Raw genomic sequence first — 115,343 nt, forward strand, 5'->3', positions numbered from 1 at the left:
GTGATCCCGCCGGTATCGATCGCTTGAACGGTCGTCTCTATCGCATTCGCTACGAGAACACACCACGCGCCAAAGCCTTTGACCTGGCCGACGAGACGGATCTTCAACTCATCGAACGACTGAAAAGCGAGAACGGTTTCTTCGCCGCGACGTCACAACGGATTCTTTCCGAACGGCTCGCAGAGCCAAACACGCGAACCAGTCTGCAAACCCGTCGCGAGTTGCAAAAACTCGCTCTGACGGATTCTACCAATGACAAAGTTCGACTACGAGCGGTGTTCGCATTAGTGGGATCTCACCGGTTGGATCCGAAGTTTCATCAGCAACTGCTCTCGCACTCGAACCCGGAAGTTCGCAAGTGGGGCGTGCGAGCAGCAGGGAATTTTGGAGCAATCGCACCTAATGTGGAAGCCGAACTGGCGAAAATGGTGCACGGTGAAGAATCGCCACGCGTGCAAGTGCAACTCGCGATTGCCGCTGCGAAACTTGAGTGTCTACCAACGGTGCCAACGCTGACGACCGTTCTCGATCGATGCGGAGAAGACCAATTGATCCCGCACATCGTCTGGCAGAACTTACTGCCTCACTTGCAGCAGGACGCCGACGTCTATTTTACTCAGGCAGCACAGTCGAAATTTGCGGATTCGAAAAATGTAATCGCGTTGCTGCCCCGCGTGTTGGATGTGGCGATCTCCGATCGAACTCCAAATCTCTCGGGAGTTTCGAAACTCGTTGGCAGCTTGGTCCGTGCGGAACAATTCGACGCGGCTCGGCTGTGCTTGGAACGAATTGCCGATCGTGTTCAATCGGGAGAAATCAACGACCGCGAGCTCAATAATATCCGCCAAGACTTGCAGCCGGAATTCGAAACGATCTGGCAAGCCGATAACCACTCGTTGACATTCATCACGAAAGTCATTGCGACACTTTGGAAGGACCAGTCAGCGACGGAAGATATCCGCGCCATCTTTGCGAACCCGACCGCTCCGGTTCATCGCCGTGCCCAAGCATTGCAAGCGTTAGTCGCGGTGCAAGAATCACATTTGCCAAGTGATGTGGCAGTGATTTTGAATCAGCCGAAACGCAATCCGCAAGAGTTGCGGGAGGCGGTGTTGGTTTCACTCGGTCGGTTGCAATCGAACGAAATTGCCGACGTGCTGCTGGCAAGTTGGCCGAAATTGGAACCGGTTTTACAACCAAAAGTGGTTGAATTGCTCACGCAGCGGCCGAATTGGGCCAAACAGTTGTTAGCTGCCATCGGCCAGGAAAAGATTCCGGCCAACGTGCTCAACATCAACCAAGTTCGTCGCTTGATGGCCACCGGCAACGAGGAACTTGCCGAGAGTATCCGCAAGCACTGGGGCATAGTCCGAGAAGGGCGTGATCCGGCGCGTGAGCAACTCATCAACCAGTGGAAACAGAAAATCCAAGCCGGCAAGGGTGATGCGATCGCCGGCCGGGTCGTGTTCAACAAGCTTTGCGGTCAATGTCATCAGATTTATGGCGAAGGCAAGGAAGTTGGCCCTGACATCACGCGAAACGGTCGCAGTTCCTTAGAACAGCTCCTTTCAAACGTGTTCGACCCCAGCTTGGTCATTGGAGCCGACTACCGGGCCGTCACCGTGGCTACGGTCGATGGGCGACTTGTGACGGGTTTGCTTGTGGAAGACAGTCCCACGCGGGTTGTCCTCAAAATTCAAGGCGGCAAACAAGAGGTGATCGCCCGCGATGATGTGGCGGCTCAGAAAGTCAGCCCGGTATCGTTGATGCCGGAAGGACTGGAGAAACAACTGAAACCCCAAGAAATGAGGGACCTGTTCGAGTTTCTGATGCTCGACCGTCCCCCGGAAGACCCCAAGGCTAAACGGCTGCCCATTTCCACAGCGAATCGTTGACGATTCAGCCGCGAGTCCCGACGAATGTCAAAGGTTCGCGGCTATCAATAGTTTTTTCCGAAAAATAGCATTTTTCACCTGGGTGAGACTTGAATCGAGATGTCGCTGAATGATAACGTTTCCACGCACTAGAGGTCGCAGAGCGTTCTTCGTCTATCTACTAGGAGACCGACGCGTTCCTTTTCGTCAACGACCTGTTCCTTGACATCTCAAAGCCGAACTGCCTTAACAGGAAAGATGAGACCAATGAGTACCGTGACCGACGTTCCCAATGCGATCAATGGACAATCGGACGCGTTCGCAGAAACCACATCTGCATTGGACTTCATTGAGGAAATTCGGCTTCGTACCTGGGCACGAAAGAACTACGCCATTTCCAGCGAACGTTCGGAATCCTGGCATCCCGTCGTTTTGGATGAGATGAACCGTATTGATCGCGAACAAGCGTAGGCTCATCGTTCTTCAATTGATATTCTCACGCTTCCAGCTTTCTGGAAGCGTTTTTTTACGTCGATGCAAAACGGTTCATTCTGTCGCGTTTGAAGACGGTGGGCTGAGCCGAACTTCATATTGCCCATCGAAACCCATTGAGACCTCTGGGCGGCCTTCAAGCGTAAACGCCTTCGTCGATGGTGGCATCAAGAAATAGAGTTCGCCGGCATCACTTTCAAGAACGCAACGCAGGCGACTCTCATTCGTCACGGCTTCCGTCACGAATCCCAATCCGCTCTCGAATAGCGTAACCGACCGGTCGGCCCAACCTGCGGTGTCGAACGGCAGGTCTTCATCGTATGACCGTTGCAGTGAAGCCGCGAACTCTGTTAGTGTTTTGCCTGCCTCCAGACGCTGCAGACGTTCCAATTCACGTCGATGTTCCAACAACCAAGCCCGCAGGTTCTTGTCGGCATCGGCCGAGACACGAACGACTTCCGTTTGGTCTGTCTTCTGCAGACTCAAGCGAATTGCACTTTCGTTCGCGTCGATCACCAACCGCATCCGCTTCGGGATCAGTCCAATCGGTGGAGGATTCGTTCGAACCGATTCGACAAGCGTTTGGAACTCTTCCTCCGGAATTCCTATTTCCTCAGCTGTGAGCAACTTGGTCGGAATTTCGAAGTCGACCGCGAACTCTCCGGGTAACTTCCCTGATAGATTCGGTCCTTGCTCCCAAAGCAAAAAGACCATCGTGCCGACAACGACCGCAAACATTCCAACCGGCGCAACGATCGACCAAAATCGCGAACCCGACTTCCGACCACGACGCGAAGACCGAGTCCTAGTGGGGGACGACTCGCGCACTGAAATCGATGGAAAATCAGTGCTTGGAGGTTGTTCTGTGACTGGGGTTGGTCGCGGCACAAGCAGTTCCCGACTGCATTGTGGACACTTTCCCTTTTTGCCGGCAGCGGCCTCGTCAACACGAATCGCGGCATTGCACGAAGGACATTGGAATTGAATCGGCATTCAGATCTTCTCTGTAACAATCACGGGATTTCTAACAGACTTCCGCTCCGAAATTCTTAGAGATTTTGCTCACGCGGTCCAGAGTCTAAGTCTCGAAAACAAACTCACCTGGCCAAAAACGCAGAGAAATTGCCCTATCAAACCGGTATCGGTCCTTCTGCTTCGACAATCAACTCGGGATTGTTGTTCAACTCCTTTGGCGACGGAATATCTTGCAGGAAACTTCTCAACTTTGGCAGACGTGGCTCCTGGCGGCAGAGTAACCCGCTGACTGACTCTCGTTCCGAAGAACCAACGTCGGCGTCGATCAGCCGAAGAATTCTTCCGACTGGCACGTAGGGAAAGAAGTCGTTGAGCCGACTGTGGGGAGTGACTGAAATCAGTTGCAACCCGGCGGACGCCATCGCCTTGCGAGAGAGTCGCAACATCTGTGTGATCCGATATTAATGCCAGTCCGTTTGAACCGCCGCTGCGAACGGCTTGCGATCGTCGAAATGGTACTGAGATGGTCCTGGGATGCGGTCGAAATCCTGCGACGCAATCCCACCCCGTTTGCACTGCCGCATAAAGTGCTTCAGTGGCAACCGCGAATCATGTTCGATTCCCCGGTTTCTGGCGAAGTTTTTCTGCTGGGGCGAAAGGCGAATTTGCATTTCGCAGCCGGCCAGGTAGATGATGCGAAAGCCAAGGCGATAAAGAAGATCGATAGCCTGGACCAACGAATCTGCCCAATCCAAGATTCCCGTGGCCAACGGTGAAACGAACTCAGAATAGCCGCGTTTTTGACGATCGAACACCAGAACGTTCGGGCACTCGCAGACTTTGAAAGTCGAGTTTGGAACGATCTCCATTGCTCGACGCCGGTGAACAAACTTGGTGATTCCCGGGTCGAGATAAATACTGCGGTGAAAGCGGGCAGTCGGATCGTAACTCGTCCAAAAGTTTGGGCGGAGAAGCCGTATCCCGGCCAGGTTGATCGACATCTTTGGCAACGCGGAAGCGGCAATTCTTCGCGTCGGTAACATCGATAGCGAAGGACCGCCACCGATGAGCCAACATGCCGATGGTTGAGGCCCGGCGTAAAGGTCTTCCAGTCGCATAGCTGTCTCGTTGCCATCCGTTTCCAAGCGAGCAAAAAGCGATTTCCCCATACTTGTACCCCCGGAGACTTCTTGCGTTTGATTCGAGTCGCGACTACAGACTATCCACGCGAAATTCATCGAATGCATGCGGAATGTTTCCGCCGGAAGCTTCGTCGTAGTCGGCCCACATTCCGTGTGATGTTCCGGTCGATGATGCGGAGTTGTAACTGACGCTCCAACTTGTTTCTTCATGCGTCACTTGCCCGACGACCGCGGTACCATTGAGCGTGGCCTCGAAAGTCACGGTCGAGCCATCCACGATGGAAACACCTGTGCTTGCTCGGACCGTCGGTATACCAGCAGTGACTTCGACCAGCTCAAGCGTTTGCGACGACTGATTGACGATGAGTTTCCAATAGTTCAACGGATTGACCAGCCGCATCACCAAACCACCATTGCCTGGTGAATTCCCACCAGCTAACCGAACCCGTGCGGACACGATGGCATTGGAGATTTCTGTATCGACAACTGCCAGGCCGTCGGGTCCATCCGGGGAAACCGCGTTGGCAAGAAACGAACCGATCGACCACGATGCATTCCAGCGGTCCCATGACGGCCCGATGTCTGGAACGTGATTGACAATCAGCGTGCCTTGCGTATCCGTGAATTGATCGAACGCGACAACATTTCCGGAACCATTCGAACTCGTTTCCGACGAGAGCGTTATCTCCCCACCGCCAAAGCCACTCTCGGCATTTCGCGGCAATTCGCCATGGTGGTCATTTTCAGTCATCGACCAAATCTGGCGGGGATCGGTTCGTCCAAGCTGGAGTTGAAATCGTGGAGAATGATCGAACTGCACACGGACGGTCTCTGCGGACGCTGTAACCAACTCCTCACCGTCGCGGTTTTCGATTCGCACGGTTCCGACCCAGGGACGAAAAAGTGAGTCTTGCGTACCGGTCTCCACCAAAAACCGTGGCGCCGGTTCGGCATACAATCGAAAAAACTCCTGCGCAAGCGCTCGAGAATCGTTTGTGGTTCGAATCCAAGGGACGGTCAATCGGATACTGCGTTCGCCGTGGGTATTCTGACTTTGCGGCTGCACATAGTGAGCTTGCCATCGATAACTCGACTGCGTGCCATCCGAGTTCGCAGAGTAGATGCGATCCCCAACGAGCATCATCCGATTGAACAAAAATCGCCGGTCGTATGTTTCTTCGAGTTTCGTCAAGTCACTCGCTTCTCGCCAGATGGCCGCCGGTATTGTGGGGGCCGGTTCGAAAAAGAACGTACCGGTTTCGTCGACACCCCAAACAGCACCGCGTGCACGAACTGCCAAGTCACGCAGCAACGCGGTGACCGATTCCGTTCCACGAACTTTGAGACTGGTGACATTGGATGCATTCGGCGGTTCGTCGATACGATCAGCGTCGTAGAGAATGTTCGTGTTCGGAACGACGTAGTCTTGAACGAGCACGCGAACGACATCCGCTGGCCCGCTCACGGTATCGATGGTTTCTTCCGAGTAATCTGGATCGAGCGAAAACAAGTCGGCTTGGGCGAACCGATGCGGCGGGATTCCGTTGACCGTTGAACCAAAGCCGCCCGGAAAAACATGGTCCAACTCAGACGCCATGCCTTCCAGTTGAAGCCTGATCGTCGCCGGACTTGTCGCTTCGCGAGAGATCACGCGTCCGAGATACCAACGATTTCCAGAGCCATACTCGAAAGCCAACCAATCGCCGATGGCAATGGTTGCACGATCCGTAAACGCGTCGTGCAGCCTCACCTCGCCGGCTCCGCAACCGCCCTGGCGATGAAGTTCGAACCACGCTCCCAGAATTGCTCGCTCGGAAAGTTCCTCGGCAGAGTTTGTCGGAGAACCGGAGTAGTGCAGGATACGTCGCATAGTGATTGATCATTTCTGAGGGAATGATGTGTGTCGGCGATGATCGCTCAATACTCGTCCGCACCGTAAATCACGGGATCGTCGGCGTGCAGTTTCAAAATGTATGCCAACAGTGACGGATCGGAGGCGTCGTAATCCAAACGGACGACGGAACAATTCTGGAAATAGCGATTCGAAAGTTCGTTGTGATGAAGATAGAAATCGAACTGCCCGTCGAGCATTCCGTGCAGGGTTTGGCGAAGCGTTTCGATCTCTGCAAAAACATCGAGTGTGGTGTCGGCCTCAGTCTCCGATGCGATCCTCGCCCGGATCTCAATGTCGACACCATTCGGCGTGAGGCCGGTTGTCACATCGCCACTTTTTAGTGGAACCTTGTAGCGTTCGAAGTCCCATGGTTCACCGACGCGGATCGAGTTGATCACCCCCGGCAGACTTGTGTAGGACACGCCGTCGTACAATGCCGGCCGGAACACCGAGACCGCGAACCAATCCGATCGGAATGCACGTGCGTCCGCGTTCAGGATATCATCGAAATCACTCACGCCTCGTCCTCCGTTTCGCCGCGTGAAACCGTCCAACTTGGCAACGAGTTCAGCAGTTGTTGGTAATGCTGGCGAGCTTCGAGAAGTGCCCGGAGATTCGCCGCCCGATCGGTCATACGCCCCTCGCGACTGCCCACCGAGTATTTGAGCGCCGAGAGTTTGCCATCGCGGAGCAAGTTCGTGATATCCAAATCGATCTGAGCCAGAATGCCGCGGATTTGGTCTTCGCTCAGTTCGTCACCACTGACCGAGGACAAGTCATCGAGGTCGCTCATCGTGTTCCCCTTTTGAAAAATGATGATGTGATGAGGTCGCGAGTGATGAGGTGATGTGATGAAGGCGTAGAGTCGTACCTCATCACATCAGACCTCATCACCCCATCATCCGATGACTATGCCCCATCGACCTTGGTCACGAAGGCGGTGTCGACCGCGGAGACGCCGCCGTAATGCCGAACTTTCACGCGAAGGACCACATCTCGTTCAAACGACGCCACGCTATCACCGCGTTGCAAGAAGGTTTGCACCGGCCAGATTTCACTCCACACGAATTGCTTGCGGAAGTCGCCGATGTACCAGTCGCTCGCGGCCTGTCCGCCTTGTTCGTCGATGAACGGTGAACTGAGGACTTCCACCAAACCTTGAACCGGATTGGCTACCCGGGTTTGGTGATCGCCATCGGTCATCGTGACTTCTGTCGAGTTCACAATGCTGTGAGCCGTTCCCCGCAGGGCTTCAGGCACAAGCAATTGCCGGACTGGTGCGACGATCGGACGTGGCGTACCGTCCACACGATCGTCGACAACTTCAGTGGCTCGGTAATACATCGCGGTTTCGACGTCGGTCCAATCGACGAGAGGAACTGCGGCATCGAAGTCGGTACTGGTCGTGTTACCGACCCCGATCCAGTTGCGGTTCGAACCGTCTGTGGCATACAGCTGAGTACCGCTGCCACTGGGACGGTACACGTATTTGCCGCTGCTTGCGTCGGCATCGGTGACGGCTCGCACGATCGTCCGTTCTCGTTCTTGTCGCAAGTAATAACCAAGTGCCCGAGCGCGTCGATTGATTTCGCCGGTTTGATCGAAAGCCACGAGCTCTTCATTGATGGAAAGAATTCGGCCCTGTTTGGTTTCTTCGGTGGTGACGTACTTGTCCTCGAAACTCGACTCCTCGTAGGAGTGTCCTTCGGGCACATCCGTCGGACCGGCTAGCGCTTTGAAACCAGCGATCTTCTGATTGCGAAGTTTGCTGGACATTACGGTGACGAGTTTGTCGCCGATGAAACCAGTGCTGTCTTCGTAACCGGCGATGACTTGCCGACCGATCAGTTCGGCTGTCACAACTTGGAACAGATTCGTGCCAACGCCCGGGTTGGCCTCCGAGAGCAACGCAGACACGTGAGCGGTCGGCGAGAGCGTCTCATTCATCGACCGCAAACGCGGCAAGACTCCACAAGCATCTGCCAGTTCGTAGTAACTCACCTCGTCCGATGAAAGCTGCCCTTCATTGAGCAACGTGCAAACGCGGTCATAGAACCCCATCGGCCCGAGGGATTCGATCAACATCGAGAGATTGACATTCGGCATGGTTTTGTCCGTTGTTGGTTGTGAATTGTCCGTGGTGACTGACCGAGTCGTGGATGGAATTGATGATGTGAGGGGCAAGTCACGGTTTCTTCATCATCACGTCAGACCTCATCACATCATCATCCGCGTCTACGCTGTGGCTGCGTGGAAGGCGGATTTGAATTGCACGCGGAGTTTCGTGGCCCCAGAAGTTTTGTACTCGGCGGCGAAGGCGATTCCCGTGGCCCCACTGCCGATAGCTTCGAGTTGTTGATCGTTCAGCGTGGACGAGGATTCATCCGGCCCCAATTCATCGCCGATCTCGTAAGCTCCGCTGGCGACATCCATCTCGTAGACTGAGAGCGGGCTGGTATCGACAGAGATCGGATCCGTCTCGCCCGAGGCACTCGCTTCGTGGGCAATGCCCAAGAACACCGCGGCGAACGCGGACTGCGTGGTGGCAAGATTGGTATCCCAAGTAAAAGCGGACGCGGGTTTGACATCGTCGGTGTCGAGAAAAACCAAGTCGCCAACTTCGATCACGGTGCTTGAATCCACCCGGACTTTCCGAAGCGACATCTGGCCGCTACGGAATCGAAACTGATTAGACATGCTGTTTCCTTGGTGAAATGTGTGTTGTGTTTTCGTTTGGTGCGTGGCGTTTCGCTCCTCGCACCCTGCGACTTATCTTGTGATCGCTGCTTCCTGAACTACCGGCGTCGCAACGCGGAGAGCACTTGGGCGTCAGTCAGTGTCTCGGTGTAGGACCGTTGGCGTTCGCCGCTCGTGGGACGAATCGGGGAAACGGTTTTGGGGACAGTTCGTTCGGTGTGCAGATGGGCAATTTGCTCGCGGATCTGACTTAGCTCTTCGATGATGCGATCGGAGAGTGTCAACGATTCGCCCGTTTGATCGTCGTCGGTCGGTGAATGACTCTCGCGAAAGGTGACGGTCGAAGCCGGGAAGACGACCGCGTCGACGCTCACCACTTGTTCCAGCCGTTCGACGATGGTGCCGTTGACGTTTCGTTTCGCGAGAACGACGTGACTCATGCCCACTGACGGCCCATCCGATTCGGCCAATGCCAGAAATGTGCGACCGGCTTCGGTGTCGATCACGCGGATGTCACCCCGCACACGACCGTTTTCGAATCGCGGATTAACGATCGAACCTACCAAATCGCGTGTGCTGCGATGCGTCGCACGAGAAGCCGTCGGAGCATGATCGAGAAACACCGGTTTGTTGCGATACAGGTTGGTCGCCTCTTGCAGTGCTTGTTCGGTGTAACGGTAACCGTTCTTGGAGACAGTCCCCGCGAGTGCGACGTTCCGCACATAGCGGTTCTCGCGATCGACGATCAAACCATCGCTCCGCCAATCGCGGATCTCCTCGGCCAACTGTTGCAACGGCGGTTCCGATATCACAGTCATCGCTGATCCTTTCGTTCGAGTGAGTGACATGCGTGTTCAACCTAGGCGGAGTGCGTTGCGCGGATTTTCGTAAGGTGTGTGCAGCGAAGCGAAACGTACCAATCAGTTTGAACATCGATCACACAGTGCGTTACGTATTGCTCCTACGATTTCGCACCCTACGAAACAAAAAAGCCGCCGGTGGGGACCGACGGCACTGGGAATTCACATCAGCACATGAGACCTCATCACGTCAGCATTCTTCGTCGGCGATCTCTGTTCGCATGGTGGTCGGATTCGTACCGTCGCGACGGGCAACTTCGGCGCGGCTGAGGATTTTTGCATTCGCTAGTTTCACGTCGGCTAAGCGATCTTTGTTGCGATCCCGCGCGACGAGTTGTGGGAATGTCCATTCCGGTTGGACGCGGTCCAGCGTATCGCTTGGTAACTCTCCTTGCGTGATCGCCTGCCGAATGACCCATTCCCAAAGGCGTTCCAACTCTGCCGCGAAGAATTGTTGTTCGGCCTGGAACAGTTTCACCGCCGGTCCTTCGGCAACCATTGTCGAGGCAAAGTTCCCGTTGGAGGCATCGCTGGTCAACATGAACTCCGGCAACCCGGAACCCGCCGCCGTGCACAAGAGCAGTAACCGTCCTAACGGCACAGCGTCTCCGAAGTTGGTATTCGGTTGCAGATACTCCAACTCCGTGCCCTGCGATGTCGTGAGGATCGTGCCCGCCCGAAATCGCTCTCGACGTGTCGTGCTACCGGCTTCGTAGAGTGTCCCGGTTTGAGAGGCATCGGCGATGGAAGACGCACGCGACGGGCCGCCTTGCACCTTACGCCACAGGACAATCGACGCCTGCAGCTTGCGAGCGGTGAGTTCCGTATCGAGCCAGTGATCGAACTGGGCAAGCGGTTCGATCAGCGGTGCGAACCAGGTCACACCACGTCTCTCGTTTGAGTCCACACCGCGTCGCGTGTGAATGACATCGGCAGCGGGAATCTCAGTTTGCAAACTGCCGTCGGTGGGATCAATCACCAAATACAGAAGCGGTGTTTCGACATCGGTCGGCTCGGTGACAATGCCCTGAGTCCCGGGGTGATGAGGCGGTTCGCCGATTTGCTCGGGGTCGATGAATCGCACCGTGGGCTTTTCCGCATCGAACAACCGTAGAAAACACTCTCCATCCCGCCATACACGTCGAGCGAATTCCCGAATGCTGAAATGTCGCCGGTTATCGCGTAGGAATCGGTTCCAAATGCGATCGACCGATAGAGACGATTCCGGTTCGTCGTTCGGATTGATCCGAGCCGCATTCAATTGAAAACCTGGTCCGGTCACATAGATTTCGAGAAGCCGCAGAACGTTGCGAGCGTGGGGATTGCTTTCCACCAATCGTCGAGCTTGAGTTCGCAAGTCCTGCCGTTGTGACTCCGATAAACCGCGTTCGCCACCGAGCAACATCCAATCACCAGGATCGTCCGCAACCGGCAGCGGTCCATCAGCTTCGGTGAGAGAAACAAGTTGTTCCTGCACAAGTCGACGATACCGAGCCCGCAAACGAATCGTGTTCCATTGATCCTGCAGAAAACCGAGCATGGTTCGAGTCCTTTCGAGATGAGTTGGTTGTTAGTCGTCTTTTGCATCATCACACGAGACCACATCACATCGTCTTGCTTTCACGCGATGAAGCCGTCGAACCGCATCCAATCCAGCGGCATTTCTTCATCGAGCAGATGCAAGCATGCGGCTCCGAGGGCAAAGCTGCGGTCATCGTGGTGACGTCCGTCGTTCCGATGATCGATGCGAATGTGCCCATCGGATTTTTGTTTCAACAGTAGCGATGCAAGTTCGGTTTCGAGATCGTCGCGAGTGTCCGTGTCGATGCGTTGTCCGCATTCGGGATACCAAGTGAGTTCGCGGTGCAGGATGAGTTTTCGCAGCGTCGTTGCCAGTCGATGGTTGCCATGTCCGCCGCGAAACGGGAACCGCGTGACATCCGCCCGCGTTCCCCAATGTTGAATCACGCTGACCAACTGATAGTCATCCAGCACAAACCGCACGTGCGGAAAACCTGCCAGGATTTCTTGCATCCATTCATCGACCCAATCGACACGCGTTGGTTGATTCTTGTTAGGAGCAACGACATCCATGCGGTCGACGACGAGGCGAAAACCTCCTTCAAAGTCTTCGCGATGCACGACGACTCCGACCGTCAAATCGTGTTTCTCCGCATAGTCAACGGCGGCGACATATCGGCGATTCGCGTCACCGACCGTTTGGTAGATCAATTCATCATCTCGGCACGATTCCGCTTCGGCGAGGGTGATGAACTCTCCATCAGATTGTTGCCAACGATTGAGCCATAATCGTTCGTAAACCTCTGTCGGCAGCAAGTCTCGCTGTTCTTCTAGGTGCCGCGGATCAAGCCACGGGGCTTGAATGCCATCGAGACTCGAAAAGTGCCAGGTCGGTTGACGACTCCGGGCATTCAACCGAGCAGCCTCGCGAAGATCCCATTGCCAACCCTGTCCGACACCCGCGTTCGTCAGTACGGCTAACACACACTTTGGACGTTTCGCGGCGGAGGACACCAGCGAATGCCACAAGTCCGGTTTTTCCCAGTGACACAGTTCGTCGCAAATTACGAAGTCGGGGAGCACTCCATACGAACTCGAAACATCCGAAGAAATAATCTCCAACCGACTGCCGGTCCCTCGATGCTCGACCCAATGTCGACAAAATTTCAAAGGCGAAAACCATTCGGGATTCGCCAATGACAATCGTAATAATGCATCGCGAATCAGCGTGCCTTGATCGCGATCGGCCGCTGCGGCCAAACCCTCAATACGGTGTTGCGAGAACAATAGAATCCACGCCAACTGCAATGCCATGTCCGCCGTCTTCCCATGACCGCGCGGCCGTTCAATCCAAGCGCGGCGAATGGAAGTGTCGACATCATGACCAGCGAGCAACAACCAAGCAGGATCGAGAGCGGCAAAGTCCGTGGCTTGCCAAGGTTGAATGAGTTGGCCAAAGGGTTTGGTGGCGTCTTCGCTGAGTCGCACGGCCGAGCGGAACAGGGTGGGGGAGCGACTCGCTTGCCGTCGGTCATGCGTGGTCTTTAGTTTCGTGCGGCAGATCAACGCCCATCGCACGGGCCAGTTCAACCAGTTGGTCATCGGTCAACGTCTCCAAGATTTCGTCGAACGTCGCAGGCGTGGGTGGTTCGCGGTTGTCGATCCGCGAGGGGAACAACTTCAACCAGGCTTGTTGCGCGGAGACATTGCCTTCCATCGCCGTGCGATACAACACCGCCTTGACGTTGCCGCTGAGGACGTCAGTGACTTCGATTGTGCGTTCGTGAAACTCCGCGTTCTTGATCGCCGTGCGAAGAAACACATCAATCGACAATCCCAGTTGTTGCATCGCCCCCGCCGGACTCGCCCCACGTTGCAACAATGCCAGCACCGCCGTCTGTTGATCGTTCGAAAGTAACGCCGGCTCAGTTGTCGTCTCCGGCTCTGGTCGCTTCGGGGCGGTTGTCGAAGATGTAGTAGACCGGCTGCGCGTGACGGCTTTTTTCGTGGGTTTCTTGGCTGATTTTCGTTTGGCCATTACGGTTGCCTCCGTAGATTGCGGAATGTCCTCGGCGAGATTGATTCTTCGATTGCGTCACGCCTACGCGGACGAACCCGGCTTTTTCAAAGAACGGATTGAGGTGCCCCATCTGGGCGAGCGTTTCGATCCAAGACCACGGGCACGCCCGGCAACTCTCGCGAATGAACCACGCTGCCAGCCCGGCACCGCGATAACTCGGATGCAGAACCACACGCGATAACGTCACCAATTGAGAATTCAGCGCTCGCAGCGGTGTGCGGGACCACCTTCCGTGCAAACCGAAAAACTTGTTGCGTTGTGACAGGGAAATCGGCGGCGAGGCGAAGACGCAGATGCCGATTTTTTCCTCGCCATGCCATAGCACCGAGACGCGTTTCACGAGCCCCAAATGATGGCTGCGATAATGCCAACTGGCAAACGCGGGCCAATCGACTTTGCTGCCGACGGTGATTTTGAGGTCGTCAAAGAAACTGATCCTCCGTGGCAACGTGGGCGACTCGTTACGTGTGCATTCCGTTCGCCCATCGAGTCGACACACGACGTGCAATGACGGATCGAGATCGCACGTGACATCGTTGTGAGTCGTCGCCAACAGAAAGCCCGTTCCTGTCCGGTCGGCGAGCCGACGAATGTTGAAGGCGACGATCTTGGCGAGTGTACGATCGAGTGTGGCGGTGAACTCATCCGCGATCACCCAATCGGGATGCTGAGCCAACGCAAGTGCGAGTCGAAACCGATACCGTTGCCCATCACTGAGTTCTGTGGGAGTTCTCAACAACAATCGGGCTTCCGCCAATCCACACGCTGACAACAACGCCAACGCTTCATGGACCGGAACATTTAGTGCATCGACCAGCACACGATCCGAAAGTTCCAGCTGCTCCACATCGACCACTTTCGTCTCAGGGCGGTTTCGAAGTTGCGTGGCAGTTGCCCGCATCAAACTCGACTTACCCGAGCCAGACGCCCCTGTGAACAACACCACGTCACCCGATTGGATTGGTAGTTCAAAATCATCGGCGATCGTGTGCTGACCGGTTTCGAAACCAATGCCGAAGCCGTCCATCACAATCGAGGTATTCAAACTCGCCTGTTTGGGACAGAAATCGTAGGTGACGCTTAGTTGCATGATGATGCGATGAGGTCTGGAGTGATGATGTGAGAAGCCGACAATCAAGTGAAGTGGGCTCCGTCTCTTACGACGAAGGCATTCGCACATGGACTTTCAAATCGAGTTCCGCAATGAGAGCATCGAAACGTTCCCGCAACGTCGCCCAATCTTCTTCAGGAATTTCAAAAGTGACCTGCACGATCGGTTCGGTTTCGGGTTTGTCCTCGGACATCTCCGGTTCGAAATTCGGATCGGGAACCAGAACGAGATTCTTCAACTCATCCGCGTCGAAGCCGGTGAGCGTGGCGTCGAAGTCGTCTTGCCCGTTGAGTTCAGAAAGCAAATCGACAAGTTTCGCCGGGTCCCAATCGCCGCCGACATTCGCGTTGTTCAAGGCAACATTGAGTGCCTGTTCCCGTTCGAGTGAGAGCGACACCACAACCACAGGCACCTCCGTGACGCCACGATCTCGCAGGACCGTCAATCGCTGATGTCCACCAACCACATGCCCGGTTTGTTCGTTCCAGACGATTGGCTGCACGAGTTCGAATTGATCCAATGAACGAGCCAATCGCTCATACCCTGGCATTCCCGGCCGAAGTTCGATCCGAGGATTGTAGGGCGCCGGTTTGAGGTCTGTGATCGAAAGTGTGCGTAATTGCATCGCCAAGTGTCCGATGTGAGTTGAGACTTGAGAATTGAACGTGGAGAGCCGATGGGATTGTCCTTCGACATTCCCATCATTCATCAAAGCCGTCGGCACTGAATTGCTCGCAGAGTTCGGCTTTGACCTTTCTCAAGCAACGACTGACGTGGCCGCGAGGATGCTCGAAGACGAGACCGATCGTATCCAGCGGCCAACCACTGTTTTCCCGCAACGCGAGCATCGCCAGATACTTCCAACGAAGCGTGTCGTGACCGGCATAATGGTCCATCACCGTTCGCCAGAAGCCATCGGCTCCGGACCGAGGCAGAAGAATCTTTTCGTTCCGTGAATTCACAACCGACATTCGCAGGTTCCCTCCCAATAGGCTTTCACTTCATGTGAACAAAGTTGCGCCATTCTTGGTGAGGTTGAGCCTGCGGGAAAGTGCAAAACTCGCCATTATCGTGTGCGAGATGTGCCCTAGTTTTGCGACAAAACTGGCGGCTTCGATTCTAAGAAATGCTTCGCACCACGCCGGAGTAAACACGCTTGGTGCCGACCGACGTATCAATGAGCAACGCCCCATCGGAGTCGATCCCCTGACAAAGTCCGTGGGTGTTCGGTTGGCCGTTTTCAACTTCGACGGTCCGTCCAGTCAGATAACACCAGCGGTCCCAACGGCCGGGTAAATCGGGTTCGGTCGATAACCCAGTGAGTTCCGCCGCCAACTCATCCAACACAGCGAGTAAGACGTCATCCGAGTTGTGATCGTGTCCGGTTTCTTGGCGAAGTGATGTCGCTCGAGCCTGAACTTCCGCCGGTGCGGCTTCGAAGTCCGTATTGACATTGAGCCCGATGCCAATCACCACGCGACCCGAACCGGCTGACGCCATCTCAATGAGGATGCCACAGAGTTTGCGACCATCGATCAGCACATCGTTCGGCCACTTGAGAGCAGGGCGATTCGGCTGAAGGAACTTATGCGTCGCTTGGCAGATTGCCAATCCCACGACGAGCGAAATCTTCGTCCATCGTTCAGGTGGTAACTGAAATGCGTGGGCATCGATGACGAGTGAAAATGTGAGTGTTCCTTCGTCGGCCCACCACTGATTCGCCCCGCGACCACGCCCCGCAGTTTGTCGCTGAGCCAAAACAATAGCCGGCAGTTGCAAGTCGTCTCGACCCGCCAATTCCAACGCCCGGTCGTTCGTCGAAGGAAGTTCTGCGTGCAATTCTACAGTTTCTAGAAACGAATGCTGCAGTAGTCTGGAACCAAGTGACTTCTCGCAAGCTTCGTTCTCCTCGGTCACTGTCTCCTGACTCCCGTCTTTGGATTCCTGAGTTTTGTCACGCGATCGGCGGCCCATGATGGTTAAGCCGGCGATGGTGAGTCCGAAGCCAATCAACAGCCAAACGGTGACGGCTTCTTGAAAGAACATTACGCCTGCAAAAGAACACAGTGCGGCCTGCGATGCGTTGATGAGGTTCGCCCGTACGACCGGAATTCGTCGAAGCGCCGCTCCGAGTGAGAAGAACGCAATCGCGTTGAAGACGCCCGCGGTGAGCATCGCGAGCAAATCGACCGGAGTCGTTCTCATCAATTCCGCAGGGCCAAGTCGAACTGCGCTCAATGTTCCCAACACGACGACGCCGGTAGTATTGAAGAACACGAGCGTCGCCGAAAGCGGCAAGTCACCCCGAAGATGGCTTTTGATCAATACGCCACCCGACCCATACGCCGTGCCCGCGACGATAGCCGCCCCGATCGCCACGAGCACTTCTGATGGGCTGACCGTCTCCAGCACGGAACGTGCCGATTCCCCACTCCCGGCACTCAAACTACAAATCGCCAGGATCAATAGACCGATCGCAATGAGCGTTTGTTTGTTGACCGGTTCGTTGAGAAAGATGCGTCCGAGAATCGCGCTCGAGAGCAAAATCGTCGAGAACGTCATCGGTACGGTCAGGGCGAGTCCGATGAACGACAACGCCCATTGGAACATCACGTTGCCACCGATTTGCATCATCAAACCGCCGGCAATCAGCACACCCCACGTTCGCCGCGGCGGCAACGCGATCTGTTTTCGCGAGAGGTTATAGCCGATCAAAATCCAAGCCACCAAAGCCGCTGGCACGCTCTTCCAAGTCGTCACCCAGAACGCCCAGTCCATACCGCCGCTCTCGCGTGCCAGAAACCGAAGCGACGTATTCGCCCCCGTATACGCCAGCGCCGCCAACACGCCAAGTAGCGTGCCCACAGTTAGGGGATTGAGAGAGGAGAAACGTTTTGAGGCGGGCATTTTGGGCGGAGAGGATGGAGGGTCGAAGATGAAGGATGGCGAGAGGTAGTTACGGAAGAATCCAAAACGCAAAATACCAATCGAAGGCAGCTTCGCACCACTCTGAATGGTCGTACAACAGAATTAGAGGAAGGTAAACCATTTCGCCAAGCATCTCTACTTGAATGCTTGACAAGTAACCGCGATCGACACACCAAACATACGGGCCAGTGCTAAGTACATACAAGACAAGGAAGCCTAGGATGTAAATCGCAACGAAAATCCACTTCGATGATTGGTTTCGATTGTCGTGAAGAGCGGTCACTTCGCCAATCCGCTGAATCGGAGATTTCTCACATCATCACACCAGACCTCATCACATCATTATCTGCACTACATCACAACCCGCAAATGAAACGGCAAGGTTTCTGAGAGGGCTTCACGCAGGGTGTTGCGGCAGTGTTCGAGTTCGTCGATCAGCGTGTTCCGACTCTCATCATCCGCGAGTTCTTCGGGCAACGACGACACCGGTTGGTCGTGCAGCGACGCCAGCACCGCTTCCACAGTTGTCAGCCCATCCGCAGCGGTGAACCACGCCTGATCGGTTTCCGGGAATTCATCGTCGGCAGCGAACTCGGCTTCCAAGTCGGAATGGTCGTAGAAATTCGTGAGTTCCATCACGCCGATCTGTTCGCAGAGTTCGTCCACCGTCTCTGCCATCTCAAAGGCAATACTGTACTCTCGATCACCCTCGACGACTTGACCGTCGCGATACATCCGAATGCGGAGCGTCATGCCCATGAGTCGTCTTTCTGTTGAGGGCGATTGCACCCGGTTACGGAACGGAATTAATGCGACGCTGGCGGATTCTCCGTTGTGTTGCTGGTTATAGAATTCTGAGAAAAAACATGCTAGGGGTATGTTCCAATTGACTGTCGAAAACCGGCTTTCGACAGCCTCACGCAACGATTCGGCGTTGATATAGGAACCACTCGAGGCAAATTCCGATGATGCCAGCGAGCGCCAGATAGAACCACAGCGAATGCCCGCCCCAAACGGCACTCGTCACGGGCGGTTCCGGGAGTTCGGAATTCGGCTGCAAGTCACTCTCGGCGGGGTTGGTCAGATTGACCGCGATCGGAACGAGATCGGCAGAGAAGGCAGCGGCGTCATCGATTTTCGCGACTTCCGTTTCCGGACCGGCCCACCACAATCCGATTTCGTCGAACGGACCGACACGAACGGACTCGCCAACCGCCAACGGCTTGATCGAACCACTCGGCGATCGCAACACCCACGACGACTGCTCATTCGGAGAATGAACGGCTGACGGACTTTTCGTCTCATCGGTCGTCGTCAACTCGGTGACGGTTGTCGCTTGGGAGCGTCCGGTGTTGATTTCCGTGGTCTGTCCGGTCGCAATTGCCGGTCGCAATTCGCCTTTGCCGCCGAGAAACGAATCAAGAGCGTTCTTGATCATCACAGGAAACGCGATCCGTAACGGCAAATCGCCGTCTTCGAGTTTCACTGCCAGCACCACCACATCACCCGACGATCGAGGCAACTTCGCATACAGAAGTTGTTCGCCAGGACTTTCCAAAAGCGATTCCGGTTGCGACACGAAGTTGATCTCCTTCGCGCCGGGGAACATCACGTTCTGCAGCCGAATGTGAGCCAACAACGGTGAGTCTTTGGCTTGTTCGACCACGATCGGTTCGGGGATGGATTCGCCGACTGTCCACAGGTCCGAATCCGATTGCGGATCGATCACGATCACCGAACCACTCGGAATCGTGTCGATCTGAGTTTGATGCAGCACAACGATCGCATCCGGCGGCAATTCATCGGGAAGCGACTCGGCAATTGTGAGTTCGACATTCGGGATCGCTTCGAAGACGCTTTGCAGAAATAAACTCCCAGGCGTGACGACAACCACGGGAATCGGATCTTGCGTTGGCAGGACAGCAAGAGCTTGGTTATCGGTGGCGAGTGCGTCTTCAATGTTGAGTTTCGCGATTAACCGTCCCCCGGCGGGCGAAATATGATCAAGCGTTTCTCGCCACGGTTTGTGCGGTTCGAGCGTGAGCGGAATGACATCGACGACGCTCTCTTCCAACTCCAATTCCAATCGACAATCAACAGTTTCGTCACCAAAATTCGTGACTTCCACAAGGACTTGAAAACTCGTGACGTCAGTAATCCCCCGTCTCACCTGGAACGCGGTGATCGCCGTGTTCTGGGCATCCGCGCCAAACCGATATGCTGTGACGTTGTCAGCATTCGCAAGTTCGTCACTATCTCTCTCAGTCCCGTCGGTGAGGATGATGATCTCAAAATTGCCGTCCCGGCTTTCGGCGTTTAATCGTCGAGCAAGTTCCACCGCGGAGGGAAGTTGACTGGGGCTGTCGGTTGGTGAGATTTGCTGAACCGTTTCGGCCAAGCGACGGACATCGCCGGTTGTACTCATTGCCACTTTCGGCAATCCCCCCGCAGTCACGATGGCGGCAGTGTCGTATTGACGCAAAGTGCCGATCATTCGCTTGAGTGTCGTTTTGGCTCGCTCCAATCGCGTTCCGGTTTCACCGTCGTCGATTGCATTCATGCTGCTCGAATTATCGACGACGTAGATAATCCGCCGAGCGTCGCGTTTCTGCCAAGACCACAATGGATCGACGAGTGCTCCCACGATCAACGCCAGAAACGCCAACTGCAACAATAACGCCAGCAAGTTTTTCAAGCGTTCCCACCAGGCTCGCGGCGGATGCTCTTGCAGAAGTTGGTCCCAAAACAACAGCGTGGAAACCTGTCGCCGACGGAGTCGGACTTTCAAAATGAACAACGCGATGATCGGAATCGCCAGCAATGCCCACCACAATCCCGCCGAATTCGCTAGTTCCAAGGGCATTCGATTGGTTCACCTTTTTCGTCAGCGGGTTCTATCTCACAGATACGTTTGCAACGCTCGTTTTCGAGGATCGAGGATGGAAGATCGAGGATAGCAAATCTCTTTTAAGCGATCCTCAATCCTCCATCCTCAATCCCAAGTGCGGGTTGATTTAAAAGTCGTGAAACTGTTCTCTCCGGTTGGCTCTGAACAACTACTAGCTCATTACTCCCGCGGCTCGCATCATGCGGAGGATGAGTTCATCGAACGGCACATCCGTCGTAGAGTGCGTGCAACTTAGGCCGTAATTTCGGCAGTAGATTTCAATTGATTTCAGAAACTCAGCGAACCGCTTGCGATATTCCTTGAGCCGACTTTCGGTGATGATGACTTTTCGATCCAGCCCGGTCTCGATGTCTTCGAGTTCGATCTCGCCGAGCAAATTCGGATTGGCTTCCTCAGTGGTGTGGACTTGGATGAGATGTGGTTCAAACCGTCGATGACGGAGCAAATCCACGCCACGTCGGAAGCCGTCTTGATCGTACAGATCGCTGATGATCAACACTAATCCCGTGCGGGGCGCCCGGTGGAGTAGCGTTTTGGCGACCGCTGCCAGATCCGTGCGACCGCCGCCGGGTTCCAATCGATCGAGGAATCGCAGGACGCCGAGCACTTGGTCTTTGCCGCGGGTTAGTGGTTGCCAACTTCGCACGGCGTCGGCGTACGCCAAAATGGAGACGCGGTCTAAGTCGGCCAGTGCAATGTAGGCCATCGCGGCTGCGATTTGACGGGCGTAATCGAACTTATTCGGCTCCCCCAAATTCATGCTCGGTGAAACATCGAGCAGAATGTAAACGTGCAAATCCTCTTCTTCCTGAAACCGCTTCAACAACACATCGCCATGCCGGGCGTAAATTTGCCAATCGACATACCGCAAGTCGTCGCCGGGGGAATACTCACGATGGTCGGCGAACTCAATGCCTCCACCAAGTTGCTTCGTCCGTCGTTGAGCCAGAAGCCGACCACGAAACACTCGCCGTGAAATCAGCGAAAGGTATTCCAATCGAGCCAAAAATTCCGGTTCAAGAAGCATGAGTGGAGTCGTTTATCTCATGGAGAGGTTGATGTTCATTGTCCGTCGAAATGTGATCCACATGTTTTGAATTCGAGAATCGAAGATGGAGGATCGAAAATGGCAAGTAGTAACTTTCAACGTTTCCCGCCAACTTCCATCCGCCATCCTCACATTGAATACCAAGATCGCGTCAAAACCATCAAACGGCGGCCGTCTCTTTCGACGGGCGGGAGGCGTATTCCAATACGTCTTCGAGGATGGCATCGGTCGAAACGGCTTCGGCTTGGCCTTCGAAGTTGAGCAGCACGCGGTGACGTAAACAGGGCAGGGCGACGGTGCGGATGTCGTCGCGGGCCACGTGATATCGGCCGTCCATAATCGCGTTGATTTTCGCTGTGAGAATCAACGCTTGTGCTCCGCGGGGACTCGAACCGTACCGCACAAATTGCCGAACCATCGGGCTGGCGGCTTCTTGTTCGGGGTGCGTGCCCATCACGACGCGAATCGCATATTGTCGAACTTCCTCCGCGATCGGAATTCGCCGCGCCAGTTTCGACATCGAGAGAATGCGGTCCGGTTGAAACAACCGGGAAGTGGTCGGTTTTTCCACCTCGGTCGTGCGATCGAGAATCGTGCCGAGTTCGGAACTGCTCGGAAACTTTACGAGGAGTTTGAACAGAAAGCGATCCAACTGCGCCTCGGGCAGCGGGTATGTGCCCTCCATTTCTAATGGGTTTTGTGTGGCCATCACGAAGAACAGACCGTCCAGCGGGTACGTGGTCCCCGCGACGGTGACGCTGTGTTCCTGCATGGCTTCGAGCAGGGCGGATTGCGTTTTCGGTGTGGCTCGATTGATTTCGTCCGCCAGCACAATGTTGCCGAACAACGGCCCGCGATCGAAACGAAACTCGCGTCCGCCGTCTTCCGCCTCGACCAACACGTTCGTCCCAATCAAGTCGGCCGGCATCAGGTCGGGGGTAAATTGAATCCTTGAAAACCGCGCGTGCAGGACATCGGAAAGCGTTCGTACCAACAACGTTTTCCCCAACCCTGGCACACCTTCCAGCAGCACATGACCGCCGGCGATGAGTGCGTAAAGCACACCTTCAACGATCTCGCGTTGACCGACGATCACCCGGGCAATTTCTTCCCGCATCTTGTGAAAGTCTTCCTGGAACTGTCGCACGTCCGCCTGAAGTTCATCGCTCGATTCGTTCATGAGATTCCCGTAGAGCGTGGAGAGACTGATGGTATATCCGCAAACTATCCGTTGACTCCAGGTGGCTTTCTACAGCCGGAGCTCACATTGTCGCACTGAAGTTGAGAACACCCGAGAATGGTATTTGTTTGCGAAAACTCGAGTGAAAGTCGGAAAAACTACAAAGGAATTCGACGGCCAAGGTGTCCTTATGGTGATGCTCACGGACTGGTAAACGCCGCACACATTGAACAGAATACCAGCAACGATCCTATCCCGAACATTCGTCAAGTTCCACTCTGGACCGCAATTGGGGTTGGTGTAGTGCTCGGCAAAGGCGATTTCTTAAGGAGACCGACGATGCAGTTGAAATCACGCACGCTGCGATTCATTTTTTTGGGCTGCATCGCAATTAGTTTGGTGGGCTCGGTCTGTCCGCGTTGGTTGTTGGCTCAGGATCAGGCACTTTCCGATGAAGAACGCCGCGAGCAAGTTGCCACCGAGCGATTCCTACAACTTCTTCTCCGACGCCCGGCAACCGGCACGGCACTCGAACGGGTGTTTGGTTATCACGTCGCGCGGGGGACGCTCGGCGGATTGATTGATGGTCTCACGAAAGATGCCGAAGCGGCGGTGAAAGACGGAGATGATCAAGCGGCCGGAAATCACTGGATGGTCATCGGACTCCTGCAACTCCAACGCGGCGAAGAGTCAGCAGCAGACGTGGCACTTGCAAAAGCAGAAACGCTGCTGCCGGAGAATCCGCTGACTGCTTATCATCACGGCGAAGCGTTGTTGCTTCTTGGGAAAGACGAAGCGGCAGCCGCTGCGATGCAACGGGCAATCGATCGCAAGCCGCCGCGTCGCGATTTTCTCAACATTGCTACTCAGCTCGGTCGGCTCTACCAACGCAGTGACCAAGCTGAGAAAGCGATGGAGATCTGGAAGCAACTCGAAACCAGTTTCCCTGGCGATGACGGTGTGCGTCAGCGAATCGCTCGGGCACTCGCCGACGAAGGTGATTACGCGAATGCGTTGAAGCGTTACGAAGCGCTCGCGAAAGAAGCTCGGTCGCAGAACGATCGGATTGTGTACGCTCTCCGCGCAGCTGATCTGCAAGTGCAGCTCGGTCAGAAAGATGCCGCTACGAAACGGCTGGAAGAACTTTTGACCCGGCTTCGTCCCGGAAGTTATTTGTACGCCGAGGCGCGACGGCGGATCGAAAATGCATACCTCGGCACTGGCGATTACGCGGGCTTGGCCGACTACTATGAGAAGTGGATCGAAGCTCATCCCGATGACACCGGAGCCGTGCTGCGGTTGGCGCGAACGCTATCGGTGCAGGGGCGGGGTGCGGAATCACAGAAGTGGTTGGAGCAGGCCATCGAACGTTCGCCGACGGACTCCGCTCCACGGTTGGCATTGATCGACAATTCCATCGCGGAAGAGAAGTTCGCGGAAGCCGCCGCCCAGTACGAGAAACTCGTTGAATTGGAACCGAAGAATCCCGATCACCTCGTCCGTTGGGGGCAAGTGATTCTGGAAGACCGCAAACGTCCTGAAGCGGAACGCAAAGCGGCAGCGGCGAAGGTTTGGCAACGCTTGGCCGATGCACGTAACGACGAAGCGGCGATTCAATCCCAAGTGGCAGACTTGCTGCGTGGAGCGGAACTCGAAGATGCCGCGATTGCGGGCTATCGCAAAGCGATTGAACTCGCACCGACGGAACCGCAATACAAGGAGTATCTCGGCGAGTATCTGCACCGTCTCGATCGACATGACGAAGCGTTGCCCGTGTGGCGAAGCATCGCAGAAGGCGATCAGAAGACGCGTGAAAACTTGGTGCGGTTGGCGGAAGTTTTACACCAGTTCGACGAGCCTGACGAAGCCCTGAAGACAATGGCCGCCGCCTGCGAGATGAATCCCACGCTCACCGAACGTCTGCGGTACGCGGAATGGCTCAGTGATGCCGGTGAGTACGACAACGCCCTCGAACAGTTAGAGTTGGCCGACGAACAAACCGACACCGTTGACGATCGCGACAAGGTTTTCGCAGCCGAAGTCCGCACGTATCAGGCATCGGGCCAATTAGCCGAACGCACCGAGGAAGCCAAGAAGCAAGCCGAGGATGCAGAGACCGACGGCGAACTCTGGCGACGTCTTGCAACGCTTTACGATGCCGGCAACCAACCCCGCGAATCGATGCAGGCCATCGAAAAAGCCTTGGAGCATTCGCCGGACTCGATCGAAACGCTCGACGTCGCCGCCCGAATGTACGAGAACGCCGGTCAGTTGCAGACCGCGATTGAAAAACGTCAGGAACTCGCCGACCGCGATCAACGATTCCGCTCCGGTCATTTGCAGCGGCTCGCCACGCTCTACTTGCGGATCGGTCAGGAAGAGAAAGCCATCGAGACCGGGAAACTGTTGCTCGCCGGCGGAGGCGGGTCGCTGGAAAGTTTTCGTTTCTACGCTGATTTGTGTGGTCAACTCGGTCGCATTGACGAACGTCTCGACACGTACCGACGCTGCGTGCGGCTCAATCCCCGCAACACCGATGCTCAACAGATGCTCGCCAACCGGTTGGCCTCCGATTTCAAAACCGATCAGGCGATCGAACTCTATTGGAACATGTTCGATTCAGCCACAGAACTTGATGCGCGGCGTGATGTCGTGCGGAAATTGACGGACTTGTATTTGCGATCGAATCGGTTGGATCAACTTATTTCTCGCTTGGAGATCCGCGGACGAGAATCTGGGGATCGTCGTGGGACGGTCGATCTCGTCGCAACTGCCTACGAACAAGCGGGTGATCTCGGATTGGCGAGAGAAGAACTGGAAGGTCTGCTCCGTGAACAGGGACGTGATACGTTGCTGTTGGAACGACTCGTACTCTTGGCGGAACAGTCCGGCGAAATGGAAGAAGCCGTCGGGTTGCAACGTCAACTCATTCGGCTGGCGCCCAATCGGCAAACCGAAGCGAAGTTGGCGACGTTACTCATCGACATCGGGGCGATTAACGAAGCGGAAGCATTATGGCTGCGTCTCGGTCAACAGTCGGGCAACACGCAGCAAACGGTGCGGAATATCAATCGGCTGTTTTCCTCCGGCGAAACGAAACTTGCGATTCGCCTCACGGAAAACTCGTTGGAGACGAACCCGAACGATTGGGAGATGCTGTTGCGGCTAATGATTCTGCAAGCCTCCGAAGGCGAATGGAAAACCGCCGTCGAAACAGCCGAGAAGTTGCGTGGTCTCGACATCAAGGAAACCGAGTTACCCGAAGGCGGCAAACCGTATCAGCAGACCGTTGTGAGTGGCGGACGAACGTTCCAACAGCCGCCGTTGCAGTTCATGCGAAGTCAGCGACTGTACGACTTGTACCGCGTGCTCGACGACCGTTACAGCTACAACCGCGTTTATGCGTTGCCCACGCCGGTGGACTTCGGGCACGCCAAACTTATGGCCTTGTGGGTCGTCTATAAAAACGAGCAAGACGAAGGCCGGCTTAACGAGCACATCGAAGCACTCGCGAAAAAGGCCAATGCAGATGACGCGACCACCGAGGACGTTTGGGACTGGTACATTTCGATTGCAGTCGTCTCGCGTGTCGACAGTAACTTGAACATCGACTACCGCAATCCAAAGTCGTGGGAACCGATTTGGCGACTCGCGGAAGTCGATCCGGAATCGGGACTGTATGCCTTGTCCAGCCCGCTCTATAGTCGCTGGAGCAACTCCATGCGTGCACGTGGTGTCACGCTAGAACCGCTCGCCGAGGATAAACTGGAGTGGCTGGCCGAACGCGCGAAATCGAATGACATGGATGAAGTCACGTCCCGATATGGAAGTAACTTCAACTGGACTCTCATCTATAACACCGAGATGACCCTCGCGGGGAATGAAGCGCAGGCTGAGAATCATATCGAGCAGCAGCTTGCTCAGGCCGTCGAATCGAAAGATGTGAAGCTCGCGATTCCCCTTCTCACGTGGGCCACTAATCAGGGCAGTGACGATCAACTTTGGCCGCTGATCGAACTCATTCGCAGCACGCCAAACAACCCGGCCGTGAAATCGCGGTTTCCAACTGGAATGGCCTCGGGGTTGTTGGGTTTGTTCACAGCACAAAGTCGGATCGATCAAAACCTGTCCAAAGGCCCTGCCGACGAAACCTATCGCACGCGAGTATTGACGCTGCTCGATGAGGCCATCACGGCCGAAGCGGCGAAGACCACAAAAAGTCAAACCATCCGGCTCAGCAGTTTCGGTCAACAACGCTCGACGTACATGGTGAGCCCAAACGGGAATTACCAGCAAATTACCATTCCGTTTCCTCCACAGGGGCTTGGACCAGATGACCTGTTCGTCCAGGCTTTGTGGTTGCTGAATGAGCAGTTCTCAAAGATCGACAAAACTTGGCTCCAACCGATCATTCAGACCAACGACAACGATGAACCAAAGCTTGAAATCCTGAAAAAAATCACAGCGGGAATCGTCTTACAATGGAATGATCAAACTGAGCAGGCGATCATGGCCTTTTCTGATGCGGTCAAAATTGCCCAGATGGATCGTCCGCAAATCGAGCCGGACTTGCGATTGATGTGGGTCGATTTACTCCTTCGAAACGGCCGCAATCGGCAAGCACTTGAAGTCATCGACGAACTGACCGTTTACGACCAGAACACGATGGCCGTTCGCGAGTTTGCTGCCGCGAAGTTGGCGGCGGCTTTGGGCGACAAAGACCGAGCCCGTGCAGCAGCCAAGCGGTTGTTCGGCGTTCGGTTGGATACCAACACGCAGATTGAACTTGCCCGGCTGATGCGATCTCTCGACATGCACGAGTTGGCCTCTGATATGGTGCGAAGAATGCGGTCGCGTGGCGGCAGCAGCACGGATCAACTGGCAGCACTGATGACCTATTTCCTCTCCCAAGACGACAAAGCTCAGGCCGCCGAAGTCGCCATCGAACTGCTACGCCGAAGCGTGCCCACGCGTCAACGATCATCGAGTTCCACAACCGCAGCTCAAGCACAACGACGTTCCGCACTTCAAACATTAGCCAGTGTCGGGCGGTTGAATTCGCTGATCACATCCACCGAAGAACGGCTGGAACGCTCGCCAAAATCGCAACGTCTTCGCAGAGACTTGGCCGAGTTATACAACGCCGCTGGTAAACCAATAAAGGCGCAGGAATTATTGGCCGATTCGGTCAGCGAGGGATTGAGCAGTCTCAGGGCATTGGAACAAGCCGCCAAGCAACTCGCAGCGGCCGGCAAAATGGCTGAGGCTTGTGATGCGTATCTCAAAGTCCTGCGACGCAAACCCGAGATCTTCAGTCAAGATTATTACGAGATCAAACGTCCGTTCGAGCGAGAAAAGCGAATGGCGGATCTTGCGAAACTCATCATTGACGTCGGTCCGCAAAAGTTTCAATCGTACCGTGTCGCCGAGCTTTGCGAAAACCTCTCCGAAAGTGCCAGCGGCAAGGAAGTGTTCAAACCGTTGTACTTGGCGATGCTCGAAACGGCAGGCCGAACCGGGAATTTCTCGAACTCTCTGAATTCCATCGTCGATTCCCGCAGTGAGGTCTTCAACGACCCGGAGCTCATTCAGGTCACGCAAGAGGCCCTTATCAACGATTCTCTGCGGAACCCATCTGACTGGAATACGCTATTCAACGGCTACTCCACCAGCAGTAACGGTTTTCATTCCAATGCCGCCACGCAGTTCGCGATACAAATCGCCAAGAAACCCGACTCCGCGGATACCTTTGAAGAAGCCATCCGCGAGAAACTGAACGAACACAACGATTGGCACGTCGGCCGCACATGGCTCGGCGTGTTGCTAGCCAACAGGCAGAAATACGACGAAGCCAAAAAGCTTCTCGAACCACTGCTCGACGAAGACATCAAACCGGCCCCGGGGTATGAAGTCTTTTGGCTCGTCGGTTGTGCAATCGACCAAGAAAAACCCATGCAAGACTTGGCCGCGGAACTGTACTTGTACTCGCTTGGGAAACACGACCTTGAGGCGATGCGAACCGGTTCTGAGTTCCAGTACACGATGGCCAATCGGGCGTGCCAATTGCTAACCGAGATGAAACGCAACGATGAAGCTCGGACCCTGCTTCTCGAAAGTGTCGCACTCCGCGAGAAAAACCCGAGAACCTACAGCAGCAATGCCGACTACAACGCCTACCGCGCAATCCTGAATCGCATGTCGGTCGTCCAAGCCCTCCAGAAAATGGAGTTCCCCGTCGATGCCCTGCGGATGGCACGCAAAATGGATATGTCGCTGTTCGATAAAGCAGGCCGGTACGAAAACGGTTATCGCGATCGGTTCGTCAAACTTCGCGATGGTTTGATGAACACGGTCCGTGAGATGGGTGGTTTGACGACTGTCGAACTGATGATCGATGAAACCACATCCGGTCTGCATGCTGTCGACTTAGGTTTTACGATTGGCGAGAACCCATTCACCGATAACGGACTCGATAGCCTATGGGCCGAACTTGTCGTCTCAGTTGCTCAGAAGGACGAAACAGAAACCGGTCTGAAAAGTCTGGTCACAAAGCTCGAACAACTTAGCCAGAACCGTCCCAAGGACGATTCTGCCGCGTTCGGGTCGGCATTTGTCGCAAGCGTTATTGGAGATTCCAAACCCCTAGAAAAGCAACTGACAGAATGGGCAACAGCCGACTCCGACGAACAAGCTGTTGCACCGAAGTTCAGACAACAATGCATGATCATCGGACTGACGCATCTCTCTCAAACCGACTCCGAAACCAACCGGCAGTTCGTCGAGCGATTCGTTTCTGATCATCTGCAAAACTGGGACTGGTCCACACGAACATTGCTGTTCGCCAAGCTAGGTCGGGCTGCGATTGCTCGCAAGAATTCTGAGCAAGCAAGTCAGCTGTGGTCGAAACTTCTTGAAGACCCCCAAGGCCAATGGCTTCTGCTCGACCTGGCTCATGCCTGTGCTCAAGCAGATTTACCGAAACTTTCGATCGATGCCGCCGCTGCTGCGGTAACGGCTTCGGATCAAAAACTGACCCCCGTCGACCATCACACCGGCGGTGCTTCCAACGGCCTTGGTGCTTTGCTTTCGAGTCCGGACCGATCGAACAGTACGTCGTCCTCGAACAACAACGAACCCGATTCCGCCGAGGTACGATTCGCCAAGCGATTGCTTGAACTCGACGACGTCTGGCAGACCAAACAAGTCACGCCCAAACGCGTCTGTGAAACGCTCGCAATGTTTGTCTTCGGCAAAAACGGAGACGCCCCGATCAATCCGCATTGTGTTTCAGCGACTAGTAATAGCAGTAACAACACCATTCAAATCGACAGTGTTTTCAACCGCATGGCCCGGCGAGCCAAACCGACGGGCATGACAGACGATCTGCTGTCACGACTCAAAAAACAAGATGTCAACTCGCATCTTCTCGCGGGTCTTCTACTGCTCACAGACGGCCAAAGTTCCGCTGCAGCTAAACGGTATGCAGCGGTCGATTCAACCAGCCTCACCGCTGTTCCGAAGGAAACAGTATTACAAGCGTTGTTGCCGGCATTGGAAGATGATGCCTGTCGCGAGACCGCATTGAAACTCGGGAATGCATTTGTCGACCAGAACAAACCAACCCAGCGATACCAAGACGTCGATCCCTTCGACAACCTGACCTTGATCATTGCGAAAGCTGCGATCTTGAACGGTCACCACGAACTCGGCATGACAGCCATCAACGATTACCTCGAAATCAATCAACACCAGAACAATCGCTATTCGGGCACGTACGGCTTGGAACGTCGCATCGATCAGTTGAACAAAGTCGCGCGGTTACTGCTTCAACGAGGACAAACCGGCAAGGCACTGAACTTTCTCGGCATGCGACAAAGCCTCTTCGAAATGGGGCTTGGCGACAGACACGATACCGTCGCCGCCTGGTCCACCCGACAACTCTGGACGAAGGCCAACCAAGCGAAAACCTATCAACTGCTCGCCGATTGGACGTTCGCCGGCGACGGGCCACTACATCTCATCACCGGCCTAGCACATCGACAACCCTTGCCCGCATGGATTCCCGAATCGGTCAGCGGAAAGCAACACCGGTTTGCACCGTTAGCCACACCAGGTTTTCCGATTGTCACAACTTGGCAGCTTCTCGCCAAACTTGCCCAAGCCGCGAATCAGACGGACGATTTGATTGCTCGTCTCGAAGAAGCCCATCAACAAAAACGAAGCGGTGCAGCCGTGGCTTTGGCGATTGTCCGAAAGGTGTGTCAGCAACCGCTATCAGAAAGTCTTCTGAGTGAAATCGATCAACAGATGGCGGATATTGCCCCAGGCAAAAACAACGGTGAAACGATGTTGCCCTTGCCCACGATGCAGTTAGCAGTCTTGCTAGCCGATTCCTCCGAACACACGGACTGGGCTCGCAAGACAACCGAAAGTTTTGCCGCCCACGCTGGCCAATCGAAGAATGCGTTTGTCAGGCCTTGGCTTCTCCATTTTCAACACCAACAAGGATGGACGGAAAACGAAGATCTTCAGAATGCCTCGGACCTTCCAAATTGGTTGCCATCCAGCTTGGCTCCCGTCGGCACCTATGTGCAAGGCTTGCCCTCCCCGGTTTGGCTCACCGATGGCCAGTCACAAGTGAACCATGTCTACGGACTGAAAGACGATCGTCTCTGGTTCCGCTTACCTCTGACCGGCGACTTTGAATTTCAAATCGAGATTTCCGAAGGTCAGAACAGAGGCATTGCACTTGTCGCGAATGGCGTGCAATTCCTGACCAACGCATCGGGCAAATACATCGATATTTCGCCGTCGGACCGTCGTGAGTGGATACGATACCGCACCAACACCCTCAAGCCCAATCAATGGCATCGACATACGTTGCGGTTCGCTAGCGACACGTTCACGTTCTTGATCGACGACACGGAGATTTACCAAGAGCCCCGGAACACGAGCTCACCGTGGATTGCTCTGCATGCCCCCGGCCCACAAAACTCCAGCAGCCGAAATCTGAAAGTCACCGGCGAGCCAAGCATTGCTCGGGACGTTAATCTGCTCTCCGGGGACACTCTTCGCGGATGGGACGCCCAATACTTTGGCGAACCACTACCGACGGCGAGTTTGAATCGAAAAGCTATCGAGAAAGACGTGGCTGACCCAAGCATCTATCGCACGGCTTCAAATCCTGACGAGTTATCCCAGCTGGCTTGGACCGTGAAAGACGAAGAACTCATCAGCGGCCAAATGAAAATTACCAATCAAATCGGCCCCGCATCGCAAAGCGTTATCCGCTACCAGCGTCCGCTTGGCGAAGGCGAAACGTTGTCCTATCAGTTCTACTATCAACCTCAGGAATTCGCCGTCCACCCGGCAATCGGACGAACGGCGTACATGCTTCACCCGGACGGACTCAAACGTCATTGGATGATTGAATCCGGTAACCAGTGGAAAGTTCCAAAGGACTTCGAAGCCCCCGTCGAAGGCAGCGAGAATCTGCCATTGAAGGCGGGCGAGTGGAACGATGTTTCGCTGAAACTTGAAGACGGTCGACTCAAAATTTCGCTGAACAATCAAAGCATCTACGACGAACCACACGAACCGCTCCCGCAGGGAAACATCGTCGGCCTCTTCCACTACGCCAACAAAACCAAAGCCCGAGTCCGCAACATCACCCTCACCGGCAACTGGCCAGAAGAGATGCCTGAGAACTTATTGAAAAGCCAAAAGTAATCCGGCAAAGTTCTTCAAAAGGCGAATCTCGAACTGTCGAGTTCTTGCTTCGTCTGTTGACTCACTTTCAACCCTTCGCATTCGATCAGTTCAATGGCAGATTTTTGCGAAAGCAGTTTGACACCGCGATCTCCGACCCGTGTTCGCGAAATGTTGAGATAGCGAAGACTTGGCATTCGACAAAACGATTCAACGGCCGCATCGGTAATCTGTGTTTTATCCAAATAGAGATATTCGACTTGACTGAGCGATTCGAGTGAGCTGGCCGTCTCGTCATTCAACGCACTTCCGTCCAGATTAAGGATTCGGAGCGAATTCATGGCATCTAGTCCAGAACCGGCCACCGCATGACAATTGAATAGAGATAGTTTTTCAATCGGCAAGCCGCGTAGTTGCCGTAATCCCACGTCGGTGATTCTTGCATCCCATAGACTCAAATGAGTCATGTGTTTAAGCGCCCCGATTGCAGGCATCACTTGATCGGTCAATGGTGAGCCAAGGATTGAAAGGGTTTCGAGTTGTGTGAGTGAACCGAGATTTCGACAGCCGGTATCTGTCAGCAGTGTCGATTCAACGTCTAGGTGGGTAAGTTTTTTAAGCCGGCAGATGGATTCCATACCCCGATCGTCAACCGGCGAATCGTAAATCCCGAGTCTCCGAATAGACTGCCCCAATCGGTCTAATCCCGCACCACTGACTCTGGTGCTCACAAGTCCTAGAGATTCAAGCTGTTCCATACCTTCCAAGTTTTGAATCGATTCATCGATCACCCCTAGGCCCATCAGGTCAAGACTTTCGATCGTGTCTAATTCTCGAAGGAATTTGAGGTCGTCTTCATCAACATCCTCAAGGCTCACATTCACGAGAATCTCTGGACCCCATAGAAGTTTTGTCAACCAATTCGCGTCTCGTTCTTTCAAATGCAGACTGGTTGCGTTCTCCGTCACAAAGTTGAAAGCGGCACGGTACTGTAGGATGGGAAACACCCACCCGGTGAAACCGATGCACACCGCGAGAAATACGGCCAGCACCACCAGTCGGAATCTCCATTTTTCGAGTTTGCTAGTCATCTTGATTCTTCAACACACGTTCTGGAAACCGCACGGCGAGCCAGCGGGTGGCGTGGTTGGCGGCGTGTTGCCAACCGAGGTCTTTGTAGATGTCCCGTTGTTTTTTCAAACGCCAATAGTCGGGGGCTGAGTCATCCAGATCCCGATTCAAGATTTCAAGGGCTTTGCCATAACGTTCGTTGCGACGCAGCCAGCGGATGTGTAGCAAGTCCCATTTTTTCTCTGTCGTGTCGACCCACCGAGCAAGCTCTTGAAAGTTCACTTCAAAGGCTTGGTTGAGTGCTTCGGGATCTTTGACAGGGAATTTCTTGATCACATCCGGCAACTCCTGATACCCAATGGCTCGCCCTTTGCGGTAGAGCGTGTCGGTGAGGGTGTCACGAAGTTTCTCGAACTTCTTGTGTTCTTTGACGGCTTCTGGGTCGTCCTCGTTTACCCGCTGCCCAAAGTGTTTCTGCAGCGTATCCGTGTCGATCTCCGCGAGTACTGCATCAGCTGCTTCCACAACTTTCGGCAGATGTTCTTTGCGACGTTTCTCGTTATCAAGCCGATGCAAACGAGCCAACAAGATCGGCAACTTGTCTTCATGAGACTTCAATAATTTCGTCGCCAACTCTTCGAACTCCGCATCTTGCTTTGGTGCGGAGAGCGACTTCAGATACGCGATCTCCGCCTCCCGCAGTGTGCTCGCGAGGTCAGTTGATTTTGTCCCGGAGGAATTCGATTCCGATTTCCCGGAACTCTTTCCGTCCACAGGCACACCACAAATGATCGGCCAGCCACCCGGTCGCTGCCCAGCCGATGACGATGTCTCTTCCTGACCGTAGTCAATCGTCCCGAGTAACAGATCACCAGGTTGCACACTGTCGGGAACCGCACCCAAACTTGGAGCAGCCACAAATATCGTCACCGTCTCGCCAGCTTCCAAACGTGTCGTGGAGATGCTGCCACTTTCCGCGGCAGCGGCAGTTCGTGAGGGGTAAACCTTCAACGAAATTGCAGAACCTAATTTGCGTTCGATCGCGAGTGGTGCAGCCGACAATTCTTCCAATCGGTCAGGGTCCGCGTCGTAGAACTTCGCAATCAGCGTGTGCGAACCCTTTTCGAGTTCCACCGACTCCGGAAAAATATCATCCGACGCCACCACGCGTTCGCCGACATCCTGAACACTCCACAAGTGCGAAATGATCGGCGAATCGTAAAGTAAATCGTCGGTCATTGGTAAACGCAGCGTCACCTGTCCCGATTTGGACTGCTCGAACTTGTAGGTGACTTCCGCTTCATAAAGTCGCTGAGAATCGTGTGATTCCGCGTCGGACCACGGACGGACAATCGCATCGCTGGGCGTGACGAACGTCTGATATCGATCCAACTTCACGGACGGTTTCAAACGTTCCCCACCCGTCAACGCGGTTACGGACACCGGGCTGCCCAGTGTTCCTGCGGTGAGTGCCAGTTCCGCATTGTCTGGTCGCAGACCATGAAACTCGACCTCCGCCAATACGTTCGATTCCCCCAAGCTGGAATAATCTTGCACGAGACTCACATCGAGCACTCGGTTTCCAGCGACGGCGATGGAAATCTCACGGGATTGGCCGGGTTGCAGGAGCAAATAATTCCGCTCCATTCCCTTCTCGAATGTGCGACCGGGCGTGAGTTGCACGGTTTGCACCAGAAAGCGTTTCGGTTCGACCGGTTTCGTGCCAGACGATTCCTTGCTGAGAGTCAGCGAGATCTTCGCCCATGTCGCGTCGGCGGGGGCGGCGGCGAACAAACGTCCGATCACCCCCGGAGAGAACGCCATCCGTTGTTCGACTCGCGCTGCGTTGCCCGTCTCACCGGGCGTGGGAATGACGACACTCACCGGAATGCGAAACATCGCCGGGCGGTCGGAGTGAGTGGCATCGAAAGCAGCAATGAATTCGGCGTGAGCACCGGGCGACAGTCGCGTGGGATCGACATGCACGTCGAGCGTGCCTCCGTCACTGGTCATCAGCATATGACGACCACAGGTCAGCCAATCGGCCGACGGTTCGAAATTGAACTGCATACTGAAGTCGACCTTCGCCTGCGGAGCCGTACTTTCCGGAAAGACAGGTTCGATATGCACACGAAATTCCTGGGCGGCATCGGTTGTGTTTGCTTCTCGCAGGTAGATGCCGCGTTCGTGATCGCCACCGGACACGGAAACCTGAAACGCCAGGTCCTCGGCATCGGCGTCCGCAAACTTTGTTAGATGCTCATAAGCCAAGTCGACTTGAACCAAACCGGGACCTTGAGCGAACGGATCGATGGTGCGGATCGGTTCCGCGGTGCTTTGAATTGCCCGTCGTACGCTGTAGGGCGTGTAGGCGATGTCGTCGGCTTTCAATCCGCTGACGAGCAGGGCGATGGCACCACAGGCATTGGGGGACGCCATGGATGTACCGTTCATTCGCTGCGTGCGGTTCAACGTCCATGGCGGAACCGGCGCGATGGCTCCGCCGGGTGCGAAAATGTCGACGCCGAAATCACCGTCGGTTGTCGGCCCACGACTCGTCCACGAATACGCACTGCCGGGAATTGGTTCTCGAATGGAATACGCAGTCGCGGCCATCTCCGGTGACAGATACGCTCCCACCCCGATAATCGCCGATGACGTGCCGCCGGGGGCGCCGACCGTCGTCAAACACGGTCCCGAATTCCCGGCACTCGCGACAAAAATAACGCCCTTTTCGTTGACCGCTTTTGAGAAGACGTCGATGAGATCGCCGTGGTTTGGTGTGCTCGTCGGTTCGCCGTAACTCATGTTGATCAGATCGCAGTCCAAAGCCAACGCTTCTTGCACGCCACGTACAAGGGCCGAACCCGTTTCCATTCCATCCAACCGAGAGTCGCCAATTTTGACGGAAACGATTTGTGCTCCTGGGGCGATGCCGTTGAGTTCCGGTTGATCCTCAAAATGAGCGGCCACGATTCCGGCGACGTGGGTACCGTGCGATCCGCTGGCGACCACCAACGAAGCCTGCGAACAATCACCGTCAAACCGCACGGTAAAATTCAGCAGGCTGCCGTCATCGAACGTGTCGTAGCCGGGTTCATCACGGTAGTTGGTCAATACGTCTTCGTTGGTCAGATCGCCGTCTTCATCGGTATCGACCACAACTCGCCACTGCTCGCCATCGTTGAAGGCAACTACGTCGTACACCGGACCGGGGTCTTCGTAATTCTTCTCCAAGTTTTGCAACGCCTTCAACTGAGCTTTCTGATCGTCGAGGTGCAGTTCTTCCGTCGGAGTGAGCTTCAAACCGCTGTCTTCCCAAGCCGACAATCCCGCACGCAGGTCGGCCTCCACAAGGCGATGTTCCTTGAGAAACTCTTTCTTGCGTTCCTGCTTCAGTCGGCGAACCAATTCAGACGGAAACAATTCGTAAGCCCGTTTCATTCCGCGACGATACTCGCCACTGGGGTTCTTCCATTTCGGGTCGATTTTCAACGTGCGACCCGTTAGTCCCGGGATCGTATCGTTTTGCGGTTTGACGGTGTCTTGCAGATCGACATCACCGCTGCCGGTGGTATCGATGAAGTCGATAAACTTCGGTTGGCCGGACGGCGTGGTCTGCAAACCGACGGCACCGGGATCGACACCCGTGTCAAAGATCGCCACTCGTACACCGCGACCATCGTATTCGGGGTGTTCTTTGAGAAACCGTAATGCCCCGATTTCTGTCTTCGGCATTAGCCCGGTCGTCGGGAACGAAACAGCCAACGGTTCCGCCGAAGCCGATGAGGACGACGCCACCGCGAAAATCAATATCGCAGGGAACCAGTGGGCAAGTCGGTGAGTGATCATGGTATGGAAATCTTTCGACAACGTTGGCTTCATTCTCGTCTCGGCGAGCTTCGATTGACTGTGCAAAATACAGCATACGGTGCAACTCCAACGACCGACAACACCGGATATCGGGATTCCAACTCTCAGAGCGAATCCTCACGAGGAAGAAACACCTCTTTTCGCGTGACAGACTTGATAACGCCTCGTAATATAAAGATAGGAGCATTTTGGAGAGTCGAAAGGAATCGTGAGCGAGTCAAATTGATAGACGTTCCTCTCACCATATCCACAATATCCGGTGACAGGTTCTGTTTCGGTCTGGGCAGCACTTATGACTCATGAAACGGTCGGGCGACCGATGGATATCTTGTTGGTGGAAGACAGCGTCGTTGCCGCTCGTCTGACCATCGGTGCCATTAAGAAGGGCGAGGTCGCGCATCGGCTGACGTGGCTGAGCGACGGCGAGGACGCACTGGAGTTTCTCGACCGTCGGGGCAAATATGCTCAAGCGCCGCGACCCGATTTGATCTTGCTCGATCTCACGCTTCCCGGACGCGATGGTCGGGAAGTGTTGGCGGAAATCAAGGCCAACGAATCGCTCAAATCCATCCCGGTGGTGATTCTCACAGGGTCCACGGCTAACGAGGACATGCTGGAAAGCGAACGCTTGCAAGTCGAAAGCTACATGACCAAGCCGGTCGACTTCGAGAAGTTCCTACAACTCCTCCGCGACCTAAGCCGATTCTGGCACAAGGACATGATTCTGCCAGCTGGCGCAAAATAAGAGCCGTCGATCGTTGAAAACCGACGGCTCTTTCTATGGATGACTCGTTCGCTTACGCGTTTGCAGCGTATTCGGCGAGTTTCTCTTTTCCTTGTCGGTGACAGAAATCACCGAAGCTCTCGCCGTTTTGCCGGTCGGACTTGAAGAACTTCAACACCGGGTCGAGCCGACTACTGATTTCCGTTTGCGGCACCAGATCGTCATAGACGAAAGCCAGACGTGTACACTCGGCATTGCCGCCGAGATACAGCGTATATTTGTTCTTGCCTTTGCCAACGAGACCGACATCGGGAGCGTATGGTCGAGCACAACCGTTCGGGCATCCCGTCATGTGAAACGCGATTCGCTCGCCGATCAGGTCATGCTTGTCCATCACTTTCTCGATGTCGGCGAGAATATCCGCTGCCACCCGTTCGGATTCCGTAACCGCCAGTCCACACGTCGGCAACGCAGGACACGCCATCGCGAACCGCTTGAGCAACGTGAGGTTTTCCGCCAACGGGACATTGTTGTTCTGCAAAATCTGCGTGATATCGTCGCGGTCTTTCGCATCGATGTCGCAGAGAATGACATCTTGAAGTGCCGTCAGCCGGGTTTCCATTTGGTATTTCTTCAGGATTTCCCGAATCGCGGATTTCATATGAACTCCGTTTTCGTCCTGAATTCGTCCGTTCGGAACGCAAATCCCGAGGAACCATTTGCCGTCGCCTTGTTCGTGCCAACCGAGATGGTCACAAACATCGGTAACGTCAGTCGGGTGCGGTTCCGGCAAATCGCCGCCAAAATACTCTTCTACTTTGGCTTTGAACTTGGGGAGTCCCCATTTGGCGATCAGGTACTTCATCCGGGCCTGTTTGCGGTCGGCTCGGTTGCCAAAGTCCCGCTGAACCTTCACGACGGCTTCGGCGATATCCAGTACACGATCCGGCGTGACAAATGTCATTCGCTTGGCAATCGCAGGGAAGGTTTCCTTCTTTGCAGGCGTCATGCCCATGCTTCCACCGACGAGAACGTTATAGCCGATGATCTTTTCGTTCTCGACAATCGCTAGAAACCCGAGATCCTGCGAATACACATCGATGCAGTTGTCTTCAGGCAGTGCAAAACCGACTTTGAATTTCCGGGGCAAATACCGGTCCCCGTAAATCGGTTCTTCGACGGGAACGAACTCCTCGACTTTCTCGGACTCGCCGGTTTCTTCGTCTTTGAGCCAAATCTCGTAATATGCGGTCGTTTTCGGTTTGAGATGCTCGGCGACCGCGGCGGCCATGGCCTGCATCTCGTCGTGAATCGCATTGTTCTTGATTGGAGCCGGGCAGCACATGGTGTTCCGCGAGACATCGCCGCAAGCTGCGATCGTGCTCAGCTTCGTCCGATTGATCCCGCGAATCGTTTCTTTGAGATCCTTCATCAACACGCCGTGAAGTTGAAACCCCTGACGCGTTGTGACTCGGAGTGTGTCGTTGCCGTATTCTTCACACAGATCGAGTTCTTTGAGGAAATCGTCTGCCGTGACACGTCCGCCGGGAATTCGGGTGCGGACCATGAACATATATCGCTTGCCGATTCTGTTTCCCTCGGCATCTTTATCGTTCCGCCGATCGCGATCGTCCTGTTGATAGCTACCGTGATGCTTCAGGAGTTGCAGGTTTTCTCCGTTGAAACATTCCACGCCCGCTTTCAACTCCTCGGCGATTGTGCCTCGCAGTTGACGGCTGCTTTCTTTGATGTGTTCCAGCTTGCTAAGTTTGCCTGCATCCGGCGTGGACGTATCGGCCATGAAAAAATCACTCCTCACATGAATCGCGTTCACCGCGTCGACTTTCGGCCCGACCGATCGCATTGCTAAACTGACCGGTCCAAAGGGATTGTTCGGGAGTTGGCTGAGAATTCCCTCCCTTTGAGACAGTCATAGCGAATTCCTGGTTCAGGGGGAAGCGGACTTCTTCCCCAGTTTGACCATAGAACTCTGAGTGGAAAGAAAACGACCGTGTCCGCAACCATCATCGACGGCAAAGCCATTGCAGCGCAGCGACGGGAACAAATCGCGAACGAAGCCCAAACGTTCACTGAAAAAACGGGAATCAAACCGCATTTGGCCGCGATTCTTGTCGGTGACGACCCCGCAAGTGCCGTCTATGTCCGCAACAAACAGCGAGCGTGTGCGCAGGCGAATATTGAAAGCACGCTCCATCGTTTGCCTGCGGAAACGACGCAGGCGGAACTTTTGAAACTCATTGCCGATTGCAACTCCGCTGCCGACGTGCATGGCATCTTGGTGCAACTTCCGCTGCCAAAACATATCGAAGAGAAAGCTGTGCTAGATGCCGTCGTCGCTACAAAAGACGTCGACGCCTTTCACCCGGAGAACGTCGGACTCATCGTGCAGAACCGTCCGCGATTTTTGCCGTGTACGCCGGCTGGTGTCCAAGTTCTTCTCGAAGAAAGTGGCACGGAAACGCAGGGAAAACATGCAGTGGTCCTCGGTCGCAGTGAAATCGTCGGCAAACCCATGGCGATTTTGCTCATGCAACGCGGACCGCTAGCGAATTCCACCGTGACGGTGTGTCACAGCCGAACGGAGAATCTCGCAGAAATCACACGCACCGCCGACATCATCGTTGCTGCGATTGGACAACCAAAGTTCGTCACTGCGGACATGGTCAAACCCGGTGCGACCGTGATCGACGTCGGCACCAATCGCGTCGATGGCAAACTCGTCGGCGATGTGGACTTTGAAGCCGTCAAAGAGATCGCTACCGCCATCACTCCAGTCCCGGGTGGAGTCGGACCGATGACCATCGCCATGTTACTGAGAAACACATTGACCGCCGCACAACTCACAGCAAACTAAACCGTGCAGCATGTCTCATGCATCGATGCCGGCAATGAAATTGAAAAAAGTTTGATTGCCCAGTCTTCATGAGACTTAACCGCATTCACATCCAAACAAATGGATATCAGTTTTTCTTCAGGATTTCCGTTTTGCACATATACTTTTAACTGGCAGCGTTAAACTAGCACGGCATCTTTTCACCTTCTCGATCAAGGAGCCGGTTGTCGTGCCTTGCCAATTACTGTTTCACTTCACGCGTGTGTTGCTGTTCGGCCTGTGCTTGTTACTTGGTGCATCGTTCGGCAATACCGCGTTTGCTCAAGAATTCCGCGATCAGCGATCCGACACCGTGCTGCCAGCACCCGAACCCGCATTTGCTGGCAAGATCGGACTGACGTACAAAGACTCCACAGCCGTGAAGCCGGAGTTAAAGATCCCTGCATCATTCGGCTTGAAGGACTCGCCAAATATTCTGATCGTGCTGATCGACGATGCAGGTTACGGACAGTTCGGCACGTTTGGCGGTGGAATCCCGACACCGACGATGGATCGCATCGCCAAGAACGGATTGAAATACACCCGCTTCCACACAACCGCACTGTGCAGCCCCACCCGAGCGGCGTTGCTCACCGGGCGGAATCACCACTCGGTTGGCAGCGGAGTGATCGGCGAGGCAGGAACCGGCTTTCCGGGGTACTCCGGCATTATCCCCGCTTCCACGGCCACTGTGGCTGAAGTGCTTCGCGAATATGGCTACATGAATGCCTGGTTCGGCAAGAACCACAATGTGCCGGACTGGGAAACCAGCATCGTCGGCCCGTTCGATCGTTGGGCCAGCGGACTCGGGTTTGACTACTTCTACGGTTTCGTGGGAGGCGATACCGACCAGTTTCACCCGGCAATCGTCGAAAACAAGAAACGCATCGAACCACCAGAGACGAACGAAGACGGCTCTCCTTATCACTTCACCACGGATATCGCCGACAAGGCCATTCGCATGATCCGTGCCTCGAAAGCAGTCGCGCCGCAACGACCGTTTTTCGTCTATTTCGCCACCGGAGCAACCCATGCTCCCCACCAAGTTCCGAAAGCCTGGATCGAGAAGTTCAAAGGGCAATTTGACGATGGTTGGGATGCCTACCGCGAAAAAACGCTCAAACGGCAAATCGAATTAGGAGTTGTGCCCAAAGGGACGCCACTCACCAAACGACCAGACTCACTGCCAGCCTGGGATTCGTTGCCGGATGATGAGAAAAAGGTCTTCGCGCGGATGATGGAAGTCTTCGCCGGTTTCACCGCTCATACCGATCACGAAGTCGGTCGCGTGGTCGATGCCGTCGACGAGTTGGGCGAACTCGAAAACACGCTTGTGATCTACATGGCTGGCGATAACGGATCCAGTGCGGAAGGTGGTCTCAGTGGATTGTTAAACGAAATGACGTTCTTCAATGCCATTCCGGAACCGCTCGACAGGAAAATCGCCGCCATCGACACCCTGGGAAGCGACAAGCACTACAATCACTTCCCGGCGGCATGGGCCCACGCGATGGATACGCCGTTCCAATGGACGAAGCAGATTGCCAGCCACTTTGGCGGCACCCGCAATGGACTGGCGATCTCGTGGCCGAAACGAATTAAAGCTCGTGGCGAAGTGCGTCATCAGTTCCATCATGTGATCGACATTGCCCCCACAATCCTCGAAGCCGTGGGAGTCGAGTTTCCACAAACGTTCGATGGCATCGCTCAAAAACCCATCGAAGGAACCAGCATGGTCTACACCTTCGACGATGCCAACGCCGAAGATCGCCGCACCACCCAATACTTCGAGATGCTTGGCAATCAAGGGATGTATCACGACGGTTGGATGGTCAGCGCAATTCGCGGCGTGCCTTGGCTGAGTGAACCGGAACCCGGCGATCTGTTACACATGCCCTGGGAGTTGTATCACGTCGAAGAAGACTTCAGCCAAGCCAAGAATTTGGCTAAAGACCATCCCGAGAAGGTTAACGAACTCGTCAAATTGTTCTTCGCCGAGGCAGCCAAATACAACGTGTTGCCTCTGGATGATCGCAAGACCGAACGGCTCAATGTGGAAAACCGCCCGAGCCTGACCGAAGGTCGCAAAAAATTCGTGTATCCGAACCTTCTTCGACTTCCCGAAGGTGCCGCCCCCGACTTGAAGCACCGAAGCCATACCATTACGGCCACAGTGTCCATTCCCGAATCGGGGGCCGAAGGCATGCTCGTCACGCAAGGCGGCCGTTTCGCCGGATATGGATTGTTCGTGAAAGATGGAAAATTGATCTATCACTACAACCTCGCCGGTGTCGAACGCTTTACCATCGAATCGAAAGACCGCATTCCCTCCGGTGATGTTTCGTTGAAAGCGGTCTACAAAACCGATGCAGACAAACCTTTCGCGGGCGCAACGGTCACCATCTTCGCGAACGACAAAAAAGTTGGCGAAGGTCGAGTCGAAAAGAGCATTCCCAACCGTGTCACGCTCGACGAGACATTCGACGTCGGCTTCGACACCGGCACACCGGTTATGGAAGGCTATGACATGCCTTTCGATTTCACTGGGAAACTGAGTCGAGTCACTATCGAACTCAATTAGTCGATCCATCAAAATGTGTTTGCTGTCTATCTTTACGTCTATCGGGCCGCAGGAGTTACCAACATTGAGAAACCCCCGTATTGTCTGCTTGCTAATTGTGACCTGCGTTTGCTGGATCGGTGCGACGAATGTCGTGGCTCAATCGACGAGTCCAGAACTCGGAAGCCAGCTACCAGAGCCCGACCCAAAGTTTGAGGGCAAGATCCGTGAAACCTATGACAAATCCACACCAAGCTATCCACAACCGGTGAAAGCTCCGGCGGATGCACCGAATGTTTTGATCATCCTGTTGGATGACGTGGGCTTCGGGATGTGCAGCACCTTTGGTGGGCCCGTTCCAACCCCGCATATGCAAAAGCTCGCAGACAGTGGTCTGTCTTACACACGGTTTCACACAACAGCCCTGTGTAGCCCAACACGTGCGGCGTTGCTCGCAGGCCGCAACCATCACAGTGTGGGTACAGGAGTGATTATTGAAATGGGAACCGGGTTTCCCGGATACACGGGCATCATCCCACGAAGTACTTCGCTCGTGTCGGAAACCTTGAGTGCCAACGGTTTCGCTACCAGCATGTTCGGAAAATGGCACAACACGCCAGAACCCGATATCAGTCCCGCCGGGCCGTTCGATCGTTGGCCCACCGGCTTCGGCTTCGACTACTTCTACGGTTTCAATCAAGGTGAAACGCACCAATACTACCCGACCTTGTATAGAAACACCGTTCCCGTGCCCCAGCCCAAGCAACCAGAAGAGGGCTATCATTTCACAGCGGATATGACCGACGAAGCCATTGCTTGGATCAGCAATACGCGAGCGGCTGCTCCGAACAAACCGTGGTTTTGCTATTTCAGCACCGGAGCCGTGCACGCACCGCATCATGCACCACCGGAGTGGCGTGAGAAATACCGAGGCAAGTTCGATCACGGTTGGGATAAGCAACGCGAACTCACGCACGCCAAACAACTCGAGATGGGAATTATCCCCCAAGGCACAAAGCTGACTCCACGACCGAAAGAGATTCCATCGTGGGAGAGTCGTTCGGCCGTCGGAAAGAACGTCTACACCCGACTCATGGAGAACTATGCTGCCTTCATGGCCCATACCGACCATCACGTCGGGCGGCTGATCGATAGTTTGGAGACCTCCGGCGAACTCGACAACACCTTGATTTTCTACATCGTCGGCGACAACGGAGCATCGGCCGAAGGTGGTCTGGAAGGCACATTCAGCGAGTTGGCTAGTCTGCTTGGCATTCAACTTGGCCTGAAAAGCACAGTCAATCGGCTTGACGAAATCGGCGGACCGACAAGCGAACCTCACGTGCCGGTCGGTTGGGCGTGGGCGATGGATGCTCCGTTCCAGTGGACGAAGCAAGTCGCCAGCCACTTCGGTGGCACGCGAAATCCGTTGATCATTCATTGGCCCAACGGGATCAAATCGAAGGGCGAACAACGAACGCAGTTTCATCATGTGATTGACGTGGTGCCAACAATTCTCGACGTCTGTGGAGTCGCTACTCCCCAAGAAGTCAACGGCATCCAGCAAAAACCGATCGAAGGCGTCAGCATGAAGTACACCTTCGACGATGCAAACGCAGAAGGCCAACGCAAGACGCAGTACTTCGAAATGTTTACCAACCGGGCGCTCTATCACGACGGCTGGGTCGCCTGCAGCCACTTTGGCACACCATGGGACACAACAAGTCGTTCGGGAGACTTTCTCAAGTCGCCATGGGAACTCTACAACATTGAAAATGACTTTAGCCAGGCCGACAACTTGGCTTCGAAGTATCCGGAAAAACTCAAAGAGTTGCAGGACAAGTTCCTGGAGGAAGCCATCAAGCATGACGTGCTCCCGTTGGACCCTCGGTTCGCAGAACGAATGGATCCCAAACTTCGTGTGTCCGGCGAGCAGCCGACTTCTTGGACTTACTACGGCAATCGCGTTTGGCTCCCGGAAGCGGTCGGGCCACAACTATTTCCGCGGGGCTTTACAATCACCGCAGACCTTGAAATACCACAAACCGGTGCTGAAGGCGTGGTGACCTGCGCGGGGGCTTTCTCAGCAGGTTGGACACTCTATGTCCGGGATAACAAACCGCAATTCCGCTACCAATGTTTCGAGATCGCTGATGTCGAAATCCCGGGAACAAGGGAAATTCCCAAAGGCAACATCGAACTCAAGGCGGAATTCACACCCGACGGTTCGAAGCTGGGCGGGGGCACATTGGAACTGTTCGTCGATGGTCAATCCGCAGGTCGTGGGAAACTGACGCGGTCACTTCCTCGTCACGGACTCGAACCGTTCGAAGTCGGCCGTGACTCCATCACGTCGATCGACCCAGCTTACAAAGACAAAGGGAAGTTCGAATTCACCGGCAACATCAAGCAGGTATCGTTTGAACTGAAATAGTTGAAAGCCGAACGAACAAGTTGCGAACGTGATCGACGTCGGCACCAACCGCGTCGATCAACGGAACCAAGACCGTTTCTTACGCAACTGCTTGCAGCGATGGGCAAGCGTGAGAGGGTTCGCAACGTTCGGTAGTAACTCTTTGCATTCCGCCTCGATGGCCTCGGCCGTTTCCAACAGGTTAAACCCCGGAATTTGCGATTCCAGCGACTGCAAATCGGCTATGCCTGTCGGTGTTTGCTTGAGTTGGCCAGGAATGAGACCGGCAATCGCGACGGCTGCCACCGCCGTTTGGTTCAAACGGCGATCTTCCAAAGCCTTCAAACCTCGATGATGAAAACCGACGCAACAAACAAGCTCCGGGGGAAAACTCCAGCCTTTGAAGATGAGTGCCGTCGCTAAAGCATGATGCCAACCGAACTCTCGTTCTTCGAAGTCGATAATATGGCTGGCCACATCGCCGCGTTGCTCTAAGAACCGGAAGTAGGTTTTTGTCGCGGCATTCGCGATCACAGGGAGCAGACAGTCGCATAGCAAGCCACCGGCAAAGGCAAGTTCCTTGTCTAACCCAAGTTTCCCAGCGACGGCTTTCGCGAACAACCCTCGTTCCAAATTCTCCCAATAGAAGACCGGCATATTGATCACACGCGACTTCGAAGACGCCAAAATCTGCTTCATACCTTCGGTCAGCAGAAACAAAACGCTTCCCCGAATTCCTAGCCGAACGATGGCTTCCTGAGCAGAATTCGCTTCAGTCTTCAACGCCATCGATGCCGCATTGACTCGTCGTAGCAACAAACAAGTCAATGCCGAATCGCGTTCGATGAGAACGGCCAAGTCCGCGGCATCGGCATCGGGTTCTTGCGCCTTCTTAACGAACTCGGAAATCGTTGAAGACAAGCCCGGCAACTTCACCCATGGCGGCAACGCACCTTCCTTGCGAGTGCCAAGAAGCGAGTCCTCTAACTCGTTCCAATCCACTAAGACGCACGATGACTTCGACATCTTTCAACATGACCTTTTGACCAAAGTCTCTCGCCCCGTAAAACTTGTGGGGTTCGATACCGCGATTCCGCTGACAGGTTGTGAACGCTTCGCCGGAGGCGATCAAACAGACTCAAGAAAGTCTTCGGTCGGCAAACCATCGGCCCCAACGGTTCGCCCCCACAAACATTAGTATTTCGAAGTCCGCCTCAACGAATCCTGTCGAGAGAATTCCGGTTTAATCGCAGGTCATTCGACAAGTTCTGCCGATGAATCCGTCTCACGCGGTCGCACACGATACGCACATTATGGGGTTTCGATCGGCACCAACTGATCGAGACGACGACAGATGCGACGTTCATACCCCTGCCGGGGGTTCCCAAAGTTCGACTTTGTTGCCTTCCGGATCGATCACCCAACCGAATTTGCCGAACTCGGACTCTTCGGTTTTGTCGTCGACTTGGCAACCTTCGTCTCGCAAGACGGCTAACAACGCGTGCAGATCATCGACGCGAAAGTTCATCATGAAGTCAGCTTTGCTGGGTGCGAAGTATTCGGTCTTCTCTTTGAATGGACTCCACACCGTTGTCCCAACGCCTGTGGGATTCTCCGGCGTCACCCAGTGGAACGTCACGCCGCCCCAGTCTTCGACATTCATCCCAAGATGCTTACGGTACCAGTCACCAAGTGTCTTGGGATCTTTCGCTTTGAAAAAGATGCCGCCGAAGCCGGTCACGCGTTTCATAGTTCTATTCACTTCCTAGGGCGAAAACCTGACGAATCGACGGCCGTTGGTCACTTTGCGTTTCGCGATCCATTCCAAATTTCCATATCGCCTATGCTGTCTAGGGAATAGAGTCGCGTGCCATCGGGACTAAATGCAACGCGGATCACAGCGTCTCGGTGCTTGTCGAGAACCAGACGTTCGTTGCCCCCCACCACACCCCAAACCCGCACGGTATCGTCGTCACTGCCGGAGGCGAGCAATTGCCCATCGGGACTGAAAGCCAGATCGCGAATCATGCGAGTGTGACCTTGCAGCAGTGTTGTGCGAATCGGGTTGGTATCGAAGTTGACGCACACAATCATGGCGTCTACGTTTTTCGACTGCCAATAGTTTTCCCGCATCTTCTTCGGGCCGAAAAAACCAGCGAAGGCAAATTGATTGCCCGATGGCGAAAACGCGGCGACCGGCGTTCCGTACCAACGTCGACCGTCCAATATCTCATCCCGACCGAGTTCGAGTGTCGAAAACCTTACCCCCGGTGACCCCGACAACTCGATCAACTGATAACCAGAGTTGAATTGAAAGTCGTCCTTGTCTTGAGAAATCCGACGACGGAACGGCACTGCCATCCAATGATCGGTCGCCGACTGTAGGACCGTTTCCTGACTGATCTCATTCGGAGAGATTTTGGAATCGAGTTGTACATCCAACGATCGGCTACTCACATTCCATCGCAGCACTCGCACGCCATTTGGCGAAGCCGTCGTCCCGATGACATGACCACCGTCACTGGTGAACGCCAAGTTCGTCAGCAATTCCGTATTCGTCACCACCGGGAACTGGCCAACGTAGCCGCTGATGTTGGGAGTCGAGACGTACGGGTCCAACTCAGCCGTCGTAGTTCCCGAGAAGAACCCGGCGAAGTTGGCTGTTGGCGGAGGATCGACAGTCGTCACCGTCAACCCATAAGGTTGAGTGAGCGATGGGGAAACCAGTTTCTTGTTGTTGGGAGAGATCGCCAAACATCCGTTGAAATGCGAAAGCCCACCCGACCATTGAAACCGAGGCTGCGCCGCTTCGACAAAGTTAAACGGTGCCTGACCGACTCGCCAACGATCGAGCCGATAACCCGACTGCAACTGCGCTCGACCAGGACTGACCACAAACAAATCCGCATTGGTCTTCGACAACGCCATGCCATGGATGCCATCGGCATAACTAACCGTTTGCACGGCTTGATCCGTCGGGAGTTGCATGTCGAAAATGCTGACAGTCGTCGGTTTGGCCAACACAAGAAATCGGCCGTCGACCATACGCACGCCTTTCGCAAATTGCATCGAGGCACTTTGGTTGTTGGCGTTTGTATTGTCTTCAATGTACGACTTGAACGTGGTACGGTCGGTGTATCGTCGATTGACAGACCCGGAATTCTTCCCGTTCTGAATCGAATTCCACAAGTAGAACCAATCGAACCCACGCACATCGGTCTGCCCGTCTTCCGGGATTAATGCAGAGAGATGCGTTCGCGCTAACGATACATTGTTTTCATCCAACGCGGATTGTGCGTTCTTGATCGAGAATTGGTACGTCTTCCAAAGAAGTTCGGTCTCGCGTTGTTCGGCCTCGGCTTGCAGTTTTTGTGCGAGTTCCGTTTGCTTCTTGGCAACGGCGGCAGCCTGAAGAGCTTTTCCCCGTTCGATCTCCAAGTTCTCTGCGTTTTCCTCGGCTTTAATGCGGTTTGTCTCTGCCAACGCTTCGGCTTCACGAGCTTTCTTCTCGGCGTTTTTCGCCGCTTCGGTTTGCTCCTTCGCCGTTCGCAAGCTCACTTCGAGTTTCTTGGCATTGTCATTCGCGATGGCCAAATTCGCTTCGGCAACTTCCTCGGCTTTGGCTGCTTGTTCGGCATTGCGTTGAGCGATTGTGAAGTTCGTCTGTGCCGTCTTCCACTGCCACAAGATTCCTAACAAACCCAAGAACGTGACCAACATCACCGCGCCGATCAAACCGCTGATCGTCGGGTTGTGTCGACTCCATCGCACGAACCGTTGTGGCAACGAAAGTGGTCGGGCAAGAATCGGTTCATCTTGCAACCAGCGTTCCAAGTCGGCGGCCAATTCACCACAATCTGGATAGCGGTCCTCGGGTTGTTTGGACATCGCTTTCAGGCAGATCGTCTCCAAGTCGATCGGCACACGCGATTCGATGGAACTCGGGCGTGGCGGATCTTGAGACAACACATTCGCAATGACGACTTGAGGCGGACCGCTAAATGGAATCTGCCCGGTCAACATTTCGTAGAGCACAACCCCCACGGCATACTGATCGGTCGGCGGACCGACATCATCCTGGGCACCCCGTGCTTGTTCAGGAGACATGTATGCTGGGCTGCCGAGCACGCTGCCTTCCCGAGTTTGCTTCTCCGACGTTTGTTCCAGCCGGGCGAGACCGAAGTCCATCAACTGAGGTTCGTCACGTTCGTCGATCAACACATTCTGCGGCTTGACATCCCGGTGAATGATGCCCATTTGGTGAGCGTATTGCAGAGCTTCTGCGATCTGCTGGACGATTCGGGCGGTGCGTCTTGGCTCAACAGGTTTGTGATCGATGTGTTCATCAAGCGTGCGTCCGAAGATGAACGCCGACGCAATGTAGTACAGCCCTTCCGCCGTCTGACCGGCCTTGAACACCGGCACGATATGCGGATGCCGAAGCCGAGCGGCCGCTTTTGCCTCTCGCAAGAATCGCTCACGAGCCTTCGGCGAGTCTAGCGTGTGTGCCTGCGGGAGTTTCAACGCAACCGATCGTTCTAGCTCGGGATCAGTCGCTTTATAAACCGTCCCGAATGCTCCCTGTCCCAAGACTTCATCGATCTGGTACCCACCGACAAGCTTCGGCGGTGGACCAGTCGGAGTTCTTTTCGACCGTTGTCGACCGGGCGACTGCGGTCGAGGTTTCTCGGGTGACACAGTCGATTCGGCTGCGTTCCCACCGACCGTACTCGCTGCGACTTCTGGGCCAATTACACGACCACAAAACCGACAACGGACGCCCCGCTGCAACTGTGCTTTCGTAACGCGAAAGGTTTCTCCACACCCAGGGTGCGGGCAAGACATCGCCACCGTCATATGTTGGAAACCCCCGTCTTCACTCGGGCAACTTCGGAGTCTAGAACCGTGTCTATTTTCTAGCGGGTTTTGTCTCACGGAGGTGCGAACATTAGTGTTACACGTCCTCCGCAGACATTGAAGATCGTGTTACGGCCTACGTTGTCTCCGGCAATCATATCACATCGTTGGACGTGACACACGATCGATAACTATAAACGTAAGGCGTCCGACGACCGCAACACGCTAGACCGAAAGATCAACTTTCGTTGTCTCGAGCGGACAGCAAAATTTCGAACTGTCGATAATTCGAGAATGGATTCACTCCCCTTGCGGTTTTTTGCCGGGTGGCGGAGGTGGTGGTGGAATTGGAGAAATTTTTTGTGTGCCGCGTGCGGCTGGTGGTGGTGGTGTTTTTTTCGTAACCGACGGTTGCGACGACGGGGTGGCAGGGGCCACCGGACGCGGAACGGGCGGAGGCGGCGGCACTGTGCCACTGACCTTTCCCCCAACAGCGGGTGGAGTTGTCGTTGGTGACTGACCAACAGCAGCGGGCGAACTTGTGGTCCGGCCTGGCAACGTGGGACGCTTCGGTGGCGGAGGGGCCGGTTTTGGTGAAACCAACGGCCTGTTCGATACTGGTGCTTCCGGAGCAGTTGCGACCGTTCCCAAGCGGCTCCGCAATTGCGGCGACAATTCTGACGCAACGAGTCCGCCGCTCAAGACACAGAGTAGGACCAAAAACATCACGATCTGCAGCGCTTTCGATCCGCCGCCGGATGCTTCGATAGGCTCATCCCCGGCGATGGCGGCCACGCGTGGTGCTTTGCGAATCCCACCGGCGATGATCGGGCCGATTTGATACTGTCCGCTCGCCTCCAACGTTCCCGAGGGGGTCTCGATCTCGACTTGAATTTGCCGACTCAATCCATCGTCATCCGGCCAAGGGGAATTGTACGTGATCAGAAATTGCTCGCTCGCATCTTGCACACGCGACCGATAAATCTCAGCGAGCTTCTCCCCGGTCGGCGCGAAGTAGTACTCGCCAGAGCATCGCGAAGCCAGGTCTCGCAGTACCTGTTCCGCCAACGGATGCCGACTTCCGAAGGCAATTGCAAATACCGGCACGCCTCCGGCGTCGCTGGCCCCAGCGATTTGCTCAAGCCTGTCGGGCAGTTGCTCGTCTTCGCCGTCGGTCATCACCATCAACAACTTCGCGCCTTCGACTTCAGACTGCTTGAACAAATCCAACGCCCCCAATGTCGGCGGACCGATCAATGTGCCGCCACGCGGTTGCAACCGTTGCAGACTTTCTCGACATCGCGATTTCGATTCCGTCGTGAGTTCCGAGAGCGGATGAATCACGTCGAACCGATCGTCAAACGCGATGACGCCGATCCGATCCCGATCCACACGCAGTTCATCGACGGCTGAAAGGGCAGCTTGTCGGGCCTCTTCCATCTTCAGCCCTTCGCCCATGCTGCCGCTGACATCGATTACCAGAAACACATTGATTGCCTGCATCCCCGGACCTTGGAACGACTTCACCGGCACGGGAATACCTTCTTCCTTCAACCGCAAATTCTTGGGTGACAACCCGGGAATTGGTTGCTGATCCGGTCCGAGAATCGCCATCTGTAACGCGATTTGTCCTTCATTGTCCTTATAGAACTGCGACTTGTCGATCAGCTGAATCGTCGCTTGTGAACCGTCGGCAGCGGGTACGCTTACGGTTTCCTCGCTGCCGCTTCGGGTGAGCAAACTGAGGACACCGACCCACAGAATCGCCGCCAAAAACAGCCCTCCGGAGATGACAAATTTTTTCATGGTGGTCTTTCAGGAAGTTGTGTGGTCGGTCGTAGTTTGCTGCTGCCCGCGGCGGGAACTATGTCTTCGATCCGCCGAGTTGGAAACGAGCACGCGATGAACCGATTTGAATGAGTTCACCATCAGCCAAGGTGTGTCGCGTGACGGGTTGCTGGTTGACTTGGATTTCTCCGTCGATCGCCTCAAGGACGAAACTGCCACCCGTGGGAATCAAACGGGCATGATGCGTGGCCATTTGCGGATCACCCAGAATGCAAATATCGGCCAGTTCCGACCGCCCGACGATCGTCTCGGATTTCGCCGGGTCGAGTGTGCGGGTTTGGCCTTCAAACCGCCCGGTTGTGAACAGCAACCACGCCGCCCGCAGCAGGTCTTCCACTAAGCCAATTAATAGGCCGATGAACATGCCCAGCAACACCAAACCCACGGCACCGCCGACAGCGATCGACGTGTCGCGTCCGAGACCAATTCCTTGCAACCCAGTGGCGAGGAACTCATATGTGCTGCCACCGATCAGCCCACCCAGCAAACCGCCGAACGCACCGAACCGCGTTTTCTGTGGCATCCGTTTCGAGACGCCTTCGTTCGTGCCGATCATCGCGCCGAAGATGCCCCAACCAATCGCCCGGGGAAACAATCCACCACCCGCCAAACCGAAAATGACTTCACCGATCACCAACCCAACCGCTCCCCCGATCAAACCGATGACGGCTCCAATTCCGGCCCCTCGCATCAGCCGGCGTGGCGAACGATCGCGAAATAATCCATCCCATCCACCGCACGCCGCCCCGATGGCTACACCAATCAAACCGCCCGTCAACGCGACTCGCACGTACAACAGAAACGCGGATTCCGACGAGAAGCCCGCGAACAACGTAATGAGCAACCAACCGAAAAGCCCGCCCAAACCGCCGAGCAACGTCTTTTGGTAAAGTGCCAACAGATCGATTTTCATTCGGTCAACCTTGTTACATTCGCGATGTGTCTCGACACCCTTATGGCTCAGAAGACTCCTCCGCCTCCTGAGCATCGTCGGTCTCACTATCATCTTGATTGGGATAGCGTCCGTTTTCCACAATCAGGTCGGGACTCGCGTTCCACTCGTCGGCAGACGCCACAACTGAGAACACGTCGTCTGCACTCAGCCAGTCCTCGGCATCACTCGCCGGTTCGCAATCCGACATGAACACCGCAGTCTCGATCGCTGCGTCGGTCGGGTCATCCGGTCCGGCCGTTTCGAAGCCGTCGTCCGTGAACTGCAACATCACGAGAGCAGTTTCCGCGTCGTCAATCGGTTCGACAACTTCCGGTTCCACACCGACCTTCAACAGCACCAGCGTGGTGTCGTCGTACCGCATTTGGCGATCGACCCGCAATTGCGTGATCTCCTTTAACCAATCCTCGTGCGACATGCTCCAATAGGTTTCCCAGTTCGGCGGATCGTCGGCTTCGATGCGGGACATCGCCCACTTGCCAATCGCATCGGTGCACAGCACGAGCAAGTCACCGGTTTGGCAATACTCGTCGAGTGCCGAGAACTCCAAGCAATGGTCGCGATTGAGGTTCACACTGCAAATCGAGATCGGATCGGCGTCGAAACTTGCAGAATCGGTCAGCGGAAAACTTTGCAGAATCCGACCGTCCCGCACATGAAACAAACAGCAGTCACCGACTGCAAAGCACCTCAACCGGAACGGCTTCGGTTCGACGGGTTCTTCGTCGGCCACTTCGACAGTATCGTTTTCGTCGTACAGTTCGACCCACAACAGCGTGGAAAACGCCCCGCCAACCTGTTGCAATTTTTGACGTTGATTCCAAGGCAAGTTGGGAATATCGATCAACGTGACCCATTCCCGACGGCGTTCCTCCAACCACGCCTGTAACGAGCCTTCCGCGTACAAATCCGGCGGCGTTTCAACAGCGGCCTTGGTCAGAATTTTGGCCCATTGTCGCGAAAAGATTGCCGACGAAACACCATCTGCGATGGCCGCAAAACCTCGCTCGCCGCTTACATAATAGGCATCCTCATACTCGGCGGCGTACTCACGATCCTTCGGCGTGTGCAACGTGCGGACATCAAAAAGCATGCGAACTGGAACCTTTGTCAGGAACTCTCATAGAATTATTTCCCCCGCAGCCAGCGCAAACAGATGAAGGAAAACGGTCAGGATTCCGATTCGAGTTGTGCATAAATGGCATCGAGAATCAGATCGATCTTGCCATTGACGACGAGGCCCCGCGAAGTCGGTTGCATGATCTGTGGTTTCTCACTCGCTAACCGCTCCACGTCGACGGGCAAACTCGTGTGCTCGAACAGTTCTTGCAACGGACCGGGTTCCAACTGTTCGTTGGACGCCGGAAAGACCACCGAAGCGTGTGGCTGCTCGGTAACGACGAGATGATAGACCAACGTCGAGCCCGCGGCCGTTTCAGCGGTACAGAGTTCTGTCATCGCAGCAGCGATTTCGCCGGGTTCGAATTCGCCCCGCGTGAGGTGAATCACAACCGGAGGCAAACAACTCTGCGGATGATTGTCACACCATCCCAGCAAGATCTCACTCACAGCGGCAGTTGCCTCACTCATCGTTGTGGCAGCAGTCGGTTCCAGCTCGACGAAAACGGATTTCTTCACGGGTACCGTCATCAATCCGCCGACACCGTTCGGAACCTGTTGTTCGAACTCCTCCACACGCAATGCACCCTCGGCCAAATCCGCATCGCTGACTAGCACTTGCCCCGCAAGATCGCCTTCCCAAGTCGTGCGAACTTCGGAATCCCCCGCAACATCCGTCCCATAGGACACAACGGCAACCGAAAGTTGGCCACTACGTTTCTTCGCCATTCGACCCAGCAAATCGTTTGCATGGTCTTGCAACCGCGCAAACGCACTGGCCGTATTACCATCGTAAGGATTCTCAAGCGAGCGATCCAACAGCAGCACCACCACCGCCGCCCGCTCCACTTCGAGGGTTGAATCTTGTTCTAGTTCCGAAGCCGACTCATCAAAGATATCGTGATCGTCAAACGGCATCGCTTCATAGGTATCCTCGGTCGTGTCGACTTCCGGCAAGGAACCCGACAATTCTTCAGACACCGTTTCCACAACCGTATCGTCGGCAGCGATTGTGTCGGCTAGTGGAATCGTATTCAGAACGGGTCGGGCCGGCCAATTCTGAGTGTGTGTGTCGATCAACTTTAAAAACTTCACGATGTCCAACATCCGAGCGTGGTACATCATGCCAACGGCATTCTCCTGGATCGTGAACTTATCCTCTTTCAAAGCCGCGAGGAGCGAACCGGGCAACGGACTACATCGTGAAAATAGATCCTTCTGCGGACCGACTGGCAGGTAGTATCGATTCGAAGGGAACAACGTCGGCGGCACCGTTTGAGATGTACACAAATGAGCTTGCAGTACCAACGGTGAACCGGTCGGCCAATCGAGCGTCATGATGTCCTGCACCGCTTGATGCGGATTGCCGTCACCCGTTCCGCCCGCAAAGATGTGCACGATCATCGGCACACCCGGATTCGGTCCGGCCGAACTCACCCACTCCTCCAATAGTTCTCGACAGTACCGAAACGCCGCGACCTGAGCCGCTTTGCCACCGGTGTTCGGTTCGTACCAAACTGGGAAGTCGACTGGGTCTTCAATCGGCGGACCAAAACCGGCGGGGTTCGGCAGTTTTCGCACGCGTTGTTCGACTACAATCGGGGTGTCAGCCAATTCCGCTGTCGCGACAAATTGACGACCGGCCAACGCTCCCCCCCAGCGTGTCTCAACGATCGCCTCATCATCTTGCGTTCGATATCCCACCAGCGCGAGATCAAAATCGGGGCCGTTTGCCAATCGCTTGAGAACAGCGTTGACGGCCGTCGCGACGCTCTCCGCACGCGACTTCGGCGTTTTTCCCGGCGTGCTACCGCCAATCGGACCCGCGGATTCCTGCAACGGCGACTCCATTGCCGCCGACTCATCGATCAATAGAATGACACATCCCGGGCTTTCCACAGTGCTGTTCGTCATAGAGCGTCTCCCTTGAGGAAATCATGGCCAGGCAATTCGGTTCAACGCAAGTTCTTCGCCACGCGGGTTCCCATATCGAGGAATTGAAGCAGACTAATCATATCCGCATTAAACACCATGCCGCGTGCACCCGGCTGAATTGAAAACCCTTCCTGAATGGCCCGCTCACACATCGACTCCGGCAACACACTCGACATCTCGAACAGCGTTCGCGCCAACTCCTCCGGTAACACTTCATTACTATGCGGAAAAATGAAGGGGTCGGCAGCTGTCATCGAAAGGTGACAGTTGAAGAACAACACGTTTCCATCATCGGTCGCAAGTGCTCGAATCGGCTCTGCATACGGAATCGGATCTCCATCTTGAGATTCACCATCGGTGATGTGAATCAAGATGGGAGGAAAACAGTCCTGATGATCGGAAATCCAGGCTTCTAAGACTTCATACGCATAATGCAGCACCGTACACATCGGCGTGCCACCTTCCATCACCGGATCGACCCAAACCGGAATCTGCACGGGAAACGAAGTCATCTCTCCGGTCTCGTCATCGTACATCTGTTGCTCACGGTCTTCGATGCGGAGCGGATGATCGTTGAACTCGCTAATCGGAATCAACGCCCGATCGTCGAGTGGCGCACTCAATGCAGATGTAATGATTGCGTTGCCTTGATCATCAGTCCGGTAACCGATCACACCGATGTGCATCCAATCCTTGACCCCCGACTCACCGCTCGCCTTGATAATCATATTCTGCAGCCAACCATTCATCACATCGGCCAACTGATCGCATTTCCGCTGATCCGAACCGCCCAACGGCTCGTCCATCGAATAAGACTGATCGAGCAAAAACAAAAAACACGCGGGCGTGGTTCGAGAGATTTCTTGCGAATACATGGACGAAACATCCTAGATGTCGAAGTGAAGTGAAAGGTTGAGAGACGTGTACGAGTAACGTTCTTCAACGCCAACGAACAGGCTCGTTTCTATGTGACTTGGCATACTACAAGCATGAACACTTAATCGTTTGCCTCGTCGACTAGCAGCTCAGTTACTGTATCCCAATTGTCTAAGATCTCATCGACAAATTTTGCACACTCATCAAATTGCAATTCCGGCAACCGCTCACCGAGGGCTCGCTCGTACTCATCCCAACCGCTCGGTTGCCCTTGTCGATAGACACTCAATTCACGATTCAGTTGCCAACACAGATCGCTCATCTGGTTCCAAGCCAACTCCGATTCGATGTGACTCAACAACTCATCTCGCTGCTTATTGAATGCTAACGCCGAGCGAATAGGAAATGGCGTTTGCGGATGATCGACGATGTTTCCTCGATTCTGAGAGGTTTTAACATAAAGCTGTTCGTTCCATCGTTTGTTCTCTCGTTTACGGGCCAGCGTATCATAGTACCAATAGTAGTTCGCTTGTCCCGCGCCTCGATCAAAAACCCCTGCCAGAAACTCGCCGTTGTTTCGTCGCGTCTCTAAAATCGGCGGCATGCTCGTAGGAATCTGGGACACCACAAGCGACTTAGCAACCCATTGGCGAAGTGCTTCGCTCACGGCTTTACGATTGACCTCGCAAGTCGCCGTCGACGTCGCCGTCGCCAAGTACATCGCGACATCTGTCGTATCGAGTTCCCGAAGTTCCGCCATCTTCAACTGACATTCGTCGGCTTCCAATGCCATTCGGAATCGCTCAATCTGTGCCTCCTCCGACGCTGTCATCGCAGCAGGAGACTTCTGCAGAAACGCAAGTCGCTGATCGAGCGTCGCTGAAGTCACCGGAACCGCGTCGGGCTGATTCTGCCAATAATCCCCAAACCGACTTCGGCGTTCGAGTTCCGCAACTTCCGCAAGGGCATCCGGCGACAACTGACTTCGATCAATCCTTTGTAGAATGTTGAGACACTCACGATAACTATCCTGATCACATTTCAACTTCGCAGCTTGTAGATCTTCCGCGACTTCAATTTGAACAGCCAAACGAGTTCGATGAGCATCAACTTGCCGCATTAACTCTCGGCCACCAGCGACCGCTCGCAAAGGATTATCAACGAGATCAGTCTGACTAAACTTCGCCAATGCATCATATTCGGACGGGAAGTCGTCAAACGTTCGACGATAAACACTAACGAACTGACCAACCCCAATATGTGCATCTCGAATGGACAGCCAGCCTCTCGTAATCGCCTCGGTCCAATCACGAGCAGCCTGCGAGTCAATAGATACCTCCGAAACAGAATCAGGCAGGGGTTCCGTAGAAAGAAAATCAACGCCTTTTAAGTCAATAATCGACTGTTGATTGACATCGACCAAATTCTTTAGCCCTACAGTCTGATCGTTCACACGCTGTCGCAGCAGACCAACATCGATCGCCGCCACACCCTGAGTATCACCCGCGATGGACTCCATAGCCAAAAACTTTGTAGGCGTCGCAACGAGTAGTGGAACGGCACCGATAAATAAGAGAACTAAAACCTTCATTACCGACCACTCGAAAGTAACGTTTGAAAATAGTCGAGCGGGTATCCCACTCAACCAACGAAAAACAATTGACCTAGCAGCCCTCATCGAACCACCGATCGAGACAAGCGCACAATCATGGGGCCTGAATCGCTTCCACCAGAATCCCTCCTTTCACCAGCCGAGCCTCCTCCTGCACTTCACCACCGATAACTTGATAGAGCGTCCCTGAAAAATGAGGCGTCACGCCCAGCGTTTGACGAACCTCACTGGCATACGGCTCATATGACAAATGATAGATCTCATCGGCGGTCGCAAGAATCTCATCCCGGACCACATCGTAAAGGTCTGTTTGCCAAGTCAACGAGTGTTTATCAGGATCGTCACGAAAATAAGACGCGGCCGACTGTAGTTTGTCACGGCCATCGTTACTGATCAAGTTGATATCAGCACTAAACTTCCAAAGTAGGTCACTAAGTTTTGCACACCGCTCACTCAGTTTCGGACGGCTTGCACTCTTCCGAAACCGAACTCTCATCCGGCAATAGAGTTTGGATGACGCAACCTCTGAATTCACATCGCCCCTCAGTGCTTGCAGCCTTGGCTGCTTACTATAGAACTGCAGTTCATAAACCCGATCCGCGTCGGCCTGATCGAGCGTATCAGGATATCGAACGTAATAACGATATGTCCTCCCACTCGTTCCCGACGGAGCCCGGCCGGTAAACACAATTTTATCCTTCGACGAAACCTGTACCACCAACTCCGCTGGGATGAGTCGAACATCATCTCGCCCAGGAACCAGCGGAAAACGTCGTGTATCGACGTCCCGACCACTCCCATCCGATGGCAGAAGCCATTCGACATCGAGATATGAACGCGGGTCGTGTGTAAGCTCTCCTGGCGACTGAATTCCACTAGCGACAGTTCGCAGAACCTTTGTCTGCTTCTGAAGTTGTTTAGCCACGGAATCTAAAACGCCCTGATTTTCCAAGGCCAGAAGATTCGATTTGCGAAGCGTCCAGTTGATGCAATGCACGGCATGATATAAATCGTGAAGCAAGCCTACACGAGATTGCTCAACATCGGGCAACTGGATAAAGTCTTCAATCCGCGGATGTTCGCGACGTGACGGCTCGATAATCGACTGCTGCTCGTCATCACCAATCGGCACTCGCACCGACGGGAACAGAGTGTGTATCAAAGGCTCTTCAATCGGCAACCTACCAGCAAGTCTCAATGGCTCCTTAGCTTTGATCGGACCGAGAAACGAAAGAAAGTACTGATCTCGCCTGCAGTCCACCTGCAGCAAACTTGAAAGAAACATTCGTTCCAACGATTCTTTTGCCGCCATCTCGCCAACATCTTGCCAACGACATTCAAGTGCATTCGTCTCGCGATTCCAACGAAAACCAAGTGAAACGGTGTTGTCAGCGTCCTCTGCAACAATGGGTGCCCGCACGTGTGCCAAAACGAGTAAGGTCTCGTTGTGTTTCTGGTCCACCTCAAGAACTTTTTCATCCGCCAGATGCAGCGTTAGTCTACGAACCGCCTGGCCTGCAGGCAGTTTCGCAAATGGTGTCCATTCATCCGAACCCTTAGGCAATGACAGATAGTAGAGCTTTCGACCATCCGTCTCCTTCTGATCTTTTGAGAGTTGCAGCACCGATACGGGTTCCGACTCCGGCGGCGAACCCTTTTTCCCTTCAACGTTAGTCTCGACCCGAGTATCGTCTGCAGTTGTTCCCTGATCCTCTGAACTTCCAACTGCCGTCGGCGAGTTTGTGTTCTCAATCGTTTTGGGAGCACCAACCGCATCCGTTGTATGTGACGCATCCTGATTGGCCACCAGTAAGACAGGTTCGAGAGGAGTCTGCGACTCAACTTCGCTCTGAGTGAGATTCTCGGACTGACTTGGAATTTGCTGAGAATGAGACTCCTGCGGATCAACATTGTCATGAGCCGAAGTCTGCTTCGCCATGACATCGATTGGAGCAACCGGCGACTCGACATCTTCAGGAACAGCTGGGCGAAACATGACAATCAATACGCCGACCACCCCGATCATGACTAGACTGCCAATCACAAGCGGGTTCTTGATTGCAGCAAGCTTATCCTTTGGTCGCTCGGTTGAGTTTGCATGGGGTTGTGTAACCCGTGGAAACGGTTCGTCTTGACCGTCCCTGGTGAACCCCTTCCGAATACGAGAGACAACGTTGGCAGGCAATGGTTTCTGTTGCAATACTCGATCGCAAACCAACAACACCGCCGTAGTCCGATGACTCCCATCTGGATCATCTTCGAGTTCAGAATCGGGCATTGCGTATCGCGCATGGCAGACTAATTCGTGACTCGCGTGGTCGAGTTGCTCTGACCGTTGCTTTCGACGCGCAAATGACTTCAACCGTTCAACAGTTCCTTGTCGTGATTGAAGCTGATCGATCTCCTCAAGAGCCTTTCGAACTCCTTGCCAACCGACCACTCTAGCATTCAGCTCGGTGTTCAATAATGGATTGGCATCAATCAAGAGTTCTAATGTCTTGTCAAACCGACGCTCTTCCGGCAACTCATTTAACCGACTTGCCAAGGCAGTGCCGAGTGGACTCAAGTCTTCACGCTGTTCGTTGGCCACACGATCGGCGTAGACTTCAAACACACATTGTCGAATTGACTTTGACTCTCGAATCGCGACTAGCAGCGACTTCGTTGACTCTGGCTGATTACTTGCCGCGAGAACAATTTGGTCGACGAACCAAACTAGTAGTCGATTCGCCTCATCGGTCCCCTTTTTGGACAACGCGGAGCAAACGACTTCCACTTCTTCGCGGGTCATCGCTTTCTGCAGTAGCAAAGCCAAATATTTGCGACATTGATCGATAGGCTGACGAGAGAGCAGTTCCGCGAAGAGCGGCTGCTGATTTTCTCGATGGGAAGGAGACCATAGTCCAGGACAATCGGCGGGAATCTGATTGGCTTTTCGAATGGCTCGCTCTAACAGAGCCACACGTATCGCGATGGAAATCTCCTGCGACTCTAAAACTTCTGTCAGCCGTTCAGAGTTCTTTTGAATCACGTCGATCAAGAGCAACCGAATGACTTCTTGAACTTCTTTCGAGACTTCGGCCTGCTGATTGAGCAATCGAACAATCGCTAGAGAGCGATCTGGATGCTGTGAAAGTTCTTGAAAACTAGTCTCTCGTTGCAATGGTCCATTGCTAGTTGATTGCGTTGTCACTTTGTCACGCGATGACGACGACTGTTCTCTCAACTTGACGAGTTTCTTCCCGACCTCTTGACAAAGTTTGCGAGAGGCCCGTCCGGAAGGGATCGAACGCAGATCTTGCTGAAACTTCGGCGTTTCCGCTGCAATCATCGCACGATCTGCCAAGATAACGCTTTGTAGCATTTCGACGAGATCGGACTTGTCGGTTGTTTGCATCGACTCCATATCGTGGATAAACGCATCTATGTCAGCGAACCCATAGTTAACAAGTCGCTCGACAATTGACTTTGCGTAGTTTGCACATGGTGTCGAACGATCAATTGCGGAATCGTCGTCCTGAAATGTATTGATCGCAAACCCGCGATTGTGCGAGGCCTCACTTGGCAGTCGCCCGTGTTGTGGCTGATAGAACGTTGTTGCTGCAAGCGTCGTTTGCGGTCGATCTTCGATTCCTTCTAATGTCGAAAAACTTAGCCATTCACCAATTCCAGTGCGTGGAAGCAGTCGAGCGACGCCGTAGAAAATGAGTGCCGCCAGGCTCGGCTCAACGGCTAACAACATCGTCTGTCGTCGTTCGAGGTTGAGATCGAGGAACCCTGTTAGCGTGTCGCTTAGAAGTTGCTGACGCTGCTGGGGTGTCTTTTGCCAGAAACGTATGGGGACGGTTCCCCGAACATCAATACTCGGCGCATGAGCAGAGGCCGGTTGACGCAAATAGCTAAGCAGGAGTTCGTCATTGATAATCGGCTCTGTGGAGCCATTCAGTTCAGCGATGTGGTTGAATGTCGGCAACTGGAATGGCAGGTCTGCCTGATCAGTATCAACCCAGCCATCGCTCCCCCAAAGCCGGAGAGCATCAACAGCCGTCCAGCCAGGTTCTTGACCGTCACTATTTTCGGAACAAAGGACGTGAGAAAAATAGGAGCCGGGGCGGCCTTTCGTGTCTGTCGTGCGGTAGGCAACTTGTGCAACGATCCTCAAGCCTCCGACTGAGGGCATATAGAGTAAACGTCGCCAGTGACTTGTTGTGTCCGCATCGTGTTTTGTCGCATCAGCCGCCGGCAAATCACTCGGCAGATGATAGTACATATATGGTTCAATTTGCCGAAAGTAATCGTGACTATGCTCACGAGCCACGGAACCCGATCGCGTACTATACTCGAAGACTTGCTGACCGACCGCTTCGTCGCCGCGTTGATGCAGGTACGATGTGGCATAGGTGCAATGTGTGCAATAGAGCTGATGAACTGTCGGTTCGGTCATTAAAGGGACCTGTTCAAGTCGCGTCGTCCGGTGTCGGGTGTTAAGTGAAATCAAAACGTTGTCATGGTAGTTGGCCTAAAATCAATGGTTCACTCGTTAGTGTTTCTTCGGGAACATCAAAGCTGGCCCATACAACGACATACATGCCTTTCCAATTGAGACGAGCTTTGAGAGGGCGAAGTGTCAATCGTCCTCCGCCACTAACTTCATAGGCATTCCGAGTGACTTTCAGTTCGTAGACGCTGTCGACGGAGTCCGGTCTCGCATCGGCTGCCGGAGCCGACGGACAAAGTTTGACTAAACATGCGTCGGTGAATCGGGGTTCCGGCCAAGTCCATTTAATTTCCCAGCCCGGTGAAGACCCCGGCAATCGGCGGATGCACGAGTTTCTAAGCGTCGGCATGGCGAGTCCGTTGATGCTTCGAGGGGCGATTACGTTCGGTATCCACTCCCGAAGCGTGTGGCCGTACTTGCGGAACGGTTCCGGAAACCTCGTCACGACTCGCATGTTGAATTGATCGACGAATCGCTCGCGTTGACCGGTCCGCAGCACCTCGATCAACGCCGTCATCCCTTGCGATGCCGTCTTAGCAACCGCAATGTGCCGTTTTTGCTCGGGTGTGAACGGCCAATTTGCGAGCACCGGCGACGCAACACATTTGCCGATGACGAGTACATCTTCCTTAGCGATTGCGAGGTCGAGCGTCCTCAGAAGCATTTTGCGTTCCCGTGCTTCGTTCCAGGCGTTCTTCCACGGTTCCGCTTCGGTGCAGTCGTTCAGGCGAGGATCCCACGCCTCAAGCAGAGTTTGATCACGTTCGGGACTCGGAGGATCATCGAGCGAAATTCGGCTCAGGTTCTGTAGTAGTGGTGCCAGAGCCATCGCCTCGTTGGCACGGGCTTTGGTCTCGGGATCGGCGAGCGACTCGGCATCGGCAGCTCGGACTGCCCGCCATGCCATCGCGACGGAGATTTTCGACGGCACCCGCTGACGACACGCTTTTTCCAACCGCGAGATGGCACGCAACCGGTGGGCGGCTTGTTCGATACGTCCTTGTGATGCGGGGTGATAACCGTCCGCCAGTTCCGCGTCTAATTTCGCAATTGCCTCTTCACCAACGCGTGTCGGCTGATTGCCATCGTGCTGACGAATTACCTTTTCAATAGCTTGAAATTGACGGATGCGTTGCTGGGCTGCCCGGACTTGCGGCCGGTGTTTTTCAGCATCGCTCCAATTGGCGAACAGCGACTCTTTCCAGGCGGACACGATTGCTTGATCGCTGGCGAGTGTAGCCGATTTGGGAAGTTTCAAGAACGCGGCCAAGGCCTCATGACGGGCAATCAATCGCTGAATCGAAGCGGCTTGTCGATCGACTTTCGGATGCCCCCCGAGTCGTTTCAATTGTTCCCAATGCCTCTTGAGCAACGCCACATCACAAGGAGACTTCGTGGCAACTCGCAACACGGTTTCCGCGAGCGATTGTCGTTCACGCCACCGGGCAACCTCGGACTGGAACTCTTTTGCACTTGCGCGACTAGAAAGCACTGCTTGATTCTCATCCCAAATTCGAATCAATGTGCTGCCGTCGCCGGATTGCCGGGCTTGTCTTAACCGGTTCAGAATCGGCAGAACTTTTGCGGCATGGCGGGCTTGGGCGACGGCGGCCTTCGCACGCGGGTATTGATCGAGAAGTTTCGGATCGTAAAGTCTTGCCATCGCCGCCTCGTCTCCAGTCCGGACGGCTTGTTCAAGCTGTTCGCGACGTTTGACACGTTGCTCGGCGTGGTTCAACTGAGACTGCAAATCCGCCGGTGCGTTTCTGCGGTTCACCAACGCAAGTGCCTCGTCGAAGGCGTGACGACTGAGTAGCTCGCGGACTTTGTCATAGTCGCAAACGAACTGTTGCAGGGCCGGCACTTGCAAAAGCGGTCCATGCCATAGGTCCGCTAACTCCTGAGACCAACGACGGACCTTTTCGTCCGGCAGACGCTGTAAGTCGCGGAGCAGGGCAGATCGGGTCGGTTCGTCGAAGTCTTGTCGACGGAACAGCAACTTGTCGTACAGATCTTCTTCGCGCCCCGGTTCGTTGTACGTGAACCACAGTCGCGGGCGAGCCGTCAACGCACGCAACACGACGAGAATAAACAACGCCGAAAAGTTGTCTAAGCCGGGATAGAGTTTCGTATGTTCGTTCCGCTCGCGATGTTGGTACGGTTCGACGCCGATCTCTAAATTCGGTTGGCCTTCCAACACAGGAACGCACATGCAGTCATAATCGACCAGTTTGAGTTGGTTCGAGGGCGTGACCATCACGTTGCCGTGTTGCAAATCGCCATGAGCAATTCGCGCCTTGCACAGCTGATCAATTAAATTGATCCACTTCTCGGAGACATCACCCAGTGCCCGCGAGTTTTGATCGTGACATTGTTTGCGGACCCAATCGAACAACGGCGAACCGGGCACCCACTCCATCGTCAGCAGCGGAAACCATTTCCCGCCTTTGCTGGCAACGCGAATGCCTTGCTCGTGGAAGCGAAAACCGACGAGGGAATCGGGAAGCGATCCATTCAGACCGTTGAGGTAATGACTAATTGCAGAGTAGCGGTCGCGGTGTTCCCGTCCGGAGGCTCGTGTGAAGACGCGGATGGCGACATCACCACGACCGCGGATGCCTCCCTTGTAAACAGCTGCAAATGCCCCCGAGCGGGCCTTCGGTTGATGCGTTTTCGTGTTGGATTCGACGACGCACGCCTTGAGGTCCGCGTCACGGAATGCGATCTGCGGATTCTGCAGCATGTTGCTATATTCGCTGGCAATCGGCCAATCGCTCATCGTCCGTTCCAACTCACGTCGTCAATTCCATTCCGGTCAATTCGCCGGTCACACGTACTCAGTCCAGGACCGGATAACCATTCATGTGTAGCAGCCAGACAAGTGGCTCCAAAATTCCATAGGGTTCAATATTGCGTTGACTCAGGTCATCCACACCGGGCCGATCCAACCCTACCGGCGTCAGAGGAAAGAACGCGTAACGCTCGCCGAACAAATTGCGAATTTCGCGTTCGATATTCCACCCGGGCCAAATGACTTCCCGCATGTTCGCTGTCAGCTGCGAACGCTGTTCGATGATCGCCAAGCTAAACGATTTGTATTCGGTGTCGATCCGATCCAATTCCTCGTAGAACTGCGAGACCACATCGCTGCCTTGCCCAAAACCCTGATTGACCATCAAATCGAGTTTCGTCAGACACAACGCGACCGGCGAGTGGATTTGCTGCCCGTCTTTCACTCGCCGATGCAGTCGCAAGTCCTCACGGAAATTCGATAACGCTTGGACCTGCTGTTCCTCGGGAAGGGTGGGATCGAGGAAGAAGAAATAACCGTCCGCGTTTAACGCCCGGAACCGGTGATGATGCTCGGTATCAATCGTCACTTGCCCGGCGTAATCGAACAGACTTGTGAGCACGTTCGATTTCCCGAACCGATCGTTGTCACGAAAGCTAAAAATCAAAGGGTGTGGCAGACGGTTCGCTCGACTGGCGGCAGGTCGCATCCGGCTGTGCAGGAGTTGCTCGACGAGCGTATCGAACTGCGAGGAAGCCGCCGAGCGGACGCGTTCAAAGTGAACTTGCTCGGGACAACGCCCGCGATTTAATTCTCGATAGACCATCGACATCCAGTGCGTCTTCCCAGACGACGCCACCCCCAATGCGGGAAACCCCAACTTGGTGCGGTCGCGGTACGAAGCATTGAAGACGAATTCGCACTCTTCGTATGGTTCCTCGCTGATGACGTTCACGCAACGGAGTTGGCCGTCGCCGAGTCGGTGCGACGCCTTCCCTTCAACCGTTTCGAGTTTGCCAACGCCCAAACATCGTGGACAGGTTTTGGCGTTCTCTTTCTTTGCCCGCCGAAGTTTTGATAACAAAATGGAACTGAGCCCGGCATAGACAACGAGCAATCCCGCACCGAGAAAACCGCTCGTTAGTTGGCGAGTACGGACGACGTTCGCCCAATCCGTCTGATGAGTCCCGAGCTCCTGATTCAATTCCTCCAACCGTGTGAGGTCGGCGTCCAAACCGTTGGTCAAGGCCTGCAAAAGCGTCAAGTTCTCTTCGAAGCTTTGGATGGCCTGACGGGATTCGATCCAAGCGGTCGCCCAGCGTTCGGGCTGGTCGCCCGCCGACGGTGCACTCAGCACGTTGAGGACGTCACTTTTCCATTGCTCCTTGAGCCGCTCGTAGTCGGTGTGTGCCTCTTGCGATTTGCGTTCTAAGTCTTCCCGCACGATCGCTTGCTCGACGGCTTGGATTTCGGCGGCCATGACTTTTCGCGGGGAACTCTGCTGACCGGAACCGAGCGAGACCAGCGACTCATACGTCCGGTTGCCGAACAGGAAGATCACGACCAACGGAACCGCCGGGACGGCCAACACCAACGCGAGCAACCCGATTCGCCCCAGCAATTTGCCCCGCCAAACCCAGAACAGTCGGCGAAAGTATTGCCGAGCACTCAACCAATAGGCGGCCAAGACCATGCAGCCAGCGAACACACCCCACACCCACAACCAGCGATTGTACTTGTTAAGCAGCAACGCGAGTCGGGTCACAAATGCGGACTGTGCCTTCACTTCGAACAACCGATTCGTCTGCTGATTGACCGCGGTCCGAACTTGCAACCATTCGGTCCGGGTTTGCTCGACGTCTCGCATCATAGCATCGCGAGACGCCTCTAAATCCGATTGCCAATTGTTGAAATTCTGTTGTTGCGCGGACAACACGGACGGTCGCAGGTGGTCATTCACCCGCTGCAACGCAGCTAGCATTGCATGAGTGGGGTCACGTCGGAGGATGTTGCTGAGATTGTTAACTTCGTCGCTGAAGAAGCGATACTCCGCTTCGAGTCGCGTTCTTTTCGACACGGTCGCAATGTACTCGCGAGCCAGCTCGGCAAAATCTTCGTCGCCGGTGAATGTCGCCGGTTGTATCCGGTTGACCGAACCCGACGAAAGCCGATCGGCTTCCTCGGAAAACGCGTTGCTTGTCGTAAAACTCGCAACCACGACACTCAAACCCAAGATGTACCCCCATCGCCAAGCCAGGTTGGCCCGAGGACAAAACGACCATCCACCTGCCATGGATTTGGCCGAATTCATCCCGAAAGTCTTTGCGAAAAGCGGGCGGAAAGACATTGAGTGCCTTGCAAAGGCTCGATGGATAGAAGTGGGTGAGAGTCACCCGATCTGTTGTCATTGTTGGGAACTAGACAACAACGAGTTGTGAAAGCGTCAGCACTTCCAAACTATCCGACCGGGTTTCCCCATTCAAGCGATCCCCCTAAGTCTCGACATCCTCGGAACTTGAAATCCCGAGTCACCGGATTGACTATGAACGAATACGTACCGGCCCAGTAAGAGATCAAACAATCCCGCAACTGGGGGACAAAAAGAGGAGATCCCAGCGAAAATGCTTCGGGCTGCTTTGGTTTGACAACACGCAAAACCACCCAGTCAACCTAAACTTTCTATTGCGACAGTATCCGCGACTGATAAGATCGATGTGAACATGTGAGTTTGCCCACACAGCTCAGCAGGAATGCGGATATGAAGTTGAATTTGGTGCTGGTCGGTCTTGTCAGTGTCGGTGCGATTTGCGGTCTCGACGATTATCGCTTGTCGTCTCATGCTCAAGAACAACCTGATAGTTCCGCTCCGATAACGACCGCCTATGAGCCGTCCGCCGATCCAGCCGCAAATGCCGCAGTCACGAAACTGAACCCGTTACTGCAGAACTTCGCAAAACAAAACCCGCAAATCTACGGCATTTTGCTGATGGCGGACGGCGATCTTGAAACGCAGAAACTCGTTGACGCCGAGTTGATCATCGATGAATCGCAAACCGCGATCGATCAGAAACCGATCTTGGCCGTTTTGAACGCCGAGCTCAAACCCGCTCAGTATCAACTCAAAACGACGAAACACCCGGCCGCAAAACTTCTCGCGGAAATCCAAAAGCGAGTTACCAGCACGTCAGAACTTGGCAACGTTCAGATCCAAGGCATCCGCTACGAGACCAATGCCGGTGGTGGCTTGACCCTCAAGATCCTGGGGTATCGCACTGCAAATGCTTCGACCGATGCAGCGATGCAACTTGATGCTCTGACCACGATTGCAACTGCGGCAATTGCCCAAGTCTATGCTGCTAGCGAACTGCCCAAACCCAATCCGAATGTCGCCGACGTCGTGGACATCGAAGCGCCGAGTGATGAGGACTTGCAACTCGCACAGAAACTTCAAAGCACACTCGACGCCCAAGCCGACCACTTTCCACAAATTTTTGGTCGGCATGTGACAGTCCGACGGGATTACGAAACGAAGCAGGTCCGCTTTCCCATCGAATTAGTGGTCGATGAATCCACACCAAACGCCAATGCCAAGTTGGCTCCCGCAGAACTTCTTGATCTCGCGGCATCGGTGGTACCTCGGGATGTCGTTGAACCGTCCATCCAGCCGCATCCGGTCTCTGCGGTGTTGAAGGAACTTCGTCGCCGGGTCGCGCAAGCTCCCCAGATGAAGGGTGTCGTCATCGATCAACTCCGGTACGACAAAGGCGACGACGTGACGTTCCAAGTGACACCATCTCGTTGGACGGTCTACCTGACAGGAACGGTCCCGCAAACGAGTCTCCGAGCCCCGCTGGAAACGCTAGGCAACGCCGTCTTGCATGATGCCTACCGAGGCCACAAACAACCCTCGCCAGTTGCAGACGCCTCGCAGATGATGTTGGAACCGCCAACCGTGCAAGACGTGCTCAATCAACTTGCGAAACAAATTGCCAAAGACAAGGCCCTCACGGGTGCGAGTGTCACTCGGGCGGAGTACGTCGAACAGAACGATGGAACCGCACTCGCACTTCAAGCAGGCACGATCGCACACAATGGTCAGCGTGATTTACTCATCAATGCGGCAAACGATGTGCTCAAACAACTGACGAACAACGAACCAGAGACCCCACTAGCACAAATTGGTAACGGCATTCGCCGCGAGTTTATCTCTGCCAGTCCCTATGCGGAGGAATTGCAGAAACGCGTGGAGGTTCATCGAGATTTGGGAGGATGTCTGATTCGTGATGCCAAGTACATCGAGACTGCAGACGGTTCGGAAGTGCTGGAAGTTTCCGCGCGAATCAGCCAAGCGGAACAACGCGACACGCTCACTCAACTCGGCAACGAAGTTGTGAATGACCTTTACGGTCCGGCTTGGCCGCGTGTGCAGTTGCAAGCTGAGGAAGTTCGGCCGTCGAAAATTGTGGCGGCTCAAATGATGGACTTGGGAGTCAATCTGTATCGTCGTGGAAACTACACAGCCGCACATCAGGCTTTCAGTCGAGCCATCCTCGAAGATCCCAGCTCATTGGCGTGTAAGTACTGGCAGATCGTCACCGAGATCCAACTCGACCGACTACCAGATGCCTACCGCCATGTTCGCCCGCATGTCTCGAAGCAACGCATGGAAGATAACGCGACCGCTCGCGAATATCAGAACATGTTAGACTCGCTGGAATCAGTACAAGGCCCAACTCGACAAATCCTGCATCAACTCGAAAACAAAGCCCGCTTCGAACCGCCGTCACTGCCGAGTCGAGATGAGCCAAGTCCTGACACGATTTAGAGCGGTCTAGTTTCCGAGCGGTATATAGGCATAGCCGTCGGCCTGAAGATTAACGAGCGACGTGAGTGCAGAGACCGTCACTTCCACATTCTTCTCGACATCTTCGGGGCGTTGGCCTTTGCCGATGAGTGACTGGCCGCACACGTAAAATTTCACTCCTGCGGATCTCAGCTTCTGAATGCATTCCGCATTCGGGTTGCCTTTGGTCTGGAACCGCTGAGAGTATATTTCCGGTTTCAAACAGACGAGTGTTGCATCGCCATGTAGCACAACAGCAATCTCGGCATGAGCCGGTTTCTCCCCGGCACCCGCGTAAATATTGACGTACCGAGCGACCTTCTCAACTCCCGCATTCAGTTTGGTCGGGTCGCCGCCTTTTATGAGATCGACGACGATTCGGCTCCCCTCACGCGGTTGCTGCTCAGCGTATTTAAGTTGTACAACCTTTCCAAACCCTTGAACCCTTGGATAGATATATTCCGGCTCGGGTTCCGCCGATACTAGACTTCTTGACGCTGCAAAAAACAAGACGGCAACGAACGCAATCATACGTACGGTATTCATAGATTGATCTTGAAACTCCATATGAGACGCTTAACAAATCGCTGGAAGCTAGTCTTTGGTCTTCAGTCTTAGAACCGCTTGCACAGGATAATGATCGGACGGATAACGACCATCTTCATTCGTATAATTGATGCTTGAGACGAGTGTCTTAAACTCTGGCGAATGCAGTATCCAATCAATCCGCGAACCTTCACGGTTACCTTTCCAACTACCAAAACTAGACTCGCGTTTGCTGCGTTGGGGGTGAGATTGTCGATAGGTATCGACCAGGGAAACGCTGCCACCATCGGAGCCGTTCAACAAAGCTTGATACGGTTTGCCGTCTTCGTTCGTATTGAAGTCCCCCACAACAACGACCGGAATGTTTTGCTGCTGAAGTTTCTCGACGTGTCGACGAATCAGCCGCGCTGACTCCAACCGAGCGGTTTGCCCACGATGATCAAAGTGCGTATTGATAAACACGAACTCGGCATTGTTAGCGTTTCGGTCGCGAAGTTGTACCCACGATGCCATCCGCGGCAGCGAAGAATCCCAGCTTTTGCTACCGGCAACATCGGGCGTTTCGCTCAACCAGTAGAACCCCGAGTCCACTAGTTCGAACCGCGACTTCCGATACATCACCGGAACATATTCCCCTTCCTCCGTGCCATCTTGCCGACCAACACCATGAAATGCATAGCCGGGAAGTTGCTGTTGCAGAAACTCTGCCTGAAACTTGAGAACTTCCTGCGTGCCTAGCAAATCGGGATCGAAGACTTGAATGGTCTCGGCCACTAAGTTCGCGCGGTGATCCCAATGATTCTCCCCATCAGGTGCCGCTCCGTAGCGGATGTTGAAACTCATGACTTTGAGCGGCTGCGTGAGTGTCGAACTCTCAGACGACTGCTGTGCGAGTACAGTCATGGGTAACGGAATCAATGAAGCAAAAAATACGGCAGCAACCCAACAACAAGAAATGATCGATCGAGCGTGTGGCATCATTTCACTTGGTTTCGTAGGAGTGTTCAATAGGAAATCAAACCCAAGTCGGTTCCCAACCTTTGCGGTACTTCTTGGTGATCCACCGTTGAGCTTCGGGAAGGTTGGTGATTTCTAAATTCTCTGCGTTCCAAGCCAGTTCTTGACCGGGGAAACGAATGCCGATCGTTCCGAGCAGCACGGTTTCGGTCAATGGGCCCGCATAGTCGAAGTGAGAAGTCGTTTCGCCCACACCCCGACAGGCATCGGCCCATTGCGTGTAGTGATCGACACTCTCGATGATCGGCAGATCGGTGGCTGCATACTTCTCTTCCGGGAACAATTTCGGCGTGGCAACGTGTGGGATCAAGAGTGATCCTTTCTCGCCCACTAACACGGAACCCGCATTTGGCAGCCGATAGTCAGCCGGGATACCGGTGAGTTCCTCGCGTGGGGGCCGAACGTCGACCGCGTCGTACCAAGTCACTTTGAGATTTGGACCGGCGGTGTATTCGGTGCCGGGGAACGTGTACCGCACAGTGGCCCGATCAGTCCACGTCTCCGGGAACAACGGTGGCGCTTCAGCAGTGAGTTTCGTTGGTGAACCAAGTTTCAAAGATTTGAACACGGGATCCAAAATGTGACAGCCGAAGTCTCCGAGCTGTCCCGTGCCGTAGGCTTGCCAACCCCGCCAGTTGAACGGGTGATACAGTCCGTCTTTATAAGGCCGTTCCGCAGCGACACCTTGCCAAAGATCCCACCGAACGTTCCCCGGCACCGCATCGCTGCCTTGCGGCCGAGCCATGTGTCTCGGCCAACTAGGATTGCCGGCTTGCCAGGAATGAACTTCCTTGACCTTCCCAATTAAACCCGAATGCACCCAATGCACGGCGGTACGGTAGGCCGTGTGCGACTGAATCTGATTGCACATCTGCGTGACAAGTTTGAACTTGTTCGCCGCCAACCGCATTTGCCGAGCTTCGTGCACCGTGTGAGTCAGCGGCTTCTGACAGAACACATGCTTGCCGAGATGCATAGCCGCCATCGATATCGGAGCATGCATGAAATCGGGAGTCGAAACGAGCACGCCATCGATTTCCCCGGCTTGATCGAGCAACTTCCGCCAGTCGGCGTATGTGCGTGCCTCTTCGTACTTCTCAGCGGCTTGGCCGAGATGGGCCTTGGAACTGTCGATATCACACAGAGCGACGACTTCCACCTGCGGGCTGGCTGCGACTCCATTCAGATCGCTCCAACCTTTGCCCCCCGTGCCGATACTCGCAATTCGCAACCGGCTGTTCGCACCGAGCACTTTGGAATATTGAGACGCAGACAAACCAATTGCAGCTCCGGCCAGTGTCGCGGACTGCAAAAACGAACGGCGTGTTTGTTGAGACATGCGATTCTCTGTATTGGATGAGGTATTGAGTATTCTAGGAGTCGCAAACGAGACAGATATTGAAGCGGATTTACTCGTCGTCTTTGGAAAGTTCGCGAATGTAAATATTGCGGAAGAACAAAGTATTCCCGTGGTTTTGCAGTTCGATTTGGCCGGTCGGGTAGAGCGGTTTATCGCGTTCCCAAAAGTTTTCCAGCACAGTGTTGTCGACAACGAGTTTATCGTTGAGTTTGATCGTCACGCGATCGCCAACCATGCGGATGAAGAACGTGTTCCATTCACCAACAGGGTTGTCGGCTTTGACTAATGGGAATCGTGGGTTCTTTTGATTGTTCCACAGCGAACCGGACCCTTTCTCCGCGCCGTGACGGAAGTACGGTTCGTGTTCGGTATCCCAAATCTGAACTTGAGGCGTCCCCCGCAGGTAGATGCCGCTGTCGCCACCTTCGAGGATCTTCCAGTCAACATAGAGTTCAAAGTCACCGTAGTCTTTGGCGGTGCACAGACTTTGTCCCTTGCCATCGAACACCAACACGCCATCGACGACGGACCAGTGTTCCCGCATAGATTCGTCGGCCTTCTCCTGGGCAGCTTTCAACTCTTCCGCCGACATTTTTGCCCGCGTCTTCGGGTTCCCGACCAACCCTTTCCAGCCGGTCAAGTCTTTGCCGTTGAACAGCGGGGTGAATCCTTTCGGCACTTCCGCGTGCGTAACCGCGGCAGAAAGGAGAATCAAAGTTGCCAGCGCGAATGGAGTTGTTCGTTTCATTACATCACTTTTCTAAGTTGTAGTCTCAATTAGCAAGAGAACTTTGTTGACGAGTTAGATGTCTTTGTTGATCCAAGTTTGAAACTGATCTTCATCAACGTTGCGTCCGCTGAGGACAATCACGATATCACCTTCGCCATCCGGTTTCACCTTCCCGGTAAGAATTGCGGCCGTGGTGATCGCCCCGGACGGTTCGGTTCGCACACCGTGATGATCGTATAACCATTTCATGGCTTGCTTGGTCTGCTGATCCGGCACACAGACGGACTCAGCCACGTATTGTTTCAAGATTGGCCAATTGTGTTCGCCAACGTCGTAAGACAAAAGACCATCGCAAATACTTTGCGGGAGATCGATTCGCGTGCGTTCGCCGGTCTCGAGCGATTGTCGAAAGTCATCCGCGTGTTCCGGTTCCACGCCGATAATGTTCGCGTTCGGGAAACCGTCTGCGATCGCCAACGCATGTCCCGCCATTAATCCGCCGCCGCTCACCTGACAGAGAAACTGCGAGACATCACGCTTCTGACGTTGCAACTCCTGCACGATTTCCAAGCCGCCGACGCCATTCCCCGAAATGACATGGTTGTCGTCATACGGGGAGGCCTGCACGCCGTTTTCTTCCTCGGCGATTTGACGTGTGATGCGGTCTCTCTCGCCGGTTTCATGATCACGAGAAATATCGTAGGTGCGGATTTCCGCTCCGAACGACCGTGTGAGTTCGAACTTGCGTTTCGGTGCCGTTTCCGGCATCACAATGATCACGCGTTTGCCATACCGCATGCCCGCAAATGAAATTCCCGACGCGAAATTCCCCGACGAATGCGCAGCCACCGGTCGGTCGCCGATTTGGTCGAGATTGTTCGCCATCCAATTGAGTGCCCCGAGCAACTTGAAGGAACCGACCGGCGTCCAACCGTAATCCTTCAGCCAAACCCGTCGACTCGCCGGCAACCCGAGTTCTTTTTCGAGAGCATAGGAGCGAATGAGCGGGGCAGGGGAGATGTGTTCGCGGATGATGGGTTCCGCACGGCGGACGTCATCGATCGTGGCAACAGAACTGGGCATTGGCTTCGATACTTTGATGCTAGGCGATGATGTCGTGAACGACGTGGCCGGCGACATCGGTCAGGCGGAAATCACGACCGGCGTGACGGTAGGTAAGTCGGAGGTGATCCATACCGAGGAGGTGCAACATGGTGGCGTGCAAGTCGTGCACGTGAACTTTGTTTTCGGTGGCATAGTAGCCGTAGTCGTCGGTGGCTCCGTATCGAATACCGGTCTTCACACCGCCACCGGCAAGCCACATCGTGAAACCTTCGGGGTTGTGATCGCGGCCGTCGTGACCTTTCCCCTGACACGTCGGCGTGCGACCGAATTCCCCGCCCCACAGCACGAGGGTGTCTTCCAAGAGCCCCCGGGCTTTCAAATCACGGAGCAATCCAGCGATCGGCTTGTCGACTTCCCCGGCGTTCTGTTCGTGACCTTTCCGAAGGTTACCGTGCTGGTCCCATTGGACTTCGGTGTTGCTATGCGTGATCTGCACAAATCGCACGCCACGTTCGGCGAACCGACGAGCCATCAAGCATTGTCGACCGAAGTCGGCAGTGGTCGGATTATCCAAACCGTAGAGTTCCTGCGTGGCCTGCGTCTCTTCCGCCAAATCCAACGCCGCTGGCATTTCGGTTTGCATCCGGAATGCTAATTCGAACGATTTGATCCGAGCCTCCAAAGCGGCATCGGGGCCAGTCTGTTCTTGGAATCCGCGGTTGAGCGATTGCATAAAATCGAGTTGCAACCGCTGAGCATTTCGGCTGAGATTCGCGTTCTGAATGTACTTCACACGTGCTTGCTCAGACGACAAACTTGCGTTCCCAAGCGGTGTGCCGGAGTAAGCCGCCGGGAGGAATGCAGAACTCCAGTTCTTTGTTCCGCCGTGTGCAAGTGTCGGGCAGATTGTGATGAAACCGGGGAGATTCGAGTTCTCTGTGCCGAGTCCGTAATTCACCCATGCCCCCATACTGGGACGGACGAAAGTATCGCTACCGGTGTGGAGCTTTAAAGCCGCTCCACCATGCGCGGGATTGGTGCCATGGAGCGAATTGACGATGCACAAATCGTCCACACACTCGGCCACATGCGGGAACAATTCGCTGACGTGAATCCCACTTTCACCGTACTGTTTGAACTTCCACGGCGATGCGAGCAGTTCGCCAGTCGGCGCGAATTGCACGCGTGGCTTTTCGTACGGGAACGGTTTGTTGTCGTCTTTTTGCAGCTGTGGTTTGTAGTCGAACGTGTCCATGTGCGAGGGGCCACCTTTCATAAACAGAAAGATGACGCGTTTCGCTTTGGCAGGAAAATGTGGCGAATCGAACTCGCCAGTCTCGCCGGGCGAATTCGCGGCTCGGGCTTCGTCGGCCAACATCGAAGCCAACGCCAGTGAACCAAAACCGGCACCACAGCGCTGCAGAAGTTGTCGTCGGGAATACATAATCGTGTTCTCTCGCGAGTTCCGAATTGGCAGCGAATTCATTCGTCAACGGACGTAAATAAACTCGCTAGAAGAAACAACCGCTTGGCAGAGTGCTTGCCAGGCTCGTTTCGTTGCGTCATCGGATGGTTCGGGCAGTAGCGCTTCAAATCGGGTGAGAAACTGGCGGGCTTGCGTGGCTTCGATATCGGTCGCGGGGCGGCCATAGGCCAAGGCAAATAGACGCTCAATGCGGTCGGAATCGGTCGGTGCCTCTTCGGTCAATCGTGTCGCCATGGCGGTGGTCAGATCGTCGACGAGGTCCGAATTCATCAGGAATAACGCTTGCGGAGCGATTGTACTCGTCTCGCGATTGCCATTGAGAACGCTGGCATCGGTGTAGTCAAAAAGTTGGAACACATCGTACAAATGGTTGCGAATGACCGGCACGTAGATCGAACGTCGCCGGATGGACCGATATTTCGACTTATCCTGCGAGGTATGATTGAACACAAATTCGTGGTTCTTGACCTTCAGCAGACTCCCGCCGAGTGTCGGGTCGAGTGTGCCACTGACAGCCAGCAAGGCATCACGAATCGATTCGGCATCGAGACGTTGCACATCGAACCGCCAATAGAATTTGTTCGCGACATCCACGTCAGCATTGTCGGCATCGAAACCGCTTCGACGTTGATACGCGGCGGAGGACATGATCAACCGATGCATTTCCTTCACCGACCAACCGCTTTCAACGAACCTCACGGCGAGCCAGTCCAACAACTCGGGATGTGTCGGCGGTTTGCCTTGGAGTCCAAAATTGTCGACAGTTTCGACCAATCCCTTGCCAAAGTGCCAACGCCAAATTCGATTGACCATGACGCGAGCCGTCAACGGGTTCGTTCCGTTCGTGAGCCATCGAGCAAATGCCAGACGCCCACTTTTGTCGTCAGGAATCGGCGGCTGATCATCTCCGGCTAACACCCGCGGAAACCGTCGCGGCACGACATCCCCAAGCGTGAGATGGCTGCCACGAAGATGAATTGACGTGTCGGCAATCTCACCATCCGTGACCCCCATCGCCGAGGAAATCGCCGGTGGATTCGCTTCCAGCGTTTTCAACTCTTCGCGGAGTTTCTTAAGTTCTGTTTGAGTTTCCTCGGGAAATCGCTTTTCGACGTTTTCGGGAACGGTCTCGCCCATGGGCGGTGGAAGTTCACTTTTCGCAGTCGCGATCAACGTCTCAATGGTTTGCTTTTTCGCCGCAACGGACTGTTCGTGCTCTTTCTTCTGAGCAAATTCCTCGGGGGTCGCGATGGGATTCTCGTACCATTTCGCGACGGTTTTTAGGGTCGCCATCGTCTTCGTACTTTTGAAGATCCCGGCGAGGGCGTAATAATCGTCATGGCCGATCGGATCGAATTTGTGCGAATGACAGCGGGCACAACCGAGCGTTAAACCCATTAAGCTGCGACCGACAGTGTCAAGTTGCTCGTCGACGATGTCCATCTCTAGCTTGGCCTTGTCGACTTCCGCCAGAACTTTCGGCCCCAGAACCAAGTAGCCGGTGGCCACCAAACGCTCGTGTCGCAACGCCAAATCGTCGCCGGAGTCCAGCAGATCACCCGCCAATTGCTCGACGATGAACTCGTCGTATGGTTTGTCATTGTTAAAGGCATTGACGACGTAATCACGGTACCGCCATGCATTCCCATGGGCCACGTTTTCGTCTAAGCCGTTGGAATCCGCATACCGAGCCACATCGAGCCAGTGTCTCCCCCAGCGTTCGCCATAGTGCGGGGAACTCAGCAACCGATCCACAACCCGTGGGAACGCGTCGTCCGAGTCGTCGGCCAGGAAGGATTCGATTTCTTCCGGCGTGGGGGGCAGGCCGATCAGGTCAAACGTCGCCCGCCGGATGAGCGTGCGTTTGTCCGCAGAACCCAATGCGTGCAATGGATGTTGCTGCAATCGCGTGTTGATGAACGCATCGATCGGGTTTTGCATCGGCGAATCGAATGCCGGTACGTCCGGTTTCACCAGTGGCTGAAATGCCCAATGCTTGCGGCCGGCTTCGATATCGATTTGACTTTGCGGGCGTGCGACCGTGACGGAACCACTATCCGGATGTGGAGATCCCATTTCGATCCACCGCGTCAAATCCTGGATTTGCTGGTCGGACAATTTCTCGTCCGGCGGCATTTTCAAGTCGTTGTCCTGATACTTTACCGCCGTGAGCAGCAAACTCCGAGCCGGTTTACTGGGCACGATCGCCGGTCCAGCTTTGCCACCAGTGAGGATTCCCGAAAGCGAGTCGAGTCGCAATTCCGACTCTTGCAAATCCTCGCCATGACAATCGTTGCAATGATTGACCAGCAGGGGACGAATCTTGGTTTCGAAGAAACGAATCCCTTCGTCGGTCACGGGCTTTGCCGAGTTTGGGGCCTCGTCGGCAGCGGAAGCCACCCGCACGAGGATTGTCAGTACCAGGAACGTCGTGACGATCCGGCTCATATCCATCATCTCTTTCTGCCGGAGGCGATTCCGGAATTGACACGTTGCGCGAAACTGCGTCGAAAACCGCATGCCCACCATTCGAATCAAACTTCTCTTATGATATATTTGATGCGTTGCGTTGTCATCCCCCAAGAGCAGAAAGAGCAGCTATGAGGTTCCAAATTCCGTTTTTGACCTTCCTCTTGTGCCTATTGGCAAGTCTAGGAAACGCGGCCGAACCGCTGATCATCGAAACGCGATTGGAACCATTTGTTGACGACTTTCTCATCGCAGAGATGACCGGCGACCTCACGCAGCAGGTTCAGAAGCCCGAGCCGAAGGAAGTTTCACTCGTCACGGACAAACCCTGGGAGGGAAACACGAGTGCGTATTACACGATTTTTCGTGATGGCAATCTCTTTCGGATGTACTACCGCGGCTCCCACTTTGACGAAAAAACCCGCAAGTCCGCTCATCCAGAAGTGACATGCTACGCAGAGAGCCAAGACGGAATTCACTGGACCAAACCCAACCTCGGACTCTACGAGTTTGACGGTTCGACCGAGAACAACATCGTGTGGGACGGGATCGGTGCCCATTGTTTCGCTGCGTTCAAAGATGAGAATCCAGACTGCCCAGCCGAGGCGAATTACAAAGCCATTTCGCGTGGTCGACCGCGGGGCGAACGCGGGCTATATGTGTTTCAGTCGCCCGATGGTCTGCACTGGAAATTGATGCACCCGGAACCGGTCATCACCGATGGAGCATTCGATTCACAGAATCTTGCGTTTTGGGACCCACAGGCCAAACTCTATCGCGAATACCACCGCACATTCACAAATCGCATCCGTGCGATTATGACGGCCACCTCAAAAGACTTCATCAACTGGACGGAACCACAACTGTTGGAATACCCCGACACACCGCCACAACATCTCTATACAAATGCCGTCGCTCCGTACCAACGGGCACCGCATCTCTTGATTGGTTTCCCCACTCGTTACTTGCCAGCCGAGGGGCAACGCGTGGAACCCACATTTATGGCGAGTCGCGATGGCGTCACGTTTCGACGCTGGCTAGACCCAGTCATCCCCGAGTCCGCCCCAAAGGACCGCGGAGGCAATCGTAGCAACTACATGGCATGGGGAGTTGTGGAACTTCCCGAACGTCCGAAACATCTCTCCGTCTATGCCACCGAAGCCTATTACACTGGTCCGGACAGTCGCCTACGACGATTCGAATATCGTAAAGACGGATTTGTTTCTGTTCACGGTAGCGAAGCCGGTGGCGAGTTGGTGACGAAACCCGTCTTACTAGGCAAATTGGCGGAGCGTCTTGTTCTGAACTACAAAGTCAATGATGAAGAAGGAAGCGTACGCGTCGGACTTGAAACAACCGATGGTAAGCCCATCAAAAACTATAGCCTCAAAGACTGTGCACCGCTTACAGAGGATTCCATCAATCAGACCGTGAACTGGAACGACGCCGATATTAGCACGCTGAAAGGTAAAACAGTCCGGCTAAGATTTCACGTCAAGAACGCCGACTTGTACTCACTTCAGTTTCAACCCTGGCTACAGTGATCGAAAAGGTTCTGTCACATCGACTCCCGGGAATTTTCAACGGTTAGTTGATGTGACATGACTCGTTCTAACTGCTTCGCCTTCGCAAGATCTTTCGGAGTAATCATCAGGCGATCGTATGGTACAAGGCCACCTTCGTAGTATTCGATGGTCTCCCGATAGGGTTGCCAATTCATATCGCCAAGACGCACGAGCTGGCCTAGTTCCTCGCCGGTCGCTCTCTGGTATGCTTTAAAAACGAGTTCACTACAATAGATCGAGTCGTCATCCATTCGGTAGCGAACATCGTACGGACGGCCGAGAAAACGACGCACATGCTGAATCGTTTCGGGGATCGATTTCCGGAATTGCGGCTTCAACCGATAGACCGCAAACCCTTGATTCCGACCACGTACTAAAAACGTGTGAAGCGGAGTTGCTCTCACATCTCCGATGGCCTCATAGACAACCCACTCATTATCTCGTTTAGCAACGATTCCACAGTGCGAATACGGCGATTCAGTCACTCCTTCAATGGCATCGACGAGCCGAGAATGGGGCAACGACTGAAACAGAACATCCCCTTCTTGCGGTTGATACTTGACGCGTGCATAGATAGCCGCCCCATTGATCCATAGATAGACGACCAAGCCAAGAACATAGCACAATGCAAACGCGATGAGAAACTGTCGTCGTTCACGCCGATTTCGATTTTCACGTGTCTGCATGTTCGAAGACATGGTCACATTGGCTCCGTCTCTCGAACGACTTTTCTTGACACGCCGCGTGGCGATTATGTCGATGTTTAGCCGAGGAGTTGCCGGAAGTTCTCGCCAAGAATCTGCTTCTTGGCAGATTCCGAAATGTCTGCCGCGATGACTTTTGCTAGCTCGGTCCCTAATGAACGGGACGGAAGATGCGAGCCGAAGACAATCCGTTCGGCTCCAATTTCGCGAACCGCCATTTCCACGAAACCGGCCGTCGCATCAAAACCCGATGTTTCGATCAGAATATTCGTTTGGTCGCGAATCGCACGGATTCCCTGTTCCCATTCGCCACCGGCATGAGCACATAGAAACTTTTGCTGCGGGTATCGTCGGGCAAGCTCGGCTAACTCTGCGGGTGTCGATTCTCCCGGCCCTTGCTTTCCACCGGTTTTGAGCCAAGTATGCTGCATGATCACCCCGCCCAGTTCCGCGATGCGTTCGACAAGCGGATTGAAATTGCGGTGTGTGCACGTCATCGCCGCCGGACCACCACCAGAGAAATACACACCTTTCATCGGCCCATCGCCAAGCCATCGATTGAGTGCATCTAGCGATTCCGGCACTCGATGTGGATTAAGTTGAATCATGCCAATGAGCAAGTCCGGCCAACGCTCTAATGGTTTTAGGACCAGTTCCGGTTGCGATCGCAGTTTCGCTTCCAAGTCTTGATCAGTCGTCGCACCGAGTCCAACGTGCGCGAAGTAGCAGAGTTTCTCGAACCGGCCTAACTCGACGGTCGGCAACGTCTGCTCGATGCCGTCAATCAACTGACTAAACCCATCGTTGCCAGGGTGATAGTGCGAAGGCGTGAAATACGAATCCCAGATTCGGTACTTCTCGAGCTGTTCGGCGGATGGAAGTCCTAGACGGATGGGCAAATTCATCGGCGGACGGTCCCCGTCAGTCGAGTTGCAGTTTGATGCAGAATAGAGAGAACCGATTCGTCTCTGAGCGGGTTTTCGCTCAATCGAATCAAGGCAGCCTCGGGAATCAAGAACGGCGCGTGTGTGCCCAACGCGAGTCGACCTGGCACAACCTGTGACATCGCCGATAGACCATCAGTGCTATCGACGCGGGCCGTGTCGAAGAAGATTCGATCCATCGGTTGCAACAATTTGACGGTGTTCATTCCCGGTCGCAGATTAAGAACCTGTACCCGAACATCGGGCACCTTTTTCATCATGTCCGGCAACGGCGTTAAGTCGACATCAGAGACGTGTACCAGCGGGTGTTGCGTGCGGCGGTCTTCGAGTGTTTGTGCGATCTGCACGATGCGATTCGCTTTCGCAGCCATCGTGAGCAATTCGGCGAAAACGTCATCGGCGAGTGTGTAACCGTGATAGTTCGGGAACAACCGCACGCCCGGCATTTGATAGTGATCGAAACACTGTCGCAAATCGTCTTGCCAACCGAGGAGACTCGGATTGATCACCCCAATCGGTTTCAATTCGGAGTACCGCCTGCATTCGTCGACCAATCGGGAATTGACAGCGGAAATGTCTCGATGCAACACACCTTCGAAGCTGCTGGCCCAAGCTTCGGTGATACCGAGACTCTGGAGTTTCGCGACGAGTTTCACCGTCTCGTCCAAAGGTAAGCGGCGAAATGGCCAATGGAATAAGCTGACGTTGGTGTCGATGACACGAAGATCAGCGGCGTTCGATTCCGCAGCCATGCCGTTGGCCATCGTTCCCAGTGCTCCGAGCGCGAGTGAAGTTGCCAGTAGTTCCCGGCGATTGAGCGTCCCGTCGGTCACGCAAGAATCTCCTCAACCACACGCGGTGGATGCAACCCTGTCAGGCGTTCTTCCAGCCCGCTGCGAGTGATAAAGAGCTTGTGATGATGCAAGCCGAGCAAATGCAAAATTGTGGCATGGAAGTCGTGCACGCTGACGGGATTCTCGACAACTGCGTGCCCAAAATCGTCAGTCTGCCCGTAGGCCATACCGCCTTTCACACCACCGCCAGCCATCCAAGATGTGAAAGCCTGCATATTGTGATCGCGGCCGGTGTACAGGTCACCGGTTTTCTGCGATGTCGGTGTGCGACCGAATTCACCGCCCCAGATGACAAGCGTGGAATCGAGCAATCCGCGTTGTTTGAGGTCTTTCAGCAACGCCGCGACTGGCCGATCGGTGCGTTCACAGATGCGACGATGGTTCGGCCCTAGATCGACGTGGCTATCCCAGGGTTGTTCTTCGAGAAAGATTTGCACGAACCGCACGCCACGCTCGACCAATCGGCGGGCGAGTAAACAGCGTTTCCCGTAGGAGTCGGTCGTTTCGTTGCCGATGCCGTAGTCCTCGTGGGTTTGTTTCGTCTCGCGAGAAAGATCGAGGGCTTCGCTCGCGGTGAGTTGCATCCGTCCGGCCAGACCGTAGGACGCAATCCGTGCATCGAGTTGGGGTGTGTGCGGACGTTCGTTGCGGTGAATTTCATCGAGTTGATTGAGCAACCGCGTAGCGGCATCGGTCACAGAGGCCGACTGCTCATACTGCGGTTTCAAATTTAGAATCGGCGAACCCGTCGGGCGAAACGGTGTGCCCTGATACAACGGCGGCAAGAACCCAGATGTCCAATTCCGCGTGCCATTCTTGGGCGGACCGAGGGGATCGGTCAACACGACGTACGCCGGTAGATTCTGATTCTCCGTGCCGAGACCGTAGGTGGTCCAAGAACCGAGTGTCGGATAGCCCATGAACAATCGGCCGCTTTGGATCTTGTAGAGGGCGTTATCGTGATTGGGGTGGTCGGTCCACATGGAATTGATCATGCAGATGTCGTCGACTTGCTTCGCCGTCTCGGGCAGCACGTCGGCCATCCATAAACCCGATTCGCCATGACGATCGAAACCGTATTGGCCACCCATCATCACGCCGACTTCGGCCGTGCTGAAGTTTCCGATTTCTTCCTTACTGCCGGGGAACGGTTTGCCATCCATGCGGTTGAGCACCGGTTTCGGATCGAACAAATCCATCTGACTCGGCCCGCCGTTCATAAAGAGATGAATGACGGAGGTCGCCTTCGCTGGATGATGCGTCGGCTTTGGCTTTAAGTCGTGAACTTTGATCGGCGGTTCCTCGTCACTGGCGAGGGCGTTCTTGCCGAAAAAGTCTTGGCACAGCAGCGACGTCAAAGCCGCTCCGAAGACACCGTCACGAGTTCGGCCGAAGAAATCGCGACGGGAGACGGGGGTTTGTGATGATTCCATAGCGGTGTGGCAACTCGGTTCAATCGATATACAAGAACGCAGCAGAGTTCAAAACAACGTGACAGTAGGTGATGAGACCATCATCGCCAGTGAGCGAACGAAGATCCCGCAAGGCAATTCGCCCGGCTTCCAATTCCTCGGGTGATGGAGACCGACTCAAGGCGATATTCCAGATCAACGAGATGCGGTCCTCATCGGCGGCTTCCGGACGGTCGGCGAGTTCCTCTTCGACACGTTCGGCAAACGCGATTGCAAGATCACGCACGTGAGAGTCGTGCATCAGCATCAATGGTTGTGGTGAGACAATCGAAACCGTCCGCACGGTGCAGTTCGGTCCCATTTCGGGGTAGTCAAAGGTCTTCATCAGCGTGGGAATTTCCGTGCGGCGATGTTGCACATAGATGCTGCGACGCCACCGATCCTCAGAGGTCGGGTTGACGCTGACCAAGCCATCACGATCGACCGACACCGACGCCGGCGGTCCCCCCATTGTTGTGGTGAGTTTCCCAGCGACGAAGTGGAGTGCATCCCGCAAGGCTTCGGCGTCGAGTCGTGTCATCGGCATGCGGGACAGCAGAATGTTTTGCGGATCGTGTTTGAGAGCAACCTCGGAAACACGGCTGGATTGTCGATAGGCGCGCGAGTTCATCATCAGTCGATGCATCTCTTTGATGCTCCAACCACGTTCCATGAACTGAACTGCCAGCCAATCCAACAACTCTGGGTGCGACGGTTTTTCGCCTTGTCGACCGAAGTTTTCGAGTGTGTTGACGAGACCACGATCGAAGTGGTGGAACCAAATTCGATTGACTATCACCCGAGCCGTCAGCGGATGCTCCGGCTGCGTGAGCCAACGGGCGAGTGCCAATCGACGACCGGTCTTGGGGGTGCCCTTGGGGAATGGCGGTGTCGGAGTGAATGGAGTTTTGCCATCGGTGAGCACCGAAGGCACGCCGGGACCAACCAACGGACCGGGTTTGTTGTGCTCGCCCCGACGAAGCAGATAAGTCGGCGACGGTTCGCCACGATCCCACAACGCCCGAATCGTAGTTGGCGGTTCCATCTTCCACTCGACCTCACGAATCGATTTTTCGTAGGCCTTAAGCATCGCTCGCAGTTCCAAGATCGACTCGGACTGCTGCGAATCCGGCATTAATTCAGCCCGCTGCAGTTTCTCGACGAGATTGCGTTGTCGAAGTGTGCGTTGGTTGTCGGCCTCTTTGAGAGCGGCAATCGCGTCGTCGATGTCCTTTTCGGTGAGGTCAGGATAGTGATGTTTGAGCGTCTCGCGTTGCAAGGTTTTCGTCGCTTGGCGACTTTTCGTTTGTAACGTTTTGAGTTCTTTTTGGAGAGGCGGATTGTGTTGCTTCACACGCTGTTGATGTGCGGGTGTCGCCAGATTCAGCTTGCGAGTTTTGAAGCTGAGCCAATCGTGTTCGTCGAGTGCCCCTTTGAAAATCGCTTTGAAGCGGTAGTAGTCGCGTTGGGGCAGGGGATCGTATTTGTGCGAATGACAGCGACAACACTCCAGCGTCAAACCCATGACGGACGAACCCATTACAGAGATCACATCGTTGATGACGCCAAGTCGTTCGGGGACAAAGTTCATCGTCCGTGAGCCGGTTTGATCGATTCCCATCCGCAGAAAACCGGTTGCGACGAGGTTCTCGACCATTTGCTCGGTCACCACGTCAGCCTTCTCGACATCGACGAGTTCATCCCCGGCGATTTGTTCGAGTAGAAAACGGTCGTATGGTTTGTCTTCGTTGAACGACTTGATGACATAGTCGCGATACTTCCAGGCGACCTGGCGAATTGGGTCCGCAGACACGCCACCCTCGGAGTCCGCATAGCCGGCGAGATCCAACCAATAGCGTCCCCAACGTTCGCCGTATCGAGGTGAGTCCAGCAGGTGATCGACCATCGTTGCGAACCACTCGGCGTTTTGATCGCCCCGCCAATGCGTGAGGTCTTCCAGGGTCGGGGGCAGACCGGTCAGGTCGTAATATGCCCGCCGAATCAAGGTGTCGCGGTCAGCTTCCGGAGAGAATTCGAGACCGGCTTCCTTCAATCGAGACTCGAGAAATTCATCGATCGATGTCTTCGAACGATCGGCTTTCGGCGGTTGGAACGCCCAGTGCTGGCGGTCTTCGTCGGTGACCAATGAATCGGGTTCGGTGGTCGCAACGTCGGGTGGAACGTCCTCGATCGGTGCTCCGGCGGCGATCCAATCTTTCAAGGTCTGCAACTCAGCAGACGGCGGACGTCTCACGAAGAACTTCAGCAGCAGGTGTCCCGGCGGACATTGTTCGCTCTCGACGCGTTTGACGAGCAGGCTATCTTCGGGTTTTCCCGCCACATACGCCGGACCGCTTTTGCCGCCTTTTTGCAAGCCAGCGATCGAACTGAGATTCAAACCACCGTCTTGTCGTCGGTTCCCATGACACGCCACGCAACGCAGGAGAAAGATCGGCAATACATCATGCTGATTGAGCGTTTCCGCCGTCTCTTCGACCGGTTTTTCGGACGGTGCCCCTGCACGCAGCCAGGCTTCGACGAGTTTCAACTCGTCTTCGGTGAGTTGTGGTTGGTCATCCGGTGGCATCCCGCCGCCATCGAGCATCAACCACAGCATACTGCTATCGATGTCTTCACCGATGGCCGATTCACCGGACTCGCCGCCCTTCATCAGCCCCGCCATCGACGAGACATTCAGTTCTCCCTTGTGAACGGTGTCGCTATGACACTTCCCACACTTGGCGACGAAGATCGGGCGAATTTTCGTCTCGAACTGAATCGAATCGTCAGCACGTCCGGATTGTCCGAGGACGATCAGAACTAAGAGAACAGAGATCGCACTCAAACAGCGGTTATTGTTGCGGAATACCATGCCGGTTGCCGTAGATTTTAAGCTGCGTAGGCCGGGTTGTGGCCCAGCAAGGAATGCAGGTGAAGAGCCGGGACATAGCCCGGCCTACAAAACTGAAAGCCGCAGCAGCTGGACGATCGAACCGGCGAGCGCAAACCGGGCCAACTTATCCGAGAAGGTCTAAGCCAGTCATTGTGCCGGTGCTAGTCGCGAACCGATCGGTCTCAAAGCCGAAGCGTTGCAGCAGACTAACATAAAGATTCGGTAATGGGTAATTGTTCTTTTGATCAAACGCCAAATGTTGCCCATGTCGGAATCCGCCACCGGCCAGAAGGACGGGCATATTCCGGTTGTCGTGGTTCGAGGCGTTCCCCAAGTTACTCGTGAGGAACACCGAAGTTTGATCGAGCAACGTGCGACCGTTGTCGTCTTCGCTCGCCAGATCACGAAGGAACTCACCCCAAGCCGCGATAATCGCTGCCTCGACAAGGGCAAGTTGTTCGAGTTTTTCGTCGTCACGACCGTGGTGACTCAGCGAGTGATACCCTTCATTCACCCCCGGCAACGGCACGACACCGCCGGAACCACCCAGGTGGTAAGTGATAAACCGCGTGGAATCCGTTTTCAAAGCCAAGCGGATCATGTCGGTCATTAGCTTCTGTCGACCGACGAAATCAGCAGCGTTCCCGATATCGACGGGCTTCTTCGCATCGACTTTCGGCTTCGGTTTGGTCGCCCAAGCTTCGGAAGCTGCGAGACGGTTCTCCAAATCACGGACAGCCGTGAAGTAGGAGTCGAGCCGGTCTTTATCGCCGGTGCCGAGTTCTTTCGAGAGACGTTTGGAGTCGTCTTGCACGAGGTCCAAGATACTACGACCTTCCCGCAGTCGTTCGGTTTGTCGTTTTTGCTCGGCGGGGGAATCGTCGATAAATAGCTTTGTGAACAGTCGCGACGGCGAATCCTCGGCGGGAATCATCGAACCGTTTTCCGTGTAGGACGGACTGTTGCTGCCGCTGCTGCTGACCACAAGCGATGGAAACCGCGTGTGGTGTCCAAGAAACTTCGCCATATACTGATCGAGCGAAATCGAGTTCTTCGCCTGACCGCCGTTGCCCATCGGTTGGGCAGTCAGAATGCTAGCTTCCGCACGGTGACCGCCTTTGACTTCCGGGTGGGACGAACCGGACACGACGGTGAACTGATCCTGCAAGTCGGCGACTTGTTTCAGATACAAACTCGGTTTGTATCCGCGACCGGTGTCTTGGGGATTCAAGTTTTCGCCAAGCAGCCCCAAGCCGAGCGTCATTGCTACGAAGCGACGGGGCGGTTGAATTTCGGCTTCGCTGGCGAGTGCCCGTTGCATCGCAGACAGCCAAGGCAAACTCATCGCCACACCGGCCCCACGCAACATCGTGCGACGGCTGATTTGACGACCTTGATTGAAGAAAATTCGGTGACTCATGGATGATCCTTAATGGTTGTCGTTGGCTTCTATATGTTCGTAGGGTGCGTTGTGGACGCTTTCGCATTTGTCAGCGTTAACGGGTGTCACTACTGGTTTATCCAGCAGTGGTTGCAGCGACTCTCAGACTGCTGGTCACTCGCCCCGCTAGGCAAGCTAGCAGTGGCACACAACTTCTTTCATTGTAATAGTTTGTGTTCCATAAAATCTTACAAATGCGCAAGTGTATGTGACGCGCCCTACCACTTACTTACTCAAAAATACCGGACTCGTCGCAACAGCTTTGACGAGGCTGCGAAATCCGTAATTGTCTTTGGCGGTTTGACTGACGATTTGGTCGATCGCGGGGCGGTCGGCAAACTGAACCGGTGCCCCGGTGCCATATGTCAATAATTGCCCGGCCACGTTGGCAGCAATTTGCTCCGGATGTTCCAACACGAGTTGCTGATATTCTTTCAGCGACTCGAATTTTTTCCCATCAGGACGGACGTAACTGGGGTCGATTTTCGGACCCCGACCGCGTTTTCGACCATTGATAACCGTATACTGATCTCTCCATCGACCGGCAGGGTCGAAATTCTCCAAGGCGAAACCAGGCGGATCGATATTCACATGACACCCTGCACACGAGGGGTCGGATTTGTGCTTTTCGAGCATTTCGCGAATGGTTTTCGCCCCGCGAATGTCTGGTTCGATCGCGGGTACACTGGCAGGCGGTGGCGGGATTTCACGACCAAGCAGCCGTTCCGAGACCCATACGCCACGAATAACAGGAGACGTATTTGTCCCGTTCGCGGTGATTTTCATAATCGCCCCCTGAGTGAGCAAACCGCCTCGCGGATCTTGCGGGCTGAAACTCACAGGTTGCATGGCATCACCGCTGACGCCCTCAATTCCGTAATAACGAGCCAGCCGCTCGTTGAGATAGCTTTCGTTCGCATCGATCGTCCGGGTGACGCTTTGATTTTTCTCAAGCATCGTTTCCAAGAACGTCAGTGTTTCTTGCAACATCGACTCTTGGACAATCACATCGAAACCGGGGTACAACCGACGATCCGGCATGGTGAAATCGATTTCATCGAGATCGAGCCATTGGGTGGCGAAGTCTTCAACAAACCGTTGGCCATTTCGTGTCGCAAGCATGCGTTCGACTTGCTGGCGGATAACCGATTCGTCATGCAGTCGATCGGCTTCCGCCAGTTGAAACAACTCTTCGTCGGGCATCGAGTTCCACAAGAAGTAGCTCAATCGCGACGCGATCGCGTAACTATCGAGTGGACCGGGGGCTTCCTGCAAATAGAGAAACCGTGGCGAACACAGCAGGGCTCGATACCCGGTTCGCAAGGCAGAGATCATCGAGTTCCCGGCATCGAGTGACTCATGAGCCATCTCCACGAAGGGCATGATCGCATCGTCATCCACCGGGCGACGAAACGCTCGGGTTGCAAATCGACGCATCAGCCGTTCGATGTCCGCCTTGCGATGCTCCGAGACCACCCATCCGCCACGTTTCTTCGGATCGGTTTTTAGGGGTAGGTCATCGAACAGAACTCGACGGATGTCATCGGCAGTCAAACCGGGATGAAACTTTTCCATCACAATCTGCTCGATCGCCACTCCGGGAACGTCCTGGGGACCACCTTCGCCGGTTCCAACTTGTCCGCCCGCAAAACGAGCCATCTTGAGGGTGTCGTCGCCAGGGCGAATTTCAATCATTTCACCACGAGGCAACCAAGTTTCGAAGGTCCATTCCTGGGTCTGTTCCGTTGCTTCGAACGCTCCGACCCAAGGCAACAACGGGGCACTCGAAACACATCGCCCGCGACGTACGGTGCACCACACGCCATAATCTTTCGGCGGTTTCAAGGCTTTCGCACGGACTGTAAACCGATACCAACCGTCTTCGCGGGCCGTCGTCGCTGGCAACCGTCCATAGAAGATGAGTCGCGAGGACCATGTCACCGCGTGTCCGTCAATGACTTCGGGTTCCCGAGTGCGTCGCCGGGGATTGGTGCGGGAAAGTTTCTTGGCATCGAGTGTTTTCGTCCACACATCGTCGCCGTGGATCGCCCGACCGAAGGCTTCGTCCAACGCCATGTCGACGATCCGCAAATGCTGCTCAAGTTGGAAATGCGACATCGGTTGCCCGTCAGCGATGTTGTTGAACACACCGCTCGACGGTTCTTCGGGCATTCTCTCGGCAAGGGGCAGATCGACACCGAGCAAGTCATGCAAAGTGCGTTCGAGTTGCAAGTTGGTCAATCGTCGTCCTTGCACACGACCGGTCTTTTCCCAGGCGGACCGTTGTTGTTGACGAATCCACGTGCCGGTCGTCTTCAAGAACTCCGACTGTTCCCGTGGCGAAACGGTGCTGGCCTCTGCGGGAGGCATCTCCCCGGCGTGCACGCGATCAAAAATTCGCACCCATTTCGTGAGTATTGCCTCCGAACCGACAGTTTGCTGAAATTTCGTCAGATCCAACCCAGCTTCAGCGGTTTCGCCTTCGTGACAGGCAAGACAATGTTCGTTGAGAAAACTTCGAACCGCGGGCGGTACGGACTCCGACGCACCAGCGAGCGAAACCGACATTAAGTGAGCTGTCAGTAGACAAGATGTGAGGAAGCAAAAACTCTTCAATGGATGACGCCTTCCGGTTGGGGACCAAATGCAGCGACCATCAGCAGGAAATCAAGGTGTGAGGTTCAGTTGTACAACTGAAATAGGTGGTGGTGAATCCTGGCTGGACCAGTATTATAACAAATTTCGCTGATTTGTCACGCATTTTCGCCGATCGCGGGTGAACTTTTGCACGAACCCGCCTATGGGAAAAGCCTCTCTATACGGCAACTTCCTCGACTTTTCGACCGACCTCATCCAACCGGATATCCCGCCCTGATGTATGTACCTGCTGCCTTCCGACAAACCGACCCAGCCCAATTGTTCGATCATATTGAACAGCACAGTTTCGCCACTCTCGTGTCGCAACAGGCAGACCGCCCAATTGCCTCGCATCTCCCGCTGCTTTTGGACCGGGATGCCTTTCCAAATGGGCAACTTTGGGGGCACATGGCTCGGGCGAATGAACAATGGACGCAAGCGGATGGACAAACAGTATTAGCGGTGTTTTCCGGTCCCCACGCCTATATCACGCCCACTTGGTATGAAGCCGTAAATGTTGTTCCCACCTGGAATTACGTTGCGATCCACGTCACTGGCACGTTACATCTGCTCGACGATCAAACGACGCTTCAAGAGCTTGTGGAGCGGACCGTTAAACACTCCGAGCGATTTCGCGACAACCCGTGGAAGTTCCAAGGCTCAGCGGAGTTTCTCGACAAACTTTTGCCGATGATCGTCGGTTTTCGGATCGACATCGAACACATCGAAGGTCAATGGAAACTCAGCCAAAATCACGCCGTCGAGCGACGAGAACGAGTCATCAAGGGCTTGCAACACGAAGCAGACCCCAATGCTCAGGCAGTGGCCGAACTCATGCGAGAGACTCTCGAATCGTGAACTTAGGACGTGAGTTTCAACGGTAACTTGGTCAGTCCGCGTAATCCGAGGCGTTTCGTCCATTGCAATTCGTGCGTGGGAATTGCGATTTGCAAGTTCGGGTACCGTGTGAACAAGCACTGAAAGGCCGTCTCGGTCTCGGCGTTCGCGAGTTTCATCCCCAGACACACATGCATGCCGGTCCCGAATGCCACATGCGGATTAGGATCGCGATGCGGGTTGAAAACCTCGGGGTTTTCGAATTCCTGTGGGTCCATGTTTGCAGCCGCCAAAATCGCCGAAATCATTTCCCCGCGACGCAACTTCACACCGGCAACTTCGGTGTCTTCACGGATGTAACGCGGCTTGGTCATCTGCACCGGGCAATGATACCGCAAAATCTCCTGCACCGTTTGCTCGCCCAGCGACCAATCATCAAGCAGTTCCTGCTTCTGTGCGGGGTGTTCGAGAAGTGTTATCAAACCACCACTCAGTAAATGCACCGTTGTCTCATGTCCTGCGAACAGCAACAAAAACGCAAATGCGATGAGTTCGTCGTGACTCAATTGATCTCCCGCTTGTTCCGCGTGAACTAGTGCGGTCAGCAAACCGGGACGCGGATGACGACGACATTCTTCGAACTGGCGATCGAAATAGCGGTACATCTTTCGCAACAATGGCAGGAAGCGGAACATTGCCATCACCGAGTTCGTCGATGTGAGTGCCTCGCCCCATTTTCCAAAGATCGGGCGATCTTCCTCGGGTAGCCCGAGCAATTCGGAAATGACCGCCAACGGAAACGGGCGAGCAAAATGCTGGACGAAATCGACATGACCGTCACGCTTCGCAATGGCTTCCGCTTGATCCAGCAGTGTATTCGCCAATTCCGCCAAGCGCGGTCGCATGTCGTCGACACTTTGCCGCAGGAACGCCGACTCCGCCAACTTGCGCAAGCGACGATGATCGGGATCGTCCTTAGTCAGCATGTTGTTTGCTAGCGTCGTCAGCATGCGGGGCATCCACCATTGCATCCCCGCGTACCGCTTGCGACCGGCATTGTGAGCCGCAGTGACGAAGCGTTTCGAATCCCGCAAAACCGCAACCGTTGTTTCGTAGTCGGTCGTGACGAATGTTCGCCCCATCAGCGGCAAACGCGTCTCGAGCAGCGAACCTTGCTCCCGCATCCGGGCAAAGGTCGGCTGCGGATTGCGTTTGAACTCTTGCGAAACGAGATCGAACTTCTGCACCGGTCGCGGTCCTTCCGTGTCGTTCGATTCCGTCACGCAGCGCGACGACGAGCGAGCTTTTGTTTCAAACGCTGCATCCCACGAATCCAGCGATCCGGGTCTTCGGACTTCATTCGATAGAACTCATCCACTTGCGGATGCGGCAAGATCAGGAACTTTTCGCTTTCAATGCCTGCCATGATTGCCGTCGCAGCTTGGTCGGCGGAAATCGAACTAATTTGGAGAAACTGGTGAATCGGATCGTCATGGTCGAGCATGTCCGTTTCCACGCCGAGCGGACAAATGCACGAAACGCGAATGCCTTCTCGCCCGTGTTGCACCGACAACCACTCCGCGAGGGCCACATCCGCGTGCTTCGTGACCGAATACGCCGCCGAACCGATCTCCGTCAACAAACCGGCTGCGGAGGCGGTGTGAATCAGATAACCTTCGCCCCGAGCCAACATCCCCGGCACGACAGCCCGAGCGGCAAAAATCCGGGACATCACGTTCACATCCCACAGACGTTGCCAATCTCCATCAATCGTGTTTTCGCTGCCTTTGACGGTAATCCCAGCGTTCGACACAAAAATATCGACCGGGCCGAACGCATCTTCGGTCGCTTTGACCAAGGCGGTAACCTCGGACTCCTGACTGACATCACACGGACAACTCTCGCCACCGATTTCCGCAGCAACTTCGGCAGCAGTCTGGCCGTCAATATCGCTGACCATGACTTTCGCACCCGCTGCAGCAAGTTGCCGACAGAGAGCCGCCCCGATGCCACGGGCTCCACCGGTCACCACAACCACCTTGTTGTTCACATCCATGAGCGTTGTTCCTTGATCTCGATCACTCCGTTCAGCAGAAGAATACCAGTTGCGAACAACTCGGCCAACCCGTTTTCACGCCGCTCTTGATGTTGACCGTTTTCACGGATTTTGCTGTGATCCCGCCGCGTAATGGTTTCCCGATTGGACCTGGAAATTCGCTATGGCTTCGATCTTCGATCGCTATCTGCTGAGGCGGTATTTGTCGACGTTCCTGATTCTCTTCGTCAGCACGTACGGTTTGTATGTGGTGATCGACGGGTTTAGCAACGTCGATGATTTCCAAGTACGAGCCGACACAACCGGCGAAATGCTGCAGGCGATGGCCAAGCACTACAGCTATCAATCGACCGCCTTCTTCAACATGATGGCCCCGATTTTGGCGATCATTTCGGTGCTCGTGGTCGTTGCGATGCTGTATAAGCAGACGGAAATTACGCCGATGCTCTCGGCGGGTGTGCCGGTTTCTCGATTGATGCGGCCGTTTCTCGCGGGCGCGGTGCTTGTCAACGTCATCGCGTGGATCAACCAAGACGTGCTGATTCCTCGCTTCGCTCCAATGTTGCAAGCAGGACGCGGCGAAGCCGGCGAGAAAGGCAAGAAAGTCGAGCCGGTCTATGATTACGTCTCGCACATTTGCATCGACGGCGAACGACTGTTCTACAGCGAACAACGTGTCCAAGACGCCCATTTCGTGCTGCCCGTGCCGGAAGTCGCTGAGGAGTTGACGACACTTTCCGCTGAATCCGCTACCTTCTACGAAGCCACCGACGATCGGCCGGCAGGTTGGTTACTGCAGAATCTTTCGAACAATCCCTCAAACTTGAAGCTCACAGAGACCGGGCACAAGTTGGTCCGACCGGTGCCAAATTCGTCGGACCTGTTCATTGTCTCCGACGTAAGTTTCGACCAACTCAGTAACCGCAACCGCAGTTACAAATACATCCCGACCAGCGAACTGATTCAGCGTATCCGCAACCCGGCGTACGGTTCGTCATCGGTGCGGGCTCAGTTGATGCACTTGCACCTGCGGTTTGTCGCACCGATTGCGAATGTCCTGTGCATTTTTGTTGCGGTGCCGCTTGTGATTCGCCGTGAAAGTCGCAGTCTCGTGACCAACATGGCAGTTTGCACGGGATGTTTAGGGGCACTTTATGGACTGTCGATGGGCTGCGAATACCTCGGCAGCGTCAATCTGTTACGACCCGACATGGCCGCCTGGTCCCCCGCCATCGTCACCGGTACTCTTGGCGCTTGGCTGAGCGGAATCGCACAGACATAGAAAATGCGTGCCACGGCAGGCGTCAATGGGTGCCACTGCTGGCTTGACCAGCAGTGTTTTTAGCGACTCCCGGATGGCTGGTCACTCGCACTGCTAGGCAAGCTAGCAGTGGCACACAAATTATTGATTGGTAATAGTTTGTGTTCCCTGCAACCTTACAAACGCGCAATCGCACACCACGCACCCTACAATCCTGAAAAGTGCTTATAGACCTTCTTCGGCGAGCATTTCGTCGAAGCGGGCCATGACGCGTTTTCTCAGTTCGCTGAAGAACTCAGGGGTGTTGAAGTAGGGTAGTTGGATTTGCGGGTATTCGTCGTGGGCCTCAGCGGGCATAACGTAATCGTCGGCAACGAAACCTTGCATCCGTTCCAACTTGTAGCCCCGGAGGAAGACACGACGAACGGTGTTCTCGAGAACTTCCGGAGAACACGTCAACCCGGAGACTGTTTCGATCGCCGCCGCCATTTGCTCGTTCGGCAAACCTGTGAATTTGCAAGAACCAAGGAAATCGTCGCGGAGAATCGACAACCCGCGTTTGGGGTTCGTGATGGCGTCGACCCAGTATTCCATGTCGGTTTCGCGTTCGTAGAGCAACAGCAAATACGTCCGCATCGACATGTGCCCGCCCGCAAGCGCCCAAGGATATCCCGGGTTCGTCTGTGGCAAGTACGCCGGAAACTCGACGCCCTTCGACTGCATCGCGTAGCCGGGTTCGCCGAGTTCCTGAGCCAATCGCAACGAGCCCTGGCCAAGTTCACCGAGTCGCCCCTCACCCATGGCAATGATTGCCTCGCGAGTGGCCTCGAAGTCGCCGTACCTCAATCCGCCGGCAATCGGTTTCTCGCGATGCCGATTGTTGTACTCCATTGCGTACGACAAGGTTGTGCCGCAGGAGATGGAATCCATGCCCATCTCATCGACAAGTTCCACAAGTTCACACGATTGGTGAATGTCGAAAATGCCGATGTTGGATGCCAACAGGTTCAACGGTTCGAAGTCGAGTTTCGCCCGAAACTGGCCGGGTACTTCTTTCGTCTTGCCGTTCTTCTCTTCGATTTTCTTGTCGTAAACATTCTTGTGACAGCTAATCCCACAACGGAAACAGGATTCGTCCTTGATCAGCAGCGGTTCCATTTCCTCGACCAATGGCCGATGCAACGGCAACGAAACCGCAGTACCCGTGGGGACGAAATTCATTTCCGGCATTGCGTGGACGGGGTTCAAGGCTTCGTAATTCGCCCACGTTCCGCCGCCGCCGTTGGCTTTTTTCTTGTCACGAAACCGGGCGGACCCTTTGCCCCGGGCAACTTCTTGGTTGATGACTTTCAGTTCCGGGCCACTTTTCGGCAGTTGCACATCTTTGATATCCGCAACGATGGCGAGCAGGTTCTTCGAGCCCATCACGCCGCCCATACCACCCCGACCACACCACCGGGATTTCGAGTCACCACTTTTCAGTTGGTTCTCGGTTGAAAGAGCAATTGCAGCAAACCGGACCGTCTTGAAGTTCTCACCCGCTGGACCAACCACCGCGAAGTGTGCTTCGGGATACTTTTTGTAGAGCGTTTGAATCTTGGCGTTCGTTCGCAAACCGACGAGGTGGCTTGCATCGAGTAGTTCGAATTTCAGTTGCTCGTCATCACCACGTGAGATGTGGAGCAAACTCGGCGATTCACACCGACCAGTGAAGCAGACTTCATCGACACCGAGCATCCGCAACTTGGTACCGAACTTACCACTCCCGGCGGACCACATCGCCGACGGTTTTCCCGCGAACGACGTTTTCAACGGTGAGTAAGCGTGGAAGTACGTTCGCAATCCCGTCATGAAATCGGTGCCGCTGAGCAAACCGAGGTTCATGATCAACGTGGCTTCGGGAGCGTATGCATCACTGACCGAGCAACTTTCGAGCAGTTTGAAGCCGCGAGCCATCCCTCCGAAGGCGTCTTCGTAATCCATGCAAGGGATGGTGGTGAAGTCGGTCGTTCCCTTCGACAGATTGATATCAACGTGCCGAATCTGGAAGTCTTGCGGTGTTTTGGTGGCTCCGTTGCCCGGTCCCTCCGACACGACTACTCCTCCAACTCAGCGAATGATTTTTCAAGGGGCTGTATTATGCCCAACGGTTGGTTAGTCCACAATGCGAGTCTGTAAATTCGCGTAGGACCGAGATTGGAAGAGCTCGTACTCGCGTGTCATTGACGTCCCGACAGTGCAATTGCCCGCAACGCTCGTCTTCGATGAAAAGGTGTCACCACCGGGACGCACATCGTCAAAAAGCACTCAACTCACCGGTTCGTTCATAGCTTTGCGGAAACTGCCGTCGACGACCGCTGCACCGATCGAATCGCCGAGCACGTTGACTGCCGTTCGAAAACGATCCAGAAGCCAATCGACCGAAAGAATATACCCAACGTACTCCACCGGCAGTCCGACCGCGTTGAAGACGATGATCATCGTAAACAGCCCGGCTTGTGGAATCCCCGCTGCACCGATCGCTGCAAGCGTTGCTGTCACTGCGATGACAATTTGCTTGGTCAACGTCAGATCGAATGCCGCTCCCATCGCTTGAGCGATGAAGATCGCAGCAGCCGCTTCGTACAATGCAGTGCCATCCATGTTGACCGTGGCCCCCAACGGCAACACAAATTCCGCGGATTCTCGAGAGACGTCTGCTTCCTCGATGACGGTCTCTAGAGTGATGGGCAATGTGGCGGAGGAACTCGCAGTCGAGAATGCCGTCAACAACGGTTTCGCCATTTTCAGCATGAATTTGTAGGGGTTCCGTCGTGTGACGAGCCACAGAATCAATGGCAACGTGACAAACGCATGCACCGCAAGACCAACGAGCACGGTGATCATGTACGACTGCGTTTGCCGAATGACAGTTCCTAAACGGTCGGCCGCCTGCGCTTCTCCGAACTGCGCCGCCACCAAACAGAAGATGCCGATCGGCGCGATCTTCATGAGCAACAACACGAATTGCATCAAAGCCGTGTTGAACTGTTCCACCAATGTCGTGATGGCATCAACTCGCGGACCGAGTGTGGTCAACAATCCGGCGAAAAACAGGCTGAAGAGAATCAAAGGCAATAAATCCATCGCCATCGCCGAGCGGAACAGGTTATCGGTGAACAACATTCGCACCAGATTTTCCAAAATCTGCCCGAGACTCGGTTCCTCCCCGGCGTCTTTCTTTTGTTTCTCCGCCTTCGTGAGTGCCACATCCGCCGCCTTTAACTCGGCATCGGCTTGTTCCATGGCAGCCTGAAGTTGCTCGTCGGTCGCATCTTCTTCCAATGCAGTCTTGGCTTGATTGAATTTCAGCCTCGCGTCTTCTTTGGCTTGGATCGCGTCCGTGAGTGCCTCGTCTGCGGCTTTTCGAGCAGCGGCTTTTTGACGAGCTTCGATGGCCTCGTCACTCTGGTTAGCGGCGGCTTCGAGTTCTGCCTGGTTCACCGCTTTCCCCGGTTGGATGATGTTCACCACAACCAGTCCGACAACAACCGCCAGGATTGTCGTCGTAAGATAGTACAGAACCGCCATTCCCCCCGGCCGGCCAATCTTCCGCACATCACCTAATCCCAACACCCCACTCATCACGCTAACCACAACCAACGGCACCACAAGCATTTTGAGTAGGCCGAGGAAGATATCGCCACCAATCTTGAGCGAAGCGGCGAAGTGGGGAAAGATCAACGCCACCAACACCGCCAGGACGATCGCCGCAACAATGGCCAATGTCGGCCCCAATCCATGACCACCATCGGAATTTGCCGGTGTTTCGGAAGTCGCAGCGGGAGTATTCACGGAGAGTCCTTTCCAAGATGTGTGTGACGAAGACGAGTGGTTCGCATTCTGATCAATCCGCCCAGGCTTCGCAATCACTCAGTTCGATGAAGTGGCACAACTTAGGGCAAATCTCCGGCAAGCTGATCTTGTCGGCAGAGCGGGAATCTGCGATATCGCGGGCACGGAATCCGTTCGTTCTTGGGCATCTGCGATGGAACCGCTCTCTTCACCACTTCGCCAACAACTGTTGAAACTCGGATTATGCACTCCGGGCGATCTTCGGCGGTGTCGTGGACGTGTGCGGAAATTGTCACGAGATCTGCCCGCTTTCGATTCGGTCTGGATCGACGCACTCGTCGGACGTGGAAAACTGACGGCGTTCCAAGCTCAATTGCTCGAAGACTACCGGTTCGACGAATTGACCATCGGACCGTGGGTCTTGGTCGATCGATTGGGCATGAGCGAACGTGCCGTCACATACTTGGCACAGGATCGCTCGGCATCACGCCAAGTCGCGTTGAAACGCTCTCGCTGCACGAAAACAGAGAGCGAACGCCTGGCTGCGGAACTTCAGGAACTCACCCAACGGTTTCCACGAGTGCGTCATGATGGAGCGGTGGGGCCGACAGCCGTGCTGAACTTTGGTGATGAACTCATTACCGTCAGCCCGTTTGCCGACGGACCCCACTTGCGAGATTTACTCACACGACGCGGTCGTTTTCCGGCCGAAGTTGTCGAGGCGATTGCGAGGCAGATCGTGCAGTCGCTGGCGGACTTGGAACCCCAGGGGATATTGCACGGCGAATTGCAGTTGGAGAATGTGCGGATCTCATCGGACGGACAGGCCGTTTTGGTCGACGCCGGTTTGACGCCGATTCTTCGCCCCCAACTGACCGTTCCCGAATCGACAACCCCAGACCGCTACGATGGCACCGCTCCCGAACGAATCGGCACCGGTGAACCATGTCGAGCAACTTCGGACATGTACGCACTTGGCTGTTTGCTCTGGCATTTGTTGGCGGGACGGTCGCCATACACGACGGGTGATCCGCTGGCGAAACTTGTGGCTCACACGTCGAAACGTATTCCCGATGTCCGCGATATCGCTACGGAAACACCAGAGCCATTGGCAAAACTAATCCATGCCATGACGGCCCCCGATCCTAATCAACGTCCGGCTTCGTTCCGGCTTCTGCGGGATCGCTGGGGTGTCGCTCGACCGAAACATCGAGCCGTGATCCGTCGATTTCGCGAGAGTTTTCAGGCGGCTCTTGGTCGGCCCGAGAAGACGGATTCTTCCGGTGGACGCTGGAAGACCGTCGCCGCGATGCTGTTCTGCGTTTCCGGTGCTGTAATGACGCTCAGCGACGCCGGCTTGAAACCGTGGCTAGCCAACATTCCTGGTGCATCGACAAAACCCGTTTCCCCAGCGACCAACGAAACGACACCTCAGACACCGCCGCAAACGCCAATCAAGACCGAAGCACAATTGCGGTCGTTACCCACACCAAACGCAAACGGCGTGATTGAACTCGAGGGCGGACAGGTCTATTTGCCGGCCCACGTCAGCACGGTCGGTCCACTCACGATTCGGAGTGTCGGGCCGGAACCAGCCTGCGTGCGGATCGACTCCGAACCTTGGAAACTGACCGCGACGAATGTCACTTTCGAGCACGTTCATTTCGTAACCAATCAGACAACCGCGATCGCCTTGCAGACGGAAAGTATCGGTTTGGATCGCTGTCGATTCGAAAGTCAGAATGCAAATCCGGAAACATCGTTCATCGATTGGTCTCCCGTCGATTCCGCGGGTCGACATCATATCGGAATGCGTGACTCTCATGTCATTGGTGGATCGCTCGTTCGCACGCAGACATTGCCGAGCCGTATTGTGTTGCAGCATTCCCTTGTGATCGGTCCCGCACCGCTGATCCGCGTGGTCAATCCGTCGTCACCGCCACAAACACGGATTCAATTGGAATCGGTGACGGTTCGCGAAGGACAGGCCATCATCGATTGGGCTGCCGACAAGTCGCATCGGTCAGCATTGTTGCAGCTATCAATGACCGACTGTGTGCTCGATTTCCGAGATGATGGCGCAATCGTACGTTGGCAGTCTCCGCAACCGAACGAAGTGGTCAAAACGCTTCGCATCGCCGGTCCGGGAAGTCTGCTGGCGAATGGTGCGATCGTCATGGGGCGGGGCGATGCGAATGCCAACTGGCAAATCGCAGACGATCGCTACCTTGCCGTCGAAGATCTGGCCATCGGCCAGTTCCAGTTCGCAGGACCGCCGTCAGATTCGGCCGAGAATTCCAACATTATCGATTGGCAAGGTCCTCGGCGTTCGACCAACCGACCGGGAGTGGATATCACCCGACTTCCGGTTTCGGCGACGACGAAGTTTACATCTTCCCACTGAACGACCGGCCAAAACAATGTCTGCGATCGGACAGTACTAGGTAAGATCCCTCCCTTAATTTCGTTGTAACTCCGCGAATCGATGCAGAATCAAACTTTTCATGAAGATCACCGGTTTGAGGGTCGATAACGGTGATGAAGGTTTTTGAACGGTGAGAGCACCGGTTGCTAATCAACTTGGTGAAACGAAAATCGCAAAAGGACGCTGCATGCGACCACGACTACGTTTGTTCACAGGAACAATCGATTCCGCTTTGGCACCGGAACCACGCGTGAGTGTGCGACTGGAGGAAATGGCCCGCATCCTCAGCGACGCCGTGGAACACAATCGAGCTTGGCTCGATGACTTTGCCGATGACGAAGTCGAAGTTCCCGCGGATGTCTTCGAGGTGATGACAACCTACTGGCGAATGCGAAACTCCGCCTGATGACACGAGCGTGTCTCTTGAGTACAAATTGCTTTCACGGTTGCCCTGGTCGAATGACACCGGGGTCTTTTTTTGCGCGGAAGATACGAGGTATTCGCATCTATCGTGAACACAAAAGACCGTAGTACGGTCTAGTCGAGTGGTGTCGGCATGTGGAGTTGGATCGGACGCTGTATTCTCGCCGCCGCGACGATTGCCGCCGTCGCGTTGATCGCCTACGGAGCCGATCGTTGGCGAGCGGAATCGACGGCTAAAACGACTGCCGAACAGTTCATGTCTGCGATGCTCTCGGGCGATCGTGAAGGTTTGCAGGCATTGATGTCCGAAGAAATGCGTCGCAACTCCGAAGCGGCTTCCGACGAACAGTGGCAAAAACTCGATCAGCCCGACCCGGAGACGGTCGGCGAAGTCCAGCATGTCCGGCTGGATGGGCAAACGGCGGTCGTACGGTGTATCCTATCTCGAAGACCGTCGCGGGTGGTGTTCACGCTGTCAATGCAGCTCGATGCCGCCAGCGATTGGAAGATCGATGGAATCGAAGTCGTGCGAACGTTCCCGCCGTCTTGACGTGCTCGACGTGGGCGACAGTTGCAAGTGGTGACCGGAATGAACGAACTCCGCAAGGATGCGTTGGCGATCTGGCAAGCCGGTGTGGCAGCCGTCGATTCCGAGCGGTTAGTCGCGAACGTGCTGTCGCTAGATTCCACAGCACTGACGATCGCCGGTCATTCGATTCCGTTGGACAAACTCGGTCGCTGTGTCGTCGTCGGAGCGGGTAAAGCCGGTGCGGGAATGGCGACGGCAGTCCAGACGTTTTTCGAGTCGCACGGTTTACTCGATCGACTCACTGGATGGGTCAATGTACCAGCCGACTGCGTGCGTCCGCTGCCGAACATCCATCTCCATCCCGCCCGACCGGCGGGTGTGAATGAACCCACCGAAGAGGGCGTTATTGGTTCGCGAAAGATTTTGGAACTGGTTTCCGAGCTCGGCCCGAACGACGTGTGTCTTGTGCTGATCTCCGGTGGCGGCAGTGCGTTGTTGCCTTGTCCAATTGAAGGCATCTCCCTCACGGACAAAAAAGCCGTCACGCGGTTCCTGATGCAATCCGGTGCGACCATCGAGGAATTGAATCTTGTCCGCAAGCAACTCTCGCAGATCAAAGGCGGCGGACTGGCGCGAAGTTCCACAGCAGGGTGTACAATTTCGCTGATCATTTCTGACGTCATCGGCGACCCATTAGACATTATCGCCTCCGGCCCGACTGTCGCCGATTCATCCACTCCGACCGGTGCCATCGGTGTACTCGAAAAATTCGACCCACAGCACCAGGCCGTTCCGAAACCCGTTTGGCAGGTTTTGCACCAGTTCGAGCAGGTTTTCCAACCGCAGCCGATTCCCGCGAGCGTCCACAACCACATCATTGGCAACAATCGCGTGGCCATTGAAGCGGCTGCGAAACATGCCCAGGCCCTAGGTTACAAAATTGACGTGCTTGGCACGAATGATGCTGGAGTTGCTCACGAGGTCGGGCGAGAGCTTGCTCGGCGTTGTGATGAGTTCCGGAAGTCCGCGACCGAAAATGAGCCGAAACATTGTTGGCTGAGCGGTGGCGAACCGGTGGTTCATCTCACGCCAACCGATCTCCCCCGCAAAGGTGGACGGAATCAGGAACTCGCGTTGGCGGCACTTCTCGAACTATGGGACATTGGTATGGAACATGTCGTCATCCTCTCGGGAGGAACCGATGGTGAAGACGGCCCCACCGACGCAGCCGGTGCCATCGCTGATGCCCAAACTCGGGAACACGCAATCCGAAGCCAACTCGATCCCCAAGATTTTTTAGCGATTAACAATTCCTACCCATTTTTTGCACAAACAAACAGTTTGATCCAGACGGGACCAACACATACAAATGTTATGGACTTGCGGGTTGCACTCTGGAATCCGGTGAGTCCCCATTTATTCAACGATCCTATCGACTCCTAAGTTCCCAGGAGTCCTCGTTCATAATGGAGCCGATTCGTGTCGCACACGTCTCACTTCTCAACGTTGTCGACAGTAAAATCTCAGCCCCAACCTTCTCCGAAGGTCTGTTTGTTAGCAGTGATCGCAGCGTTCGGGATCGGCTGCGGATTTGTGAGTTGGAGTAATGCCGGCCCGGTGGAACGTGCCCGAGGAGTCCTGTTAGCTCCCGATCTGGAACTCGTCGCTGAATCATCGTTGTCGGTTCTGAAACTACCGGTTCGAAAGGGACAAACAGTCCACGCAGGCCAAACACTTGCGGAAGTCCGTGACGAAACCGCCTGGAAATACCGCAACGAATTGCAGGCGGAACTTCAAGCCGCTGAGGAACAAGTCGCGGAACAAACTCGAAAGTACGATGCGGAACTGAGTCGTCGCATGGCTCAGATCGACGAAGCCATCCGCTCGTTACCTGCAGATTCCGGTGTGGAACTACGCCCATCGACTTTTCTTGGAGCGAAAATCTCCGCGGTCGGGCTGACATCGCAACCCGCACCGAAACGCAAAGACTTGGAACGCGAACGTCTCTCACTTCCTACGCGAATCCGTGAAGAACTCGAACTCGATCAACTCATCGCCAAAAAACAAGAATGCGAGTTCGCATTAGCCGAGTGGGATCGGCTTTCCCAACCGACCCCATGGACCGCTCCCACGGGGGGGATCATCGCGAGTGTCCATGTCGCAGAAAACGCGATTATGCCCGACGGCGCAATGTTCGTGACCATCCAAGACACTGACCATCCCAAAGTGAAGACCGAACTTCACATCGCCAAAGCGAAACGATTGAAAATCGGGCGACGAGTCACCGTTCAGTTTTCCTCCACAACTCAGCGAATTGGTGTTGTCGAAGCGATCGAACCCGGACGCCGATTGGCCGGCGTGTCCGCATTGCGGAACGATCCCGATTACATCACGGTCACGATTGCCCCAGCCGAAGATTGGCCATCCGTCCGGCGAGAAGCGGGCGTAGAAATCCAGTGGTGCGACACTTTCTATCGGTAAGCCGATATCGGACGAGCCGGATTCGGGGTGTCATCGCTCGACGCACGGGACCGCGAGACACGCTATGGGCTGGTGCAGATCCTTGAGGAAGCCGCCGAAGATGTTATTCTGAAGCGGTTCCATTCTGTAAGTCCGACCACCGCGTTCCGCAAAGTGTCGACATGAATATGTACCGTTTCGGTAGGCTGCTGCTTGGTTTTTTGTGCGTCATTACAGGAGTTCCAAACGGGAACGCCGATGACAGTTTGCTCGTTCGGTACGACTTTCGCGATCGCCAGGGAAACACCGTCCACGACCGCAGCGGCATCGGCCAACCGCTGGATCTGACAATTGACTCCCCGAATAACGTCCGTTGGTCCGATGGTCATCTCACCATTACCAAGCCGACCCACATCGTATCGAAACAACCGGCCACAAAAATCATTGATGCAGTAAATCAGTCGAATGCCCTGACCGTCGAAACTTGGATCAAACCGGCAAACACGTTACAGGAAGGTCCCGCGCGGATTGTGTCGATCTCCTCCGATCCTAGCCAGCGAAATTTCACGCTCGGGCAGGAGAAGAACTTATACGACGTGCGGTTACGGTCGTCACGGACCAGTACGAACGGAATCCCCTCAACCAGCACGCCCGCAAAATCCTTGACGCCGGAACTTACGCATGTCGTCTTCACACGCGACGCCCGCGGACAGGCACGAGTCTTCATCAACGGACGCCAAACTGCCAACCGGAATGTAGGCGGCGATTTGCGAAATTGGGATCGTGGTCATCATCTCATCTTGGCGAACGAACGATCCAAAGATCGGCCGTGGTTAGGCGAGTTCCATGCGGTCTCGATTTACAGCCGAGCAATCTCGGCGAATGAAGTTCTGCAGAAATTCCGCGCCGGCAGCCATGCGGAACCAGGAACATCATCCCCGTTGACAATGGCCAAGAAAACGGGCCATTTCGAGAAACATATTGCTCCGTTATTTGCAGAGCATTGCTTGGAATGTCACGACTCGGCGATTCACGAAGGCGGTTTAGACCTTTCGAAGAAAGCCGCCGCGTTCGCGGGTGGCGATCGAGGCAAAGTCATCACCCCCGGCAATGCGAAGGACAGCGAACTTTGGCAACTCGTCGCCAAAGATAAGATGCCACACGATCGGGCACCGCTGTCCGATGACGAGAAAAACCACCTGCGAAAATGGCTCGACGAAGGTGCCGAGTGGACCATCGAAACCATCGATCCGGTCGTGTACAAGAACGAAGGGCACGCGGGGGATGTCTGGATTCAACGCCTGACCTTGCCGGAATACATCGCGACGGTGAAGGCTGCGGTCGATGTCGACATTAGCCGGGAAGCCGAGCAACTCTTGCCGCCTGATCTGCGAGCCGACGGTTTCCGCAACACCGCCTATAATCTGGGAATCGACCTCAAGCACATCGAAGCTTATAGCAAACTCGCCGAGATCATTGTCGACCGGATGGACTTGCTGAAGTTCTCTTCCCAGTTTTCGAAAAGTCGAAAACTCTCCACCGACGATACCATGCGTGACCACGTTGCCAAGATGGGAAAGTGGCTGTTTCGTGGACCACTAAGCAGCGATGAAGTCAACCAGTTCAGCGGCATCGCCACCACCGTCGCGAGCGCGGGCGGAGATTTCGAAGAAGCCATCCGCTACATCGTGCAAGCAATGTTGCAATCACCTCGATTCGTGTACCGCATCGAACACCAACGCGGCGACGGCAACCGGCGACTCCTTGATGGTTACGAACTCGCCTCCCGCATGAGTTACATCGTCTGGGGTGCTCCGCCGGATCGAGAACTACTCGATGCCGCCGACAACGGTCGGTTGAGTTCACGCGAACAAATCGAATCGCAACTTGCACGAATGCTTAAAGATCCCCGCACGATCGAGCGGTCGGAACAATTCGTAATCGAATGGCTTAACCTCGATCGACTGGAAAACCTCCGCCCGCATGAAGACCGGTTCCCCGAGTGGACTTCGCAGTTAGCCGACGATATGCGAGCCGAATCAATCGCCTACTTCCGAGAAATCGCGTGGGAACAGAACCGGCCACTGTCCGATCTGCTAAACGCACAAGTCACGTTCGCCACCCCGGCACTCGCGGAATTCTACAATTTGAAACCGCAAGGAGACGGGCTGCAGCGATACGATTTGTCCCGTGTCCCGCACCGAGGCGGCTTGCTCACGCAGGGGAGTGTGCTCACAATCGGCGGCGATGAAGCATCAATGGTCGCGCGGGGTTTGTTCGTATTGCACGACTTACTGCGAGGCACGATCAACGCCCCTCCGCCGTGCGTCAACACGACTCCACCACCCACCAAATCGGGACTCACGCAACGCCTTATCGCTGAGCAACGCATCGGTGACTCGCGGTGCGGGGTGTGTCATATCCGCTTCGAACCGCTGGCGTTCGGGTTGGAACAATTCGACGGCATCGGAGCTTGGCATGAACGCGACGAGCATGGCAATCCACTCCGCAGCGACGGCACGATTCTCTTCCCCGGCACCGCAAAACCAATCGCCTACAAATCGTCGGCACAACTAATGGATCAACTGGCCAAAAGCGACCGCGTCAAGGAAAGTCTGGCGTGGAAGGTGACGCAGTTCGCTCTTGGTCGTCCATTGATCGCCGCCGACGCGTCATATCTCGCTGAGATTCACCAACAATCGCAAAAGAACGGTGGCACATACGCCAGCCTGATTTCTGCCATCGTGATGAGCGATCTCGTCCAAACCACCCGCACCCAATCGGAAGCCCTCTCCCAGAAGGAATAACCCTTATGTACGATCGACATGTCCATCGGCGAACCATTCTGAAAGGCATGGGGGCAATTACGATTGGCTTGCCATTTTTGGAAGAAATGGGAACGCCCCAGGTCCACGCAGCGGAATCGAACAAAACCGTTCCGGTCCGTGCTTTCAATGTGTTCTTCGGACTTGGCATCCCCGCACCACTGCAGCAGGAAGGTTTCGACGGCGTGCTGGAACCGCTCAAACCGCTGAGCAAAAAGCTACTCATCATGCGTGGCGTCGACCATGTTCGCGCCGACGAGAAAGGCAGCAACGCCCATTACGACGGAGCCGCCGCGGCCTTCACTGCGGAGCCGCCCGATGGTGAAGCGAAAGCCGGTGGCGGATCGATCGATCAAATGATCCGTCACGCCGCCTACCCGAAAGGCTTGCCCGCCGGCATGGTGCCGACACTCGTGGGCGGAACATTCTTTCGCCGCAGTCGCGTCGGGCGGTATGTGCACAGCTACAATCCCGATGGCACCGTCGCCGCGACGATGCAGGAAAAACCACGCGACATCTTTGACCGTGTGTTCGGTAGTCTCGCCCCCACCGATGGCAGTCCCGATGCCCGCCGCGAACGACTGAAACGTAGCGTGCTCGATACCGTTGTCGATCAGTATCGGTTCTACACGGGGGAAAACTCCCCGTTGGGGCACACCTCGCGGACCCGGATCGCCGAACACCTCGAACGCATCCGCGAATACGAACAGCGGGCGTTCGCGATGAACAACAAAGTCGAAGGTGCCCCGCCGATCCCACCAGATTCGAAACTCCCGCACGGCGGAACCGCGGACCCAGGCGGCGAAGGCATCGACATCACGCTTGAGGAACTGACCAGCGAATGGCGACTCATGGCCGACTTGTACGCCCTCGCGATTCAAACCGACCGCACCCGCTTTGGTTCGCTCACATTTTTGGCGGCGGGTGAACGCATTCGACTCACAGGCAACTATGAGTACAACGGACGCAAAGTGTTCGAATTCAACGACAAAGCCCAGCGAAGAAAGAGCGGTTCGGCGGGATGCAGTCACGAATGGTGGCACGAGTTCCGCGAGAACAAAAAGAACGAGGAACTCCGCGCTCACGCTCACATGAAGATGCGGGAAGTGGCGTACTTCCTCTCACGACTCGACGGAAAAGATTCCATCGATGCCAACGGGAAGACGATTCTCGAAAACTCATTAATCACGATTTCCACAGAGTCCGGCGACGGTCGTCACAACGACATCAAACGCGAACTCTCGGGAATCTTCCACGCTTGCACGGGTGCCGGTGGACGCTTCAAAACCGGCCAAATTCTCGATGTGAATGCCGAAGGACTCGATGTCTACAACACGATGCTCTCCGCCATGAACGTCCCGAAACATCTTGGCCCCGAGAAACGCACGCCAGCAAAGATCGACAGCATCCGTGCGTGAACCAGCACACGCTTATTCCACATCCTGATAGAGTTTCGCCAGCTCGATCATGATCGGTTCGAGACGGGCATAGTATTCGTCTTCAGGAAGTTTCGATTTCTGCTGCCGTAACTCGGCGATTTGGCGTTCGAGTTTGTCGCGTCGCTGGCGGACTTGTTCGGACAATCTCGCTTCGTCGCCCCGACGGATGAGGACGAATTGATTCGCCCGCAGACCGTCGGGTTCAGCTCCATCTTTTGCGGTGCGAACTGCTCGGTAGCCGCGGAACCAGTCGGCCGGTGTGCCGAGTCCATCTCCGTTGTCGTCGATCAAGGCGTGCTCGGAAACCAAGCGGGCGTCTTGCTGATAAAATTCGTTTGTGCGGGAAGACGCCGCAAGGAATGCCTCTAGCAGCGAAACCTGTTCGTCTTTGTCGAGGTCGGCTTCAGGGTCGGTAATGGCTTGGGAAAGGTAGTCACCGAACCGGGCATAGTTGTGTTCAAATCCGCTTTTGGTCGCAGTCACAATCACCCGGTTTCGTCCCGAAAGCCGATTCACGAACGGACCGCTGGCCGAGGCGGTGTTGATCACCGCGAGTGGCATCGGCAAGGGTTCCAACCACGTCGCGAGTTCCTCGGCCGTCACATCTGGCCCATGCAAATTGAACTTCGCCCGCGTGCCATCGAAAGTGCCGTGCCCGATCAGCACCAGCCAAACCATCGACGAGTTCGACTCTTCCAATTTTTCCAGTTCCTGCCGCAGGACTTCACGGTCGTCCTGATTCGCAGTCTCTCCGATGCGAACCAACTGAGCATTCGCCGCTTGCGTTGCAGCTTCCCATCGATCTGCCCAGGTGCCAAATGCCGTCTCGTATTCTTCCTGGCCGGGAGCACCGGTCACGAGAACCACCGTCGGCGCGTCCAACGGAGCCGTCGTTGTCGCCAGCGTTAGCAATAGAATCGTCAGCATGAATGATTGCTCGTCAGTTCTTGAAAATCGATCAGCAGCTTACACGCTTGCCAAGAATTGCTCTGGCGAGATACCAGTGACATACGAAACCGAGTTTCATGGCAACCCTTTCCACCGTCGCAGGCCCCATTCCGTGACCAACAACCCGAGAGCACACAGAAACACCGGCCAGGTATGCCACACCGGATCGATGCGGGTTTCCGTGAGCGGTATATTCTTGGTTGGCAGTTCACGAACGAAATCATCCAAGTCATCGGCTGACACAACTTCGCCGCCCGTCTCACTCGCGACGCGTTCCAACCACGCCCGGTTCGGTCGCAACGACTGAAACTCTTGGGCGGCCGGTTCAGAGATCCAACCAGCTTCCCGTTTGCCGACGTCACTCGAATCACTCGCTTTCACCTGCACCGTCGCCCGATACGCCCCTGGTTCGCGGGAGACGAACGTGAGTTGATATTCCCCCGCAAGGGCGGCTACCGGTTCGGCGGTCAGATTGATTTTTTCCCCGCTGGGCGTTTTGACTTCCACATTGACGGTTGCGTTGTCGAGCGGACGATAACGTTCATCGAATGCTTTGATCCGAAGTTCAACGGGTTGACTGGGAGCGGCGGTTTTGCGGCGAGTCGAGACTTCAATTCGCTGAGGCACTTCCGCAACGAGCCAACGCATCATTTGTCGCCAGGCTTTTTGGAGATCGGTGTCTTTGTCGGTTTTACGCGTCAATTGCCAACGCCACATATCACCGACGAGCAACGCCGCTGACCGCCCTTGACCGAACGGTTGCACCACGAGTGCGGGGTGAATCGCACCACTGGCCGACTCAACATGGCTGAGGACACTTGCACCGGGTTTGATGGAGGCAACGCGATTAATTGTGCGGAACGGTGGCATCGCGGCAAGCCGTTCGCGTTCTTCCGATTCCGTTGACCGCATCCGCACCCACGGTTCCAACCAACCTTCGCGAGTCAGCACGAGTTTGTAGTTTTCCTCCGGCGACTCGTTGACACCGCGGTCGGCGTACACCGGCAGCAATTCGCCAATCGGCGTGCGGGCGTACTTGCCTTTGACGAACGACTCCTGCCCGCCAAGCATCAAGAAACCGCCGCCGCGTTGCCTTACGAATTGCTGAATTAACGACTTCTGATCTTGCGTGAAGAAGTCGGCTTCCAAGTCGTCCAGAATCAACGCGTGATAACCGAACAAGCCGTCGGCATCTTTGGGGAAACCGTCACGAAGTTCCTCGGGGTCTTCGATGCCAAGCCGAACCAACACCGGTTCGTCGTATTGCTCGGCGGTTTCGTCGTCTTGATCGAAACCGCGAAACAATGGGTTACTGCCGTTGTCTCGTTCACGGAACGTGAATTTCGGTTCCTTGTTGGCGATGCGAACGAGACCCAGCAATTCGATTTCCGGTTCATCGTCGAGAGCTCGCCGCAGAAACTTGAATTCCCAGTTCGGTCGCCCGGTCACGTACAACACACGATACGGCCCGCCACTGCGATCAACCATCGCCAGTCGCGAGTTGTTGACAAGCGTAGCTTCCTTGCTGTTGGCAGGATCGTCGAACTGCTCGGATTCGCCTTCTTCGAAAACACGCACGGTGTAGAACAAGACGCCGCGGGAGGCGGGTTTGATCTGAAACCGCAATGCGAACGGGTGATCGTCTTTAACATTCCGCACGAGTTGTTCTTGCAGAGTTTCGCCACGCTCGTTGAGCAATTGGGCAGTGATCGATTTCCCTGCGTAACCAGAGCAGACGATTTCGGCGGCGATCGTGACGGGTGCGGTTTCGAAATTCGTTTGGGCAGCTGTCACGCGGGTGATGCTGACGTCCCGCGGCGATTCCGCGTCGCCTTGCACGACCGCATAAACCGGGGGAAGATCTTTGGTGCGGAACGCGTCGGAAAGATCGGTTGCGTTGCCATCACTGAAGAGCAAAATCCCAGCGGTCGGACGTGTCGAATCTCGCTGAGCGACACTTTGCAACGCCGAAGAAAGGGCGGACTCGGTGCCATCGAAGTCGATCTCTGAGAAGTCCGGCACAGATCGCAATCGCTGAGCCACTTCGTAACGTCGCAATTTGAAATCGGCCGCCAGTTGCGTCTGCCAAACCGCTTCGTGATCGAGCTTCAATTTCAACTTGTCAGCCCGAGTGGAACGTTGATCGGGATCGTGAATTTGGAGACTCTGACTGTTGTCAGCCAGGATCACAAAACCATTCGCTCCCGGACGCGGCTTGGTTTCGCTCCGCATCGGTTCGACGAGGATCACCGCGAGCAAACCGATAGCCAGAAGTTTGGCCAATCCGCCAACCAACCGGACCCAACCGGGCACGTGCGTTCGCGTCCACGACCAAAGCATCAGCACCACAAGCACAACGGCCGCAGTGATTGCAAATGGTCGCCAGTCGAGGGCGCCCCAATAATTCGGTAGCTGCAGCGACACGATTTACTCCTGACCTGTTCCCAGCCGTTCGAAGTAGCGTTGCACTTGGTCTGCGTATTGTGTCGGCACGGGATCGCGGTTGAGCGGCACAAGTGCATCTTTCGCGGTGCGGCGAAGCAATTCTTCGGACACGCGGTTTTGCAACTCCGTCAGTGGTTCGGCAATGGTTTCCCGCACGACGTCCCAATTCGGCGGCTGCGAATGACGTTTGAATTCCTTGCGAATCGCTTTTGCTCGATCACGAATGCGAGCGGCTTCGGCTCGCAACTCGGGATCGGAAACGATTTCCTCGACATCTCGCAATCGGTCCGACCAATCGACGAACCCTTCCCCAGTCAGTGGCGCGGGCGGACGGTTTTGACCGGGATTCAAGAACTGACTGAGGCCCCCAATTCCCGCCGGTCCCAAGTTGCGATCATCGCCACCACGCTGTCCCGGTTGCCCCCCGTTGCGCTGTTGTCCGGGCTGCTGACCATTCGGTTGTTGCCCTGGCTGGTTCTGTCCCTGTTGTGATTGCCCGGGTTGTTGTTGACCGGACGGTTGTTGACCCGGCGAAGGTTGGTTGCCAGGCGATTGCGACTCATTGGGTTGTTGCCCGTTCGGTTGTTGCTCACCGTTTTGTGGTTGCCCACCATCTTGCGACTGCTGATCGTTTGGCTGCTGTCCGCCGTTCGCTTGTTGCCCCTCTTGCGGTTGTTGACCGTTCTGCGGACGTTGCCCGTTCGGCATGGGTTGCTCGGAATCTGGCGGGCCACCATTCTCAGAGCGATTCTGTCGTGGCTCACCGTCTTGGTTCTGCGTGTTCTGATTCCCAGGGGCTCCTTGTCCGTTGGGGTCTTGTGGCCTGGATTCAGAATTTTCGGAGTTCTCGTTGTCCGCGTTACCCGGTTGTTGCGAGTTGTTGCCGGGTTGGTTGCGGGACGCTTGTTGATTTGGCGAACCTTCTGGATCGGCTTCGGCAATTTCGCGATCCAATTCTCGAGCGAGTTGACGAAGTTCTTGCTCGGCTCGCTTGAGTGCGTCGGTTTCGTCGCCGAGCACACTTTCGGCGGCTTTCTCGATGCCTTCCCGCAGCTGAGTGATGCCCCGATTAGCAATGCGTTCCTGCTGTCGTGCATCTTCGGCAAAGCCGCGGCTGAAGGAACGCTCGGCGGATTCGAGAGCCGACTCCGGGTTGTCCTGTCGAGTATCACGGATGGTTTCGTAAAGTTCCTCGGCGAGCAACGGTTCGGTGGCTTCAGCTTCTTCGATGGTCTCCCGCATCCGATCGAGCAAGTCTTTGAGATCTTGCCTTTGTTGCTGAAGTTGCTCGGCGATTTGCTCACGCTTCGATTCCCCGCGGAGAGAATTCGATGGCTCGGACGGCTTGTCGCTCTCAGCGAGGTCTTTCGCGAGTTGTTGTTCTTTGCGTTCCAACGCACGGGCTTGTTCCTGCAG

74 protein-coding genes and 1 pseudogene (2 of these 75 cut by a window edge) are annotated in these 115,343 nt (G+C 54.9%); 18 read left to right on the forward strand and 57 right to left on the reverse strand.

Translation table 11 applies throughout. From position 1 onward, the window contains the following. Together AC5DDB_RS12595 and AC5DDB_RS12600 are read left to right on the forward strand one after the other, a co-directional pair. On the forward strand, positions 1-1,895 hold the 3' portion of the coding sequence (locus AC5DDB_RS12595; RefSeq protein WP_491740079.1) for a PVC-type heme-binding CxxCH protein. It extends 1,150 nt beyond the left edge of the window; only the last 1,895 of its 3,045 coding nucleotides appear in the window; its start codon lies off the left edge, out of view; it ends in the stop codon at positions 1,893-1,895. A 246-nt stretch (positions 1,896-2,141) separates the two neighbouring features. After that, positions 2,142-2,345: a hypothetical protein gene (locus AC5DDB_RS12600; RefSeq protein WP_491740080.1), complete on the forward strand. Its 204-nt coding sequence runs from the start codon at positions 2,142-2,144 to the stop codon at positions 2,343-2,345. A 75-nt stretch (positions 2,346-2,420) separates the two neighbouring features. Here the strand turns inward: AC5DDB_RS12600 and AC5DDB_RS12605 are convergent, their stop codons facing one another. From AC5DDB_RS12605 to AC5DDB_RS12705, 21 genes and pseudogenes are all read right to left on the reverse strand, one after another. Beyond that, entirely contained in the window at positions 2,421-3,104 is a 684-nt protein-coding gene (locus tag AC5DDB_RS12605) for a hypothetical protein (protein WP_491740261.1), read from the reverse strand. 174 nt (positions 3,105-3,278) lie between these two features. Further along, positions 3,279-3,359: pseudogene (locus AC5DDB_RS12610) on the reverse strand (MJ0042-type zinc finger domain-containing protein); the annotation flags it as partial. 137 nt (positions 3,360-3,496) lie between these two features. Continuing rightward, a complete protein-coding gene (locus tag AC5DDB_RS12615; RefSeq protein WP_491740081.1) occupies positions 3,497-3,787 on the reverse strand; it encodes a hypothetical protein in 291 nt (96 codons plus the stop codon). Positions 3,788-3,802: 15 nt separating this feature from the next. Beyond that, the gene (locus AC5DDB_RS12620; protein WP_491740082.1) at positions 3,803-4,588 is read right to left on the reverse strand and encodes a hypothetical protein; all 786 of its coding nucleotides are present in this window, start codon (positions 4,586-4,588) and stop codon (positions 3,803-3,805) included. Beyond that, positions 4,554-6,353 (reverse strand): hypothetical protein, encoded by a 1,800-nt coding sequence (locus tag AC5DDB_RS12625; protein ID WP_491740083.1) that lies wholly within the window; start codon positions 6,351-6,353, stop codon positions 4,554-4,556. Before AC5DDB_RS12625 ends, AC5DDB_RS12620 begins: the two co-directional genes overlap by 35 nt. A gap of 47 nt (positions 6,354-6,400) precedes the next feature. Continuing rightward, positions 6,401-6,895: a hypothetical protein gene (locus AC5DDB_RS12630; RefSeq protein WP_491740084.1), complete on the reverse strand. Its 495-nt coding sequence runs from the start codon at positions 6,893-6,895 to the stop codon at positions 6,401-6,403. Continuing rightward, positions 6,892-7,170: a hypothetical protein gene (locus tag AC5DDB_RS12635; protein ID WP_491740085.1), complete on the reverse strand. Its 279-nt coding sequence runs from the start codon at positions 7,168-7,170 to the stop codon at positions 6,892-6,894. The genes AC5DDB_RS12630 and AC5DDB_RS12635 overlap by 4 nt, the downstream gene beginning before the upstream one ends. Positions 7,171-7,286: 116 nt before the next feature. Continuing rightward, on the reverse strand, positions 7,287-8,483 hold the full coding sequence (locus AC5DDB_RS12640) for a phage major capsid protein (protein WP_491740086.1): 1,197 nt from the start codon (positions 8,481-8,483) through the stop codon (positions 7,287-7,289). A gap of 129 nt (positions 8,484-8,612) precedes the next feature. Further along, positions 8,613-9,074, reverse strand: coding sequence for a hypothetical protein (locus AC5DDB_RS12645; RefSeq protein ID WP_491740087.1), 462 nt, complete (start codon positions 9,072-9,074; stop codon positions 8,613-8,615). 98 nt (positions 9,075-9,172) lie between these two features. Then, on the reverse strand, positions 9,173-9,892 hold the full coding sequence (locus tag AC5DDB_RS12650; RefSeq protein ID WP_491740088.1) for a hypothetical protein: 720 nt from the start codon (positions 9,890-9,892) through the stop codon (positions 9,173-9,175). Positions 9,893-10,124: 232 nt separating this feature from the next. Further along, a complete protein-coding gene (locus AC5DDB_RS12655; RefSeq protein WP_491740089.1) occupies positions 10,125-11,474 on the reverse strand; it encodes a phage portal protein in 1,350 nt (449 codons plus the stop codon). 80 nt (positions 11,475-11,554) lie between these two features. Continuing rightward, on the reverse strand, positions 11,555-13,057 hold the full coding sequence (locus tag AC5DDB_RS12660; protein WP_491740090.1) for a terminase large subunit domain-containing protein: 1,503 nt from the start codon (positions 13,055-13,057) through the stop codon (positions 11,555-11,557). Beyond that, the gene (locus AC5DDB_RS12665) at positions 12,987-13,493 is read right to left on the reverse strand and encodes a hypothetical protein (RefSeq protein WP_491740262.1); all 507 of its coding nucleotides are present in this window, start codon (positions 13,491-13,493) and stop codon (positions 12,987-12,989) included. Before AC5DDB_RS12665 ends, AC5DDB_RS12660 begins: the two co-directional genes overlap by 71 nt. Beyond that, the gene (locus AC5DDB_RS12670; protein WP_491740091.1) at positions 13,381-14,625 is read right to left on the reverse strand and encodes an ATP-binding cassette domain-containing protein; all 1,245 of its coding nucleotides are present in this window, start codon (positions 14,623-14,625) and stop codon (positions 13,381-13,383) included. The genes AC5DDB_RS12665 and AC5DDB_RS12670 overlap by 113 nt, the downstream gene beginning before the upstream one ends. Positions 14,626-14,692: 67 nt before the next feature. Further along, positions 14,693-15,271 carry a ParB N-terminal domain-containing protein gene (locus tag AC5DDB_RS12675; RefSeq protein ID WP_491740092.1) on the reverse strand — a complete coding sequence of 193 codons (579 nt, stop codon included), beginning with the start codon at positions 15,269-15,271 and terminating at the stop codon, positions 14,693-14,695. Positions 15,272-15,347: 76 nt separating this feature from the next. Further along, positions 15,348-15,617: a hypothetical protein gene (locus AC5DDB_RS12680; protein ID WP_491740093.1), complete on the reverse strand. Its 270-nt coding sequence runs from the start codon at positions 15,615-15,617 to the stop codon at positions 15,348-15,350. Positions 15,618-15,765: 148 nt separating this feature from the next. Beyond that, positions 15,766-17,511 carry a biotin--[acetyl-CoA-carboxylase] ligase gene (locus AC5DDB_RS12685; RefSeq protein ID WP_491740094.1) on the reverse strand — a complete coding sequence of 582 codons (1,746 nt, stop codon included), beginning with the start codon at positions 17,509-17,511 and terminating at the stop codon, positions 15,766-15,768. A gap of 414 nt (positions 17,512-17,925) precedes the next feature. Continuing rightward, positions 17,926-18,327: a hypothetical protein gene (locus tag AC5DDB_RS12690; RefSeq protein ID WP_491740095.1), complete on the reverse strand. Its 402-nt coding sequence runs from the start codon at positions 18,325-18,327 to the stop codon at positions 17,926-17,928. Positions 18,328-18,490: 163 nt separating this feature from the next. Next, a complete protein-coding gene (locus tag AC5DDB_RS12695) occupies positions 18,491-20,437 on the reverse strand; it encodes a vWA domain-containing protein (RefSeq protein WP_491740096.1) in 1,947 nt (648 codons plus the stop codon). Positions 20,438-20,633: 196 nt separating this feature from the next. Next, positions 20,634-21,509 (reverse strand): DUF58 domain-containing protein, encoded by an 876-nt coding sequence (locus AC5DDB_RS12700; RefSeq protein ID WP_491740097.1) that lies wholly within the window; start codon positions 21,507-21,509, stop codon positions 20,634-20,636. Positions 21,510-21,690: 181 nt separating this feature from the next. After that, entirely contained in the window at positions 21,691-22,710 is a 1,020-nt protein-coding gene (locus AC5DDB_RS12705; RefSeq protein WP_491740098.1) for an AAA family ATPase, read from the reverse strand. Positions 22,711-23,049: 339 nt separating this feature from the next. On the opposite strand from AC5DDB_RS12705, the gene AC5DDB_RS12710 reads away from it, so the two are divergent. Then, on the forward strand, positions 23,050-32,439 hold the full coding sequence (locus AC5DDB_RS12710; protein ID WP_491740099.1) for a DUF1583 domain-containing protein: 9,390 nt from the start codon (positions 23,050-23,052) through the stop codon (positions 32,437-32,439). A 14-nt stretch (positions 32,440-32,453) separates the two neighbouring features. Here AC5DDB_RS12710 and AC5DDB_RS12715 read toward each other — a convergent pair whose 3' ends face one another. Both AC5DDB_RS12715 and AC5DDB_RS12720 read right to left on the reverse strand, forming a co-directional pair. Further along, positions 32,454-33,509: a leucine-rich repeat domain-containing protein gene (locus AC5DDB_RS12715; protein WP_491740100.1), complete on the reverse strand. Its 1,056-nt coding sequence runs from the start codon at positions 33,507-33,509 to the stop codon at positions 32,454-32,456. Further along, positions 33,502-37,341, reverse strand: a complete 3,840-nt coding sequence (locus tag AC5DDB_RS12720) for a S8 family serine peptidase (protein ID WP_491740101.1) — start codon at positions 37,339-37,341, stop codon at positions 33,502-33,504. Before AC5DDB_RS12720 ends, AC5DDB_RS12715 begins: the two co-directional genes overlap by 8 nt. 313 nt (positions 37,342-37,654) lie before the next feature. On the opposite strand from AC5DDB_RS12720, the gene AC5DDB_RS12725 reads away from it, so the two are divergent. Beyond that, positions 37,655-38,107, forward strand: coding sequence for a response regulator (locus AC5DDB_RS12725; RefSeq protein ID WP_491740102.1), 453 nt, complete (start codon positions 37,655-37,657; stop codon positions 38,105-38,107). A gap of 52 nt (positions 38,108-38,159) precedes the next feature. Here AC5DDB_RS12725 and AC5DDB_RS12730 read toward each other — a convergent pair whose 3' ends face one another. Then, positions 38,160-39,887, reverse strand: a complete 1,728-nt coding sequence (locus AC5DDB_RS12730; protein WP_491740103.1) for an NADPH-dependent assimilatory sulfite reductase hemoprotein subunit — start codon at positions 39,885-39,887, stop codon at positions 38,160-38,162. A 210-nt stretch (positions 39,888-40,097) separates the two neighbouring features. Between AC5DDB_RS12730 and folD the strand changes: the two genes are divergently transcribed. From folD to AC5DDB_RS12745, 3 genes are all read left to right on the forward strand, one after another. Next, on the forward strand, positions 40,098-40,961 hold the full coding sequence (gene folD, locus AC5DDB_RS12735) for a bifunctional methylenetetrahydrofolate dehydrogenase/methenyltetrahydrofolate cyclohydrolase FolD (RefSeq protein ID WP_491740104.1): 864 nt from the start codon (positions 40,098-40,100) through the stop codon (positions 40,959-40,961). Positions 40,962-41,169: 208 nt separating this feature from the next. Then, positions 41,170-43,560, forward strand: coding sequence for an arylsulfatase (locus tag AC5DDB_RS12740; RefSeq protein WP_491740105.1), 2,391 nt, complete (start codon positions 41,170-41,172; stop codon positions 43,558-43,560). Between the two features lie 64 nt (positions 43,561-43,624). Continuing rightward, positions 43,625-45,973, forward strand: a complete 2,349-nt coding sequence (locus AC5DDB_RS12745; RefSeq protein ID WP_491740106.1) for an arylsulfatase — start codon at positions 43,625-43,627, stop codon at positions 45,971-45,973. Between the two features lie 57 nt (positions 45,974-46,030). Here the strand turns inward: AC5DDB_RS12745 and AC5DDB_RS12750 are convergent, their stop codons facing one another. From AC5DDB_RS12750 to AC5DDB_RS12805, 12 genes are all read right to left on the reverse strand, one after another. Continuing rightward, on the reverse strand, positions 46,031-46,978 hold the full coding sequence (locus tag AC5DDB_RS12750) for an HDOD domain-containing protein (RefSeq protein WP_491740107.1): 948 nt from the start codon (positions 46,976-46,978) through the stop codon (positions 46,031-46,033). Between the two features lie 337 nt (positions 46,979-47,315). Then, a complete protein-coding gene (locus tag AC5DDB_RS12755) occupies positions 47,316-47,702 on the reverse strand; it encodes a VOC family protein (RefSeq protein WP_491740108.1) in 387 nt (128 codons plus the stop codon). 50 nt (positions 47,703-47,752) lie between these two features. After that, positions 47,753-50,797 (reverse strand): protein kinase domain-containing protein, encoded by a 3,045-nt coding sequence (locus AC5DDB_RS12760; RefSeq protein WP_491740109.1) that lies wholly within the window; start codon positions 50,795-50,797, stop codon positions 47,753-47,755. A 312-nt stretch (positions 50,798-51,109) separates the two neighbouring features. After that, positions 51,110-52,615 (reverse strand): vWA domain-containing protein, encoded by a 1,506-nt coding sequence (locus AC5DDB_RS12765; protein ID WP_491740110.1) that lies wholly within the window; start codon positions 52,613-52,615, stop codon positions 51,110-51,112. Between the two features lie 58 nt (positions 52,616-52,673). Continuing rightward, positions 52,674-53,570 carry an FHA domain-containing protein gene (locus AC5DDB_RS12770; protein WP_491740111.1) on the reverse strand — a complete coding sequence of 299 codons (897 nt, stop codon included), beginning with the start codon at positions 53,568-53,570 and terminating at the stop codon, positions 52,674-52,676. 40 nt (positions 53,571-53,610) lie between these two features. Then, complete coding sequence (locus AC5DDB_RS12775) at positions 53,611-54,702, reverse strand: PP2C family serine/threonine-protein phosphatase (RefSeq protein WP_491740112.1); 1,092 nt, start codon at positions 54,700-54,702, stop codon at positions 53,611-53,613. A 77-nt stretch (positions 54,703-54,779) separates the two neighbouring features. Continuing rightward, entirely contained in the window at positions 54,780-56,642 is a 1,863-nt protein-coding gene (locus AC5DDB_RS12780) for a hypothetical protein (protein WP_491740113.1), read from the reverse strand. A gap of 41 nt (positions 56,643-56,683) precedes the next feature. Then, on the reverse strand, positions 56,684-57,538 hold the full coding sequence (locus AC5DDB_RS12785; protein WP_491740114.1) for a vWA domain-containing protein: 855 nt from the start codon (positions 57,536-57,538) through the stop codon (positions 56,684-56,686). Positions 57,539-57,660: 122 nt separating this feature from the next. Further along, the gene (locus tag AC5DDB_RS12790; RefSeq protein ID WP_491740115.1) at positions 57,661-59,130 is read right to left on the reverse strand and encodes a hypothetical protein; all 1,470 of its coding nucleotides are present in this window, start codon (positions 59,128-59,130) and stop codon (positions 57,661-57,663) included. A 115-nt stretch (positions 59,131-59,245) separates the two neighbouring features. Beyond that, complete coding sequence (locus tag AC5DDB_RS12795) at positions 59,246-63,595, reverse strand: GAP1-N2 domain-containing protein (RefSeq protein WP_491740116.1); 4,350 nt, start codon at positions 63,593-63,595, stop codon at positions 59,246-59,248. Between the two features lie 61 nt (positions 63,596-63,656). After that, positions 63,657-66,428: an AarF/UbiB family protein gene (locus tag AC5DDB_RS12800; protein WP_491740117.1), complete on the reverse strand. Its 2,772-nt coding sequence runs from the start codon at positions 66,426-66,428 to the stop codon at positions 63,657-63,659. Positions 66,429-66,486: 58 nt separating this feature from the next. Next, positions 66,487-68,751 carry a TRAFAC clade GTPase domain-containing protein gene (locus tag AC5DDB_RS12805; RefSeq protein WP_491740118.1) on the reverse strand — a complete coding sequence of 755 codons (2,265 nt, stop codon included), beginning with the start codon at positions 68,749-68,751 and terminating at the stop codon, positions 66,487-66,489. 447 nt (positions 68,752-69,198) lie between these two features. On the opposite strand from AC5DDB_RS12805, the gene AC5DDB_RS12810 reads away from it, so the two are divergent. Then, a complete protein-coding gene (locus AC5DDB_RS12810) occupies positions 69,199-71,265 on the forward strand; it encodes a hypothetical protein (protein WP_491740119.1) in 2,067 nt (688 codons plus the stop codon). Between the two features lie 6 nt (positions 71,266-71,271). Here AC5DDB_RS12810 and AC5DDB_RS12815 read toward each other — a convergent pair whose 3' ends face one another. From AC5DDB_RS12815 to AC5DDB_RS12845, 7 genes are all read right to left on the reverse strand, one after another. Beyond that, positions 71,272-71,829, reverse strand: coding sequence for a DsrE family protein (locus tag AC5DDB_RS12815; protein WP_491740120.1), 558 nt, complete (start codon positions 71,827-71,829; stop codon positions 71,272-71,274). 48 nt (positions 71,830-71,877) lie between these two features. Next, complete coding sequence (locus tag AC5DDB_RS12820) at positions 71,878-72,732, reverse strand: endonuclease/exonuclease/phosphatase family protein (RefSeq protein WP_491740121.1); 855 nt, start codon at positions 72,730-72,732, stop codon at positions 71,878-71,880. A gap of 112 nt (positions 72,733-72,844) precedes the next feature. Further along, entirely contained in the window at positions 72,845-74,185 is a 1,341-nt protein-coding gene (locus AC5DDB_RS12825; RefSeq protein ID WP_491740122.1) for a Gfo/Idh/MocA family protein, read from the reverse strand. 70 nt (positions 74,186-74,255) lie between these two features. Continuing rightward, entirely contained in the window at positions 74,256-74,954 is a 699-nt protein-coding gene (locus tag AC5DDB_RS12830) for a 3-keto-disaccharide hydrolase (RefSeq protein WP_491740123.1), read from the reverse strand. A gap of 54 nt (positions 74,955-75,008) precedes the next feature. Next, the gene (locus tag AC5DDB_RS12835; protein WP_491740124.1) at positions 75,009-76,019 is read right to left on the reverse strand and encodes a threonine ammonia-lyase; all 1,011 of its coding nucleotides are present in this window, start codon (positions 76,017-76,019) and stop codon (positions 75,009-75,011) included. A 19-nt stretch (positions 76,020-76,038) separates the two neighbouring features. Further along, positions 76,039-77,487, reverse strand: coding sequence for a DUF1501 domain-containing protein (locus AC5DDB_RS12840; protein WP_491740125.1), 1,449 nt, complete (start codon positions 77,485-77,487; stop codon positions 76,039-76,041). A 3-nt stretch (positions 77,488-77,490) separates the two neighbouring features. Beyond that, positions 77,491-79,935 carry a PSD1 and planctomycete cytochrome C domain-containing protein gene (locus AC5DDB_RS12845; protein WP_491740126.1) on the reverse strand — a complete coding sequence of 815 codons (2,445 nt, stop codon included), beginning with the start codon at positions 79,933-79,935 and terminating at the stop codon, positions 77,491-77,493. A 152-nt stretch (positions 79,936-80,087) separates the two neighbouring features. On the opposite strand from AC5DDB_RS12845, the gene AC5DDB_RS12850 reads away from it, so the two are divergent. After that, positions 80,088-81,500, forward strand: a complete 1,413-nt coding sequence (locus AC5DDB_RS12850) for a hypothetical protein (protein ID WP_491740127.1) — start codon at positions 80,088-80,090, stop codon at positions 81,498-81,500. A gap of 14 nt (positions 81,501-81,514) precedes the next feature. Here AC5DDB_RS12850 and AC5DDB_RS12855 read toward each other — a convergent pair whose 3' ends face one another. The 7 genes from AC5DDB_RS12855 to AC5DDB_RS12885 form a co-directional block, all read right to left on the reverse strand. After that, entirely contained in the window at positions 81,515-82,219 is a 705-nt protein-coding gene (locus tag AC5DDB_RS12855; protein ID WP_491740128.1) for a YiiX/YebB-like N1pC/P60 family cysteine hydrolase, read from the reverse strand. A 65-nt stretch (positions 82,220-82,284) separates the two neighbouring features. Then, positions 82,285-83,130, reverse strand: a complete 846-nt coding sequence (locus AC5DDB_RS12860) for an amidohydrolase family protein (RefSeq protein WP_491740129.1) — start codon at positions 83,128-83,130, stop codon at positions 82,285-82,287. Then, positions 83,127-84,002 carry an amidohydrolase family protein gene (locus AC5DDB_RS12865; protein WP_491740130.1) on the reverse strand — a complete coding sequence of 292 codons (876 nt, stop codon included), beginning with the start codon at positions 84,000-84,002 and terminating at the stop codon, positions 83,127-83,129. Before AC5DDB_RS12865 ends, AC5DDB_RS12860 begins: the two co-directional genes overlap by 4 nt. Next, the gene (locus AC5DDB_RS12870) at positions 83,999-85,456 is read right to left on the reverse strand and encodes a DUF1501 domain-containing protein (RefSeq protein WP_491740131.1); all 1,458 of its coding nucleotides are present in this window, start codon (positions 85,454-85,456) and stop codon (positions 83,999-84,001) included. Before AC5DDB_RS12870 ends, AC5DDB_RS12865 begins: the two co-directional genes overlap by 4 nt. Positions 85,457-85,475: 19 nt before the next feature. Further along, the gene (locus tag AC5DDB_RS12875; protein ID WP_491740132.1) at positions 85,476-88,346 is read right to left on the reverse strand and encodes a PSD1 and planctomycete cytochrome C domain-containing protein; all 2,871 of its coding nucleotides are present in this window, start codon (positions 88,344-88,346) and stop codon (positions 85,476-85,478) included. Between the two features lie 145 nt (positions 88,347-88,491). Next, the gene (locus AC5DDB_RS12880) at positions 88,492-89,787 is read right to left on the reverse strand and encodes a DUF1552 domain-containing protein (protein ID WP_491740133.1); all 1,296 of its coding nucleotides are present in this window, start codon (positions 89,785-89,787) and stop codon (positions 88,492-88,494) included. Between the two features lie 246 nt (positions 89,788-90,033). Next, complete coding sequence (locus tag AC5DDB_RS12885; protein WP_491740134.1) at positions 90,034-92,376, reverse strand: DUF1592 domain-containing protein; 2,343 nt, start codon at positions 92,374-92,376, stop codon at positions 90,034-90,036. A gap of 306 nt (positions 92,377-92,682) precedes the next feature. Between AC5DDB_RS12885 and AC5DDB_RS12890 the strand changes: the two genes are divergently transcribed. Beyond that, positions 92,683-93,303, forward strand: a complete 621-nt coding sequence (locus AC5DDB_RS12890; protein WP_491740135.1) for an FMN-binding negative transcriptional regulator — start codon at positions 92,683-92,685, stop codon at positions 93,301-93,303. Between the two features lie 2 nt (positions 93,304-93,305). Here the strand turns inward: AC5DDB_RS12890 and AC5DDB_RS12895 are convergent, their stop codons facing one another. Both AC5DDB_RS12895 and AC5DDB_RS12900 read right to left on the reverse strand, forming a co-directional pair. Beyond that, entirely contained in the window at positions 93,306-94,529 is a 1,224-nt protein-coding gene (locus AC5DDB_RS12895; protein ID WP_491740136.1) for a cytochrome P450 family protein, read from the reverse strand. A gap of 32 nt (positions 94,530-94,561) precedes the next feature. Continuing rightward, entirely contained in the window at positions 94,562-95,338 is a 777-nt protein-coding gene (locus AC5DDB_RS12900; protein WP_491740137.1) for an SDR family oxidoreductase, read from the reverse strand. Positions 95,339-95,501: 163 nt separating this feature from the next. Here AC5DDB_RS12900 and AC5DDB_RS12905 point away from each other — a divergent pair, with 163 nt between their 5' ends. Continuing rightward, positions 95,502-96,620 (forward strand): LptF/LptG family permease, encoded by a 1,119-nt coding sequence (locus tag AC5DDB_RS12905; RefSeq protein ID WP_491740138.1) that lies wholly within the window; start codon positions 95,502-95,504, stop codon positions 96,618-96,620. 204 nt (positions 96,621-96,824) lie between these two features. Here AC5DDB_RS12905 and AC5DDB_RS12910 read toward each other — a convergent pair whose 3' ends face one another. Then, the gene (locus tag AC5DDB_RS12910) at positions 96,825-98,693 is read right to left on the reverse strand and encodes an aldehyde ferredoxin oxidoreductase N-terminal domain-containing protein (RefSeq protein WP_491740139.1); all 1,869 of its coding nucleotides are present in this window, start codon (positions 98,691-98,693) and stop codon (positions 96,825-96,827) included. A 213-nt stretch (positions 98,694-98,906) separates the two neighbouring features. Then, positions 98,907-100,433 carry a cation:dicarboxylate symporter family transporter gene (locus AC5DDB_RS12915; protein WP_491740140.1) on the reverse strand — a complete coding sequence of 509 codons (1,527 nt, stop codon included), beginning with the start codon at positions 100,431-100,433 and terminating at the stop codon, positions 98,907-98,909. A 193-nt stretch (positions 100,434-100,626) separates the two neighbouring features. Here AC5DDB_RS12915 and AC5DDB_RS12920 point away from each other — a divergent pair, with 193 nt between their 5' ends. The 7 genes from AC5DDB_RS12920 to AC5DDB_RS12950 all read left to right on the forward strand — a co-directional run bounded on the left by AC5DDB_RS12920 (position 100,627) and on the right by AC5DDB_RS12950 (position 110,513). Then, positions 100,627-102,837: a serine/threonine protein kinase gene (locus tag AC5DDB_RS12920; protein WP_491740141.1), complete on the forward strand. Its 2,211-nt coding sequence runs from the start codon at positions 100,627-100,629 to the stop codon at positions 102,835-102,837. Positions 102,838-103,045: 208 nt separating this feature from the next. Beyond that, complete coding sequence (locus tag AC5DDB_RS12925; RefSeq protein ID WP_491740142.1) at positions 103,046-103,264, forward strand: hypothetical protein; 219 nt, start codon at positions 103,046-103,048, stop codon at positions 103,262-103,264. A gap of 150 nt (positions 103,265-103,414) precedes the next feature. Then, a complete protein-coding gene (locus AC5DDB_RS12930) occupies positions 103,415-103,831 on the forward strand; it encodes a LolA-related protein (RefSeq protein WP_491740143.1) in 417 nt (138 codons plus the stop codon). A gap of 39 nt (positions 103,832-103,870) precedes the next feature. Next, positions 103,871-105,253 carry a glycerate kinase type-2 family protein gene (locus AC5DDB_RS12935; RefSeq protein WP_491740144.1) on the forward strand — a complete coding sequence of 461 codons (1,383 nt, stop codon included), beginning with the start codon at positions 103,871-103,873 and terminating at the stop codon, positions 105,251-105,253. A gap of 36 nt (positions 105,254-105,289) precedes the next feature. After that, on the forward strand, positions 105,290-106,291 hold the full coding sequence (locus AC5DDB_RS12940) for an HlyD family secretion protein (RefSeq protein WP_491740145.1): 1,002 nt from the start codon (positions 105,290-105,292) through the stop codon (positions 106,289-106,291). 161 nt (positions 106,292-106,452) lie between these two features. Beyond that, positions 106,453-109,077 carry a DUF1592 domain-containing protein gene (locus AC5DDB_RS12945; protein WP_491740146.1) on the forward strand — a complete coding sequence of 875 codons (2,625 nt, stop codon included), beginning with the start codon at positions 106,453-106,455 and terminating at the stop codon, positions 109,075-109,077. 5 nt (positions 109,078-109,082) lie between these two features. Next, positions 109,083-110,513 carry a DUF1552 domain-containing protein gene (locus tag AC5DDB_RS12950; protein WP_491740147.1) on the forward strand — a complete coding sequence of 477 codons (1,431 nt, stop codon included), beginning with the start codon at positions 109,083-109,085 and terminating at the stop codon, positions 110,511-110,513. A 12-nt stretch (positions 110,514-110,525) separates the two neighbouring features. Here AC5DDB_RS12950 and AC5DDB_RS12955 read toward each other — a convergent pair whose 3' ends face one another. The 3 genes from AC5DDB_RS12955 to AC5DDB_RS12965 form a co-directional block, all read right to left on the reverse strand. After that, positions 110,526-111,461: a hypothetical protein gene (locus tag AC5DDB_RS12955; protein WP_491740148.1), complete on the reverse strand. Its 936-nt coding sequence runs from the start codon at positions 111,459-111,461 to the stop codon at positions 110,526-110,528. A 96-nt stretch (positions 111,462-111,557) separates the two neighbouring features. Further along, positions 111,558-113,906, reverse strand: coding sequence for a glutamine amidotransferase (locus AC5DDB_RS12960; protein ID WP_491740149.1), 2,349 nt, complete (start codon positions 113,904-113,906; stop codon positions 111,558-111,560). Positions 113,907-113,909: 3 nt separating this feature from the next. Then, on the reverse strand, positions 113,910-115,343 hold the 3' portion of the coding sequence (locus tag AC5DDB_RS12965) for a hypothetical protein (RefSeq protein ID WP_491740150.1). Its footprint extends 2,493 nt past the window's final position; 1,434 of the gene's 3,927 nt are visible here — the last part of the coding sequence; the start codon falls outside the window, past its right edge; it ends in the stop codon at positions 113,910-113,912.

Source organism: Thalassoroseus sp., from assembly GCF_984380535.1.

What these genes read in the sequence shown, in the direction of transcription:
- AC5DDB_RS12790 (WP_491740115.1), bottom strand. Translation starts at nt 59,130, where the DNA reads ATGAAGGTTTTAGTTCTCTTATTTATCGGTGCCGTTCCACTACTCGTT.
- AC5DDB_RS12690 (WP_491740095.1), bottom strand. Translation starts at nt 18,327, where the DNA reads ATGACGCTCCGCATTCGGATGTATCGCGACGGTCAAGTCGTCGAGGGT.
- AC5DDB_RS12920 (WP_491740141.1), top strand. Translation starts at nt 100,627, where the DNA reads ATGGAACCGCTCTCTTCACCACTTCGCCAACAACTGTTGAAACTCGGA.
- AC5DDB_RS12880 (WP_491740133.1), bottom strand. Translation starts at nt 89,787, where the DNA reads ATGAGTCACCGAATTTTCTTCAATCAAGGTCGTCAAATCAGCCGTCGC.
- AC5DDB_RS12780 (WP_491740113.1), bottom strand. Translation starts at nt 56,642, where the DNA reads ATGACGAACAGCACTGTGGAAAGCCCGGGATGTGTCATTCTATTGATC.
- AC5DDB_RS12820 (WP_491740121.1), bottom strand. Translation starts at nt 72,732, where the DNA reads ATGACTGTACTCGCACAGCAGTCGTCTGAGAGTTCGACACTCACGCAG.
- AC5DDB_RS12935 (WP_491740144.1), top strand. Translation starts at nt 103,871, where the DNA reads ATGAACGAACTCCGCAAGGATGCGTTGGCGATCTGGCAAGCCGGTGTG.
- AC5DDB_RS12645 (WP_491740087.1), bottom strand. Translation starts at nt 9,074, where the DNA reads ATGTCTAATCAGTTTCGATTCCGTAGCGGCCAGATGTCGCTTCGGAAA.
- AC5DDB_RS12950 (WP_491740147.1), top strand. Translation starts at nt 109,083, where the DNA reads ATGTACGATCGACATGTCCATCGGCGAACCATTCTGAAAGGCATGGGG.
- AC5DDB_RS12625 (WP_491740083.1), bottom strand. Translation starts at nt 6,353, where the DNA reads ATGCGACGTATCCTGCACTACTCCGGTTCTCCGACAAACTCTGCCGAG.
- AC5DDB_RS12850 (WP_491740127.1), top strand. Translation starts at nt 80,088, where the DNA reads ATGAGGTTCCAAATTCCGTTTTTGACCTTCCTCTTGTGCCTATTGGCA.
- AC5DDB_RS12660 (WP_491740090.1), bottom strand. Translation starts at nt 13,057, where the DNA reads ATGACCAACTGGTTGAACTGGCCCGTGCGATGGGCGTTGATCTGCCGC.
- AC5DDB_RS12635 (WP_491740085.1), bottom strand. Translation starts at nt 7,170, where the DNA reads ATGAGCGACCTCGATGACTTGTCCTCGGTCAGTGGTGACGAACTGAGC.
- AC5DDB_RS12765 (WP_491740110.1), bottom strand. Translation starts at nt 52,615, where the DNA reads ATGAAAAAATTTGTCATCTCCGGAGGGCTGTTTTTGGCGGCGATTCTG.
- AC5DDB_RS12620 (WP_491740082.1), bottom strand. Translation starts at nt 4,588, where the DNA reads ATGCATTCGATGAATTTCGCGTGGATAGTCTGTAGTCGCGACTCGAAT.
- AC5DDB_RS12885 (WP_491740134.1), bottom strand. Translation starts at nt 92,376, where the DNA reads ATGTCGGTTTCGCTCGCTGGTGCGTCGGAGTCCGTACCGCCCGCGGTT.
- AC5DDB_RS12875 (WP_491740132.1), bottom strand. Translation starts at nt 88,346, where the DNA reads ATGGTATTCCGCAACAATAACCGCTGTTTGAGTGCGATCTCTGTTCTC.
- AC5DDB_RS12860 (WP_491740129.1), bottom strand. Translation starts at nt 83,130, where the DNA reads ATGAATTTGCCCATCCGTCTAGGACTTCCATCCGCCGAACAGCTCGAG.
- AC5DDB_RS12640 (WP_491740086.1), bottom strand. Translation starts at nt 8,483, where the DNA reads ATGCCGAATGTCAATCTCTCGATGTTGATCGAATCCCTCGGGCCGATG.
- AC5DDB_RS12680 (WP_491740093.1), bottom strand. Translation starts at nt 15,617, where the DNA reads ATGTCGGTTGTGAATTCACGGAACGAAAAGATTCTTCTGCCTCGGTCC.
- AC5DDB_RS12840 (WP_491740125.1), bottom strand. Translation starts at nt 77,487, where the DNA reads ATGAATTCGCTGCCAATTCGGAACTCGCGAGAGAACACGATTATGTAT.
- AC5DDB_RS12855 (WP_491740128.1), bottom strand. Translation starts at nt 82,219, where the DNA reads ATGTCTTCGAACATGCAGACACGTGAAAATCGAAATCGGCGTGAACGA.
- AC5DDB_RS12830 (WP_491740123.1), bottom strand. Translation starts at nt 74,954, where the DNA reads ATGAAACGAACAACTCCATTCGCGCTGGCAACTTTGATTCTCCTTTCT.
- AC5DDB_RS12675 (WP_491740092.1), bottom strand. Translation starts at nt 15,271, where the DNA reads ATGCAATTACGCACACTTTCGATCACAGACCTCAAACCGGCGCCCTAC.
- AC5DDB_RS12605 (WP_491740261.1), bottom strand. Translation starts at nt 3,104, where the DNA reads ATGTTTGCGGTCGTTGTCGGCACGATGGTCTTTTTGCTTTGGGAGCAA.
- AC5DDB_RS12775 (WP_491740112.1), bottom strand. Translation starts at nt 54,702, where the DNA reads ATGCTTTTTGATGTCCGCACGTTGCACACGCCGAAGGATCGTGAGTAC.
- AC5DDB_RS12615 (WP_491740081.1), bottom strand. Translation starts at nt 3,787, where the DNA reads ATGTTGCGACTCTCTCGCAAGGCGATGGCGTCCGCCGGGTTGCAACTG.
- AC5DDB_RS12750 (WP_491740107.1), bottom strand. Translation starts at nt 46,978, where the DNA reads ATGTCGAAGTCATCGTGCGTCTTAGTGGATTGGAACGAGTTAGAGGAC.
- AC5DDB_RS12710 (WP_491740099.1), top strand. Translation starts at nt 23,050, where the DNA reads ATGCAGTTGAAATCACGCACGCTGCGATTCATTTTTTTGGGCTGCATC.
- AC5DDB_RS12700 (WP_491740097.1), bottom strand. Translation starts at nt 21,509, where the DNA reads ATGCTTCTTGAACCGGAATTTTTGGCTCGATTGGAATACCTTTCGCTG.
- AC5DDB_RS12730 (WP_491740103.1), bottom strand. Translation starts at nt 39,887, where the DNA reads ATGGCCGATACGTCCACGCCGGATGCAGGCAAACTTAGCAAGCTGGAA.
- AC5DDB_RS12905 (WP_491740138.1), top strand. Translation starts at nt 95,502, where the DNA reads ATGGCTTCGATCTTCGATCGCTATCTGCTGAGGCGGTATTTGTCGACG.
- AC5DDB_RS12655 (WP_491740089.1), bottom strand. Translation starts at nt 11,474, where the DNA reads ATGCTCGGTTTTCTGCAGGATCAATGGAACACGATTCGTTTGCGGGCT.
- AC5DDB_RS12715 (WP_491740100.1), bottom strand. Translation starts at nt 33,509, where the DNA reads ATGACTAGCAAACTCGAAAAATGGAGATTCCGACTGGTGGTGCTGGCC.
- AC5DDB_RS12770 (WP_491740111.1), bottom strand. Translation starts at nt 53,570, where the DNA reads ATGAAAATCGATCTGTTGGCACTTTACCAAAAGACGTTGCTCGGCGGT.
- AC5DDB_RS12665 (WP_491740262.1), bottom strand. Translation starts at nt 13,493, where the DNA reads ATGGCCAAACGAAAATCAGCCAAGAAACCCACGAAAAAAGCCGTCACG.
- AC5DDB_RS12785 (WP_491740114.1), bottom strand. Translation starts at nt 57,538, where the DNA reads ATGTATTCGCAAGAAATCTCTCGAACCACGCCCGCGTGTTTTTTGTTT.
- AC5DDB_RS12600 (WP_491740080.1), top strand. Translation starts at nt 2,142, where the DNA reads ATGAGTACCGTGACCGACGTTCCCAATGCGATCAATGGACAATCGGAC.
- AC5DDB_RS12815 (WP_491740120.1), bottom strand. Translation starts at nt 71,829, where the DNA reads ATGAATACCGTACGTATGATTGCGTTCGTTGCCGTCTTGTTTTTTGCA.
- AC5DDB_RS12795 (WP_491740116.1), bottom strand. Translation starts at nt 63,595, where the DNA reads ATGACCGAACCGACAGTTCATCAGCTCTATTGCACACATTGCACCTAT.
- AC5DDB_RS12930 (WP_491740143.1), top strand. Translation starts at nt 103,415, where the DNA reads ATGTGGAGTTGGATCGGACGCTGTATTCTCGCCGCCGCGACGATTGCC.
- AC5DDB_RS12800 (WP_491740117.1), bottom strand. Translation starts at nt 66,428, where the DNA reads ATGAGCGATTGGCCGATTGCCAGCGAATATAGCAACATGCTGCAGAAT.
- AC5DDB_RS12845 (WP_491740126.1), bottom strand. Translation starts at nt 79,935, where the DNA reads ATGAGCCGGATCGTCACGACGTTCCTGGTACTGACAATCCTCGTGCGG.
- AC5DDB_RS12650 (WP_491740088.1), bottom strand. Translation starts at nt 9,892, where the DNA reads ATGACTGTGATATCGGAACCGCCGTTGCAACAGTTGGCCGAGGAGATC.
- AC5DDB_RS12805 (WP_491740118.1), bottom strand. Translation starts at nt 68,751, where the DNA reads ATGAATTCGGCCAAATCCATGGCAGGTGGATGGTCGTTTTGTCCTCGG.
- AC5DDB_RS12890 (WP_491740135.1), top strand. Translation starts at nt 92,683, where the DNA reads ATGTATGTACCTGCTGCCTTCCGACAAACCGACCCAGCCCAATTGTTC.
- AC5DDB_RS12835 (WP_491740124.1), bottom strand. Translation starts at nt 76,019, where the DNA reads ATGCCCAGTTCTGTTGCCACGATCGATGACGTCCGCCGTGCGGAACCC.
- AC5DDB_RS12725 (WP_491740102.1), top strand. Translation starts at nt 37,655, where the DNA reads ATGACTCATGAAACGGTCGGGCGACCGATGGATATCTTGTTGGTGGAA.
- AC5DDB_RS12720 (WP_491740101.1), bottom strand. Translation starts at nt 37,341, where the DNA reads ATGATCACTCACCGACTTGCCCACTGGTTCCCTGCGATATTGATTTTC.
- AC5DDB_RS12945 (WP_491740146.1), top strand. Translation starts at nt 106,453, where the DNA reads ATGAATATGTACCGTTTCGGTAGGCTGCTGCTTGGTTTTTTGTGCGTC.
- AC5DDB_RS12870 (WP_491740131.1), bottom strand. Translation starts at nt 85,456, where the DNA reads ATGGAATCATCACAAACCCCCGTCTCCCGTCGCGATTTCTTCGGCCGA.
- AC5DDB_RS12955 (WP_491740148.1), bottom strand. Translation starts at nt 111,461, where the DNA reads ATGCTGACGATTCTATTGCTAACGCTGGCGACAACGACGGCTCCGTTG.
- AC5DDB_RS12900 (WP_491740137.1), bottom strand. Translation starts at nt 95,338, where the DNA reads ATGGATGTGAACAACAAGGTGGTTGTGGTGACCGGTGGAGCCCGTGGC.
- AC5DDB_RS12810 (WP_491740119.1), top strand. Translation starts at nt 69,199, where the DNA reads ATGAAGTTGAATTTGGTGCTGGTCGGTCTTGTCAGTGTCGGTGCGATT.
- AC5DDB_RS12925 (WP_491740142.1), top strand. Translation starts at nt 103,046, where the DNA reads ATGCGACCACGACTACGTTTGTTCACAGGAACAATCGATTCCGCTTTG.
- AC5DDB_RS12670 (WP_491740091.1), bottom strand. Translation starts at nt 14,625, where the DNA reads ATGCAACTAAGCGTCACCTACGATTTCTGTCCCAAACAGGCGAGTTTG.
- AC5DDB_RS12695 (WP_491740096.1), bottom strand. Translation starts at nt 20,437, where the DNA reads ATGCCCTTGGAACTAGCGAATTCGGCGGGATTGTGGTGGGCATTGCTG.
- AC5DDB_RS12755 (WP_491740108.1), bottom strand. Translation starts at nt 47,702, where the DNA reads ATGAAACGCGTGACCGGCTTCGGCGGCATCTTTTTCAAAGCGAAAGAT.
- AC5DDB_RS12760 (WP_491740109.1), bottom strand. Translation starts at nt 50,797, where the DNA reads ATGTCTTGCCCGCACCCTGGGTGTGGAGAAACCTTTCGCGTTACGAAA.
- AC5DDB_RS12825 (WP_491740122.1), bottom strand. Translation starts at nt 74,185, where the DNA reads ATGTCTCAACAAACACGCCGTTCGTTTTTGCAGTCCGCGACACTGGCC.
- AC5DDB_RS12705 (WP_491740098.1), bottom strand. Translation starts at nt 22,710, where the DNA reads ATGAACGAATCGAGCGATGAACTTCAGGCGGACGTGCGACAGTTCCAG.